Source organism: Nonomuraea sp. NPDC049655 (assembly GCF_044465465.1).
Classification (GTDB): domain Bacteria; phylum Actinomycetota; class Actinomycetes; order Streptosporangiales; family Streptosporangiaceae; genus Nonomuraea.
Genome location: NZ_JBITLS010000016.1, coordinates 188,106 through 301,243 on the forward strand (window position 1 = coordinate 188,106; position 113,138 = coordinate 301,243).

Sequence of the window (113,138 nt, forward strand, 5' to 3'; positions counted from 1 at the left end):
GGCACCGGACGACGGGGGGGTTGCCCCCGGGCGCCTTAGGCCGCGACGGCGGCTCGGTGGGGGGCGACGACGCTGCCGTCGGGCAGGAGCAGACCCGTGTCCTCGAACAGCACCACGCCGTTGCAGAGGAGGCTCCAGCCCTGGTCGGGGTGGGCCGAGATCACGTGCGAACGCTCACGGTCGGGCGAGTCCGCACTGGGGCATACGGGAAAGTGACTGCACATCATCGCGCACCTCTCAGATGGCGCTCCTGCTTCCTGATGTTCAAAAGGGCAACTGTCGCCCCGACGGCGTGCGAAGGTCCAGGGTGGCGCCGACCGGCTTCCTCGGCCGGCGGCGAACCTGTGTCTGGCGCATCTCCATCACGTCCTTCAACTTCTGTCGTCAGTGGTGGAACGTCGGCGTCCTACCCAGTCTCAGGGCCGGCACCGACAGTTTCAGCTGCTCGCGGGTTCTCGCCTGGTCTCATGTCCTAACCATGCCCCCGTCCCCTTTCGGCACCCTTACATCTTGCTGACGGCGTGCCGTGGTTCCTGTCAATCAGCCTGCCGTACGCGGGAAAGTGCCCTACTAGGCATCATGCACATTTATCGGGGGGAGGGGTGTGCCGAACGTCACAGTCGCTCTGACGTGCGGTAATACAACAAAGCGCGCATCCCGGGCAGGAATGCGCGCTGTGTCGATGTGTCAGGCGGCGTAGGACGGGTAACCGTAGCCGACGACCTGCGAGGTCGGCCGGACGCGCTCCTCGACCTTGCCGTTGCCGGTGTTGCCCTCGATCGTGGAGATCGTGCCGTCGCCGTTGTCCTTGACGACGAAGCCGACGTGCTGGATGTCGCTCAGGCTCTTGCTGCCGCTCCAGGAGAAGAAGACGACGGCGCCCGGCCTGGCCTCGGTGCCCCAGCGGTCGTTGGCGGCGAACCACTTGGCGTGGGTCACGGTGTAGGCGTCCCAGCCGACCTGCGGGCGGGCGCCGGTCTGCTCGCCGACCCAGGAGACGAACATCGAGCACCAGGCGGCGTTCAGGTAGTCCTGGCGGCTGCCGCCGTCGCGGGCGACGGTCTCGGCGGCGCGCTGCGAGTCGGCGTACCACTTCTGGAACTTGGTGCCGCCGCCGTTGGCGTCCTCGGAGGTGCCGACCTGGGCGCGGGCGGTGGCCAGCACCTGGGCGGCGGTGACGTTCACCCGGCCCTGGGCCGAACCCTGCGCGGCCGACTGCTGCGCGGCGGTCTGGGCGTCGGTCCGGCCCGCGGTCGCGGCGCTGACGGCGGCAGTGGCGCCCAGGGCGCTCGCGGCGATGGTCGCGCCGAGAGCGAGCTTGGCGATGTGGGACGTGGTCATCATGGCGTGCTTGGCCATCGGGGGGTGCTCCTTTGCTCACCGTCCGCGCATGAGGCACGGCGGGTCACAGGTGTGAATCCTGCGATGGGTGATGACGACAGATCTGCGGGGGCGCCTCGACACGGCTGCCCTGCCGTCGCGTACAAACAGGTACAACAGCGCCCTGACCTGGGTAATTCCCACCCCAAGAAATCCCCACAGGACGCCTGTGCGCGGACGGCTCATGCCGTCCGCGCACAAACTGGACCCAACTGACTCTCGCCACGATGCCAAGGCGAGACCTAGGTCGCAAGTCTGATGCACTTGCGAACTACTTGCAATAGTGTCCTCCAGAGATCTACTTCGAGAGGACGGACCCATGGGGGACTACACCCTTCCCGACATGCCGTACGACTACGGCGCGCTGGAGCCCGCCATCACCGGCGAGATCCTGGAGCTGCACCACGCCAAGCACCACGCGGCCTACGTCAAGGGCGCCAACGACACGCTCGACCGCCTGGCCGAGGCCCGCGACGGGGGCGACTTCACCGGCCTGGTGGGCCTGGAGAAGACCTTCGCCTTCAACCTGTCCGGCCACGTCCTGCACTCGATCTTCTGGGAGAACCTCTCCCCTGACGGCGGCGACCGCCCCGACGGCGCGCTCAGGGCCGCCATCGACGAGCATTTCGGCACGTTCGAGGCGTTCCAGAAGCAGCTCACCACCGCCACGGCGTCGGTCCAGGGCTCCGGCTGGGGCGTGCTGGCCTGGGAGCCGCTGAGCCGCCGGCTGGTGGTCGAGCAGATCTACGACCACCACGGCAACGTCGGAATGAACACCACGCCGCTTCTCGTGTTCGACGCGTGGGAGCACGCTTACTATCTGCAGTACCGCAACGTGCGTCCGGACTACGTCGAGAAACTGTGGGGCCTCGTCAACTGGGCAGATGTGGCCCGGAGGTTCGCTGACGTAACGAGTCAGGCGGGTTGACTTAAGTTCGCAACAATTTATCGGCCCCGCCTCTACTGGTCGGTTTACACAAATAGGTAAGCTGCCTGGCATGCGTGCGCCCTCCGGTTACCTTCTCGCCGCGCGCTATCGGCTTGTGGAGCCGGTTGGTCGCGGCGGCATGGGCACCGTTTGGCGGGCGCATGACGAGTTGCTCGACCGCGACGTGGCGGTGAAGGAAGTACGGCTGCCCACCGTCCTCGACGAGGAGCTGCGCGCGGAGTTGTGCGCCCGCACCGAGCGCGAGGGCAGGGCGACCGCGATGGTGGCCCATCCGTCGGTCATCACCGTCTTCGACGTCGTGACCGAGGACGACCGTCCCTGGATCGTGATGGAGCTGCTCCGGGCCAAGTCCCTGGAGCAGCTCATCCAGGAGCACGGACCGCTCCATCCGCGCCGGGCCGCCGAGATCGGCCGGCAGATCCTCGGCGCGCTGCGGGCCGTCCACGCCAAGGGCATCCTCCACCGCGACGTGAAGCCCAGCAACGTCCTGGTGACCGAGGACCGCGCCGTGCTCACCGACTTCGGCCTGGCCGCGCTCGAAGGCGACGTCTCCATCACCCAGGCCGGCATCGTGCTCGGCTCGGCCGGTTACATCGCCCCCGAACGGGTTCTCGGCTCCAAGGCAAGCCCCGCGGGCGATCTGTGGTCGCTCGGCGCGACCCTCTACACCGCCGTCGAGGGCCGCGGGCTGCACGGCCGCCGTACGGCCGCCGCCGCGCTGGCCGCGCTGACCAGCGGCGAGCCGATCCCGATGAGCAAGGCGGGCCCGCTGGCGCCCGTGCTCGACGCGCTGCTCAGGATCGATCCACAGACCCGGCTCGACTCCGTGCGGGCCTCGCTCATGCTGGCCCGGGTGGCCGCGGGCGGCTCGGCGGAGGAGCCGCTGGCCCCGCGCCGGCCCGTACGCCCGGTTCCCGTGGTGACCTCACCCTCTTTCGCGCGCAGGCCCGCGCACCGCGGGCTGCACAGGGCGGAGGCCACCGCCGCCGCGCTGTCGGTCCCGCCGCCGCGCCAGGAGCGCAGGCCGGGTGAGGGCGTCCACCGCAAGCGGGTCGAACCACGTCCAAGTCCGTCCACTTATGTCCGTTTCAAGGCTGCGGTGATAAAGTTGTTCCTTCCTCGGCGGTTCTGGCCAAGAGAACTTCGCAAGCGAGGGTAAAGCACTTCCCAAGCGAGAATCGATATCTTCTTCTCATGCCGGAACAGCAGACACGCCTGCTCGCGGAGCGCTACGAGCTCATCGCCCCGCTCGGCCGGGGCACGATGGGGACCGTGTGGCGCGCCCGCGACCGCGCGCTCGGGCGCGAGGTGGCGGTCAAAGAGATCCGCCAGGACCAGGGGCTCACCGAGGACCAGCGGGCCGAGCTACGCGAGCGCATGGTCCGCGAGGGCCGCATCGCCTCGCGGATCAACCACCCGTCCGTCGCCGCCATCCACGACGTGCTCATCCAGGACGACAGCCCCTGGATCATCATGGAGCTCATCGAGGCGCGCTCCCTGGAGCAGGTGATCGAGGAGGAGGGCCCGCTGCCGCCGCGGCTCGTGGCCGAGATCGGCGTCGACCTGCTCGGCGCGCTGCGCGCCGCGCACTCCCAGGGCATCACGCACCGCGACGTCAAGCCGGGCAACGTGCTCATCACCGAGAGCGGCCGGGTGGTCCTGACGGACTTCGGCATCGCCAAGGCCGAGGGCGACTCGCGGCTCACCAAGACGGGCATGGTGATCGGCTCGCCCGGTTACACGGCCCCGGAACGCGCCAGGGGCGAGTACACCGGGCCCGAGTCCGACATCTGGTCGCTGGGCGCGACGCTGTACTTCGCGGTCGAGGGGCGGCCGGCGTACGAGCGGGCCACGATCGCCGAGACGCTGGCGGCGCTGCTCAGCGAGAGCGCCGACCCGCCCACGCAGGCCGGTCGGCTGCGGCCGGTGCTGAACGGGCTGCTCAACAAGGACTACCGGCAGCGGCTCAGCGCCGCCAAGGCGGAGACCCTCATGCGGATGGTCGCCGACACGCCCACGAGCGAGATGCCGGCGCTCACGGCGGAAGCCCTGATGGCCCAGGAGGCCGCATTGCCCGACCCCTTCACCGACTCCGGCCCACGGCGTCCCGCCGGCCCTCAGGGGCGCCCTTCAGGGGCTCAGGAGGCGTACGGGGCGGGCGCGCCGCCCGTCTCGGGCCCGCAGCCGACGCGTCCCGCCGGGGGGCGGCCTTCAGGGCCGCAGGCGGCGGGGCCCGTGCCGTCCGGCGCGCAGGCGTCCGGCGCGGCCGGAGGGCGTACGGCGGCGCCGCAGGGGCCTTCAGGACCGCAGGAGCCCGCCCGGAGTCCGCTGGGGGCGCCGACGATGCCCCAGAGCACCGCACCCGGCCGGCCGCCGCAGGCCGCGCGCCCGGCGCAGCCGCCGCAGACGGGTGACGCCGGCGACGAGGGGGGCTTCGACCCCGACCGGACCGTCAGCGTCATGCGTCCCAAGGGGCCGTTCCCGCCGGGGCCCGAGCAGGGCGGCGACCGTCCGCCGCAGCGCCCCGACGACGAGGGGACCGTCACGACCAGGCACATCGCCACGCCGCGGAGCGGCTCCCCCGGCCAGCAGGTCTACCCGCCGGCGCAGCAACCGCCGCACGCCGCGCGGCAGCAGGGCCCGGCACAGCAGGGTCCTGGGCAGCAGGGTCCTGGGCAGCAGGGTCCGGGGGGCCCGCAGCAGGGCGGCTCGATGCCGGGCGGGCCCGGGCAGAGCCGGCCCGGGCAGCCGGTGCCGCCCGCCGCCGGCCCGCACCAGGGCCAGGGCCTCGGGACCGACCTGTTCGCCATCGCGGGGCCGCCCGAGAAGCCGCAGGCGGGCAACCGCAACGGCATGCTCGTGCTGATGGCCGTGGCGGCGGCCGCCGCGGTCGTGATCGCCGTCCTCATCGTGGCGCTCATCTCCAGCTGAGCGAGCTCGTCTTCGGTACGACGGCCCGTCCCCGCCCGGGGCGGGCCGGCCCCGGACTGATCGCCCGGCCGTGGGACAGACTGGAGTCATGAGCGAGTTCAGAATCGAACATGACTCGATGGGCGAGGTCCGGGTGCCGGCGGGAGCGCGGTGGCGGGCCCAGACCCAGCGGGCGGTGGAGAACTTCCCGGTCTCGGGACGGCCGCTCGAACCGTCCCACATCGCCGCGCTCGGCCTGATCAAGGCGGTCGCCGCCGAGGTCAACGGCGAGCTGGGCGTGATCGACAAAGATCTGGCCGAGGCCGTCGCGCAGGCCGCCGCGGACGTCGCCGACAACGAGCACGACGCCCACTTCCCCATCGACGTCTTCCAGACCGGCTCGGGCACCTCGTCCAACATGAACGCCAACGAGGTGATCGCGACGCTGGCCGAGGAGCGGCTGGGACGGCCGGTCCACCCCAACGACCACGTGAACGCCTCCCAGTCGTCCAACGACGTCTTCCCGACCTCGATCCACGTGGCGGCCGCGATCGAGGTGACCTTCCACCTGCTGCCCTCGCTCGCCCACCTGGCCGAGACGCTGCACGCCAAGGAGGCCGAGTTCGCGCAGGTGGTCAAGTCGGGCCGGACCCACCTGATGGACGCCACGCCGGTGACCCTCGGGCAGGAGTTCGGCGGGTACGCCGCCCAGATCGACCACGGCGGCACCCGCGTGCGCACGGCGCTGAACCACGTACTGGAGCTGCCCCTGGGCGGCACGGCGGTCGGCACGGGCATCAACACGCCGCCCGGCTTCGCGCAGCGGGCGATCGAGAAGCTGGCCGAGGCGACCGGCATCCCCTTCCGCGAGGCCGCCGACCACTTCGAGGCCCAGAGCGCCCAGGACTCCATCGTGGAGCTGTCCGGGCAGCTCAAGGTGGTGGCCGTGTCCCTCAACAAGATCGCGAACGACCTGCGCTGGATGGGCTCGGGCCCGCGCGCCGGGCTCGGCGAGATCAACCTGCCGGACCTCCAGCCGGGCTCGTCCATCATGCCGGGCAAGGTCAACCCGGTGATCCCGGAGGCCACGGCCATGGTCGCGGCGCAGGTCATCGGCAACGACGCGGCGATCACCTTCGCCGGCGCCTCGGGCAGCTTCGAGCTGAACGTGCAGCTCCCGGTCATCGCCCGCAACATCCTGGAGTCGATCAGGCTGCTGGCGAACGTGTCCAGGCTGCTGGCCGACCGCTGCGTGGCCGGCATCACGGCCAACGTCGAGCGCCTGCGCGAGTACGCCGAGTCCTCCCCCTCGATCGTCACCCCGCTCAACCGGCACGTCGGCTACGAGGAGGCGGCCAAGATAGCCAAGCAGGCGCTGGCCGAGCGCAGGACCATCAGGGAGGTCGTCGTCGAGCGCGGCCACGTCGCCGACGGCACGCTGACCGAGGAGCAGCTCGACGCCGCCCTCGACGTGCTGTCCATGACCCGGCCGCCGACGGAGGGGTGATCCACATAGGTCGGCTCGGATCTATGTCGGCCGAACCCATGCGTCCCGGCGCGGCGAGCGCCTAGGGTTCGGAGTATGGCGAAGGAGCTGACTGGGCGGACCGCGCTGGTGACGGGGGCTGGGGGCGGCATCGGCGCCGCCTGCGCCCGGCGACTGGCCGCCGCGGGGGCCAAGGTCCTGGTGGTCGACAGGCAGGGCGAGGCGGCCGGGAAGGTGGCCGCGGAGGTCGGCGGGGTCGCGGTGGTGGCCGATCTGAGCGATCCGGCCTTCGCGGCGTCGCTGCCCGACGAGCCGGTGGACATCGTGGTGAACAACGCCGGGTTCCAGCACGTGGCGCCGGTCGAGGACTTCCCGCCGGAGGTGTTCTCCACCATGATGCGGGTGATGGTGGAGGCGCCGTTCCTGATCGCGCGGCGGGTGCTGCCCGGCATGTACGCCCGGGGGTGGGGACGGTTCGTGAACATGTCGTCGGTGCACGGGTTGCGGGCCTCGCCGTACAAGTCGGCGTACACGACGGCCAAGCACGCGCTGGAGGGGTTCTCCAAGGTCGTCGCGCTGGAGGGGGCGGCCCACGGGGTGACGTCCAACTGCGTGTGCCCGGCGTACGTGCGCACCGCGCTGGTCGAGGCGCAGATCGACGACCAGGCCCGGGTGCACGGCATCGGCAGCGACGAGGTCGTCGAGAACATCATGCTCCAGCCGGCCGCGATCAAGCGGCTGATCGAGCCCGAGGAGGTCGCCGAACTGGTCGCCTACCTCTGCGGCCCGCACGGCTCCTTCATCACCGGCACCTCCCTCCCCGTAGACGGCGGCTGGACGGCCCATTAGTGAGCCCGCACGGAGTGAGGCCATGAGCAGGCGTTTTCTGGAGCTTCTGGCGCGGGAGGCGTCGGCGGTCGAGTTCGAGGGGCCGATCGTGGAGGCCAGGGCGCAGGGCGCCGATCCGGCCACGATCGAGGAGCTGGAGCAGGCCAAGGTCGAGGCGCTGAAGGTCAGGGCGCTGCTCAGGCGGCGGGCCAGGCGCGAGGCCGAGCTGTCGGCGCTCTACGACACCGCCGGCGACCTGGCCGCGCTGCGCGACCTCGACGCCGTGCTCGAAGCCATCGTCCACCGGGCCAGGCAGTTGCTCGCGACCGACATCGCGTACATGACGTTGCACGACCCCGAGCAGGGCGACACGTACATGCGGGTCACCGACGGGTCGATCTCGGCCAAGTTCCGGGCGCTCAGGCTGGCCATGGGCGCCGGGCTGGGCGGGCTGGTCGCGCAGACGGCCACCCCGTACGCGACCGCCGACTACTTCGCCGACGCCAGGTTCCGGCACAAGGGTCACATCGACGAGGCCGTCAAGGAGGAGGGCCTGGTCGCGATCCTGGGGGTGCCGCTGCGCCTGGGCCAGCGGGTGATCGGCGTGCTGATGGCGGCCAACCGCAGCGCCAGGCCCTTCCACCAGGAGGAGGTCTCGCTGCTGGCGAGCCTGGCCGCGCACGCCGCCGTCGCCATCGACAACGCCCGGCTGCTCCAGGAGACCAGGAACGCCCTGGAGGAGCTCTCCCAGGCCCACCGCACCGCCAGGGCGCACGGCGAGGCCGTCGAGCGGGCCGCGCTGGCCCACGACCGGATGACCTCGCTGGTGCTGCGCGGCGGCGGCATCGAGGACGTCGCCGCCGTGGTGACCGAGGTGCTCGGCGGGTCGCTGGCCGTGCTCGACGACCTGGGCCGGCCGATCACCGGCGACGTGGGCGAGCTGGACGCCGGGGTGTTCGAGGCGGCGCAGGCGTCCAGGGCGCTGGGGCGTACCGTGCGCAGGGGCGACCAGCTGATCGCGTCGGTGGACGTCGGCGGCGAGCCGTTGTGCACGCTCGTCCTGCGCAGCGACGACGCCGACGAGCGCATCCTGGAGCGGGCGGCGCTGGTGTGCGCGCTGCTGCTGCTGTTCAGGCGGAGCGTGGCCGAGGCCGAGGGCCGGGTCAGGGGCGAGCTGCTGGAGGACCTGATCTCGCGGCCGGACTCGCCGGGCCTGGCCGACCGGGCGCGGCGGCTCGGCGTGGACCTGCGCGCGCCGCACGTCGTGGTGGTGGCCAGGCACGGCGGCCAGCGGGAGCGGGCGGCGTTCTGGGCCTCCTCGCACGCCACGGTCCGGCACGGGCTGGCGGCGGGGCGCGGCGAGGAGGTGGTGCTGCTGCTGCCGGGCGTGGACGCGGGCGGTCTGGCCCAGCGGGTGGCGGCCGAGCTGAGCGCGTCCCTGCACAGCCCGGCGACGGCGGGCGCCTCCCCCGCCCGCCTCCCCGAAGCCTCACCCGGCGGCCCGCCGGGCGGATCGGCGGGCGGATCGGCGGGCGGCTCAGGAGGCGGCGCGACCAGCGGATCGGCGGGCGGATCGGCGGGCGCGCGGGACGTCGCGGAGGCGTACCAGGAGGCGCGGCGGTGCGCCGAGGCGCTGCTCGCGCTCGGCCGGGCCGGCGACGGCGCGAGCCCCGCCGAGCTGGGCTTCGTCGGGCTGCTCGTGGGCGACGGCCGCGACGTGCGCGGCTTCGTCGGCCGCGTGGTCGGCGCGGTGATCGACTACGACGCCCGCCGCGGCACCGCGCTCACCGACACCTTGTCGGCCTACTTCGGCACGGGCGGCTCACCCTCCCGTACGGCCGAGGCCATGCACATCCACGTCAACACCGTCACCCAGCGCCTCGACCGGATCGGCAAGCTGCTCGGCGACGGCTGGCTGGAGCCCGAGCGCGCGCTGGAGATCCAGCTCGCCCTCCGCCTGCACCGGCTCGGCCACACATCCGCCCCGCAGACTGTGGGTCCCGGCCCCATATAAGTGACGCCGGTCACTCTTTACCGTGACCGGCATGGCCACTTCCATCAAGAGGATCGTCGCCGCGAGCCTGATCGGCACCACCATCGAGTGGTACGACTTCTTCCTGTACGGCTCGGCAGCCGCTCTCGTGTTCAACAAACTCTTCTTCCCCGAGTCCGATCCGCTGACCGGCACGCTGCTGTCGTTCCTCACCTACGCCGTCGGATTCGTCGCCCGCCCGCTCGGCGGCCTGGTCTTCGGCCACTTCGGCGACCGGGTGGGCCGCAAGACCCTGCTGGTGGTCAGCCTGCTGATGATGGGCGCCGCCACGTTCCTGATCGGCTGCCTGCCGACATACGCCACGCTCGGCTCGTCGGCGGCGCTGCTGCTGACCGCGCTGCGGCTCGTGCAGGGCTTCGCGCTCGGCGGCGAGTGGGGCGGCGCGGTGCTGATCGTGTCCGAGCACGGCGACACGAAGCGCCGCGGGTTCTGGGCCTCCTGGCCGCAGGCGGGCGCGCCCGGCGGGAACCTGCTGGCCACCGGCGTGCTGGCGGTGCTGGCCGCCTGGCAGTCCGACGAGGCGTTCCTGTCGTGGGGCTGGCGGATCCCGTTCCTGCTGTCGGGGGTGCTGGTGATGGTCGGGCTGTGGATCCGGCTGACGATCAGCGAGTCGCCGGTGTTCCAGCAGGCCGAGCCGGAGCCGACCGCGCCGATCGTGGGCGTGCTGCGGCACCACTGGAAGGACGTGCTCACCGCCATCGGCGCCCGGCTGGCCGAGAACATCTCGTTCTACCTGCTGACGGTGTTCGTCATCACGTACGCGAAGAACGCCAAGATCGACAACTCGACGGTGCTGACCGCGGTGCTGGTCGCCTCGGCGATCCACTTCGTCACGATCCCGATGTGGGGCGCGCTGTCGGACCGGGTCGGCCGCCGTCCGATCTACCTGGCCGGGGCCGCCGGGATCGGCGTGTGGATCTTCGCCTTCTTCCCGCTGGTGGACACCGGCAACTTCCTGGCGATCACCCTCGCGGTCACCGTCGGCCTGCTCTTCCACGGCATGATGTACGGCCCGCAGGCGGCCTTCTTCTCGGAGTTGTTCGGCACCAGGACGCGCTACACCGGCGTGTCGATCGGCGCCCAGCTCTCGGCGATCGTGGCCGGCGCGCTGGCCCCGCTGATCGCGGTGGCGCTGCTCAAGAGCTACTCCAGCAGCGTGCCGATCTCGGTCTACCTTGGCCTGGCGGCGGTGCTCACGCTGGTCGCCGTCTACACCGCCCGCGAGACCCAGGGACGCGACCTGGCCGAGAGGATCCACGCGCGATGAAGGTCACCACCCCCCGCCTCACGCAGCACGTCCTGACCGTCGAGGGCCGGACGTCCGGCGAGCCCGTGCTGTTCGTGCACGGCAACGTCTCCTCCGGCGCCTTCTGGCGCGACAGCATGGCCGCGCTGCCCGCCCGCTACCGCCCGCTCGCCCCCGACCTGCGCGGCTTCGGCGACACCGACCCCGAGCCGGTGGACGCCACCAGGGGCCTGCGCGACTGGTCCGACGACCTGGCCGAGCTGGTCGAGGCCCTCGGGCTCGACGGCGTGCACCTGGTCGGCTGGAGCCTCGGCGGCGGCGTCGTCCTGCAGCTCCTGCGCGACCGTCCTGAGCTGGTCAGGAGCGTCACGCTGGTCAACCCGATCTCCCCGTACGGCTTCGGCGGCACCGAGGGCCCGGACGGCACGCTCACCCACCCCGACGGCGCGGGATCGGGCGCCGGCGCGGCGAACCCGGACTTCGTGGCCCGGCTCAAGGCGGGCGACATGTCCGACGAATCTCCCACGTCCCCCCGCAACGTGCTCCGCACCGGCTACGTCAAGCACCCGCGGATCCCCGACGAGGACTTCTACCTGCGCTCCATGCTCACCACCCGCGTGGGCGAGGCCAACTACCCGGGCGACGCCGCCGGCTCCCCCGCCTGGCCCGGCGTGGCCCCCGGCAAGCACGGCGTGCTCAACGCGTGCGCCCCCACCCACTTCCGCCTGGACGACCTGCAGGAGATCGGCCCCAGGCCGCCCGTCCTGTGGATCAGGGGCGCCGACGACGTGATCGTCTCCGACACCTCGCTGTTCGACCTGGCCCACCTGGGCGCGATCGGCGTCGTGCCCGGCTCCCCCGGCACCCCGGCCCAGCCGATGGTGACCCAGACCAGGGCGGTGCTCGACCGCTACGGCCGCTACCGCGAGGTCGTGCTGGACGACTGCGGCCACAGCCCCCACCTGGAGCGGCCCGCCGAGTTCGGCCGCCTGCTGGCCGGGCACCTGGAGGAGGTCTGATGCTCGTCGCCCTCACCCTGGTCGCGAGCCTGCTCACCGCCCCCGCCGCGGGCGAGCTGACCGTGCCCGGCGCGGAGAAGCTGATCAGCGCCACCCTCGACGACCTGACCACGGCCGGCACCACGCTCACCGGCCACACCGACCCGGCCGACTGGGCCGGCCTGCACTCCAAGGCCACCGTCAACCCGACCGGCGTACCCGGCATCCAGCTCGACGGCTACTTCCCCGACACCTCCACCGGCAACGCCACGCACGGCTGGAACCACGACTCCCAGTTCGTGATCAGGCTGCCCGACCGGTGGAACGGCGGCCTGGTCGTCAGCGGCACCCCGGGCAACCGGGAGCAGTACGCCAACGACTACACGATCTCCGACTGGGTGCTGTCCAAGGGCTACGCGTTCGCCGCCACCGACAAGGGCAACGTGGGCGTCACCTTCCACGAGGACGGCCGCCGCCCCGGCGACGCCATCGCCGAGTGGAACGAGCGCGTCACCCAGCTCGCCGTGGCCGCCAGGTCCGTGGTCAGGCAGCGGTACGGCCGCCCGCCGGCCCGTACGTTCATGGCCGGCCTGTCCAACGGCGGCTACCTGGTCAGGTGGCAGCTGGAGAACCGCGGCTGGCTCTACGACGGCGGCGTGGACTGGGAGGGCACGCTCTTCCGGGTCAAGGGCGACAATCTGCTGAACTTCCTGCCGCCCGCGCTGAAGGCGTACCCGGACGAGGCGGGCGTGCGGGCGGCCGGGTTCGCGCCGGGGTCTGAGTTCCTGTGGCCCTTCCACCGGCAGTACTACTGGGAGCTCACCCAGCAGCTCTACCAGAAGGAGCTGGACCCGTCCTACGCGGGCGCGGCGGCCGACTACGACTACGGCGCGCGCCGGCCGTACGCCGCGATGGCCAGGATCGGGCTGACCGGCAGGATCACCAAGCCGCTGATCACGATCCACGGGACGCTCGACTCGCTGCTGCCGATCTCCCGCGACTCCGACGTCTACGCCAGGATGGTCGGCCCGCACCGCCCGTTCCGCTACCACCGGATCGAGGGCGGCAACCACCTCGACAGCCTCGTCGACGTCTATCCCGACCGGCTCAGGCCCATGCTCCCGGCCTTCAGGGACGCCTTCCAGGAGCTGGAGGGCTGGGTCACTCCTTGAGGTAGCGATGCCTGCCCGCGCGCGCCCAGCGCACGATGTGCCGCGCCCCGGGCAGGCGCCTGCCGAGGCGGTGGAGCGCGGTGTCCCGGCCCATGGGCGAGCGCCGCTGGGGGTTCACCGCGACGGCCGGGCGCGTCTCGACCCGGCCGCGGCGCACCTGGAGGCCGAACCGCAGCCCGATCTCCTCGTCGGACGAGCGCAGCGACGACAGCCAGGCGCCCGGCCCGAGCTGCTCCTCGCTCGGCATGTGCCGCCTGACCGGGATCTTGGCGACGAGCTGGCCGGCGAGCTTGCCCGGCACCCCGGCCTCGACCAGCGCGGGCGCGCACACCTCGCGTTCCCGGCGGCCGGTGCTGCGCAGCACCAGCTCCAGGGGCGGCCCACCGCTCGGCGGCACGTACGGGACCGGCAGCACGACGTACACGTGGCCGTCGAGCTGGCGGACGGTCACCCCCGGCGACACCAGCGCGATCGACTCCGAGAACGAGCGCGGCTCGACCGCCAGGCCCAGCTCCCCCTTGTCCGACCAGCACGGCACCACCAGCCGCATCCTGGGCCGCTGGGCCAGCACGCCCAGGCAGTTGAGCGGCCCCTCGGCCCGGCCGACCCGGCTCCTGGCCTGGTTGGCGCCGCTGAACATGCGGACGTGCACCTCCCACTGCCCGGGGCTGAGCGGCTGGCCCATCGCGGCGCTGGTCACGTCCAGGCGGGCCTCGCCCCTGATCTGCACGCGGACCCGGCGGCGGCCGTCGGGGAGACGTTCGACGTGCTGGCTGACCGGCAGGAAGTGCACCACGCCGGTCGTGCTGTGCCGGACGTAGACGTCGATGCGGGCCCGCTCGACGTCGGCCGTGATGTCGGTGACGTCGTCGGACAGCAGCTTGGTTTCGGCCGAGCGCGGCGGGATCCAGTGCAGGCGCTCGCCGTCCACGCGGTAGCGGTCGGGCAGGCCGTCGCCGGACATGACCTCCACGGTCAGGCCGAGCACCAGGATGTGGGCGTCCCAGCGCATCTCGGTGAGATCGGCGCGCAGGCCCGCGCGCCGGGTGGAGTTGGCGAACATGACGATCTGGTCCAGGCGTCCGCGCCGGACGAACGCGGCCACCGCCCGTAGCTGGACCGGCAGGTAGCGGTCGATCCGCTCGGGGAAACGCTCGCCGATGAGCTCCTGGACGACCCGGAAGTGCATGCCCCGGTCCACGGAGGAGTCGGCGAACCTGGCGGTCAGCAGCGGCCTGAGGACGGCCGAGCGGAACCAGTAGGCGTACATGCGGTCGCGCTGGCGGCCGGCGCCGACGTAGGTGTCGATGTCGGTGAGCAGCGTGCTCAGCCCGGCCACGATCACTCGGGGATCCTCCTCGGGCGCCTCGGGCCGCGGCCCGAGCTGGCAGCAGACCTCCTCGGCCAGGACGGCGATCACCTTGGCCGCGAGGTAGGCCCGCATCACGAACGCCTGCTCGGCCAGCCGGCCGCCGGGCATCCCGAAGCCCAGCTCGTGCTCCTCCAGGAAGGCCCGGCGGTAGAGCTGCTGCGGGACGAGCAGCGTCATCAGGCGCTCGCGCAGGATGTCGGCGCGGGCGCTGCTGCGCTCGAACGCCACCATCGGCGGCCCGTAGTCGCGGGCCAGCCGCCCGATCAGCACGTCGGCGTCGGTCTCGACCGCGCGCTCGTGCATGCGGGCCAGCGCGTCGCGGGCCAGCCGGTCGGTCTGGTCGAGGAAGTAGACGTAATCGCCCTCCGCCGTGGCCACGCCCATGTTGCGGCCGCGAGAGGGCGACCCGGTGTGCGGCAGGTGCAGCACGCGGACGTTCTCGCGGAGACCGGCGATGGTGTCCAGCCGTTCCCCGATGCCGTCCGTGGACCCGTCGTCCACGAAGATCACTTCGTAGTCGGCGGCGGGCAGCGTCTGCTCCAACGCGGAGCGGATGCACGCGTCCGCGGTGTCACCCGGGTTGTGGACATTGACGATCACACTGACCTTCACACCCATGCGGCCAGCGTGCGCCGCTCATACACGATCGGGTGAGACGGCTTGCCGATTACAGAAGAAGAGTTTGACCTGTTAGTACCATCCTGTGGACTGCGAGTGCCCCCACGCGCCACAAGGCGTGCCGTAACGGCCCTTGATGTAGCCGAGGCCCCACGCGATCTGGGTGGCCGCATTGGTCTGCCAGTCGCCGCCCGCGCTGGCCATCTTGCTGCCGGGCAGGGCCTGCGGGATGCCGTACGCGCCGGAGTAGCGGTTCATGGCCCGCTCGTTCCAGCCGCTCTCCTTCTGCCAGAGCAGCTCCAGACAGCCCCACTGGTCGGCGCCCCAGCCCTTGGCGGCGAGCATCTGCTTGGCGACGGCCTTGTTGCTGCCCGGCGAGGGGTTGCTGCCCGGCGGGAAGTTGGCGGGCGGGAAGCCGCTGCCGCCCGGCGCCTTCTTGGGCACGACCCAGTTGAGCTTCTTGGTGCCGCCGCGGTTCTTCTTGAGCAGGTCGGCCCGGTAGGCCTGCTCGGCGGCGTTCTTCAGCGCGTCGGTCTCGGGGTCGGGGGCGAACAGGTTGCCTCCGGCGAGCGCGCCGAGCTGCTCGGCCGTGAACGGATCGACCGGCGGCTTGCTGGCGTTGTCGACGGCGCGATAGGCGACGTAACCGCCACCGCCCACGACCACCACCAAGGACACGACGGCGACGGCGATGCGCTTGGGGGTGAAACGCGAAGGCCGGCGGCGCGCCGAGCGAAGGTCATCCTTCGGGGGGCGCTCACTCAACTGCGGACCGGGGCTCACGATCCATGAGCTTGCCCTGTCATGGGGGGTGGTCCGCAACCGGAACGCGGGATTCGGTTGACGTTCTCTTGGCCAACCAGCAGGTAACAACCTTTTTCACGAAAAATTGTGAATTTCGTCACAGGCTGGTTGGCGCCTCCCTTCGAGCGCCCGCACCGAAGGGAGGCCGCTTTCAGGCTTCCGCCCCATCTTCAGGATCTGATCCGCACCCGGTCACAGTTTGATGACACAACCCGGGTATAGGGGACATGGAATAATAATGTGCGCGTGGCCGGCATCCTCCTTGTAGAAGACGATCCCTCCGTCCGCACAGCCTTGGAGCTGGCGTTGACGCGACAGGGACATTCCGTCACGTCCTATGCGACGGGCGAGGAGGCTCTGGACCACATCCGCGCCCGCCGCCCCGAGATCGCGATCCTCGACGTCATGCTGCCCGGCATCGACGGCGTCGAGGTCTGCCGCCGCATCCGCAAGCTCGACCAGCTCCCCGTCATCCTGCTCACCGCCCGCGGCGACGACCTGGACGTGGTGGTCGGCCTGGAGGCGGGCGCCGACGACTACGTGGTCAAGCCGGTAGAGCCGCGGGTGCTCGACGCCCGCATCCGGGCCATCCTGCGCAGGGCCGAGTCCGCGACCTCCGACCGCATCACCTTCGGCGACCTCGTGATCGACCGGGGGGCGCTGAAGGTGACGCTGGCCAGCAAGGAGATCCACCTGACGCCGACCGAGCTGCGGCTGCTGCTGGAGCTGGTCCGGCATCCCGGCCAGGTGCTCAACCGCCGCTACCTGCTGCGGGTCGTCTGGGACCACACGCACGTCGCCGACTCGCGGCTGGTGGACGCCTGCGTCCAGCGCGTCCGCGCCAAGATCGAGCCGAGGCCGGCCGAGCCCGTCTTCATCCACACCGTGCGCGGGTTCGGCTACCGGTTCAGCCCTCCGTGATCCCGCTGCCCACCGGGCTGCGGGCGCGCCTGGTCATCACCTTCACCCTCGTCGCGGTCACCGCGTCGACGCTGGTCGCCACCATCGGCTTCGAGCTGGCCAAGACCGCGCTCGTGACCAGGGCCGAGACCACCTCCCTCGACCTGGTGACCCGCGAGCTCGGCCGGATCACCTTCCCCGTGGGCAAGCTCAGGCCGGGCGAGGCGGCGCCGTCCATGAAGGAGCTCGACCAGGTCGTCCGCACGCTGTCCAGTCCCGGCCGCAGCGTCCTGGTCGAGTACGGCAACCTGCTGTCCGCCGACGGCCCGATGACCATGAAGGACGTCCCCAACGAGCTGTACGGCCGGGCCAAGCAGAACGTCGTCACCCAGCGCAAGGTGATCGGCAACGAGCTGTGGCTCATCGTCGGCGCCGAGGTCCACCGGTTCGAGCCCGGCGTCGCCCCCGAGGCCACCGGGCTGCGCGCGTTCGTGTTCTTCCCGCTGCACGACGAGGAGAGCCAGCTCACGACGCTGCGCAACACGCTCACCCAGGGCGGCGCGGTGATCGTGCTGATCGCGCTGGTGGTGGCGCTGCTGTCGGCCCGGCAGGTGCTGCTGCCCGTACGGCGGCTCAGCGCGGCGGCGCAGGCGCTCGGCCAGGGCCGGCTGGACACCCGCCTGCCGGTGCACGGCCAGGACGAGCTGGCCGAGCTGACCGCCAGGTTCAACGACGCGGCGGCGGCGCTGGAGCTGAGCGTGTCGGAGCTGCGCTCGCTGGAGGCCATGTCCCGCAGGTTCGTGGCCGACGTCTCGCACGAGCTGCGCACGCCGCTCACCGCCATGACGGCCGTGGCCGACATGCTCTCGGAGGAGGCCGGCCGGCTGCCCGACGCGCCCGCGGAGGCCGTGCGGCTGGTGCTGCGCGAGATCGGGCGCCTGCGCGAGCTGGTCGAGCACCTGATCGAGGTCAGCAGGTTCGACGCCGGCACCGCGACGCTCAACGTCGAGCCCGTGAACGTCGCCGACGCCATCCTGGACTGCCTGGAGGTGCGCGGCTGGAGCGACGAGGTGGACGTGACCGCCTCCCAGGGCCTGACCGTCAATCTCGACCCGAGGAGGTTCGACGTCATCGTGGCCAACCTGGTCGGCAACGCGCTCAAGCACGGCCTGCCCCCGGTGGAGGTCACCGCGCGCGGCACCGAGAACGGCCTGGAGGTGAAGGTGCGCGACCACGGCAAGGGCATTCCCGCCGAGGCGCTGCCGCACGTCTTCGACCGCTTCTTCAAGGCGGGCGCGGGCCGGGCCCGCAGCCAGGGCAGCGGCCTCGGCCTGGCCATCGCGCGCGCCAACGTGCACCTGCACGGCGGCACGATCTCCGTACGCGCCCAGCAGCCGGGCACCCTGTTCACGGTCTGGCTGCCGCACCGATGAAGGCACCGATGAAGGCACCGACGACCGCACCCATGACCGCACCGATGATCGAGCGCCGGGTCCTCGTCGCCGCCGCGGCCCTGCTGGCCGTGGCGGCCTGCGGCATCTCACCGACCGACGTCCAGACCAAGGGCGCCGCGCCCACCATCAAGCTCCCGCCGCCCTCGAAGACCATCTACCTGATCAGGAACAAGCAGCTCACGCTCGAACCCGCCGACGTCGAGAGCGGCACTGTGGGCAGCCTGCTCGGCGCCCTCTTCGCCGCCTCCGACCAGCCGCTCGGCGACCGCACCACCGAGCTGCACGGCCTGGAGTACGTCGGCATGAAGGACTCGCTCGACCCCGTCCAGCGCGACGAGATGCAGCTCCCGCGCACCTCCACGCTGACCGTGTACTTCAAGGGCGACCGGCCGCTGAGCAGGCTCGGCAAGGCCCAGATCGTCTGCACCGCGCAGCAGGACTTCGCGTTCGAGCAGGTGAAGATCGTCCGGGAGAACGACGGCCGCCCCGCCAAGGCGGAGGGGCGGCCGTACACCTGCCGCGAGCTCAGGTGAGCCCGCCGCGGCTCACATCGTGATGTCCTCCAGCATCTCCGTCACCAGGGCGGCGATCGGCGAACGCTCGGACCTGGTGAGCGTGACGTGCGCGAAGAGCGGGTGGCCCTTCAGCTTCTCCACCACCGCCACCACGCCGTCGTGCCGGCCGACCCGCAGGTTGTCGCGCTGGGCGACGTCGTGCGTGAGCACCACCCGGGAGTTGGCGCCGATCCGGCTCAGCACCGTGAGCAGCACCCCGCGCTCCAGCGACTGGGCCTCGTCCACGATCACGAACGCGTCGTGCAGCGACCGGCCGCGGATGTGCGTCAGCGGGAGCACCTCCAGCATGCCCCGGTCGAGCACCTCCTCGATCACCTCGGGCGAGGTGATCGCGCCGAGCGTGTCGTAGACCGCCTGCGCCCACGGGCCCATCTTCTCGCCCTCGGTGCCCGGCAGGTAGCCGAGCTCCTGGCCGCCGACGGCGTACAGGGGGCGGAAGACGACCACCTTGCGGTGCTGGCGGCGCTCCAGGACCGCCTCCAGGCCCGCGCAGAGCGCCAGCGCCGACTTGCCGGTGCCGGCCCGGCCGCCCAGCGAGACGATGCCGATCTCCGGGTCCATCAGCAGGTCCAGCGCGATGCGCTGCTCGGCCGAGCGGCCGTGCAGGCCGAAGACCTCGCGGTCGCCGCGGACCAGGCGGACGGACTTGTCCGGCGCCACCCTGCCGAGCGCCGATCCCTTGGCCGACAACAGCCGCAGGCCGGTGTGCGCGGGCAGTTGCCTGCCCTCCTCCAGGTCGGCCACGCCCTTGTCGAAGAGGGTCTCGACGTCCTCGGCCGTCACCTGCAGCTCGGCCATCCCGGTCCAGCCGGACTCGACCACCAGCTCGGCGCGGTACTCCTCGGCCGCCAGGCCGATCGAGGCCGCCTTGACCCGCATGGGCAGGTCTTTGGAGACCAGGACGACGTCGCAGCCCTCTGCCGCGAGCGAGCGCGCGACGGTCAGGATGCGCGTGTCGTTGTCGCCCAGGCGGAACCCGACGGGCAGGATGGACGGATCGCTGTGGTTGAGCTCAACCCTGATCGTTCCATCCCCTGTCGGCATCGGCTCGTCGAGCCTGCCGTGCTGAACCCGCAGGTCGTCGAGGTAGCGCAGGGCCTTCCTCGCGAAGTAGCCGAGCTCGGGATGGTGCCGCTTACCTTCCAGCTCCGTGATGACCACGATGGGAAGGACGACGTCGTGCTCGGCGAAGCGCGTCAATGCCGCCGGGTCGGCCAGCAGGACCGAGGTGTCGAGCACGTACGTGCGCTTGGCCGGCTGGTGAGTAGGGTTGCTCGAGGACACTGCCACACGTTCTCCCCCGGGCGCCCATAGGTGCGGGCACCCTGCAGACGAGGTGGGAACCGGACCGGACCCGCGTCCCCGACCGCAACCTGCCGGCGGAGCCGGACTCCGGCCCCCCTCAGCAGATGTCGGTGCAAAGGCGGGCCCTCTCCGGGATGCCCGGCCTGTGGCCGGACACTTTCAACGTTACGTCCTGGATACCCGAATGTCGCATCAAGAACCGTAACGCCGGTGTCTCGCAGCGTAATCGCGCAGCGCCCGCAGGAAATCGACCCTGCGGAAGTCCGGCCAGTAAGCCTCGTGGAAGTAGAACTCGGAGTGAGCGCTCTGCCACAACATGAATCCGGACAGACGCTGCTCGCCCGACGTACGGATGAGGAGGTCCGGGTCGGGTTGGCCGCGAGTGTAGAGATGCTCCGCGATGTGTTCGACATCGAGGACCTCCACGAGGTCCTCGATGCTGGCGCCCTTACTCGCATGCTCCTGGAGGAGTGAGCGCACCGCATCGGCAATCTCACGTCTTCCTCCATACCCAACTGCAACGTTCACAATCAGGCCCGGACGGTGTGATGACGCTTCTTTTGCATTTTTCAGGACATTGGCCGTGCGGTCGGGGAGGAGGTCGAGCGCCCCCACCGGGCTGATCCGCCAGCCCTCGTCCACGAGCTCCTGGACCACGTCCTCGATGATGCGCAGCAGCGGCTCCAGCTCCTCGCGCGGCCGGTTGAGGTTGTCGTTGGACAACATCCAGACGGTGACGACCTCGACGCCCGTCTCCCGGCACCAGCCGAGCAGCTCCGAGATCTTGTCCGCGCCCTTGCGGTGGCCGGTCGCCACGTCGCGCATGCCCATGGCGCGCGCCCAGCGGCGGTTGCCGTCGATGATGACCCCGACATGCCGGGGAACGCTGTCCTTGGACAGCTTGGTCTCCAGCCTGTGTTCGTACAGCCGGTAGACCAGGTCGCGCAGGCCCACGGAGTGCCTCCCCAGCGGTGCTGTGCCTTTGGTCGAATGACCCAACAGGCAATTATCACCGCGTTTCGCCCGTGCCTGCTCCCCCAATGGGATTCCTGGCGAGATCTCTTCCGCCGAGACACCCCTCGGCTTCATGGACCAGTTCGCGGACGAACTCGGACAACTCCGCAGACGTCAGGACGGCCCTCATACCCACGCCGGAGGCCCCCCACGCCTCGACGTAGGCCCTGCGGGTCAGCCGCCACTGACCCGGCGCGGGCTGCCAGATGGGGATGGTGCGCAGCTGGCAGCGCAACTCGCCGCCGCCCACCAGCCCCGAGCGGGTGCGGTAGCGGAAGGAGAACAGCTCGCTCTCCGGCTCCTCGTCGGGGAAGCGGTCGTCGGGGTCGTTCCACCGCCGGGCCGCCCCCCTTCCCTGCCGCGCCTCGTCGACCCCGCGCGCCAGGCGCGCGAGCAGCCAGCCGCACCGCTCCCCCACGCTGCCGTACGGCGTGCCATCGCGATGGAGCTCAAGGGTGATCTCGTACGGCGTGCCGACGGTGTCCGTGCACGCCACCGGCGTGACGGTCAGGTACGATCCATCGACACAGCGTAGTCCCCCCACGCTCTTCCCCGTTTCCGGCCCCAAGTCAGCTAAACCCGTAGAAACCCCTGGCTGTGTCCCCGAGCACCCGGTCCCGGTCGGTTCCGCCGAGCAGCGCGCCGGTGACCTCCCAGACCGTCCGGTAGTCGGCCGCCTGCAGGGCCACCGGCCAGTCGCTGCCGGCCATCAGCCGGTCCGGGCCGAACAGCTCGACGGCGTGCTCCACGTACGGCCGCAGGTCCTCCACCGTCCAGTTCCGGTGGTCGGCCTCGGTGACCAGGCCGGAGACCTTGGCGTACACGTTGGGGAAGCGGGAGGCGCGGGCCAGGCCGCCGGCCCACGGCTCCCACTCGTGGTCCCTGATGCGCGGCTTGGACAGATGGTCGATGACGATCTTCAGGGACGGGTGTCGCCCGGCCAGCGTGACCACGTGGTCGAGGTGCCTGGGCAGCAGCGAGACCACGTCGAACGTCAGCCCGGCCGCCGCGAGCAGGCCCAGCGACTCCAGCACCTCGTCGCGGACCAGCCAGTCGGGGTCGGGCTCGTCGTGGATCAGGTGCCGGACGCCGCGGAACTTCGGATGGGCGGCGTACCGGGCGATCGCCTCGGCGGCCTCGTCCGGGCGCAGCAGCGGGATCCATCCGACCACCGCGCCGACGAAGTCGTGGGCGTCGGCCAGGGCCAGCAGGGCGTCGGTCTCGGCACCGGAGTCGGCGGCCTGCACCAGCACCGTCCGGTCCACACCGGCCCGCGCCAGCTCAGGGGCCAGGTCGTGCGGCGCGTACGTCCGGTGGAGCACGCCCGCCTCGGGGGTGAGCCAGGGGTAGTCGCCGGTTTCGAGGTCCCAGAAATGCTGGTGCGCATCGACAATCACCCCCCAAACCTAGGATGTCTCGATATTTCAGAGCAAGGGGTGCCAGCCGTGCTGACGCCAGCCCGGCGGCTGGTGCCACTCGGTCCAGCCGAAGCCGGTGCCGCCGTCGTCGGACTCCAGCTCGCACAGCGCCCTCGGGAACTCGGCCACCGCCCCGTCGGGCGAGACCAGCCTCACGGGGGCGAACGCGACCGGCCGCACGGTCACCGCGCGGCCCGGGAAGCTCAGCAGCGTCTGCGCCGGACGGTCGCCGTCGAACCGGGTGCCGGCCGCGAAGCCGTCCGCGTGCTCGATCCCGCCGCCCGGCGGCACCGTGAACGCCGGCCACGGCAGCGGCATGCCCAGGTTGACCTGCGTGCCGTGCAGGTGGGTGCCGTCGGAGAGGCGGCCGCTGCTCCACGTCCAGGACAGCGACCACCAGTCCCTGACGCCCCAGCTGTGGTCGCGCTCGCCGTGGCCGTGGAAGGGGCGGCCGTCGACCGTCCCGGTCACCTCGCAGGGGACCTCATAGCGGGGGGTGAGCTGGTAGCCGTACACACCGCCGCGGGTGTGCCATTCGAGGTCGAGCGACAGGCCGGGGGCGGCCAGGCGCAGCCGCGCGGTGCGCAGGGGGTCGGTCGCGGCCAGGTCGGCCTCGTAGGCGTCGGCGGAGATCGTCAGGCCGGTCGGCGGGGCCTCGTGGTCGGTGATCTCCACCGGGCCGCCGCCGCGCCGGACGAGCCGGGCCCAGAACCAGCTGCGCTTCCAGTTGGGGTAGAGCCCGATGCGCACGTATCCGCCCAGTTCGCCGTCGTCGGCGACGAAGTCGAGGTAGTAGGACTCGTTCCACAGTGGGTCGTCGCCCGGCGGGTGGAGCTGCTCGTCCTGCTCGCCGAGGGGCCAGTCGCCCATGTTGACGATGCGCATGCCGTACCGCCTCCCAAGCGCTTGCTACACGCAAAGCCTAGCGGCGATCACGGCGGAACACGAAGAGCAGGCGAGCCCACCCGCGCGGCCTCGCGGCCGGCATGAGGCCGCGGGCGCGCAGCCAGGCGGCGAAGTCGTCGGCGTCGGCCCGGTAGCCGGGCGGCGGGACGGCACGGGCCGCCGCGTAGGCGGCGAACTCCGCGGCCAGGGCGGCCCCGGCGGCACGGGCGGCGTCCGGGCGGAGCCTGGCCACCACGCCGCGCCGTTTGGCGAGCAGCGCGGACGCCTGCACGCGCAGCCGTCCGGCGTCGAAGCCCACCGGCGGATCCGCCCCGGCCACCAGGCACGCGACGACCCGCCCCTGCGCCTCCGCCAGCCGCGCCCGCGCCCCGTCACTCACCGCGCCCGCCCACGGTCTGCTCCACTGAGGACATGGCGGCTCGGATGCGGGTCAGCTCGCCGGCGAGCGCGGCGTCGCCGGGGTAGTCGTCGTCCCACTCCAGCAGCACCCCCGGCGGCCTGGTCCGGGCGCACAGCTCGGTCAGCAGGCCGAGGACGGCCGGCGGCACGGCGGCGGTGTGCGTGTCGTGCCAGATCCCGTGGTGCTCGTGCCCGCCGGCCACGTGCACGTACGCCAGGTGCTCCAGCGGCAGCGCGTCCAGCGCGTCCACGGCCGACAGCCCCAGGTTGACCTGGGCGGCGTACAGGTTGGCGACGTCCACCAGCAGCCCCACCCCGGTACGCTCCACGACCTCGGCCAGGAAGCGGGCCTCGGTCAGCTCGTCGTCCGGCCAGCCGAAGATCGCCGCCACGTTCTCCAGGGCCAGCGGCACGGGCAGCGCCTCCTGGGCCAGCCGCACGTTCTCCACGACGATCTCCAGCGACTCCCGCGTCCGCGGCACCGGAAGCAGGTGCCCCGCCTCCACGCCGCCCCCGCGGACGAACGCCAGGTGCTCGCTGACCAGCGGCGAGTCCAGGGCCCGCGCGCAGGCCGCGAGGTGGGCGAGCCGGGCCGGGTCCGGCGGCTCGGCGCCGCCGACGCCGAGCGAGACGCCGTGCGGGATCACCGGCACGCCCCTGGCCCGCAGCACGCGCAGCGACTCGGGCAGGTCGCCGGGGTCGATGTTCTCGGCCACCACCTCGACGAACCCGACGCCCGCCATCCGCTCGATCGTCAGGTCGAGCTCCGGCCGCCACCCGATGCCCACCCCAAGGTCCGGCAGGTCCGGCATGTCAGCTCCCCCCGCCGCCGCAGCCGCCCCCGCCGCAGCCGCCCCCGCAGCCGCCGCCTCCGCAGCCGCTCCCGCCGCCGCATCCCGCCGTGCCGCAACCGCCCGCGCCGGCGCTGTGCGACTGGTCGCCGCCGCGCCGCCGTCTGGTGGCGACCGTACGGGCCGGGGGGCCGTCGAGCGCGAGGACGAGGTTGGCGTCGTTCAGCTCGCCGAGGCCGTACAGCGCGACGGCCACCGGGCCGCTGGACGTGCCCGGCGGGTGGTCCAGCTTGGCCCGGTCGAGCGCGGCCTGCCCGGAAGCGGTGAGATCGGTGGGGAACGTGCGCCGGTGTCCGGCGATGGCGCTCGGCGCGCCCACGACCGTCCCGGCCAGGACGCCGAGCGCGGCCAGGGGAAGCGGCGACGTGCCCTCGACGGCCACCGACAGCGCCTCCACGGCCGCCCCGGCGAGCGCCAGCACCGCCAGCACCCGTAACCGGACGATCAGCCGGTCCACCTGGGTGAAGGAGCCGGTGGGGTGAACCGCGCCGATCCTGCCCAGCCGGTACCTGAGGGCGTCCAGGGTCTCGCCCTGGCTCACGCGCTCCCTGATCGTGCTCGCCCACGCGCCGGGGTCGCGCTCGACCTCGTCCAGGACGGCGTCCTCGACCGGCTCGCCGGTGCTCCGGGCGCCGGCCACCCGGTGCACCCGTCCGTCGCGGGACACGCGTACGGCCCCTGACGCCGCCAGCAGCCCGACGGCGGTGTCGGCCACGCGCCTGGATCCGCCCGCCAGGAAGGCCAGCTCGTAGGGGCCGAGATCGTGCGGCCGGGGCTCGACGGCGGCCCCCCGGATGGCGGCGTGCTCGCGCCGGACCGCCAGAACGGTGACCCCGGCGGTCACGGCCAGCGCCACCGCGAGGATGAGAAGGAACAGATCCATACGCCCTCCCCTCGTGCGACCCGTCGGGCCGCGTACCGGAAAGACGTATAAGCAAGGCATAAAGGTTCCGGGCGATCAGCACGCCCCCGCGCGGGGGGGGGGGCCCCCCCCCCCCCCCCCCCCCCCCCCCGCCGCCCCCCCCCCCCCGCCCCGGGCCCCCCCCCCCCCCCCCCCCCCCCCCCCCCCCCCGCGCCCGCTCAGCCGAGCCGGTCGAGCAGGGCGTCGTACTCGTCCCACAGCTCCTTCGGCAGGTGGTCGCCGAACTTCTCGAAGTGGGCCGGGATCAGGGCCGCCTCCTCGCGCCACACGTCACGGTCGACCGACAGCAGCGTGCGCAGGTCCTCCTCGGACAGGTCGAGGCCGTCGGTGTCCAGCTCGGCGGGCAGCAGGCCGATCGCCGTCGGGTTCGCCTTGGCCTCGCCGTTGAGGCGGTCGACGATCCACTTGAGCACGCGGCTGTTCTCGCCGAAGCCGGGCCAGATGAACTTGCCCTCGTCGTTCTTCCTGAACCAGTTGACGTAGTAGATGCGCGGCAGCTTCGCGCCCTTGACCCGGCCGATGTCGAGCCAGTGGCCGAAGTAGTCGCCCATGTTGTAGCCGCAGAACGGCAGCATGGCGAACGGGTCGTAGCGCAGCTCGCCCACCTTGCCCTCGGCCGCGGCGGTCTTCTCGGAGGCGACGTTGGCTCCGAGAAAGACGCCGTGCTCCCAGCTCAGCGACTCCGTGACCAGAGGCACGGCGGTGGCGCGGCGGCCGCCGAAGAGAATCGCCGAGATGGGCACGCCCTTGGGGTCCTGCCACTCCGGTGCGATGGTCGGGCACTGGGAGGCGGGTGTGGTGAAGCGGGCGTTCGGGTGGGCGGCGGGCTCGTCGCTGTCGGGCGTCCAGGAGCGCCCCTTCCAGTCGGTCAGGTGCGCCGGGGGCTCCTCGGTGAGCCCCTCCCACCACACGTCCCCGTCGTCGGTCAGGGCGACGTTGGTGAAGATGCTGTTGCCCCAGAGGGTCTTGATGGCGTTGGCGTTGGTCACCTGGCCGGTGCCGGGCGCGACGCCGAAGAAGCCGGCCTCCGGGTTGATGGCGTACAGGCGGCCGTCGTCGCCGAAGCGCATCCAGGCGATGTCGTCGCCGATCGTCTCGACCTTCCAGCCCGGGATCGTGGGCTGGAGCATGGCCAGGTTCGTCTTGCCGCAGGCGCTCGGGAAGGCGGCGGCGACGTAACGGGTCTCGCCGTCGGGCGGCGTGAGCTTGAGGATGAGCATGTGCTCGGCCAGCCAGCCCTCGTCGCGGGCCATGACGCTGGCGATGCGCAGCGCGTAGCACTTCTTCCCGAGCAGCGCGTTGCCGCCGTAGCCCGAGCCGTAGGACCAGATCTCGCGGGTCTCGGGGAAGTGGCTGATGTACTTGGTGGAGCTGCACGGCCAGGCCACGTCGGACTGGCCCGGCCGCAGCGGGGCGCCGACGGAGTGGACGGCCTTGACGAAGCCGCCGCGCTGCTCGATCAGGCGCAGCGCCCGGTCGCCCATGCGCGTCATGATCCGCATCGACACGGCCACGTATGCGGAGTCGGTGATCTCGACGCCGAGCTGCGAGATCTCGCCGCCGAGCGGGCCCATGCAGAACGGGACGACGTACATCGTGCGGCCGCGCATGCAGCCCGCGAAGAGCTCGGAGAAGGTCTGGCGCATCTGCGCTGGAGCGATCCAGTTGTTGGTCGGGCCCGCGTCCTCCTCGCGCTCCGAGCAGATGTAGGTACGGTCCTCCACCCGCGCCACGTCGCTGGGATCGGACTTGGCGTAGAAGCTGTTCGGGCGCGCGGCGAGCCGGGTGAGCGTGCCCTGCTCGACGAGGAGGTTGGTAAGGCGCGTCCACTCCTCCTCCGAGCCGTCGCACCACTCGATCCGGTCGGGCTGGGTCAGGGCTGCGATCTCGTTCACCCACGCGACCAATTCGCGATTGCTCGTCGGCGCGGGCACTTCCACGGAAACGGACACGACTGCGACTCCTCCACTCTCTCAGGGCCCAGTCATCATTAACGACGAAGGCGCATGAAAGCCAATTGGCATAGACCTGTTGGCGCGACCGTCGCCGCAGGCAGCGGCCCTGACGATCCGGGGAGCCTACCCAGGACTCGGAGTTTTAAAAGAGGAATTTCGCGGGGCCGGTCCAGGCCAATTCACGTGGTCTAAACCAATTACCGCAGTGGTTTAGTCCAATTTCTCGAGCCGTTTCCGCCGGTGTTCTCAGGAATTGACGTCCGGGCCCGCGTTGCGCACTCTGTCGACGTGCTGGAGTGCGTCGCGCAGCTCGGCCAGCCAGGTGTCGGTGTTCTTGCCGACCAGGCGCACGCACCAGGCGAGCGCGTCGCTGCGGCTCCTGGCCACCCCGGCGGCGACCAGCGTGTCGAGCACCTGACGCTCAGACTGACGCAGACGCGTCATCACGGGCACGGAGAGTGTGGTGAACATCACAGTCTCGCCCCCGCACCGCACGCCCCAGGAGACCTTCTGGCGGAACCGGCGCTCCGCCTCGCGGGCGATCTCGATCCGCCGCTCGCGGGTCTCCTCACGGAACCGGCGGGCCAGCCCCTCGATGAGGGCGAGCCGCTCGGCCTCGGGCGTGTCGGCGGGCGGGTCGGGCAGCGTGCCGAGCACCGCGATCTCCTCGCGGTCACGGACGATCTCGGGGGCCCCGGTGAACCACCCCTCGGGGAGCCGGCCGGTGAACCAGCCGCGGACCTGCGCGCTCATATCGTCTGCTGACATGTAATCACGATTACACAGTTGCGCGCGAAATGCACGAGCCGAACCGCGGATCGTGCGAAGGTTCGTTCAGCGGACGCGGGCGGCCGCGACGGGGCTGACCCGGACGACGCCGGCCAGGTTCCGCGTGCTCAACGGGGAGATCTTGACGACGTCACCGGTGCGCGGCGCCTGCAGCACCTTCCCGTTGCCCCAGTAGATCGCCACGTGCGAGATGTAACCCGGATTCGTCGGGTCGTTGCGCCAGAAGATCAGGTCGCCCGGTTGCGCCTGCGCCAGCGGCACCTGCGGCCCCGCCACCCACTGCTGGTGGGTCACCCGCGGCATCCGCACGCCCGCCTGCCCGTAGGCCCACTGCACCAGCCCCGAGCAGTCGAACGTGTCGGGCCCCTCGGCCCCCCACACGTACGGCCGGCCCAGCTTGGACACCGCGGCCTTCAGCGCCGCCGTGAGCTGTTCCACGGTCATGAACGATCCGGACGGCCAGTTCTTCGGAGTGTCGGCCCTGGGCCGCGGCTGGACGGGGTTGACGGTGGCCACCTGCGTGCCCTTGGGCATCGCGGCCAGGATGGCCCGGCGCAGCGCGTCGGAGTTCGCGCCCGGGGCGCTGACGATGAGCGCGTTGTCGCGCGGGAGGCGCAGCCTGCGCCCGGTCTCCTTGGACACGACCGCGTCGACCGCGCCGAACCCGGTGGTGGCGTACGCGCCGATGCGCAGCGGCCCAGCCGGCCCGCTCACGCGGCTGTGCAGCGCCAGGCCGCCGTCGTTGCCCAGCACGAACGAGACCGCCACGTCGCCGGAGGCGACGTTCTGCCACAGGGCGTCCGACGACGCCGTCACCTTGGGGGTGTAGGCCCGGAACGTGGACGGGTTCACCGCGAGCGTCTGCACCCGCTTGCCGTCGAGCGAGATGGAGGCCGCGTCGGCCAGCTCAAGGGCCCGTACGCCGCGCAGCCCGGCCACCTTGCGCAGCAGCTCGTCCGTGAACGGCTTGCGGGTGAGCACGAAGAGGTTGGGCTTGCGCAGCTTGCCCAGCGGAGCCACGGGCTGGTCGGCACGGGACTGGGCCATGAGCGTCTGCTTCGGCACCGGCCGCGCCCGCACCACCTCGACCGGCGCCTGCTCCTCCCCCGTCTGGACCAGCACCAGCACGTCGGTGGTGAGCACGGCCACCAGCATCACCACGATGAAGGGGACGAGCCTGGATAAGTCTCGCCGTTTCCGCGTCTTCACCAGGAAGCTGAGGTCCTGCGCGATTCCCGGCGAACGCGAAAACGCCGCCGGGCCGACGTGGGCCCGGCGGTCAGGATCTGCGGGGGTCAGTTGCCGATGTACGGCACAGCCTCGAGGATCTCGACGGTGTTCTGGCGGCCGTTGGGCATCGAGTACGTCGCCTTCTCACCGATCTTCTTGCCGTTGATCGCCGAGCCGAGCGGCGACTTGGGCGAGTAGACGTCGATCGGCGCTCCGCTCTCCTCGCGGGAGGCGAGTAGGAAGGTGACCTCGTCGTCGTCGCCGACGAACCGGATCGTCACGGTCATGCCGGGGCCGACCACGCCTTCGGTCTTGGGGGCCTCTCCCACCTTGGCGTTGTCGAGGATCTGGCGGAGGTGGAAGATCCGGGCCTCCATCTTGCCCTGCTCGTCCTTGGCGGCGTGGTAGCCGCCGTTCTCCTTCAGGTCGCCCTCCTCACGGGCGGCCTCGATCTTCTTGGCGATGTCGACGCGCCCGGGGCCAGAGAGATATTCGTACTCCGCCTTCAGGCGGTCGTACGCCTCCTGCGTCAGCCATGTGACGTTCTCATCGCGAGAGTCGGCCACGGGTTCTCCTTGCTTGCCTAGGGGGCCCTGAGATCACTTGAGGATGTGGACGGTCGAATTGCGAAAGGCTAACAACTCAACCGCCCGGACGCTTCCCCAAATGTCTCACTATACGAGATTGCAGTACTGGATGTGGACGGAAGTGGCCTGACCACTGGTGTCGAGGCTCTCCTTGAGCTGCTTACTACCCTCACCAGCCGGGATTCTTACTTCCTTGCTACCGACTTCCGCGTGGTAGACGTCCAGTGCCCTGATCCGGCAGACGGCCACTCTATCGTCGGGCTTGTACACCTCGAAGGTGATCTCCGCGCGCCCGGGCGCGTCGATGCTGAACGAGACGACCTGCGCCGGGGCCTCCGAGCCGCCGCCGGCCGTCATCGACCACATCACCCATCCCCAGCCACCCGCGACGATGGCCACCAGCACGCCGATCACGACATGCACGACCAGCCGGCCGCCTCTCTTCGGACGGTCGGGGAAGTCGTCGGGTGTGCCGAGAACGGGTCCGTTCCCGACATCTTCGGTGACCATGGCGGAATCTCCCTGCACTCCCTGAGCGTTATCCGAGACAATTGTCGCCCGCGGGGGGCGTGCCCTCGCGACCGCCCAGCAGAAACTAACCTCTCTGGACGAGTGACCGGTCCTCCACCGAGGAGACCCTGTGAGGAGAACGCGCCCGTGAGTGCACCCCTGAGGTTGATGGCAGTCCACGCCCACCCCGACGACGAGTCGAGCAAGGGCGCCGCCACGATGGCGCGTTACGTGCGCGAAGGCGTGGAAGTGCTGGTCTGTACCCTCACGGGCGGTGAGCGGGGTTCCGTGCTCAACCCGAAGATGGACCGGCCCGAGATCGTGGCCAACATCGGCGAGGTGCGCAGGGCGGAGATGGAGCGGGCCCGCGAGATCCTCGGGGTCCAGCAGCGTTTCATGGGCTTTGTCGACTCCGGCCTGCCGGAGAGCGAGGAGGAGGAGCTGCCCGAGGGCTGCTTCGCGCTGCAGAAGCTTGAGGACGCCTCGGCCCCGCTGGTGGCCGCCGTGCGCGAGTTCCGCCCGCACGTGATCATCACCTACGACGACGACGGCGGCTACCCGCACCCCGACCACATCATGACCAACAAGGTCTCCGTCGAGGCGTTCGAGGCGGCCGGCGACCCCGACCGCTACCCCGGCACCGGCGACCCGTGGCAGCCGATGAAGCTCTACTACCAGATGGGCTTCACCAAGGAGCGCTTCGAGGCGCTGCACGAGGCCATGACCGAGCGCGGCCTCGGCTCCCCGTACTCCGACTGGATCTCCCGCTGGGAGGACCGGCCGGCCAAGTGGCCGGTGACGACGCGGGTGCCGTGCGGCGAGTACTTCCAGATCCGCGACGAGGCGCTGCTCGCGCACGCCACCCAGGTCGACCCCGACGGCTTCTGGTTCGTCTGCCCGCGCGAGCTGCAGCAGGAGATCTGGCCGACCGAGGACTACCACCTGGCGCGCTCGCTCGTCGACACCGAGCTGCCCGAGGACGACCTGTTCGCCGGCATCCACGCCGAGGACGTCTCACCCGCCTGCCACTGACCGGACCACGGCATACGGGTGGCAGACTGAAGGTGTGACAGTTCTCGCAGCTGGTGATGTCAGTCCGGGTCTGCTCGGCTTCACCGTCGTCGCCCTCATCGGGCTGGCCCTCTACATCCTCATCAAGTCGATGAACAAGCAGATGTCGAAGATCCAGGTTCCGCACGAGGGCGACACGGACAAGAAAGCCGAATAGATGCCGATCGAAGTAGTCGACAACTCGACGGAGTGCCGCTTCGAGGTCCTCGTCGACGGCAAGGTCGCCGGGTTCGCCGACTATCGACTGCTGCCCACGAAAGTCGTCTTCACGCACACCGAGGTGCTGCCCGCCTACGAGGGCCAGGGCCTGGCGAGCAGGCTCGTCGAGTACGCGCTGCGCACGAGCGTCGACACCGGCCTGCGCATCGTGCCGCTGTGCCCGTACGTGGCCCGCTACATCGAGCGTCACCCCGAGTTCAAGGAGTACAGCGACCCGTCAGTCGCGGGGTGACCAGGCGCGTTCCAGGGCCTTGGGCAGGCCCCACCAGCCGAGCGGGGTCAGCACCTCGTCGGCGTCCACGATGCCCAGGTAGGTCCACAGGCTGACCACCGAGGCGAACAGACCCTCGGTGGCGTCGAGGTCGTCGTCGTCCTGCTCGCCCGACTCAATGTCGTCGGACTCGGCGATGAGCCTGGCCAGGCGTTCCGGCGAGGCCAGCACCCCGGGCCCCATGCGGGCCAGCGCCGCCACCGCGGCCAGCCAGTCGGCGTGCTGGATCGCGCACAGGTTGGCCAGGGCGGTGTCCTCGTGGCCGAGCTCCCCCTCCAGGTCGGCGAACTCCTCCGGCACGTCGTCGGCCTCCGACAGGTCGGAGATCGGCCCGGCCACGCCCGCCGCCACCGCCAGCCACAACTCCCGGTCGTCGTCCGGCATCGGCCGGTCGTCGAACCCGGCGCAGGCGCGCAGCACGTTCGCGGGGTAGCCGGGCAGGTCCAGCAGCACGCGCAGGCGCGCGGCGGCCAGCTCCAGCTCGACCAGCGGCAGCTCGGGCGCCTTGGGCAGCTCGCCGACGATGCGGCGCAGCTCCGACAGCGCGAACGCCTCCTCCTCGTCGAGGGCGGCGAACAGCTCCTCGTCCTGCTCGTCGCTGACCGCGAAGCCGGGCACCCGGCCGTCGGGCAGCGGCGTGGCCAGCCAGTGCTCCTGGAGCTCCTCGTACGCCCGGCGGGCGGCGTGGTCGCCCTGGGCCAGCGCGTCCGGGGCGACCTCCCCGGCGGCGACGCGCTCCTCCAGGAAGGAGACCATGCGCCCGAACATCTCGGCCGCGACCGGGCCGCGCTCGTCCTCCTCGGGCCAGACGAAGTAGCTGGGCGTCATGAGGATCGGCTCGGTGCCGGTGGACTCGACCCAGCGCTGCACGTCGCCGACGGTGGCCACGCCCGCCTCGATGGAGCTCAGCGTGGCCTTGGCGGAGTCCCAGAACGGCTGCGAGAGCGGGTTGCCCGCCGCCACCATGGCCCGCCGCAGATCGGGCAGCGCCACCAGCGCCACGCCCGAGGGCACGGCCAGCAGCGCGCGGGCGACGTCCCTGCGCGTGACGGCGGCGGGCGGGCGGCCGGCGTGGGCGCAGACGTAGTCGATGTCCACGCCCGTAACCTACGCCGTCCGCCCCGCCCGAGTCAGCCGCGGGGTGGCGGGCCGTCCCCGGGGACGCGGTTTAGGGTGAGCGAGGGAGGTCCTGATGAACCGGTTGAACGACGCCACGAGCCCTTACCTGCTGCAGCACGCGGGCAATCCCGTCGACTGGCACCCGTGGGGCGAGGAGGCGTTCGCCGAGGCCCGGCGCCGGGACGTGCCGCTGCTGATCAGCGTGGGCTACTCGGCGTGCCACTGGTGCCACGTGATGGCCCACGAGAGCTTCGAGGACGCCGACACGGCCGCCCTCATGAACGAGCACTTCGTCAACGTCAAGGTCGACCGCGAGGAGCGGCCCGACGTCGACGCCGTCTACATGACCGCCACCCAGGCCATGACCCAGCAGGGCGGCTGGCCGATGACGGTGTTCGCCACGCCCGACGGCCATCCGTTCTACTGCGGCACGTACTTCCCGCGCCCCCACTTCCGGCGGCTGCTGGCCGAGATCCACCGGGTGTGGACCGGCGACCGGGAGTCGGTGCTGGCGCAGGGCGCCAAGGTGGTCGAGGCGCTCAACCAGAACACCGCGTTCCCGCGCGGCGCCACTCCGGAGGCGGAGACGCTGGAGCGGGCCGTCGCCAACCTGCGCGAGTCGTTCGACCCGGTCAACGGCGGGTTCGGCGGCGCGCCGAAGTTCCCGCCGTCGATGGTCCTGGAGTTCCTGCTGCGCTGCGGCGAGCGCGAGATGAGCGGCCGGACGCTCGAAGCCATGGCCCGCGGCGGCATCTACGACCAGCTCGGCGGCGGTTTCGCGCGGTACAGCGTCGACGCCGAGTGGGTGGTCCCGCACTTCGAGAAGATGCTCTACGACAACGCCCTGCTGCTGCGGGTCTACACCCACTGGTGGAAGGCGGGCGGCGGCGACCTGGCCCGCCGGGTGGCGCTGGAGACGGCCGGCTGGATGCTGCGCGAGCTGCGCACGCCCGAGGGCGGCCTCGCCTCGGCCCTCGACGCCGACAGCGAGGGCGTGGAGGGCAAGTTCTACGTCTGGACGCCCGAGGAGCTGCGCGAGGTCCTGGGGGACGACGACGGCCGCTGGGCCACCGGCCTGTTCGACGTCACCGGCACGTTCGAGCACGGCACGTCGGTGCTCCAGCTCCCGCGCGACCCCGAGGACCCGGTGCGGTACGCCGGCGTGCGCGGCAGGCTGCTGGCGGCCAGGGAGCTGCGGGTGCGACCGGGCCGCGACGACAAGGTCGTGGCCTCCTGGAACGGCCTGGCCGTCGCGGCGCTCGCGGAGGCCGGCGTGGTGTTCGAGCGTCCCGACCTGGTCGAGGCCGCCACGGCGGCGGCCGAGCTGCTCGCGGACGTGCACACGACCGGCGGGCGGCTGCTGCGCACCTCCCGCGACGGGCGCGCGGGCGCCAACGCGGGCGTCCTGGAGGACTACGCGAACGTGGCCGAGGGGCTGATCTCCCTCTACGGCGTGACCGGCGCGACGAAATGGCTCCGGCTGGCCGGAACGCTGCTCGACACGGTCCTCGACCGCTTCTCCGACGGCTCCGGCGGCTTCTACGACACCGCTGACGACGCCGAACGGCTGTTCCAGCGTCCACAGGACCCCACCGACAACGCCACGCCCTCCGGCCAGTACGCGGCCGCGGGGGCCCTGCTGTCCTACGGCGCGCTGACCGGCTCGGCCCGGCACCGGGAGGCCGCCGCGGCCGCGCTCGCCACGGTGTCGGTGCTGGCCGACCGGCACGCCAGGTTCGCCGGCTGGGGGCTGGCCGTGGCCCGCGCGGCGCTCGACGGGCCCGTGGAGGTGGCGGTCGTCGGCAGCCCCGCCGACCCGCGTACGGCCGCCCTGCACCGGGAGGCGCTGCTGGCCGACGTGCCGGGCCTGGTGGTCGCGCCCGGCGACGGCGAGGCCGGCGGCGAGCCCTTCCCCGCGCTGCTGGAGGGGCGCGGGCCCGTCGGAGGCGCGCCGGCCGCCTACGTGTGCAGGGGGTTCGCCTGCCGGCTGCCGGTCACCACGGTGGAGGAGCTGCGGGCCGAGCTAGCCGGTGCCTGACGGCCGGCCGAGGTTGTCGCGCTGGGTGTCGCGGCTCTCCTCCGGGGGCCCCAGAGGCTGGTCGGAGGGCGCCGTGGGCGCGTCCTGGGGGCGTTCGTCCTGCCGGTCGCGGCCGGTCCTGCCGTTGTCGCCGGAGCCGTCGTCGGTGGGGGCCTCGGTGACCGTCGGGTCGCCGAACGGCTGCTGATCGGTGGGGCCGGAGTCGGGGTTGCCCCACTCGTTCTGGTCGGCGGGCGGCGTCGACTGCTGGTCGCGGACGTCGCGGCCGCGGTCGGGCGGCGAGTAGGAGGACTCGTAGCCGTACTGGGAGGGCTCGGGGAACTCCTCGACGGGCTCGCCGGCCATGGCCTCGGTCATGAACGCCCGCCAGATCTGCGCCGGGAGCTGGCCGCCGAACTGCGTGCCGTAGCCGGGGATGGTGACGGTCTCGTCGTCGCTGCGGAACATGTTCACGGCGACGGCGAGCTGCGGGACGAACCCGTTGAACCAGACGTTCTTGGAGTCGTCGGTGGTGCCGGTCTTGCCGGCCACCGGACGGTCGTAGAGGCGGGCGGCAGTGCCGGTGCCGTACTTGACGACCTGCTGCATCGCGTAGACGGTGTCGGCGGCGGCCTGCTCCCCCACCACCTTCGTGGCGACGGGCTTGACCGTCTTCTTCTCGCCCTTGCCGTCGGTGACCGACTTCACCACGTGGGCCTCCATGTGCACGCCCTTGTTGGCGAAGGTGGAGAAGCCCGAGGCGTTCTGGACGGCGCTGACCGAGGACACGCCGAGCGGGAAGGTCGCGTACGCCTGCTGCCCCTGCAACTGCTCCTTGGGGATGCCCGCGGCCTCGGCGACCTCCGCGACCTTGTTCAGGCCGACCTTCTGGCCGAGGTCGACGAAGGCCGTGTTGACGGAGTTCTGGGTGGCGCTGACCAGGTTGATCTGGCCGTAGGAGCGGCCGCTGTCGTTGGGGATGGGCTTGTCGGCCGAGGCCACGCGCAGCGGCGAGTTGCCGTCGACCCTGGTGGACAGGTCGAAGCCGTTGTCGAGCGCGGCGGCCAGCGTGTACGGCTTGAACGTCGACCCCGCCATCCGCTTGGCAGAGAACGCGTTGTCGTAGTCGCCGACCTGGTCGTGGCGGCCGCCGTAGAAGGCGACGACCTCGCCGGTGGCCGGATCGACGGCGGCCAGCCCGGTGCGCACCTTCTTCGGCGTCGAGGCCGGGAGCACGTCCTTGACCGCCTGCTCGGCCGCCGTCATGAGCTTCTTGTCGAACGTCGTGACGATCTTCAGGCCGCCGCTGTTGATGGTCTCGTCGGAGTAGCCGCGCCGGTTGAGCTCGGCGGTGACCTGGTCGAGCATGTACTGGCCCTGGCCCTTGAGCTCGAACGGCTTCTTGGGCGCCTTGAGCACCGGGAAACGCTCGGCGGCGGCCTGCTGGCGCGACAGCGCGCCCGTCTGGCCCATGGCGTCGATCACGGCCTGCCAGCGGGAGCGGGCCGCGTCGAGGTCGGCGCCCTCGGGGTCGGCGAACCTGCTGGGCTGCTGGATGACCGCCGCCAGGTACGCGCCCTCGGCGACGGTGAGCTTGTCGACGTCCTTGCCGAAGTAGGCGCGCGCGGCCGACTGGACGCCGTTGGCGCCGCGGCCGAAGTAGATCGTGTTGAGGTACTGCTCCAGGACCCAGTCCTTCGACTTGGACTGGTCGACCTTCATCGCGATGAGGATCTCTTTGAACTTGCGGGTGACCGAGCGCTCCTGGCTGAGGCCGCTGTAGTAGTTGCGCACGAGCTGCTGGGTGATCGTGGAGCCGCCCTGGAGCTGCTGCCCGGTGACGGTGGACCAGACGGCCCGCGCGGTGCCCTTGAGCGAGACGCCGCCGTCGTTGTAGAACGAGCGGTTCTCGGCGGCGATGACCGCGTCGCGCACGTGCTTGGGCACCTTGGCCAGCTCGACGTTCCGGCGGTCGACGCCCTGCCGGGCGAGCACCGTCCTGCCGTCGCGGTAATAGATCACCGAGCCTTCGGCGGTGGCCGATTTCTGCGTGCTGTCGGGAATGGGAGTCATCGCCCACGCAATGGCGAAAAGACCGGCAAGCACGGCGATTCCGGCGCCGAAAGAGATCAACACTATTCGGAGTACGCGCCGTTTCCGCATGCCTTTTCCACCACCGCCCCGCATCCGAGACCCCCCTCTGAGACACCTTCGCCCAACCCCCGCCAGCTGGGCGAATGTCAAGGGTAAACGATCGATAACGGTGCCTCGTCCCTAAGCGATGGTACGTCTAGCGCCCCCCGCGGCGCGGAACATCGGCGACCAAAGGCAGCACTCGGTAAGGAACCGGGGTGTCGAGTGCGATGATCGAAGAAGTCCTGAGCACCCCCTGAACATCCACGATTTGGTCGATGACCCTTTGCAGATCGGCATTCGTCCGCGCGACCACCCGGCACAGCAGGTCCGCGCCGCCGGTGATGGTGTGCACCTCCAGCACCTCGGGGATGTGGGCCAGCCGGTGGGCGACCGGGTCGTGCCCGGAGACCTGCCTGATCTCCATGGTGACGAACGCCGTCACGTCGTAGCCGAGCGCCACGGGCGACACGTCGGGCCCGAACCCGGTGATCACACCCCTGGCCACCAGCCGGTCGAGCCTGGCCTGGACGGTGCCGCGGGCGACGCCGAGGCGGCGGGAGCACTCCAGCACGCCCAGCCGGGGCTCGGCGGTCAGCAGCGAGATCAGCCGGGCGTCCAGTTCGTCGATCGTCATGCTGTACAAGTTCTCCGACTCTGACCCGAGATGGGTGGACAGATTGTGCACTCGTTCAAGTAACTGTTGCACAACTCGTCCAGCTAAATCGAGAGTTAGGGGTATGACTGATGTCTTTCCGGTTAACGGCATGGACGCCGTGGTGTTCGCCGTGGGCAACGCCCGGCAGGCCGCCCACTACTACTCGACCGCTTTCGGCATGCGACTGGTGGCCTACCGCGGGCCGGAGAACGGCAGCCGCGACGCGGTCGCCTACGTCCTGACCTCGGGCAGCGCCACCTTCGAGTTCCGGGCCTCGATCCGGCCCGGCACGGACATGGCCAGGCACGTCGCCGAGCACGGTGACGGCGTGATCGACCTGGCCATCCAGGTGCCCGACGTGGAGGCCGGGTACGCCTACGCGGTCGCCCACGGGGCCACCGGCCTGGTGGAGCCGTACACGCTGGAGGACGAGCACGGCAAGGTGGTGCTCGCGGCCATCGCCACCTACGGCGAGACCCGGCACACGCTCGTGGACAGGTCCAACTACGGGGGCGCGTACCTGCCCGGTTACGTGCCGGCCGAGCCGCTCGTCGCGCCGCCCGCGACGAAGACCGGACGCCTGTTCCAGGCGGTCGACCACTGCGTCGGCAACGTCGAGCTCGGCAAGATGGACGAGTGGGTGGAGTTCTACCGCAAGGTGATGGGCTTCACGAACATGGCCGAGTTCGTCGGCGACGACATCGCGACCGAGTACTCGGCGCTGATGTCCAAGGTCGTGGCCGACGGCACCCGGAAGGTCAAGTTCCCGCTGAACGAGCCGGCGATCAGCCGCAAGAAGTCGCAGATCGACGAGTACCTGGAGTTCTACGGCGGGCCCGGCGTGCAGCACATCGCCCTGGCCACCAACGACATCCTCACCACCGTCGACCACATGCGCGCGGCGGGCGTGCAGTTCCTCGACACGCCCGACTCCTACTACGACGACCCCGAGCTGCGCGAGCGCATCGGGCAGGTCAGGGCGCCGATCGAGGAGCTGAAGAAGCGCAAGATCCTGGTCGACCGCGACGAGGACGGCTACCTGCTGCAGATCTTCACGCAGCCGGTCCAGGACCGCCCGACGGTCTTCTTCGAGCTGATCGAGCGGCACGGGTCGCTCGGCTTCGGCAAGGGCAACTTCAAGGCCCTGTTCGAGGCGATCGAGCGCGAGCAGGAACGCAGGGGCAACCTTTAGTTTGTCCCGACTTAGTGGGGGTGATCTGGATTTTATGGGACCACCACCACATTCTGGGCTGATGAGGCGTCGGCGGCGGGGAGCCGCCGGCGCCTCCGGCTCTTCCCCCTCCACGGTGACCAGTCGTCGGGAGCGCGTGACCCTGCGTAAGATTCAGGTCACGGGCTGAAGGGGGCTGGTTCACCTATGCGGATCAGAAGACGCGGCGCGGCCGTGCTGGTGGCGCTGATCAGCGTGCTCGCGTGCGCGCCCACCGACGAGCCGCCGCCCCGCTCGGCCGCCGGCCGCCACACGGGCGCGCCGGGCATCGGCGACCCCGACTTCCCGCAGGACGGCAACGGCGGCTACGACGTCGCCCACTACTCGCTGACCGTCGACTACACCCCGGCGACCAAGCGGCTCACCGGCCTGACGAAGATCCGCGCCAAGGCCACCCAAGACCTGTCGAGCTTCAACCTCGACCTCACCGGCCTCGACGTCGCCAAGGTCAGCGTCGACGGCTCGCCCGCGCGTTTCTCCCGCAAGGACGGCGAGCTGACCGTGACCCCGGCCGCGCGGCTCGACGCCGGCTCGCCGTTCACCGCCGAGATCTCCTACTCCGGCAGCCCCACGCCCGCCAAGGACACCGCCAACCTGGGCACGTACGGGTTCATCCCCACCGCCGACGGCGCGTTCGTGGCCTCCGAGCCCAACGGCTCCAAGACCTGGTTCCCCAGCAACGACCACCCGGCCGACAAGGCCACGTTCGACTTCACGGTCACCGTGCCCGCCGGCCTGACCGTCGTGGCCAACGGCGAGCAGAGCGCGTCCCCGTCCACCGCGGGCGGCCGCACCACCTACCGGTGGAGCGAGCGGCACCCGATGGCCACCTACCTCGCCACGGCCACGATCGGCAAGTTCGAGGTGCGTCAGGGCCGTTCGCCGGGCGGCATCCCGACGTACGCGGCCGTCGATCCGAAGTTCAAGACCGGCCTCGACCGCGTCTACAACGTCTCGGGCGAGATCACCGACTACTGGAGCACGGTCTTCGGCGCCTACCCGTTCTCCTCGACCGGCGCCATCGTCGACGACTACTCGGCCGGCTACGCCCTGGAGAACCAGACCAAGCCCCTCTACGGCGGCTTCGACCCCGACGAGGGCATCATCGCCCACGAGCTGGCCCACCAGTGGTTCGGCGACAGCCTGACCATCAAGCGGTGGAAGGACCTGTGGCTCAACGAGGGCTTCGCGACGTACGCGGAGTGGCTGTGGTCGGAGCACCGGGGCAAGAAGACCGCCGACACCATCTTCAAGGACTTCTACAACCGCAGTGCCAAAGACCCGATGTGGTCCTACCCGCCGGGCCGGGCCAAGCCCGGTGACCTGTTCAACGAGTCGGTCTACACCCGCGGCGGCATGGCGCTGCACGCCCTGCGCAAAGCGGTCGGCGACCCGACGTTCTTCAAGCTGCTCAAGACCTGGACCGCCGAACACCGCTACGGCAACGTCACCACGCGGCAGTTCGTCGACCTGTCCGAGCGGCTGTCCGGCAAGGACCTCGACCCGCTCTTCGACGCGTGGCTCTTCCAGCCGCGCCGCCCCACCCTGGCCTGACCTGCGCCGAAACGCTTTCCTTCGGCCGAGCCAAGTACAGGTGTAAGGGCGAACGACGAAGGGAGCGAGGCCAGTGCGCCTCAACGAGGACCCGGCGGCCTTCGAGGCCTTCTACCGCCGCCATGTCGACGTCGTCATGCGGTTCGTGGTCCGGCGGGTGAGCGATCCCCACCTGGCCGCCGACCTGACGGCCGACGTCTTCCTGGCGGCCCTCGACTCGGCCCACACCTACGTGCCGGGCCGGGGCAGCCAGACCGCGTGGTTGTACGGCGTGGCCCGCAACGTGGTGTCGGCCCAGCTCCGCAGGTCCGCCCGGGAAGCGCGGGCGGCCGGCCGGATCGCGGGGCGGCGGCTGATGGACGACGACGACCTCGTCCGGATGGAGGAGCGGATCGACGCCGAGCGCGGGATGCGCGGCGCCCTGGAGGCCATGGCGGGCCTGCCGGAGGGCGAACGCGCGGTGCTGGAGCTCGTGGCGATCGACCAGCTCACCGTCTCCGAGGCGGCCGCCGCCCTCGGCATCAGGCAGGTGACCGCGCGGGTCCGCCTGCACCGGGCCAGACGCGCCATGGAGAACGTCGCTTCGCCGTCGGCCGTGTACGTGGAGGGAGAGGCATGAACACTTTCGAGGAGCGGTTGCTCGGCGCGCTCAAGCAGGAGATGGCGGCCGGCCCGGCGCAGGCCGGGGCGCAGGCCGGGGGGCAGGTCGTCACGCCGGTCGTCCGGCGGCCCCGGCGCAGGCTCGTGGGGCTGGCCGCGGCGGCCGGGGTCGCCGCGGTCGCGACGGTGGCGGCGACCGGCCTGTTCGGCGGGGCGCCGGCGTACGCGGTGACCGGGACGGCCGACGGCGGGGTGTCGGTGGAGATCAACGCCTTCCGCGACCCGGACGGGCTGGCGTCCGAGCTGGCCGCGGCGGGGGTCAGGTCGGTGGTGGACTACCTGCCGTACGGGCAGGTCTGCAAGGAGCCGCGCGGGCAGCACGGCACCGCCGAGGGGCGGTTCGAGGCGAGCATCGGCAGCACCGGGCACGGGATCTCCTTCAAGATCCCGAAGGGGCAGGTTCCCGCCGGGCAGACGCTCGTGCTGGCGGTCACCCTCGACAGGAGCGGGCCGGAGGCCCCTCCGGTCTCCACCTCCCTGCAGATCGTCAAGGGCGCGGTGGCCCCCTGCGAGCCGACCGCGATGCCCGCGCCGCCCACGGACGGCCCCACCGACCGCTCCGGCACCCGGACGGGCACCGGGGAAGGCACCGGCGGGAGCAACGGCGAGGGCACCGGCGACGGCCCTGGCTGGCACACCGAACAGGGCTGACGTCCCGGGCGGTCGGCGGTTCTGCCGCCCTCCGCCCGGCACACGACCGCCCTCCCGGGCAGGCGGCGGCCTCCGCACCCTCGGCCCGCGCCCGCCCGGCGACCCTCCCGCGGAGGTCAGTCGCGGGAGGAGGTCCAGTAGGCGCCGCCGGCCAGGAGGAGGGCGGCGGCGCCTACCAGGCCGGCCTCCTGTCCGAGGGCGGCGGGCACGACCTTGAGGCGGCGGGCGAAACCCATGCGGGCGTGGTCCCGCAGCGCCTCCTCCAGGGGGCCGAACAGCGGTTCGCCGGCCTGCGACAGTCCGCCGCCGATCGTGACCAGGTCCAGGTCGCACAGGTGGGTGGCGGAGGCGATCGCGATCCCGAGCGCCCGTCCGGCCCGCCGCATGGCCAGCACGGCCATGGGGTCCCCGGCGAGCGCGTCGGCCGCCAGCGCCCGCCCGGTGACCGCCCGATCCTCCAGGTACGCCGCAGGACCCTCGGACGCCTCCCCACCCTCGGACGCCTCCATGGGCTCGGAGACGGCGGCGGGGGTCCAGCCCTGGGTGAGGGCCCAGGCGGTGAGGGCGGGGCCGCGGGCGATCGCTTCCAGGCAGCCGTGGCCGCCGCAGCCGCAGCGGGGGCCGCCGTCCGGTTCGACCACGACGTGCCCGATGTGGCCGGCGTTGCCCGTGCCACCGTTGACCAGGCGTCCGCCCAGGATCAGGCCGCCGCCGACGCCGGTGGAGACCACCATGCCCAGCATGTCGGCGCTGCCCTGGCCGGCGCCCTGCCAGTGTTCGGCGATGGCCAGGCAGATGGCGTCGTTGTGGAGGCGTACCGGTAATCCGGGGAACCGGCCGGCCAGCCGGGCGCGCAGCGGGAAGCCGCGCCAGCCGGGGATGTTGAGCGGCGAGACCTCGCCGTCGGGCCAGGTCATCGGCCCGCCGCAGCCCACGCCGACCCCTTCGGCGCGCGCCGACAGGGGGTCGATGAGGGTGGCGAGGGTGTGCCAGAGCGTCTCGGCGTCGGCGTTCTGGGGGGTGGCGGCGCGCCGGGAGGTGATCACGGCGCCGTCGGGGGCCACCAGCCCGGCGGCCATCTTGGTGCCGCCGACGTCGATCGCCAGGATCACGACAGCTCCGGCTCCGCGGCGCTGGAGAAGACCAGCACGGACGCCGTGAGCCCGTGCACGTGGTTGTGCCCGCCGACCGGCCCGACCTCGCCCGCGGCGAAGAAGCCCGCGACGCCGATCGGTCCCAGCGTGTCGCGCAGGGCGACCGGGTCGTGGTCGGCGGTGCCGAACATCGCCGAGCCCCGGCCGTTGCACGAGAACAGCAGCGCGCCGTCGACCTTGCCGAGCTCCTCGCGGTGGGCGTCGAGCAGGTCGTACAGGTCCTCGTCGGCGGTGGCCGCGTCCCTGACCTGGAAGCGCACGGTACGGCCGATCTCCACGATGTCCCCGATGGCCACGGCCTCGCGTTCGGGGTCGATGCCGATGACGCCCCGGATGAGGAAGTCGCCGCGTTCGTGACGTTCGGCGTACTCGTCCATGGCCACGCCGATCTGCAGGCCGGCGGCGACCAGTTCGCGGTCGTCCTCGTCCAGCTCGCTGACGATGTCCTCCAGCCGGGCCAGCGCGGGCTGACCGGCCAGTTCGAGCAGCAGGTTCTCCTCCGAGGCCGTGACCACCATGCTGGGGCCGATCGGGCGGCAGCCCTGGCTGACCACCGTACTGATCTTGATCGGCCCGCTGAGCAGGACGCCGATCGCGCCCTCGGTGTAGATCTTGCCGTCCGCGAACAGCCGTACGGACCCCCTGCCCTGCAGCCCGTTGGCCAGGCCGCCGATCAGCGGCAGGTCGCCGAGCACGTCGACCGAACGCTCCACGAACGCGTCGGTCGGGAAGGTGTACGGGTCGGCCAGCAGGATCGCCACGTGGTCGTCGCCTGTGCGCTCGGGCAGCCCGACGACCACGAACCGGTCCTCGGCCGCCAGCGTCTCCAGGGCGAACGTGGTGAGCCTGGCCCCCTCCAGGGTGGCCGCCCACGCGCTCACCGCGGGCGTCAGCTCGACCCCCTGCCCGTCGCCGATCACACCGGTGGCGCTGCATCCGATCACGTGCGCCTCGGGCGCCAGCTTCATCGCGGCCTGGCCTGCTCTCGCGACGTCCTCGGGGTCCTCGCCGCAGATGAAGAAGCAGACCAGGTCGGCCTGGCCGCTGAGCCTCGACAGTGCCTGACCGACGGCGCTCTCCGCGGCCTCCACCAGGTCGGAACCCACGGCGAGGCCGTCGGCGAAGCGGCTTGTCATCAAGGCCACGCGTCTCGCCTCCCTCGACATGTACATGTTCCCTAGGGCCGATTCTCCCCACTAAAGGGACAAGCACGCGTACGAACCGTCACGCAATAGGTCAAGATCCGAAATCTCCGCCAGATGCGAAACTCTCTGCCGCATTTCTCGCGGGGGACGTAGTCTCGATCCCGTGCATCAGCCACGTATTCTCCGCGAGTTGCGGGAGAGCGGCCACGTTCATCGCAGCGTCAAGGCCGAGGTCCGGGAAAACCTGCTGGCCAGGCTGCGGGCCGGCGAGCCCCGGTTCCCCGGCATAGTGGGCTTCGACGACTCCGTCCTGCCACACCTGGAGCGGGCGCTGCTCGCCGGGCACGACCTGGTCCTGCTCGGTGAGCGAGGGCAGGGCAAGACGCGGCTCATCCGCACGATCACCGGCCTGCTCGACGAGTGGACCCCGGTGGTCGAGGGCTGCGAGATCAACGACCATCCGTACGCACCCGCCTGCACGCGCTGCAAGACCCTGGCGCGCGAGCTGGGCGACGAGCTGCCGGTGGCGTGGAAGCACCGCGACGAGCGTTACGGCGAGAAGCTCGCCACTCCCGACACCTCCGTCGGCGACCTCATCGGCGACGTCGACCCCATCAAGATCGCAGAGGGGCGCACCCTCGGCGACCCCGAGACCGTCCACTACGGCCTGGTCCCCCGCACCAACCGCGGTGTGTTCTCCGTCAACGAGCTGCCCGACCTGGCCGAGCGCATCCAGGTCTCGCTGCTCAACGTGCTGGAGGAACGTGACATCCAGGTGCGCGGCTACAACCTGCGCCTGCCCCTCGACATCCTGCTCATCGCCAGCGCCAACCCCGAGGACTACACCAACAGGGGCCGCATCATCACGCCGCTGAAGGACCGCTTCGGCGCCGAGATCCGCACCCACTACCCGCTCACGGTCGAGGACGAGCTCACCCTCATCCGCCAGGAGTCGGTGCCCGACATCGGGGCCGACGTGCCGGAGCACCTGATCGAGGTGATCGCCAGGTTCACCCGGCTGGTCCGCGAGTCCACGGCCGTCGACGCCCGTTCCGGCGTGTCGGCGCGCTTCTCGATCGCCGCCGCCGAGACCGCCGCGGCCTCCGCCGTGCGCAGGTCCGCGATCAAGGGCGAGGACCAGGCCGTCACGCGCGTCTGCGACCTGGCCTGCGTCGTCCACAGCCTGCGCGGCAAGGTGGAGTTCGAGGTCAGCGAGGAGGGCAGGGAGACCGAGATCCTGGCCCACCTGCTGCGCCGGGCCACGGCCGAGACGTTCAGGAACAGGCTGGGCGGCATGGACCTGGCCCCGGTGACCGACAAGTTCGCCGAGGGCAACCAGGTGGAGTCCGGCGACATGGTGGCCGCGGCCGAGCTGCTGCACCGGATCGGTCCGGTCAGCGGCCTGGCCAAGATCATGTCCAGGCTCGGCATGGGCGCCGGCGAGGAGTCCCCCGGGCACGCCGCGGCGGCCCTGGAGTTCGCGCTGGAAGGTCTCTACCTGATGCGGCGGCTGTCAAAGGAAGACCTCGACGGGGTCACGATCTACAGGACGTGAACAATCGGGCGGTTTCCCGCGTCGTAGTGTTTGGTTGATCACGACTCCGGGGGGAACCGCCCATGCGCCTGCTCATCCATGCCACCGCCGTCGGCCTCGTCCTGGGCGGCCTCGCGCTTCCCGCGCAGGCGGCCCCCGCCAGGGCAGCCGCCAAGACCGCCTACGGCTACGCCTGGGCCGACGGCAAGGGCAGCCTGCGGATCGTGCCCATGAAGCCGGCCAAGGTGCGGCGCGGCGGCAACGTGCTCTACAAGCTGACCGCGATCCCGGGGGCCGAAGAGCTCAAGCTCGACTACACCCGCGCCGCCTACAGCCGGGTGACGACGGCCTGCGACCTGAAGGAGACCGAGGGCCGGGTCGCGCTGGACCGCGACGGCCTGGGCCGGACGTCGTGCAAGCCCGCCCAGCTCACCGTCGGGCTCCGGGAGGGCGCGGTCCCGCTGCGCGTCGAGTACGAGGGCGGCAAGGCCGTGAAGGCCCAGGAGTTCCTGCTGAACGCCTGGCCGGAGCCGGTCACCGCGCGCGGCTCGGTCAAGCGCGTCGACGACGCGACGATCCTGTTCAGCACCGGAGGCAAGCAGCTCAAGCTCGGCTACACGTACCTGACGTCCTTCTACCGGGCCACCGCCCGCTGCGGCGACCGCTGGGTGTCCGGGAAGCCGGCCGGCGTCGACAAGCGCGGGCTCGGCACGCTGCCCTGCGAGTCGGCCGATCTGACCAAGGCGCTCAAGGGGGCCGGGCGCGCGGTGCAGGTGCAGGTGAGTTATACGCCCGACGCGAACAGCGCGGTCGAGGTGTGGGAAGTGGCCAGGCGTCCGTAGACGGGCGGGGGCGGGTTGGGGTTAGCGTGGAAGCGTGATGGCCTTCCGCTACGGCGAATACCACGACGGCCCCGACCCCCTGGCCCCTCCTTACGACGTACGCGCGGCCCTCGACGAGATGGGCGACGCGATCCTGTCCGGTTCGACGCCGGTCCACGCGCTGCGCGACCTGCTCAAGCGCGGGCTGCCCGGCAGCCAGGACCGGCGGGGCCTCGACGACATGCTCAAGGAGGTCCGCAGGCGGCGCAGGGACCTGCGCGAGCGCGGGCGGCTCGACGGCACCCTCGAACGCGCGCGGGCATTGCTGGACAAGGCGATCGGGCAGGAGCGGGCCGAGCTGTTCCCCGACCCGTCCGACGACGCGCGGCTGCGCGAGGCCGGGCTCGACGGGCTGCCGGAGGACACCGCGAGCGCCATCCAGGAGCTGAGCGCGTACGAGTGGCGTTCGGCGGCGGCCCGCCAGACGTTCGAGGAGCTGCGCGACCTGCTTCGGCGCGAGGTGCTCGACAGCCAGTTCAGAGGGCTCCGCGACGCGCTGGCCAACCCCGACCCCGAGGCCATGGCCCGTGTCCGGCAGATGATGTCCGATCTGAACGACATGCTGGACAGGGACACCCGGGGCGAGCACACCCAAGAAGACTTTGATGCCTTTATGGCGAAATATGGCGATTTGTACCCAGAAACGCCCCGGAACCTTGAGGAGCTCGTCGACATCCTGGCCCGGCGGGCCGCCGCCACCCAGCGCATGCTGGCCTCGATGACCCCCCGCCAGCGCGAGGAGCTGTCCGGCCTCATCAACCAGACCCTCGACCAGGCCGGCCTGTCCGACCAGATGCGCCGCCTCGGCGAGGCCCTGCACGCCCGCCGTCCCGACCTGGCCTGGAACGCCCCCGAGCGCCTGACCGGCGAGGAGCCCCTGGCCATGGGCGACGCCGTCACCGCGCTGGAGGAGCTGGCCGACCTCACCCAGCTGGAGACCGCCCTGCGCCAGGACTACCCGGGCGCGCGGCTCGACGACATCGACGAGGCCGCCGTACGCCGCGCGCTGGGCCGGGCGGCGGTCGACGACCTGGAGGCGCTCAAGCGCATCGAACGCGAGCTGGAGGAGCAGGGCTACCTGCTGCGCCGCCGCGGCAAGCTGGAGCTGACCCCGAAGGCGGTCCGGCGGCTCGGCGAGACCGCGCTGCGGCGCGTGTTCTCCTCCCTCGACGCGGGCCGCCGCGGCGACCACGACCAGCACGACGCGGGCTCGGCCGGCGAGCTCACCGGCTCCACCCGGCCGTGGCGCTTCGGCGACGAGCAGCCGATCGACGTCGTCCGTACGCTGGTCAACGGCGTGCGAAGCGGCGGCGTGGCGACCGCCCCGCAGGACGGACGCGCCCGGGTGCGGCTGTCCGTCGACGACTTCGAGGTCTCCGAGACCGAGCGCCGCAGCGCGGCGGCGGTGTGCCTGCTGGTCGACCTGTCGTACTCGATGGCCCTGCGCGGCACGTGGGCCGCGGCCAAGCAGACGGCGCTGGCCCTCCAGGCGCTGGTGGCCTCCAAGTTCCCGCAGGACGCCGTGCAGATCATCGGCTTCTCCAACTACGCCAGGGTCCTGCAGCCCGACGAGCTGGCCGGCCTCGACTGGGACATGGTCCAGGGCACCAACCTCCACCACGCCCTCCTGATCGCCGGCCGCCACCTCGACCGCCACCCCGACTTCGAGCCGGTGGTGCTGGTGGTCACCGACGGCGAGCCGACCGCCCACCTCATGCGCAACGGCAGGTCGGCCTTCGAGTGGCCGCCGTCGCACGAGACGCTGGAGCTGACGCTGGCCGAGGTGGACAAGATGACGCGACGGCGGGCGACGATCAACGTCTTCATGCTGGCGGCCGACGACCGGCTGAAGGAGTTCGTGGACGAGGTGGCCCGCAGGAACGGCGGCCGGGTGTTCTCACCGAGCGCCGACCGACTCGGCGAATACGTCGTCAGCGACTTCCTCCGCCTCCGCCGCTCCCGCTGACCGGAGGGAATGCCTTCGCTCATCGGCATTCCTCCGGCGCTGGAGGCTCACTTCGCCGTACGGCTGAACGCTCGGAGACGCCGGGCGGCCGTCGTCTCGATCCTGGTCTCCTCGGCCAGGTTCTCGGCCAGCTCGTCCAGCGTCGCTCCACAGCGGACGTTGGACAGCACGCTTCCGCGGGGAACCGGGCTCCTGCGGACGGCCACCCAGCCTCCGGTCACGTCATGGATGTGCCAGCCGGGGTTGCCGGCCCGCACCAGCCGCACGCTCACGGCCACTGTCTCGCCACCGCTGAACGGGCCGTGGCCCAGGCGGACAGCCGCACCGGCACGCGGCCCTGGGACGTCGGACGGGCCCTCAAGCCGCCCGGTTGCCCGGGGTTCAGTACGTCGTCATGTCGCGGCACGTGACCGAAACTACGAACGTCGCCGGAAGGAAAGTCACACGCTGTGTGCGACTTCTCTAGGGGGTCGTCCGCCGGATGCGTCGCGCCAGCGATCGCAGGGGCTCCGGAACGCGCGTATGCGCTCGCAGCAGGCCGGTGACCGTCTCGCGGGCCATCGGGTGGTACGCCGTGTGCTGCGGGGACAGCCGCTCCGCGCGCCTGAGCGAGTCGAGGGCACGATCCGGCCTGCCGGCCATGAGCTGGAGCCGGGCGAGATCGATGTAGTGGTGCGAAGACCTCTCGGGTGGGAGGGATCGGGGCGGCGTGAAGCCCTCGTTCCGCCGCAGCGCCTCGTCGGGGTCCTCCAGCTCGATGGCGGCCGCTATCTCGTGGATGCGCACGTTTCCGGGCCCGAAGGCGAGGCCGTGGTGGTTGGTGTCGCGGCCGATGCGCGAGGCGTACTCGCGCGCCGCCGCCAGGTGTTCCCACGCCTCCGTCCCTCGTGGGCGCAGCCGGGCGGACAGGATGGCGGACCTCAGGTGCATCGAGCCCAGGACGGCCAGCCCCGGTTCGCTGTCCGAGACCAGGTCGTCGAACTCCTGGTGGGCGTGTTCGAGGAAGGTGAGTCCTGTGCGGTAGGCCGCCGAGCCGAAGAACACCTGGGCCCGCTCCTCGGCGACGTAGGCGAGCAGTTCCGGTATGCCGGTCTCGCGCGCGGCCTGCGCCGCACGATCCACGGCGACGGAGACGAGATCGACGTATCCGAGGCGATAGGCGACGGACTTGGCGGCCACGAAGGCGTACATCATCATCTCGGCCACGGTCCGGCGCTTCGTGCCCTCACTGCCGTGCAGGACGGCGGACAGTTCCTCGATCAGGCCCGGTAGCACCCGGCCGAGTTCTGCATAGTCGATCCTGTCGAGCAGGACGCCGACCCTGCGAACGTCATCGGCCATCGCGTCGAGCGCTCTGGGCTCCACAGCGAGCTCAGGCGGGATGTCCCAGTGGTTGAGCGCGATGCGGACGGCGGGAATGCCGGCGTGCGCCCGGTCGGCCGGTGCGGTGGAGCCCCGGTAGGGCTGTCCGGTGAGTTCGGTGACGCCGATGCGCAACGCCCTGGCCACGGCGGCGATGAACCAGGGGGTCGCGGGCTTGCTTCCTCGCTCGACCTGGGACACCAGGCTCTTGGAGCAGGGCACGAGCAGGGCCAGGCCGTCCTGTGTCAACCCGGCCAGCTTCCTGGCCTCGGCGATCCGGGGGCCGATGCCGGCGTCGTCCAGGATCAGGATGTTCGTACCGGCGGAGCTCATGGGAGTCCCCTTCCCGGGAAGCCGGCTGCTGCCTTTTGGCTCAGGGTAAGAGGTGGCCGTCCGAGAGGGAGCCGGTTCGGCGGGACGATGCGCCGGAAGCGGGAGAGGGCCGCGCTGTGCGGGGCCGTGACACCTCGTGCCCGGCGGGATGGGCGAGGGTACCGGGGGCGGCAGCCGCCGGCGCGGGGGTTCGGGGGAGCTCGGCTCCCCCGAGGAAGCAGGGCCCGGAGCCCTTCAGCGCGCAGCGTCCCCAGGGCGGAGGCCCTTGCCTTTGGGGCTTTGGGGCTTTGGGGCTTTGGGGCTTGTCCTGGGGGTCTGTCAGGCTTCGATCAGGCGGGCGTAGAAGTCGAGGGCCACGTCGAATCCGTCGCGGCAGTTGCGGTGCGACCGGTAACAGGGCCGCCAGGCCGAGCTGGCCCCCACTCCGGCCCGCGCGTCCACCAGCGCCGACGGCACGCGCTCCGGCCGGGGCAGCAGCCCGTGGCCCAGGTAGCGGACGCCGGTCAGCTCGGTGTGCGCGCCCGGCCCGCCGGAGACGAAGCGGCCGAGCCGCCAGCCGCTCTCCTCGTCCCACACCAGCGCGTGGCCGTCGGTCAGCTTGACCGTGGCGTGCCGCGGATCACAGGGCCCCTCCCACCAGTCGGCCACCTCGGCTCCGAGCAGGTCGACGACGCGCTCCACATAGCCCGCCGGCTGCTGCAGCCACTCGTCGGTGTACGGCTCGACATGCCTGATGGCCACGGACGGCACCCCCTTGTGCCCTGAAGGTAAGAAAAAAGCGACGGTGACCAACCATACCCGTGGCGAACTTATTCCGTTGCACGTCCGTCTAGTCATTACGGACGATATTTACGTCGGACACGGGGAAGGAGGAGAGCCCATGATTGCCACGATCCTGCTGATCACCCTGATGGCCGTAGCGGTGGCCGCCACGGAGCTCATCATGCGTTGCTCCTCGCAGGTTAAAGAGAGTGTCGAGCCGCCGACCGAGATCGTCGGGGACTAGTCTCAGGCGCATGTCCCTGCTTCTCTGGCTGCACATCGGCTTCGCCATCTTCACGATCGGCCCGCTGACCGCCGCGACGATGGCGGCTCCGCGGGCCATCCGCACAAACAACGTGCCCGTCCTGCGGAACATCCAGCGCACCACGAGGATCTACAGCCTGGCCAGCCTGGGTGTGCTGGTGTTCGGCGTGGCCCTGGGCATCGTCGTCGGGAACGGCGTGCTCGGCCTGTGGTACATGACGGCGTCGATGACGCTGTTCATCGTGGCGATCGTGTTGCTGGTCATCATCGACCGCGACCTGCGCACCGCCCTCCGCGCGCTCGAAAGCGAGAACGCGGAGGACGACGCGAAGGTGCAGACCGGCCGGGTCGCGGCGATCAGCGGCCTGCTGGCCGTGATCTGGCTGGTGATCCTCTTCCTGATGGTCGTCCCGACGCCGTGATGGTCGTCCCGACGCCTTAGCCGAGGGCCTGGGTGAGGTCGGCGAGCAGGTCGTCGACCGTCTCGATGCCGACCGACAGGCGCACCAGGTCGCTCGGCACCTCCAGGGGCGAGCCCGCCGCGGAGGCGTGCGTCATGCGGCCCGGGTGCTCGATGAGCGACTCGACGCCGCCCAGCGACTCGCCGAGCGTGAACAGCTTGGCCCGGTTGCACACCTCCACGGCCTCGGCCTCGCCGCCCGCCACGCGGAAGGACACCATGCCGCCGAAGCGCCGCATCTGCTTGGCGGCGACCTCGTGGCCGGAGTGCTCGGCCAGGCCCGGGTAGAGCACCTGGGTCACGCGCGGGTGCGCGAGCAGCAGGTCGACGACGCGTTCGGCGTTGTCGCAGTGGCGGTCCATGCGCACGCCGAGGGTCTTGAGCCCGCGCAGCGTCAGCCAGGCGTCGAACGGGCCGGCCACCGCGCCCATCGCGTTCTGGTGGTAGGTCAGCTCGTCGCCGAGGCCCTTGTCCCGCGCGATCAGCGCGCCGCCGACCACGTCGGAGTGGCCGCCGACGTACTTGGTGGTGGAGTGGACGACCACGTCGGCCCCGAGCGCCAGGGGCTGCTGCAGGTACGGCGAGGCGAAGGTGTTGTCCACGACCAGCAGCGCGCCGTTCTCGTGGGCCAGCTGCGCCAGGGCGGCGATGTCGGCGATGCCGAGCAGCGGGTTGGTGGGCGTCTCGACCCACACGATCTTCGTCTTCTGCGTCATGGCCGACGCCACCGCGTCGAGGTCGTGCAGCGGGACCGGGTCGTAGTGCAGGCCCCAGCGCTCGTGCACCTTGGAGAACAGCCGGTACGTGCCCCCGTACGCGTCGTTGGGGATGATCACGTGATCCTGCGGCCGGCACACCGTGCGCAGCAGGGTGTCCTCGGCGGCCAGGCCCGAGGCGAACGCCAGCCCGCGCGCGCCGCCCTCCACGGCGGCCAGCGCCTCTTCCAGCGCCGTCCGCGTGGGGTTGGCCGAGCGGCTGTACTCATATCCCGAACGCAGGCCGCCCACGCCGTCCTGCTTGTAGGTGGACGTGGCGTAGATCGGCGGCACGACCGCGCCGGTCAGCGGGTCGGGCTCCTGACCTGCGTGGATCGCCAGGGTCTCAAAACCGTTGGTCATAGGCCCCACGTTAACGGAAAGCGGCCCGCGATCCGTTCCCCAGCGGATCGCGGGCCGGTGGCGGGGCCCGTCCCCCGACGGCGCCCGCCCGGACCCGCGCGGCCATGCCCGCGCGGGCCACGTTCTCGAAGGCTCAGGCCGCCCGGGGCTCGCGGGCCGTCGCGGCCGTCGCGGCCGTCGCGGCCGGGGCGCTGAGCCGGACGACCTCCACGTCGATGTGGCGGCCGCTGGCGCCCTCCGCCTCCTCACCGTTGATGCGCGAGAGCAGCACGGGGTCGGCCAGCGCGAGCAGCGCCGTGACGACCAGTCCCAACCCCAGCAGAACGAACCCGATGACAACCATGTCCTGTCCCCCTTCCGACGTGTTCCAGCATCGCCGAGGAGCCGTCGCCGCCGCCTCCGCTGAAGGGCTGGTCCGGCGGCGACCGGGTCGGCCGATCGGTTGATACGAGTTGTCCGACTTCCGGCCTACTCTCGTGACGTGGGGGATTCGAAAGGCATCGTGTACTGGGTCCGGCGGCTGAGCGAGATCGCGATGCTCGGCTGGCTCGGCCTGATGCTGATGCTCGACCTGGCCATCGCCGTCAGCACCGGCGGGTTGCAGTGGTTCGTGCCGTTCTGCGGCGCGGCCGGGATCGCGGCGGTCGTCCTGCGCCGCCGCCACCGTCTTGAGGGCTTCTGCGCGCTGCTGGGGCTGTCCTTCGCCGCGTCGGTGGTCATCGGGTCGGTCGACGCGCTGGGCGCGCCCGGCATGGCCGAGACGGGGTCGCTGCTGATCCTCCTCATCGGCGTGCTGCGGCACGTGGAGCCGGTACGGCGGGCGGCGGTGCTGTCGCTCGTGGGGCTGGGCGTGCTGATGGCCGAGTCGGCCAGGCGCGACTACCCCACGGCGGGGCTGGCGTTCGCGTTCCTGCTGTTCGCGGGGTGGTCGATGGCCGCGGGCATCGGCGCCTACCTGCGGTTCCAGCAGGAGCGCCGGACCGAGGCGGTGCACTCCGTACGCCGGGCCGAACGTCTCGAACTGGCCAGGGAGCTGCACGACCTGGTCGCCCACCACATCACCGGCATCGTCGTCCAGGCCCAGGCCGCGCGTACGGTCGCCGAGCACAAGCCCGAGGCCGTGCTGCCCGCGCTCGACGCGATCGCCTCGGCCGGGTCGGAGGCGCTGACCTCGATGCGGCGCATGGTCACCGTTCTGCGCACCGAGGACGAGGCCGACCGCAGGCCCGGCACGACGCTGGCCGACCTGCGGCTGCTGACCGAGCGGTTCTCGGTCGAGGGGCCGAAGGTGGCGTTCGAGATCGGCTCGGGCATCGACGACCGGACGCTGCCGCCCGAGGTGATGACGACGCTGCACCGGGTCCTGCTGGAGTCGCTCACCAACGTGCGCAAGCACGCCACCCGGGCCGCGTGGGTGGAGGCCGACCTGCGGCGGTACGAGCGGGTGGTCGTGCTGCGGGTGCGGAACTTCGGCTCGGTCGCGTCAGACCCGCGGGTGTCCCGGCTGGGCGGCGGGTTCGGGCTGGTCGGCATGGCCGAGCGGGTGGAGGCTCTGGGCGGCAGGCTCTACGCGGGCCCGTCCCCCGAGGGCCCCTGGGAAGTGATCGCCGAGTTCCCGCTCCCCTGACCCGGCCGACCGGCCGACCGCGACCTCGCCGGATTCCCGCTCCCCTGACCCGGCCGACCGGCCGGCCGAGCCCTCGCCGGGTTCCCACTGGCCCGTGACCTCAGGATCCCGCTCCCCTGCCGCGAAGGCCCCGGCGAACCCCGGCTCGCCCAGGGCGGCGCGCAGGCGGGCGGTGATCCGGTCCACGTCATGGCGTTCGCCGGCGGGAAGGGGCGCGCCGACGGCCCGCCGGAGCGCCGCGGCCCGTCCCAGCTTCCGCGCCGCCTCCGCCAGGTGCTCGCGGCCCGCGATCGACAACGCGCCCGCCAGCCCCTCCAGGGCCAGCGCGACGGCCCGCGGGTCGCCCGTCGCGCGGGCGTTCGCGTACCCCTCGCGCTGGCGCGCCAGCGCCGTCTCGGCGTCGCCGCGCTGCTCGGCCACGAACCCCCACTCGGCCATGACGAACGCCGTCCCGGGCGTCCCCCGCACCTGCCGCAGCCAGTCGAGCGCGGACAGCAGGTACGACTCCGCCTCCTCGTACCGCCCCTGCCTGCGGGCGCTCATGGCCAGGCCGAGCAGCGCGTTCTCCTCCGCCGACCGGTACGACTGCGCCACCGCCAGCCGCCTGGCCCGCCCGTGGTAGTCGTCGGACCGCTCGTAGTCGCCCGTGAGCAGCGCGAGCCGGCCGAGCGCGGCCAGCTTGAACGACACGTCGAACCCCAGCCCCTCGGCCAGCCGCAGCGCCTCCTGCCGCAGCCGGGCCGCCCGCTCGTAGTCGCCGCGGATCTCGGCCAGCCGGTCGAGGACGTCCATGGCCTCGACCTGCCCCCATTCGTCCCCCAGCTCGCGGAAGAGGGCCAGGCCGCGCTCGCCGTCGCGTTCCATCGCCGCGAGGTCGCCGCGGCCCACCGCGAGCTTGGCCCGCAGGCACAGCGCCGCCGCCACCCCCCACCGGTCCCCCAGCTCCTCGTACGCCGCCAGCGCCCGTCCCACCGCGTCCCGGTGCGCCGCGTGGTCGCCGTACGCCCAGCGGACGAAGCTGAGGAACCAGTCGGCCAGCGCGGCCCCCGCCCGGTCGAGCGCGGCGCGGCGTACCGGCGGGGTGGGCTCGCCGAGCAGCAGCCCGATGCCGGCCAGCCACACCGAGGCCAGGGCCGCGGCGCTGTCCTCGCCGCCCGCCGCCAGCGCCGCCTCGATCGACCTGCGGGCCTCGCGCAGCCTGCCGCGCAGGATCCAGTACCAGGCGAGCGCGTTGGCCAGGCGCAGGGGCTCCGGCCCTGACAGGGCCAGCCGCAGGTTGGCGCTCTCGGCGTCCAGCCGGTCGAGCCATTCGTGCTGGCGCGGGCCGCGCAGCTCGGCGCGGGCGGCCAGGTCGGTGTAGTAGCGGGCGTGCCGCTCCCGCAGCAGGTCGTGCTCACCGGCCTCGCGCAGCCGTTCGAGGCAGTAGGCGGTCACCGACTCCAGCAGCCGGTAGCGGGGTCCCAGGGGACCGGGCGCCACGGCGACCAGCGACCGGTCCACGAGCCTGGCCAGCACGTCGAGCACGTCCACGCCGGGCTCGGCGCAGACCGCCTCGGCGGCCTCCAGGGTGCAGCCGTCGGCGTGCGCGGCCAGCCGCCGCAGCACCGCGCGTTCCTCGTCCGACAGCAGCTCCCAGCTCCAGTCGATGGTGGCCCGCAGCGTGCGCTGCCGGGCCGGGGCGTCCCGCATCCCGGCGCTGAGCAGCCTGAACCGGTCGTCCAGGCGGGCGGCCAGCTCCTGTACGCCGAGCGCCCGCACCCGCGTCGCCGCCAGCTCCAGGGCCAGCGGGATGCCGTCGAGCCGCCGGCAGATGACGGCCACGGTGGGGCCGGGCTCGACGTCCGCGCGGGCCGCGAAGAGCCGCACGGCGTCGGCCTCGGCCAGCGGGTGGACGACCCGGACCCGTTCGCCGGACACGCCCAGCGGCTCCTGGCTGGTGGCCAGCACGCGCAGGCCGGGCGCGGCCCGCAGCAGCGCCGAGACGAGCCCGGCGACCTGCTCGACCAGGTGCTCGCAGTTGTCCAGGACCAGCAGCGCGCTCCGGCCCGCCAGCACCCCGGCCAGCCTGGACGCCAGCGGCACGGAGTCGTCGTCGCGCACGCCCAGCACGGCCGCCACCGCCTCGGCCACGTCGGCGCCTGCGGCCCCGGCCAGCTCCACCAGCCACACCCCGTCGGCGAACCCGCCCCGCCGCGGCTCGGCGGACCCCTCGGGGAAGGCCAGGCGGCGGGCGGCGGCGAGGGCGAGACGGGTCTTGCCCACGCCGCCCGGCCCGGTCAGGGTCACCAGCCGCGAGTCCGTCAGCAGGGCGGCGACCTCCGCGAGGTCGGCGTCCCGGCCGACCAGCGGGGTGAGCGGCGCGGGCAGGTTGGTGAGCGGCCCGGGGTCGGCGGCGGGCGGCGGGGCGGCCAGCGAGGGGTCGTGGCGCAGGATGGCCCGGTGCAGCGCGGCCAGCTCCGGCGAGGGGTCGAGCCCCAGCTCCTCTGCCAGCCTGACGCGCAGCTCCTCGTAGCCCGCCAGCGCCTCGCTCTGCCGGCCGCCCCGGTACAGGGCCTTCATGTGCGAGGCGCGCAGCCGTTCGCGCAGGGGGTGCCGGGCGACCAGGTCGGCGAGGTCGACGTCGTGGCCGAGCGCGAGGCGCACCTCGGCCTGCTCCTCCAGGGCCGACAGGCGCAGCTCGGTCAGCAGGGTGATCTCGGGACGGGCGAACCCCTCGTCGGCGAAGTCGGCGTAGGCCGCGCCCCGCCACAGTGCGAGCGCCTGGTCGAGCTCGCGGGCGCGCTCACGCGGGGCGGCGCCGCGGCGGCCCACGAGCGCGCGGAACCGGACGGCGTCGCAGTCGTGGGCGGCCAGCCGGTAGCCGGCCGGGCCGTGGACGACCATGGCCGGGTCGCCGAGCGCGCGGCGGAGCTGAGAGACGCGGGCCTGGAGGGTGCCGAGCGGGTTGCGGCCGGGCCGGTCGCCCCACAGGTCGTCGATCAGCCGGTCGGCGGAGACCGGGCCGCCGCCGGCCGCCAGCAGGGCGGCGAGGAGCGCGCGGACCTTGGGCTCGGCGACGTGGATCTCCTCGCCGCCGTCCGTCCGGACGGCCAGCGGGCCGAGCACCCCGAATCGCACCATGCAGAGACTAACCCGTAGCCGGTCATAAGGATTTCCGTAGGGCGGTGCCGCAGGCTCCCTGTCATGACTCAGGTGACAGTTGCAGGACTCGGCCCGATGGGGTCGAAGATGGCCGAGACGTTCCTCGGCGCGGGTTTCGACGTGGCCGTGTGGAACCGTACGGCGAGCAAGACCGAACCGCTGGTCGCCCGGGGAGCCCGGCGCGCGGCCTCGGCCGCGGACGGCGACCTGCTGGTGTTCAGCCAGATCGGCTACCAGGCGATGTACGACAGCCTCGGCGAGGCCAGGCTCGACGGGAAGGTGCTGGTCAACCTCAGCTCGGGCACCCCCGAGGAGCTGCGCGCGGCGGCCCGCTGGGTGGCCGGACGCGGCGGCACGCTCATCACCGCCGGGATCATGGTCCCGCCCCCGGGCATCGGGCAGCCGGGGGCCTACTCCTTCTACAGCGGCCCCAAGGACGTGCTCGACCGGCACACGGCCACGCTCAGCGCCCTCGGCGACGTCATCCACGTCGGCGCGGACGAGGGCCTGGCGATGATGTACTACCAGTCGCTGCTGCTGATCTTCTGGTCGAGCCTGACCAGCCAGATGCACGCCATGGCGATGCTGAGCACGGCCGGGGTCTCCCCGCTGGAGTTCCTGCCGTACGTGCGGGAGACCTTCACCCAGCTCGGCGGCGACGGCGTGATGGGGTTCGCGAAGATCCTGGCCGAGGAGTTCGCCGCCGGGACCTACCCCGGCGAGCTGAACTCGCTGCACATGCAGGCCGTGGGCCTCGGCCACGTCGTGCACGCGCTGGCCGAGGCCGGCGTGGAGACCACGGTGCCGAACGCGCTGAAGGAGCTGTTCGAGCGCGCCGACGCCGAGGGACGCGGGCACGAGGGCCTCGGCACCGTGATCGAATCGATAAGGAAACCCTGATCAGTGGTTGGCGAGGAAGGCGAGCAGGTCCTGCCGGGTGAGCAGCCCGGCGGGCTTGCCGTCCTCCAGGACGACGGCCGCGTCGGCCTTCTCCAGCGCCTCGACCGCGCGCGCGACGGGTTCACCGCTGCCGATCGTGGGTAGCGGCGCCGACATGTGGTCGGAGATCGGGTCGTCGGAGGCGAGCCTGCCGTGGTAGAGGGCCTCCAGGAGGTCGCGCTCGACGATGGAGCCGACCACTTCGGCCGCCATGACCGGCGGCTCCTCCTTCATGACCGGAAGCTGGGACACCGAGTACTCGCGCATGATCGAGATGGCCGTGCCGACCGACTCGTGCGGGTGGGCGTGCACGAACTCCGGCAGGCCCGGCCCCTTGCGCGCCAGCACGTCGCCGACCAGGCCCTCGTCCGAGCTGGTGGTCAGGAAGCCGTAGTCGGCCATCCAGTCGTCGTTGAAGATCTTCGACAGGTAGCCGCGGCCGCCGTCGGGCAGCAGCACGACCACCACGTCGTCGGGGCCCGCCTTGGCCGCCACCTGCAGCGCCGCCACCACGGCCATGCCGCACGAGCCGCCGACCAGCAGCCCCTCCTCGCGGGCCAGGCGGCGGGTCATGTTGAAGGAGTCCTTGTCGGACACCGCGATGATCTCGTCGCAGATCCCGGTGTCGTACGTGGCCGGCCAGATGTCCTCGCCCACGCCCTCCACCAGGTAGGGACGGCCCGAGCCGCCGGAGTACACCGAGCCCTCGGGGTCGGCCCCGATGATCCTCACCCGGCCGTCGGAGACCTCCCTGAGGTAGCGGCCGGTGCCGCTGATCGTGCCGCCGGTGCCGATGCCCGCCACGAAGTGCGTGATGCGGCCGTCGGTCTGCTCCCACAGCTCGGGACCGGTCGAGTGGTAGTGGGAGTCGGGGTTGTTGACGTTGGAGTACTGGTCGGGCTTCCAGGCGTTGGGGATCTCGCGGGCCAGCCGGTCGGAGACCGAGTAGTAGGACTCCGGGTGGTCGGGCGAGACGGCGGTGGGGCAGACCACGACCTCGGCCCCGTACGCGCGCAGCACCGCGATCTTGTCCTGGGCCACCTTGTCGGGCACCACGAACAGGCACCGGTAGCCCTTCTGCTGGGCCACGATGGCCAGGCCCACTCCGGTGTTGCCGGACGTCGGCTCGACGATGACGCCGCCCGGCCGCAGCGCGCCGGAAGCCTCGGCGGCCTCGATCATGCGCAGCGCGATGCGGTCCTTGACCGAGCCGCCCGGATTGAAATATTCGACCTTGGCCAGCACCTGGGCGGAGATCCCCGCCGTGACCTTGTGCAGGCGGACGAGCGGAGTGTTCCCCATGAGATCGACCAGGGAATCGTAAACGCGCACCGAGGTGTTCACCTTCTTTGCCGAAGCTTGATCAGCTTGCCCGAGGCCGAGATCCAGTGGGGGTGGCAGGCCCTCGGCTAGTTTTCAAGCAAACGCTACCGCCGAGTTCGACCGGGAGGACACTACGTGGTCTGGGCAGCAGGCATGGCACGCGCGGCCAGGCGGATCGCGATGGCGGCGGCGCTCGGAGGTGGCGGGCTCACGGCTCTGGGAGCCACGGCGTACGGCCTGCTGATCGCCGAGGGACTGCTCGCGCGCAAGGCCATCGGCCGCCCCCACGGTCTGGACGGACCGCCCTCCGACGGCGTCTACGGCGATTTCCGCGGCAAACCCCTCAAGATGGCCATGCTCGGCGATTCCACCTCGGTGGGCCTGGGCATGACCGACCCCAGCCACACCCCGGCCGTCCTGCTGGCCAACGGCGTGGCGGCGGTGGCCGAGCGGCCGGTGCACCTGCTCGTGGCGGGCAAGTCGGGCGCCCCCTCCGCCGAGCTGCCCGAGCAGGTGGACGCCGCCCTCGCCATGCGCCCGGACGTGGCGGTCATCTTCGTGGGGGCCAACGACATCATCACCCAGACGCCGCCCGCCGTGGCGGTGCGCCATCTGGCCAAGGCGGTGCGGCGGCTGCGCGAGGCGGGCGTCGAGGTGGTCGTCGGCACCTGCCCCGACCTCGGCACGGTGCGGCCCATCGCCCAGCCGCTGCGCTGGGTGACCCGGCGGTGGAGCCGTCAGCTCGCGGCGGCCCAGACCGTCGCCGTGGTCGACGCGGGCGGCCGTACGGTGGCGTTCGCCGACGTCCTGGGGCCGGAATTCGATACAAATCCGACAGAAATGTTCGGACCGGATCGTTTCCATCCATCTGACCGAGGTTACGCGCAGGCCGCTTACGCGGTGCTACCGTCGGTGTGCGCTGCGTTGGGGCTGTGGCCTGAGCCGCGGCCCGCGCGGGGCGAAGGACTGCAACCGATCTACCTTGCGGCGGCAACGGCCGCGGAGGAGCCCGGCACCGAGGTCACCGCGACCCGGGTCGACGGGCGGGCCACGGGGCTCCACGGCAAGTGGGCCACGCTGTTCCGCCGGCGGCTCGGCGAGACGCCTACCGACGCGTGAGCGCGCCCGGCGGGCGGCTCGACGATCCCACCGACGCGTGATCGTGCGCGCCGGGGGTTCGGTGACGCCTGATCCGGTCACCCTCCGAGCCCGAGCCGTCACTCCTCGTCCTCTTTTGGAGTGAATTGCCTGTGCTCCGGCCCCTCATGAAACCTTCCCTGGCCCTCGCGGGGACCCTCGCCCTGACCGCCTGCTCCGGCAGCGACGCCGCCACGGCGAACTTCCCCTCCTGGCAGAACACCCAGGTCAACGCGGTCAGCCGGATCGTGTCCGCGGCCGGTGTGGTCACCACCACCTCCATGAAGCCCGACGGCACACTGGAGACCGTGGCGCTCGGCCTCGAAGACGGCCGGCGCCTGTGGGCGTACCCGGCCACCATGGCGGGCCGCCTGCCCGGCATGGGCGTCTCCGCCCCCGCGATCGTGGAGACGGCCAAGGGCCAGGGGGTGGTCGTGGCCCTCGATCCGGCGAAGAAGGGCCGCTGGAACGCCACCCTCATCGCCCGCGACGCCCGTTCAGGGGCGCAGAAGTGGGCCAGGCCCATGCACTCCACGTTCGGGCCGCAGCGCTGCGGCCCCTACCTGTGCGTGTCGGAGCACACCGCGCTGACCCACGCCCGGATGGTCGTGCTCGACCCGGCGACCGGCCGGGTGATGTGGCGGCTGCCCGGCATCTCCGAGGTCGAGTGGTCCGACCCGGCCCGGGTCCTGCTGCTGCGGATGGCCGCCAACCCCATGATCGAGTCCTACGACGTCAAGACCGGCAAGCTGCAGTGGCAGCAGCCGATCGAGCAGGCGCTCGGGCCCGGCATCGACCTGTCGGGCGGGTGGGCGTTCGGCTCGACCGGCGACAACCTGGTCGGCTACGTCGCCCCCTACACCAACCCCCAGACGAAGAAGGTCTCCACCTTCGGGCTGTTCTCCATCAGGATCAGCGACGGCACGGTCAACTGGATGCGTCCGTCGGTCGTGCGCGTCTATCCCAGCGGCAGCCCCGGCTACGCGCCCGTCGTCCGCCCGGTCGACCGCCAGGGCGCCTACGGCGGTTTCGCCAGGCTCGACTCCGAGACCGGCCGGGTGGTCGGCCAGATCACCGCCTCCGACGTCCCCGGCTCGGGCTGGTGGCTGGCCTTCCCCGACCGCATGGACAAACTGGGCTTCCTCAAGCACGACGCCAAGGGCAGCGCCTTCGACCTGGCCTCGGGCAAGCCCGCGCAGGTGGGCGAGGAGCGGGGCTGGTCCTTCTGCGTCACCGATCCCAAGCCGCTGCCGCTGCGCGGCCAGGCCCCCGGCTTCTACTCCACGGCCGCCGTCTGCGAGTACGACCTGGGCACCGGCACCCGCGTCTCCCCCATGAACGCCCCGCCGCCCTGGTTCACCGGCAGCCAGGACGGCTGGCGCCTGTGGCGCGACGAGAAGGGCGCCGTGCACGCCGTCAACGACCACACCGCCACCGCCCCCGGCATGTACGGCTGACGCGGGGCCCCGGGGCGCTTGCGAGGAGGACTGGAATATAGTTCTAATATCAGCGCCGGACACAAGGAGGGGCCATGCCCGAGGCAGTCATCGTCGCAACCGCGCGTTCCCCGATCGGACGAGCCTTCAAGGGGTCGCTCAAGGACATCCGTCCCGACGATCTGACCGTACAGATGATCCAGGCGGCGCTGGCCAAGGTGCCCCAGCTCGACCCGAACACGATCGACGACATCATGCTCGGCTGTGGCCTGCCGGGCGGTGAGCAGGGCTTCAACATGGCCCGGGTGGTGGCGGTGCTGCTCGGGCTCGACACCGTGCCGGGCACGACCGTCACGCGCTACTGCTCCTCCTCGCTGCAGACCACGCGGATGGCCTTCCACGCGATCAAGGCGGGCGAGGGCGACGTGTTCGTCTCGGCCGGCGTCGAGACCGTCTCGCGCTTCGCCAAGGGCAACTCCGACTCGCTGCCCGACACCCACAACCCGCTCTTCCTCGACGCGACGGCCCGCACCAAGCAGGCGGCCGAGGGCGGCCGCACCTGGCACGACCCCCGCCAGGACGGCGCCGTCCCCGACATCTACATCGCCATGGGTCAGACCGCCGAGAACCTGGCCCAGCTCAAGGGCGTCAGCCGCCGCGAGCAGGACGAGTTCGGCGTGCGCTCCCAGAACCTGGCCGAGAAGGCGCTGGCCGACGGGTTCTGGCAGAAGGACATCACCCCCGTCACGCTCCCCGACGGCACCGTGGTCAGCAAGGACGACGGCCCCCGGGCCGGCACCACGTACGAGGGGGTGGCCGGGCTCAAGCCGGTCTTCCGCCCCGACGGCACGGTCACCGCGGGCAACTGCTGCCCGCTCAACGACGGCGCGGCGGCCCTGGTCGTCATGAGCGACGTCAAGGCGGCCGAGCTGGGCATCACGCCGCTGGCCCGGATCGTCAGCACCGGCGTCAGCGGGCTGTCGCCCGAGATCATGGGCCTCGGGCCGGTGGAGGCGTCCAAGCAGGCGCTGTCCCGGGCCGGGATGGCGATCGAGGACATCGACCTCGTGGAGATCAACGAGGCGTTCGCGGCGCAGGTGATCCCGTCGTACCAGGACCTCGGGATCGAGCTCGACCGGCTCAACGTCAACGGTGGCGCCATCGCCGTCGGGCACCCGTTCGGCATGACCGGGGCGCGCATCACCTCGACGCTGATCAACAGCCTGCGCCACCACGACAAGAGCCTCGGCCTTGAGACGATGTGCGTGGGCGGCGGCCAGGGCATGGCGATGGTGCTGGAGCGCCTGTCCTAGATCGTGCTCGGCGGCCCCGTGTCCGGCCTTCCCGGCCGCGCGGGGCCGTTCGCGTCCCGGAGGTCAGCCCTGGCGGTCGGGGCCGGCCTGGAGCGGGGTGACGCGGACGATGACGCGCCGGTCCCTGACCATGGCCTCGCGGTAGGCGTCCCAGTCGGGGTGTTCGCCGGAGATGTCCCGGTAGTAGGCGACGAGCTGGTCCATCGCCTCCGGCAGGGAGACGATCTCGGCCGTGCCGTCGACCTGGAGCCACTCGCCGAAGAAGCCGTCGGCGAGCACGCAGAGCGAGACGCGGGGATCCCGGCGGATGTTGTGGACCTTCATCGCCGTCTCGCGGGTGCTGATGACGATGTGCCCGCCGGCCACGCCCGCCAGCACCGGCGACATCTGCGGGTGCCCTCCGCGACGGCTGGTGAGCAGGACTGCGTGGTGGTGGGTCTCGATGAAGCCGAGCGCCTTGTCCAGATCCATGTGTTCATGATGCCGCGCCCGTACTCGGAGCACGGGCGCGGGGATGGGGAAGGGCTCTACATCAAGCCCATTCGGGTACGGCGGTGCCGCTCGTGCTCCAGCACGATCGCGGCGGCGTAGCCGTGGGTCAGCCCGTGCTCGTCGGCGAGCCAGTTGGCCCGCTCGTCGCACCTCAGGAAGGATGGGCCGTTGTCGATGGCTTGGAACCACTCGGGGAGTTCGCGTCCCGTTATCGTGGGGACCCTTGCGATGAGCTTCGTCTGCGTCTCCGGTGAGTGGTTCAAGGACATGGGCACCTCCGCGGATTAAGGTCCTTTGCTCGACACTGCAACACCGCGCTGCGAATGGCAACCCCCCGGCCAGGCATCATTCTGTGACGGCAGGTAGATTTCCGGTCGCACAAAGAGAGGGCCCCGCCGGTTACGGCGAGGCCCCCAGGAGATGAACGATCAGTCGTCGCCGGTGAAATAGCTGATGAGGCGGAGCACCTCAAGGTAGATCCAGACCAGGCTCAGCATGAGGCCGAACGCGCACTGCCAGGCGAACTTGTCCGGAACGCCCTGGCGCACGCCCTGCTCGATCGAGTCGAAGTCGAGGAGCAGGAAGAAGCAGCCGATCAGGATCATGACGATGCTGAAGATGTAGCCGAGCGGGCTGTCGGTGCGCAGGCCGAGCCCGACGCCGTTGAAGATGCCGACCAGCAGGTTGACCAGCACCAGCCCGACCACCGCGATGGCGGCCGCCATGCCGTACTTGACCAGCTTGGGGGTGACGCGGACGACCCGCAGCGAGTAGACGGTCAGCACCGCGCCGAAGGCGAAGGCCGTGCCGAGCACCGCCTGGAAGACGATGCCGCTGATGGCGCCCTCGAACAGCTGGCTGATCTTGCCGAGGAAGACGCCCTCGAACACCGCGTAGCCCAGGATGAGCGCCGGGTTGGTGCTCTGGGTGAACGAGGCGATCAGGCCGAGGATGAGGGCCACGACGGCGGCGCCGACGGCCACCATCGGGGGGACGTTGAGCACCCACGTCGCGGCGGCGGCCACGACGAGCGCGCCGAGGGTGAGGAAGCCCCGGACGACGACGTCGTCGAGGGTCATCGCCCGGTAGGCGGGCGGGGCCGGGGGTGCGTACGACGGGGCGTCGTACATGTTCCGCAGGGTGTCGGGTGACGGGGCCGGGCCGGCCCAACCCGCGCGCTGCTGGCGCGCCCTGCCGAATACGGGGTTCTTGCTCTCCATCGCTGCCTCCTGTGGCGCCGAGCCTACGGGGCCTGGCGGCACCTAGGTCAACTCACGCTCAGATCGAAGTTCGTCGGGGGGACTTCGGCAGCGAGGACAACGAACGTGACCTCGCACGAGTTCCCGAGGCCGGGACGGCCGTCCGGGGCCGGCGGCCGGGCGGCGAGTAACTGCGTCGCAACCAATGGAAACCGGGTTCTGTTGGGTTTCGTGATGAAAACGGAATCTTCCGGATGGCTCACCAGACCGGGTCTTCCCGGCAAACGACTGGAAGCATTGTGTGACGGGTTGACAGCAGTAGTGAACCACCGGATGCGACAAGACGCTTCACTCGGAGAAAACCCCAGGTCGGGGACACTTAAGAATGGTGCCCCCGGCGGGATTCGAACCCGCACTACAACCCTTTTAAGGGGTTTGCCTCTGCCATTGGGCTACGGGGGCGCCGCAATCATACGAAACGGACCATGCTTCCGAGGAGCACAACTTCGCATCAGGCGTCACAACTGTGAAGTCTGCGGTGAAGTGATAGCGCCCCTGGCACTCTGTCCAAGAAGAGTAGACCGTCCAGATGGTCCAGTTGGTGCTGAATGCAGCGGGCCTCGAAGGCGTCCGCCTCGATGACGACCGGCTCCCCTGTGCCCGGCAAATGCCCATGTACGGTGATGCGCGTCGCCCGGCGCACGTCGGCCATGAGCCCCGCGATGGACGCGCACCCCTCGCGCCCGCCGTCCCAGTGGGAGGCGCTCGTGAGGCGAGGGTTGACCAGGACGAGCTCCCCGGCCCATGACCGGGCCCGGGGGTGGGCCCAGGCGTTGAAGGCGATCAGCCGCCACCTCAGGCCGATCTGCGGGGCGGCCAGCCCCGTCATGGCCGTCTCGCCGCGCAGGGTGGCGAGCAGGTCGGCCGCGGCCCGCACGGTCTCGGGGGCCGCCGGGTCGACCGGCTCGGCCCTGGCCGACAGCGCCGGATGCGGCGCGCCGAGCACCTGGCGCGGGGTGCCTCTGGCGCCCGTCACAGCAGGTCCGGCTCGACGGGACGGAAGGTGATCTCCGAGTCGAGCCCGGCCCCGACCGCCGCCAGCCGGCGCATGAGGGCGGCGACGTCGACGTCCTTGGGCAGCTCGACGTCGGCGATGAGCACGTAGAGGCGGCCGGTGAGCCGGGTGCTCATGCCGGTGATGTTGCCGCCGTCGGCGGCCAGCACGGCGCTGACGGCCGAGATGATGCCCGGCCGGTCGGGGCCGTGCACGGTCAGGACGTAGCCGAGGCCGCCGCCGTCGTCGCAGAAGTGCCGCCGCGCCTCGATCGCCGAGGCGGAGACCACCAGCTCGGGCGCGCCGAGCCGCTTGGTCAGCTCGGCGGAGTCGAGGTCGCCGGAGACCAGCAGCATCATCGCCACGTACCCGCCGAGCAGCGTCATGGTCGAGTCCTGGATGTTCGCGCCGCAGTCGGCCAGCGAACCGGTGACGGCGGCGATCACGCCGGGCCGGTCCACGCCGAGCACGGTCACCGCTGAGAGCCCCACCCGTGGTACCCCTTCCGCATTGCGTCCAGGGGTGCCGAAAACGCCCCGGCGATGCTCGCCGGGGCGCTGCCGTACCTGGGCTAGCGGCGGGTCGTCGCCACCGCGGCCCTGAACCCGTCGCGCGGATGCTCCATCTCACCCAGCGAGATGGTCTCTCGCTTGAAGAACAGGGCCAGGGTCCAGTCGACGACGACACGGACCTTGCGGTTCAGCGTCGGCACCCGCGACAGATGGTAGGTGCGGTGCATGAACCACGCAGGGAAACCGCGCAGCTTGACGCCATAGACATTGGCGACGCCCTGATGCAGGCCCAGTCCGGCGACCGATCCGACATACTTGTGGCGGTAATCGACCAGTTGCTCGCCCCGCAGGTGCCGGACGATGTTGTCGGCCAGCACCTTGGCCTGGCGCACGGCGTGCTGGGCGTTGGGTGCGCAGTACTGGCCCGGGTTCGTCACGTCGGGCACCCCGGCCGCGTCGCCGGCGGCGAAGGCGTCGCGGGTGCCCGCGACGGTCAGGGCGGCGGTGGTCTTGATCCGGCCCCGCTCGTCCAGGGGCAGGTCGCTGTCGTTGACGACCGGGCTCGGCTTGACGCCCGCGGTCCACACCAGGGTCTCGGCGTCGAACTCGGTGCCGTCGCTGAGGACGACGTGGCCGCCCTCGCACGACTCCAGCCTGGTGTCCAGCTTGACCTCGATGCCGCGTTCGCGCAGCTGCTCCAGCGTCCACTTGCCCATCTCGGGGCCGACCTCGGGCAGCACCCGGTTCGTGGCCTCGACGAGGACCCAGCGCAGGTCGGCCGGGGTGATGTTGCGGTAGTAGCGGGTGGAGTCCTTGGCCATGTCCTCCAGCTCGGCCAGCGCCTCCACGCCCGCGAAGCCGGCCCCGACCACCACGAACGTGAGCGCCCTGCGCCGCACCTCGGGATCGACGGTCGACTCTGCCACGTCGAGCAGGTGCAGCACGCGATTGCGCAGCGCGATGGCCTCGCCGACCGTCTTGAACCCGATGCCGATGTCGGTCAGCCCGGGGATCGGCAGCGTACGCGAGATCGACCCGGCGGCCATCACGATCACGTCGTAGGCCACCTGGCGCGGCTCGCCCTCGGCGGGCTGGAAGGTGACGACGCGCTCGGCGTGGTCGACCTTGGTGACCGTGCCGTTGAGGATGCGCACCTTGGGAAGGATCCGGCGCAGCGGGGCAACCATGTGCCTGGGCGAGAGGTTGCCCGCCGCCGCCTCCGGCAGGAACGGCTGGTAGGTCATGTAGGACTGGGGGTCGATGATCGTGATGCGCGCCTCGCCGCCGCGCAGCTCGCGGTGGAGCTTGCGCTGCAGCCTGAGCGCGGTGTACAGGCCGACGTACCCGCCGCCGACGATCAAGATGTGCTTGTTCATCCTGAGGCCCCATCCCTCGTGGAATGCTTGTGAAAGCATTCACAAGCTTACGTCGGGCTCTTCCGGAGAGTCCAACCCGGGGATGGTGGGACGCGTCACACCGCCAGCGACCTGGCCCGGAGGAAGACGTCGTCCAGCATCTGGGCGGTGACGCGGCCGGTGAAGGTGTTCTGCTGGCTGGGGTGGTAGCAGCCGATCAGGGTGACGGGGGCGGCGTCGTGCCGGACCTCGACCTCGACGCCGTGGCCGAACCGGGGGCGGGTGCGCGGCAGCTCGTAGCCGGCGTCCTTGAGCGCGGGCCACATGGCCTGCCAGGCGAACCCGCCGAGCGCCACCACCGCCCGTACGCTCTCCGCCACCATCGCCACCTCGCGCGCCATCCACGGGAAGCAGGCGGCCTTCTCCTCCGGCGTGGGTTTGTTGGCCGGAGGCGCGCAGCGCACCGACGCCAGCACCCTGGTGTCGATGAGCTCCTGGCCGTCGCCGGCGTACGTGCTGGTCTCCTTGGCCGCCAGGCCGCAGCGGTGGAGCGAGGCGAACAGCCAGTCGCCGCTGCGGTCGCCGGTGAAGATGCGGCCCGTCCTGTTGCCCCCGTGGGCCGCCGGGGCCAGGCCGACCAGCAGCACCTTCGGCCGCTCGGCCCCCCACCCGGGGACGGGACGGCCCCAGTACGTCTCGTCCGCGAACGCGCGCCGCCGCACGCGCGCCACTTCCTCGCGCCACTCCACCAGACGCGGGCAGGCGCGGCAGACGGACTGCGCGGCCGTGAGCTCCGCGAGGGTGCCGGTGGTGGAGGCGAGGCGGCGCACGTCCGCGGGGTCATGGGCCACCGGGGTGTCAGGGGTGGCGGGATCGCCGGGCCAGCCGGTGCCGGGTGGTACGAAGCTCATGACACCGATGGTGCCCGATCACCTCGTCTTCTCGGGCACGGGCGTGGTGGCGGTGGCGGTGGCGGTGGCGGTCGGCGCGGGCGTCGCCGAGGGGGCGAGGGGCGCCGTGGAGGCCGTCGGGCACGCGGCGGGCGCGGGGGGCGCGGCCGTGGGCATGCCGTTGTCGGCCATCATGTCCTGCTGCTGGACCAGCGGCAGCGGGTAGCGGTTGAGCACCGGCTCGCCGCAGGACCGGTCGACCATGTACCCGTGGTCCTCGGGGCTGACCGTGATCGGTTTGCCGTCCTGGTCGTAGAGGTAGACGTCGGTCAGCGGGCTGCCGTCCTTGGCGTACGGCTTGATGTTGTAGACGTCGAGGCCGCCGCCGACCAGCATCACGTCGGCCGGTGCCGCCATCTCGACCGGCTGGTCGTCCCGGTCGGAGGCCGTCGCCATGCCGGCGAGCAGCGCCAGGCCCGCCAGCACGTTGACGCCCGTGGCCAGCAGCGCGGCGAAGCGCCCCCCGCGGGCCCGGCCGAACCACACCGAGACCCACACCGCCACCGCCACGAGCGCCCACTCCGCCAGGTTCCCCGGCACGACGCCGCCGCCCGCCGTGATCGCCAGCAGCAGCATGGCCAGCAGGTAGCCGCGCAGCACCCACCAGCCGGGCCGCAGCTCGGGCAGGAAGGCCACGAAGCTCCGGTACGGCTTGTGCCGCAGCAGCCCGGCATGCGCCCGCGCCGCCCACGCGCGCGGCCGCGGACGGCGACTCCGGCGGCTCTGGGGACGCCCTCCGTAGGCGGCCACCAGCTCCTCCGCGTACGCGGCGGGCGGCCCGAGCCGATCCTCCAGCGGCAGGTCGGACTCGGCCGCGATCTCGGCCAGATGGTCGTCGAGGTCCTCGATCAGCTCCTCGCGGTCGGGGTGACCGGCCAGGGCGTCGCGGACGGCCTGCGCGTACTGTTCCGGCGTGGTCATGCGTGGCCCTCCTTGAGCAGGGAATCCATGGTGGCCGCGAACGACGCCCACCGCTTGGCCGAGGTGGCGTACAGGGTGCGGCCGACCTCGTTGAGCCCGTAGTACTTGCGGTGGGGGCCCTCGTCGGAGGCCACGACGTAGGAGTTGAGCGCGCCGGCCTTGAACAGGCGGCGCAGCGTGCCGTAGACGGAGGCGTCGCCCACCTCTTCCAGGCCCGCCTCCCTGAGCCGGCGCACGACGTCGTAGCCGTAGCCGTCGCGCTCGGCGAGCACGGCCAGCACGGCCAGGTCGAGCACGCCCTTGAGCAATTGGCTGCTATCCACGCGAAGCAGAGTACTGTGCAATGCACAGTAGTAGCAACAAGAGAACCGGGCGGCTCCCGGAAGGGTGCCGCCCGGTCACATGATCAGCTTAGGCGTCGGTCTTGGGGCAGGTCGCCGAGTAGTTGGCGACGCCCGACGAGGCGGCGTTGGGGCTGACGACGACGAGCTCGATGGTGCCCTTCGTCTCCTTGCTGTTCTGCGTGCCACCGACGCCCCAGGTCACGGCGAGGTCGCCGTTGACCTGACGCTCAAGGACGTTGACGTCCTTGACGCCGTTGACCACCCAGTAGTACTTGACGGTGGTCGGGCCGGTGCTGTGCAGGGTGGCCGAGAAGTCCACGCCGGGACCACGGTTGTCCTTGCACATGTCGGTGCGGGTGTTGGTGACCGACACGGACGACACGGACGCGGTGGGCTTGGGAGCCTCGCACGCCGCGTACGACTGCGTGATCGAGTCGTTGTTGTTCGGGCCGGTGACCGTCAGGGTGATCTTGCCACCCTTGGCGGCCTCGCCGGTCAGCGCCTGCTCGGAGAGCTCGACGGTCTTGGAACCGCTGCCCGCGAAGAGGCTCTCGCCCTTGGCCACGGACTCGCCGTTGACCGCCCAGGTGTACTGGACGCGCGCGGCGCCGGTCGCGCTGACCGTGGCGTGCGCGCCGACCTTGCAGCCGTTGTGGTTGGTGGCCGTCACCAGGTTGGTGGCCGACACCTTGACAGCGGGAGCGGGGGTCGAGTCCTTGCACCACACCTTGTAGTAGGCGCGGTTGGACAGGGCGTCGTCGGGGCCGACGATCTCCAGCTGCGCCCAGCCACGCTGGCTGTGACGCGGGGAGATGCCGAAGCCGACCTTACGCTTGTTCCAGACCTTGACCTTGCCGTGGTCGGCGACCTCACCGTTCAGGATCCAGCGGTAGCGGACCCAGGTCGGGTGGTTGACGCTGATCAGACCGGTGAAGTCGATCTTGTCACCCGGGGTGCACGCGCCCTCGTAGGACGACGGGCTGGCCCAGGCGCGAGCCGAGACCGACACGTCCTTGTCCGTACGAACGCCCGAACGGTCGTCCCCGTCATTCCTGCCACCCTGGTCGGCACAGCTGACCGAGAAGTAGCCCTTCTTGGACGTGACCTTCTTCGGACCGAGGACCTGGACGGCCTCCCAGCCCTTGACCTCACCCTTGAAGGTCACCGACTCCTTGACGGTGACCGACTTGGTGCCGTGGCCCTTGAGCTTGACAACCTGGACCTTGCCCTTGGACCCGTCACCGTGGAGCCAGCGGTAGGCGAGCTCGGTCTTGCCCTTGACCGGGACCGAGATCCTGGACGAGAAGCGCAGGTTGACCGGACAGGAACCCTGGTAGTCCTTCGACGAGACCTTCGGCGTGGTGACCGAGACCTTGCCGGACTTGGTGGACTTGGCCGCGGTGGCCGTGCCGGCCTTGCCGGCCGCGGCCGAGGTCGCCGCCTGAGCGGGGCTGGCTACCAGGCCCGCTGCCATGGCGGCCAGCACGGCGGCGGAGGCGCCGAACGCCGCCGCCTTACGTGCCAACCCAACAGACATCATGTGAGAGTGCTCCATTCCGTGAGGGAAAAGACGCGCTCGGGAACGGTCGCCACGCCGTCACCTTCCGTGCACAGCAATATGGCAAAGCCCCCGTTTTGCGCCTTTACCTAATCACAATAGTGATTGCACGCTCAACACGGGTCATAGATCGGAAATGTCCGGATTTGGCTATCTCAGCCGGCGAGAGACCAGGCGATTCCATCCAAGATGTCGTGTTCGCTGACGACGACCTGCGAAAACGCAAAACGCCGCACGATCCGGTCAAGAATTAGCGCACCGGCGCCAATCACGTCAACCCGCCCAGGATGCATCACCGGAACCCGTGCGCGATCACCATGGGTCATCGCCAGCAGCCGCCGTGTCACCTCGTGAACCTCTTCGGCGGTGATCCTGGAGTGGTGGATGCGCTCGGAGTCGTAGGCCGGCAGGTCGAGGGCGATGCCCGCGATCGTGGTCACCGAGCCCGCCAGGCCGACCAGCGTGTGCGCCCGCTCGACGGGCACCGCCTCCTCGACCCGGTCGAGGGCCGCCTCGATGTCGGCGACGACGGCCTCCAGCGCCGGGGCCGGCGGCGGGTCGCCGGCGTCCCTCAGGTGGCGTTCGGTCAGCCGGACGCAGCCGATGTCCACCGACAGCGCGGCCTCGGCGTGCTCGGAGCCGACCACGAACTCCGTAGAACCGCCGCCGATGTCCACCACCAGGTAGGGCGGCAGCGGGCCCTGCGGCATCTCGGTCTCCGGCGAGATGCGCAGCAGGCCCCTGGTCGCCCCCCTGAACGACAGCTCGGCCTCCTCCGCCCCCGTCACGACCTCGGGCGTCACGCCGAAGATCTCGCGGACGCCGTCGGCGAACTCCTGCCGGTTGCCCGCGTCGCGGGTCGCGCTCGTGGCCACCACCCTGGTCGCGACCGCGCCGTGCCGGTCGATCAGCTCCCGGTAGGAACGCATCGCCTTGAACGTGCGCTCCAGCGCGTCGGGCGCCAGCATGCCGGTGCGGTCGACCCCCTGCCCCAGCCGGACGATCTCCATCCGCCGCTCGACGTCGTGCAGAGTGTCGTCGCGGACGTCGGCGATGAGCAGGCGCACCGAGTTGGTGCCGCAGTCGATGGCGGCTACACGCATGGTCCGTCACTCCACCAGTCGGGGAGCGCGTCGAGCGCCTCCCTGCCGAACGGGTTGCTCCCCGGCACCGCCAGCTCGTGCGCCACCAGGGCGTGCAGGCACTTCACCCGCAGCGGCATGCCGCCGGTGCTCTGCATGTCGCGGGGCAGCGGCTCCATGCCCTCGTCGTGGGCCGCCTTGTCGCGCCTGGCGACGTAGTCGTCGTGCGCGGCCTGGTAGGCGGCCGCCAGGTCGGGGTCGCTCGCCAGCCTGGCCTGCATCTCGCGCATCAGGCCGGAGCCTTCGAGCGTGCCGATGGCCGAGGCGGCCTTGGGGCAGGTCAGGTAGTACAGGGTCGGGAACGGCGACCCGTCGGGCAGCCGCGGCGCGGTCTCCACCACGTCGGGATTGCCGCACGGGCAGCGGTGGGCCACCCCGCGCAGCCCTCTGGGCGGCCGGCCGAGCTGCCGCTGGACCGCCTCGACGTCGTCACTTTCCACTGCTGCTCTCCACCGCTCTGCGGCCCGTGCCCTTGTCGGCGGCCTCCACCGACTCCCACAGCGTCTGGTACCACGGCGGCACCTCGACGGGCTGCTTCACGGCCGTCTGCTCCTTGCCCTGCTCGGGCTCCATCACCACATAGCACTTCTCGCCGGGGCCGCAGAAGTGCAGCCGCTCCTTGGCGGTGCGTTTGATCCAGTTGGGATCGTCGCTCTGCCGGTCGCGGGCCAGCAGCGTCTGCCGCTCGGCCTCGACCCTGGCCTTCTCCGCCTGCAGCTCGGCGATGCTGCGGCGCAGGCTGATGTACTCGCGCACAGGGTAGGCCAGGCTCATCGCGATCGCGCACACCACGACCGCGAGGATGGCGGCCCGCCCGGTCAGCTGCGGCCTCTTCGCCAATGCTGCACACCCCCTTCGACGTACGGCCCGCGGCCGTCAGACCTTCCCAGGCCGCGGACCGTCAGTCGAAACTAGCGCCGGAACCGCGGAAAAGCCGCGCGACCCGCGTAGCGGGCGGCGTCGTCGAGAAGCTCCTCGATGCGCAGCAACTGGTTGTACTTGGCCACGCGGTCGGACCGCGCCGGGGCGCCGGTCTTGATCTGGCCGCAGTTGACCGCCACCGCCAGGTCGGCGATCGTCGTGTCCTCGGTCTCGCCGGAGCGGTGGCTCATCATGCACCGGTAGCCGTTGCGGTGGGCCAGGTCGACGGCGTCGAGGGTCTCCGACAGCGTGCCGATCTGGTTGACCTTGACCAGCAGGGCGTTGGCGGTGCCCTCGTCGATGCCGCGCGCCAGCCGCTCGGGGTTGGTGACGAACAGGTCGTCTCCGACCAGCTGCACCTTGTCGCCGAGGGCCTCCGTGATGGCCTTCCAGCCCTCCCAGTCCTCCTCGTCGAGGGGGTCCTCGATGGAGACGAGCGGGTAGTTGGCGACCAGGTCCGCGTAGAAGGCGATGAGCTCCTGCGCCGAGACGCCCTTGCCGTCGATCGTGTAGACGCCGTCCTTGTGGAACTCGGAGGCGGCCACGTCGAGGGCCAGCGCCACGTCTTCGCCCGGAACGTAGCCGGCCCGCTCGATCGCGACCAGGATCAGGTCGAGGGCGTCGCGGTTGGAGGGCAGGTTGGGGGCGAAGCCGCCCTCGTCGCCCAGGCCCGTCGCGTAGCCCTTCTCCTTCAGCACGCCCTTGAGCGCGTGGTAGACCTCGGTGCCCATGCGCACGGCCTCGCGGAACGTCTCCGCCCCGATCGGCGCGATCATGAACTCCTGGATGTCGACGTTGGTGTCGGCGTGCGCGCCGCCGTTGAGGATGTTCATCATCGGCACGGGCAGCACGTGGGCGTTGGGGCCGCCGACGTAGCGGAACAGGGGCAGGTCGGCGCTGTCGGCCGCGGCCTTGGCGACGGCGAGCGAGACGCCCAGGATGGCGTTGGCGCCCAGCTTGGCCTTGTTGGGCGTGCGGTCGAGGTCGATCATGATCTGGTCGATGATGCGCTGGTCCTCGGCCTCGACCCCGTTGATCTCCTCGAAGATCTCGTCGGTCACGGCGAGCACGGCCTTCTCCACGCCCTTGCCGCCATAGCGCTTGCCGCCGTCACGCAGCTCGACCGCCTCGAACTGGCCGGTGGACGCCCCGCTCGGCACGGCGGCGCGGCCGCTGCTGCCGTCGTCGAGCACGACCTCGACCTCGACCGTGGGGTTGCCCCGGGAGTCGAGGATCTCGCGAGCGTAAACGACCTCGATGGTAGCCACGGGTTGCGCTCCTAAATCGAAAGGCAATATGCCATCAGAGCCTATCGGTACCCCGGGCCACCGGCACGGCACGGTCCGGCCACCGAGCCTCGGGCCCGTCGTGGGTCAGCTGGTGGGGGACAGGCTCCAGGCCTGGAGGCGGCCGCCGGTCGCGGCGACCAGCAGCCCGTCGCCCACCGCCAGGGCGGTGACCTTCCTGCCCGGCGCGAGGCCGCCCAGCCGCTCGCCGCGGTCGGCGTTCCAGACGGTGACCCCGTCGCCGCCGCCGGCGATCATCCGGCGGCCGCCCGCGGCCGTGACGCCGGCGCCCGCCGCGCCCGTGCTGAAGCCGCGCACGAAGGCGCCGCTGGCCAGGTCGTACACGGCGGTCGAGCGGCCCGTGGTGACGGCGGCGTGGCCGTCGCCGAACGCGGCGACCGAGCGCACCTCGCCCTTGCCCTCGCCGAGCAGCCCGCCGGCCGCGCCCACCAGGCCCCGGCCGGTGCCGACGAGGACCTTGCCGCCGGCCTCGTCCCAGGCCAGGGCGGTGACCGGGCCGGCGGCGGCCCTGGTGCTGGCGACGACGCGGTTGGAAGCCAGGTCGAGCGTCACGACCCGGCCGTCGCGGCAGCCGATCACGACCGCGGGCTGCTTGCGCCACTGGCCGGGCGCCAGGCGGGCCTCCGACGGGCACACCGCGTGCCACGTGCCGGGGCGGGCGTCGCCGATGCGCCAGCGCCGCACGGCCCCGTCCGTGCCCGTCCAGACCGCCGTCTGCCGGCCGCCCACCGGGACCAGCAGCAGCGAGCGCACCGGCGTGGGGCCGGCGTTCGCGAGCCGGTCGAGCGGCTCGCCGGCCCGCGGGTCCCACACCTCGATCGAGTTGCCCGCCCGCTCGGCGTAGACGACGACGGGCGCGCCCTTGTGATGACCGATGGCCATCGCCGCCACCTGGGCCCCCGGCTCGGGCCCGAACTCGGGGCCGAGCTCGACGCCGAACGCCCCCGCCTGCCCGCCGTCCCCGCCGCCGGAGGGCAGACCGGCGTTCCGCCACAACGCCCCGGCCACCACCCCCACGACGACGAGCACGCCGACCCCGGCGGCGGCCCACCTCCGCCGCGTCACCGGACGCCCGCCGGACGGCGCCTCCCGCACCTCACCCGCCCCGGGCCGCGCCCGCCCACGGACGTGCCCGCCGACGTGCCCGCGGACGTGCTCACGGACGTGCTCACGGACATGCCCGCGGGCGTGCCCGCGCGGCGCCGTACGGCCCAGCAGCCGCGCCAGCACGTCGTCGGCCGACGGCCGCGCCTGCGGCTCCTTGGCCAGGCACGCCGCCAGCACCGCGCGCAGCGGCTCGGGCACCTCGCGCAGGTCCGGCTCGGCGTGCAGGATCCGGTTCATCACGGCCGGGATCGAGTCCCGGCCGAACAGCGGCTCCCCCGTGGCGGCGAACCCGATGGTGGCCGCCCAGCTGAAGACGTCGGAGGCGGCCGTCGCGCTCTCCCCCGCGATCTGCTCCGGCGACATGTACCCCGGCGTGCCGACGACGCTGCTCGCCGTGGTGGAGACGTCCAGGTCCTTGGCGATGCCGAAGTCGATCACGCGGGGGCCGTCCTGGCCCATCAGCACGTTGCTCGGCTTGAAGTCGCGGTGCACGATGCCCGCGCCGTGGATGGCGGTCAGGGCCGTGATCGTGCCGGCCGCCAGCCGGTCCAGCTCGCCGCCGGTCAGCGGGCCGCCGTCGAGGACCAGGTCGTGCAGGGACGGCCCGTCGATGAACTCGCTGACGATGTACGGCCGCCCCTCGGCCAGCCCGCTGCCGTAGATCCGCGCCGTGCGCGCGCCCGCCACCTTGGCGGCGGTCGTGCTCTCCCGCAGGAACCGGCGGGTGGCCCGCTCGTCGCCCAGCAGGCGCGGATGCAGCACCTTGACGGCCGCGTGGCCGCCGCCCGCGTCGCGGCCGAGGAACACCGATCCCTGGCCGCCGTCGCCCAGCCGGCCGAGCAGGCGGTAGCCCGCCACCTCCCGCGGCTCCCCCGAGCGCAGCGGTCTCAGCTCCACCACCAGTCCCCCTCGGCTCGCCGGTTCAAGCCCCCGAGGATCCTGGCATTGGGTGACTTCTTCCGACAAGCAGGGCGGTCAGGCGTTGGCCTCCCACGCGCGTACGCGATCGCGGTAGGCACGGGCCGCGGCGCGCAGCTCGGCCTCGGGGTCCAGCCCGGCCTCCTGCGCCCGGCGTACGAGGTCGAACAGCTCGCGCGCCACCCCCTGGCCGATCGCGGCCGCCAGCGCCTCGGGCGCACCGGCCCGCTCGGCCCTGCGCAGCAGCTGGGCGGCCAGCGCGAGCGCGGGCTGGCCCATGGGGACGCCGTCGAGCACCGACGACTCGCCGCCCTTGGCCGCCCGCTCGGCCGCCTTGATCGCCTCCCAGTTGTCGTTGACCTCGTCCGCGCTCTCGGCCCGCACCGATCCGAACACGTGCGGGTGCCGCCGGACGAGCTTCTCGACGATCCCCGCGGCGACGTCGTCCATGTCGAACGTCTCGGCCACGCGGGCGTGGAAGACCACCTGGAGCAGCAGGTCGCCGAGCTCCTCGCGGAGCGCCGGGTAGTCGCCCTGCTCGATCGTCTCCAGGACCTCGTACGACTCCTCCAGCAGGTACGGCACCAGCGACTCGTGCGTCTGCTTGCGGTCCCACGGGCATTCGGTGCGCAGCCGGTCCATCACCGCGACCAGGTCGAGCACCCGCGAGCCCGGCAGGTCGTACGAACCGGGCACGACCTCGATGAGCGGCGGCTCGTCGAGCGCGATGGCCGCGCGCCCGATCGCGCGCATGAAGTCCTCGTCGTCACCGGCGAGCCAGACCACCCGCTCGCGCACCGCCCGCCTGGACAGCGCGACCGCGTCGGGCACGACGACCTCCGCCTCGATCCCGGCGGCGGCCAGATAGGGGAGCTGCGGATGACCGGCGGAGCCGGTCAGCACGGGCCCCGAGCGCAGCGCCTGCCAGGCCTGGTCGCTCAGCAGGCCCGGCGCGACCCTGGGCGAGGTGGTGACGACGATCAGCGGCATCGGGCTAACCCTGCTGTTGCTGCTGCGCCTGCTGGGAGGACTTGCCGAACCGGCCCGGATCGACGAAGCCCTGCTGGCTGAACTCGCCGTAACGCGGGCTGTAGACCGGCTTGATGCTCGTCAGCTCCTTGACGAACTTCTCCTGCGCGGCCTGGTCCTGGGCGCCGCCGAGCTGGTTGCGCACCTTGACCGCGCCCAGCTCCGCGCGCAGGTAGCCACGCGCGTCGGCCGGGCTGACACCCCTGGCGATCAGGTTGATCTCGGGCGACTGGTACTGGCCCGGGTCCTTGAGCGCGTTGTCGACCTCGCTCTCGCTGACCTGCACGTTGTGCTTGGCCGCGAGCTGCCTGAACGCGCTCTCGTTCGCCATCCGGTAGAGCACGAACTGGGTGACGGGCACCCCGAGCTGCTCGGCCGAGACGTTGGCGCGCTTGAGGGCGGCCTCGTACTCCTGAACGTTCTTGGTCAGGTCGCGGGCCGAGATGCGCTCGCTCCCGACCACGGCCGCGGCTCCGGCCTCCATGGGCGAAGAGCAGGCGGTCAGCGCGGCGAGTCCTACCGCACCGGCGGCCACAGCCACTCGAATCGACTTCACATGCGTCCCTTTCCGAACAAAAACCGCGCTTAGCTTACCCGCGCGGGCTCAAGAAACATCGCCTCGACCAGGTCGCCGCACCATTTGAGCAGATCCAGGTCGCGCAACGGCTGCCCGCCCAGCGGCTTGGTCTTGGGCACCGGCACGAGCAGCGTCTCGGCCGCCTGCTTGTAGACCGCCTTCTTGTACAGCCGGTCGAGCCTGACCTGCTGCGACTCCCACAGCCGCGCCGGGCCGAACTTGATGTTCTGCCCCTGCAGCGTGACGTCGGTGAGCCCGGCCGAGCGCGCCTTGATCCGGAAGCGGGCCACCTCCAGCAGGTTCTCCACCTCCACCGGCGGCTTGCCGTAGCGGTCGGTGAGCTCGTCGCGGACCTCGTCGATGTGGATCGGCGCGGTGATGGCCGCGATGCGCTTGTACGCCTCCAGCCGCAGCCGCTCGGAGGTGACGTAGTCGTGCGGGATGTGGGCGTTGATGGGCAGCTCGACCTTGACGTCCTGCTGCTCCTCCTGGACCTCGGCCCCGGACAGCTTCGCCTTCTGCTCCTGCACGGCCTCGGCCATCAGGCGCACGTAGAGGTCGAAGCCGACGCCCGCGATGAAGCCCGACTGCTCGGCGCCGAGCACGTTGCCCGCGCCGCGGATCTCCAGGTCCTTCATCGCGACGTACATGCCCGCGCCCATCTCGGTGTGCTGGGAGATGGTGGCCAGGCGCTCGTGCGCGGTCTCCGTCAACGGCTTCTCCGGCGGGTAGAGGAAGTACGCGTAACCGCGTTCCCTGCCTCGCCCGACCCGGCCCCTGAGCTGGTGCAGCTGGGACAGGCCGTAGTTGTCGGCCCGGTCGACGATGAGCGTGTTGGCGTTGGGCACGTCGAGGCCGGACTCGACGATCGTGGTGGAGACGAGCAGGTCGTACTCGCGTTCCCAGAAGCCGACCATGATCTTTTCGAGCTGGTGCTCGTTCATCTGGCCGTGGGCGACCGCGATGCGCGCCTCGGGGACCAGCTCGCGCAGCCGCGCCGCCACCCGGTTGATCGAGGCCACCCGGTTGTGCACGAAGAAGATCTGGCCGTCGCGCATCAGCTCGCGCCGGATCGCCGCCCCGATCTGCTTCTCCTCGTACGGCCCCACAAAGGTGAGGATCGGGTGCCGCTCCTCCGGCGGCGTGAGGATCGTGGACATCTCGCGGATGCCGGTCAGGCCCATCTCCAGCGTGCGCGGGATCGGCGTGGCCGACATGGCCAGCACGTCGACCTGCGTGCGCAGGTGCTTCATGGCCTCCTTGTGCTCGACGCCGAACCGCTGCTCCTCGTCGATGATGATCAGCCCGAGGTCCTTGAAGCGCACCTCGGGGCTGAACAGCCGGTGGGTGCCGATGACGACGTCGACCGCGCCCGACCGCAGCCCCTCCAGCGTGCCCTTGACCTCGCCGTCGGTCTGGAAGCGCGAGATCGGCCTGATCGCGACGGGGAAGCTGGAGAACCGCTCGGTGAAGGTGGACATGTGCTGCTGCACCAGCAGCGTGGTCGGCACCAGCACGGCCACCTGCTTGCCGTCCTGGACGGCCTTGAACGCCGCCCGCACCGCGATCTCGGTCTTGCCGTAGCCGACGTCGCCGCAGATCAGCCGGTCCATCGGGACGCCGCGCTCCATGTCGCGCTTGACCTCGTCGATGGCCTCCAGCTGGTCGCCGGTCTCGGCGTAGGGGAAGGCGTCCTCCATCTCCCGCTGCCACGGCGTGTCGGCGCCGAAGGCGTGGCCCGGCGAGGCCATGCGGGCCGAGTAGAGCCTGATCAGCTCGCCGGCGATCTCCTTGACCGCCTTCTTGGCCTTGGACTTGGCCTTGGCCCAGTCGGCGCCGCCCATGCGGTTGAGCGTGGGCGCCTCGCCGCCGACGTAGCGGGTGACCTCGTCGAGCTGGTCGGTGGGCACGTAGAGGCGGTCGCCCTTGGCGTACTCGATGACCAGGTACTCGCGGGTCGCGCCCTGGACCGTGCGCTGGACCATCTCGACGTAGCGGCCGACGCCGTGCTGCTCGTGCACGACGTGGTCGCCGACCTTGAGCTGGAGCGGGTCGACCATGTTGCGGCGGCGCGAGGGCAGCCGGCGCATGTCCTTGGTGGACGCCTTCTGGCCCACCAGGTCGAGGTGGGTGAGCACGGCCAGGCGCGGCGTGATGAACCCGTGCTCGATCAGGCCGGTCGAGACGTGCACGACCTTGGGCTCGGGCGCCTTGTCCAGGAAACGCTGCAACCGCGCGGGCACGTCGACGCCCTTGAGCAGCTCGACCATGCGCTCGGCGGGCCCGTGGCCCTCGCTGAGCAGCACGACCGCCTTGTCCTCGGCGAGCCAGCCCTTGATGTCGGCCAGCGCCTTGGCGGTGTCGCCCCGGTATGCCTCGGAGTCATGGGCGTCGAGCTCGACGCCGTTGCCGAACGGCGCCATCGTCCACCACGGCTGGCCCAGCGCGTCGGCGTGGCCGCGGATCTCCTCCAGCGTGCGGAAGGCCGCCGCGCCCAGGTCGATCGGCGCCTCGCCGCCGGCCGCCGCGTTGATCCAGGACGCCTCCAGGAACTCCTGCGAGGTGCGTACGAGCTCTTCTGCCCGGCCCCTGATGCGCTCGGGGTCGCACACGAACACCGCCGACCTGACCGGCAGGTGGTCGAGCAGCAGGTCCATCTCCCCCGCCAGCACCGGCGCGAACGCCTCCATGCCCTCGACCGGAATGCCGTCGGCGAGCTGGTCGAGCACCTCGGCGAGGGCCGGATGCTCCTGCGCCAGCTCCCGCGCCCGCGCCCTGACCTCGCCGGTCAGCAGCAGCTCGCGGCACGGCGGCGCGAACAGGCCGTCCTCGGCCGCCTCCAGCGAGCGCTGGTCGGCCACCTTGAACCAGCGGATCTCCTCGACCGTGTCGCCCCAGAACTCCAGCCGCAGCGGATGCTCCTCGGTGGGCGGGAACACGTCGAGCAGCCCGCCGCGCACGGCCACCTCGCCGCGCTTCTCCACCATGTCGACCCGGTGGTAGCCGTTGGTGACCAGGCGCTCGACCACCTCGTCGAGGTCGGCGTCGTCGCCCGCCCGCAGCCTGATCGGCTCCAGGTCGCCGAGCCCCTTGACGATCGGCTGGAGCAGCGCCCTGACCGGGGCGACCACCACGCCGAGCGGCCCGGCGGCGGCGTCGCCCTTGACCGGGTGCGCCAGCCTGCGCAGCACGGCCAGACGCTGGCCCACGGTGTCGCTGCGCGGCGAGAGCCGCTCGTGCGGCAGCGTCTCCCAGGCCGGGAACACCGCGACCGAGCTCGGTTCAAGCAGGCTCGTCAGCGCCGCCGCCAGGTCCTCGGCCTCCCGGCCGGTGGCGGTGACGGCCAGCACGGTGCGCTGATCGTGCGCGGCCAGCGCGGCCACGCCGAACGGCCGCAACGCCGAGGGCGCGATCAGTGAGACGTCGCCGCCCTCTTCGAGCGCGGCGGTCAGCTTCGGGTCGGCCCCGGCCCCCAGGGCCACAAGGTCAAGCAGTCCGGAAAGACTCATCAGATACGCCCACAGCCCCACGACGGCAACACAACTACCCCCGGCCGGGTCAGGTCGCGGGGGTCTCCACCCAGCCTACTCGGGGTGCGGCACCCGGTAACCGGGGACCGACGGCCAGCGTACGGTGAGCACCACCGACTCCTCCTCGGCGACCCACGAGTGGTCCACGCCCTTGCCCCAGACCACGTAGTCGCCCGGCTCGGTCAGCAGCACGCCGCGCCCCGGCAGCTCCACCCGGAACCGGCCGCTGATCAGGACGAGCAGGGCGGTGCGCTCCTCGCCCCTGACCCACTGGGCACGCTCGTCGCCCGCCGGGTGCACGCCCCACTTGATCTCGACTTCTTCGCTGTGTCTTGGGTCGCCGAAGGGTTTGAAGTGACCGAGCAGCCAGCCCCGGTCGCCGGCCGCGTCGATATTGGCGTTCCCCACGTAAACCTGCCCGTCCACGGGGCAGGACGCTAGCAGGGAAGTGCCTAACCGAGACGGCTCGATTGATTACTGTAGGTGACATGTCTGAGGTGCGATCAGTCGCCCAGCGAGGCGACCTCTTCGGTCAACGGATCCGCGAGCACTGGGCCGGGCGGTACAGCCGGCGGCTCGACATACTCGTCGCGGGGTGCGCCCACGACGAGCCGCTCGACGTGGAGCCGCTGGAGGCCAGGGCCACGGGCGCCGACGAGGACCACCCGGTCATCAGAGACGTCGTGGAGGAGCGCGCCGACCTGGTGGCCTGGTCGCTCGGCGACCTGCGCTGCGTGCCGCTCCAGCACCGCGCCTACGACGTGATCCATCTGTCGTTCCTGCTCGAACGCGTCCAGCACGCGGAGCTGGTGTTCGACCGCCTGCTCCAGTCGCTGCGCCCGGGCGGCCTGGTGCTGCTGCGGATGCGCGACAGGAAGTCGGCCTACGGGCTGCTCGACCGTCTCACGCCGTCGTGGCTGCGCCGGGCGTTGTGGCGCACGCTGGTCACCCCCGGCACGCCGGGCCCGCTGCCCGTCGTCTACGAGCCGCTGGCCTCCAGCGACGGCATGCACGCGTTCTGTCTCAGCCGCGGCCTGATGATCACCGACGACGAGCGCCGGGTCAGCGGCCCGGCCCGCGCCGGCCGGCTCGGCTCCGCCGCCGTCGCGCTGGTCGACCGGCTGAGCGGCGGGCGTTACCCCGCCTCCCACGACGAGATCACGATGGTGATCAGGAAGCCCCAGCATCACTTCGCCCGGCTGCTCTAGCGACAGGGCGGTCCGAGCGACTAGACTCCTTTCCTACCAATTCAATCGGAATAGTTGGGATGTCGGAACCGTGGAGTGGACCCCGGACGCGCACGAGCTGGCCGACCTTGAGCTGCTGCTGTCCGGGGCGTTCGAGCCGCTGACCGGCTTCCTGGGCCACGACGACGTGCACGCCGTGCACGAGCGCGGCACGCTCGCCGACGGCACTCCCTGGCCCGCGCCGGTCACCCTCCACCTGCCCGCCGATGTCTCGCCCGGCGACGAGGTGCGGCTGCTCGACCCCGAGGGCCTGCCGCTGGCCGTGCTCACCGTGACCGCGCGCGAGGCCGACGGCCTGACCTCGGGTCCGCTCAAGGCCCTCGGCGCGCCCGAGCACGGCCCCTTCGCCCGGCTGCGCCGCACGCCCGCCGAGGTCAGGGCCGAGCTCGGCGACCGGCCCGCGCTGGCCGTCACGATGCGCGGGCCGCTCGACGACCTCACCGAGATCGTCGCCACCGCGAAAGAGCTCGACGCGGTGATCGTGCTGCTCCCCCTCTCGTACGGCGAGGCGGGCCCCGGCGTCGTCCGCGCCGCGCTGCGCGCCAAGACACAGCTGCCGGAGGGCACCCTCGTGGTCCCGGTCCCCCTGGCGCCGCGCGCGGAGCCGGAGATCGACCTCGAACTGCGCGAGCACGTCGCCACCGCCTACGGCGCCACCGAGCACTACGCGGGCCCCGAGCCCGTCACGCTCCCCGGCCCGCCCCACCGCCGCGGCCTGGTCGTCTTCTTCACCGGCCTGTCCGGCTCGGGCAAGTCCACCATCGCCCGCGGCCTGCGCGACGCCCTGCTGGAGCTCGGCACCCGCACCGTCACCTACCTCGACGGCGACGTCGTGCGCCACCTGCTGTCCAAGGGCCTGACCTTCTCCAAGGCCGACCGCGACCTGAACATCCGGCGCATCGGCTTCGTCGCGGCCGAGGCCGCCCGCCACGGCGGCCTGGCGATCTGCGCCCCCATCGCCCCCTACGCCGCCACCCGCGAGGAGGTGCGCGACACGGTCGAGTCCGTCGGGGCCGACTTCCTGCTCGTGCACGTCGCCACGCCGCTGGCGGAGTGCGAGCGGCGCGACCGCAAGGGCCTGTACGCCAAGGCCCGCGCCGGCCTGATCCCCGAGTTCACCGGCGTCTCCGACCCCTACGAGGAACCGGACGACGCCGACCTGGTGATCGACACCACGCACATCTCGATCGAGGCGGCCGTCTCCCAGGTCCTGGGGGCGCTGCAGTCCGGAGGGTGGGTACGTTGATCGACTTCGCATTGGTCGCCGGGTCCTTCGTCGTCGCGATCGTGGTCGGCCTGACCGGCATGGGCGGCGGGGCCCTGATGACCCCGATGATGATGTTGTTCTTCAACGTGCCGCCGCTGGCCGCGGTCTCCAGCGACCTGGTCGCCTCGGCCGTCATGAAGCCGGTCGGCAGCGTCGTCCACCTGCGGCGGGGCACGGTCAACCTGCGGCTGGTCGGCTGGTTGTGCGCCGGGTCGGTGCCGGCCGCGTTCTGCGGGGTGTTCCTGGCCCGCGCGTTCGCCGTGACGGACGCGGTCAAGTACGCGCTGGGCGTGGCGCTGCTGCTGGCCGTCGTCGGCATGGCGGTCAAGGGCTGGCTCGGCGCGCGGGGCGGCTCGTCGAACGCCCATGAGATCGTCGTGCGCCCAATTCCGACCCTACTGGTCGGTACGGTAGGCGGGCTCGTGGTCGGCGTCTCCTCCGTGGGATCGGGTTCGCTGATCATCGTGGCCCTGCTCGTGCTCTATCCGGCGCTCAAGGCCAACCAGCTCGTCGGCACCGACCTGGTGCAGGCCGTGCCCCTGGTCGCGTCGGCCGCGCTCGGCCACCTGATGTTCGGCGACTTCAAGCTGGAGCTCACGCTCTCGCTGCTGATCGGCTCGATCCCCGGCGTCTACCTCGGCGCGCGGATCTCCTCCCGCGCCCCAGGCGGGCTGATCAGAGCCCTGCTGGCGATCGTCCTGCTCGCCTCGGCCCTCAAGCTCCTGGACGTGAACAACACCCTCACCGTCGCCCTCCTCGCCCTCGCCTCGGCCGTCACCGTCGTCGGCTGGAGGGTGCGAGGGAGTGCCGTCGCCTGGAGGAGCGGCGGGAGCGCAGCGACCAGAGCGGGGGAAGGCGACGGCATCAGGCGACCGAGCCGCCTCACGCAGTGAGGCCGTGAACACTTCTAGGGCCGGGGCACGCGGGTCGAGCGGAAGTAGCGGTCGCGGGCGAGCTGGGTGAAGGCGCGGGCCGCGCCCGGATCGGAGTCGAAGCTCGTGTTGCCGCGCGGCGCCTGCGGCGAGTCGAAGTACAGCAACGCCTTGATCTGCGGATACCGCTTGATCTGTCTCAGCACCGACTCGAAGAAGCGCCGTTTGAAGGCCCGGTCGGCGGGCCGCTCGAAGACCCCCCACTCGGCCACCATGACCGGCTTGCCGGGGAAGCGGGCCTGCATCCACCGGTAGAACCCCGGCCAGCGCCCGTACTCCTTGCGGGTCTTGTTCACCAGCCCGTCGAAGTCGCGCACCCGGTCGTCGGCGTACGGGTCCATGGCCACCCAGTCGACCACGTCGTCACCGGGGTAGAGATCCTCGAACCAGGGCTTGGCCGCCCAGTTCGGCGCGCCCATGTACGTCATGACGGTCACGGCGTTCTTCACCCCGCGCTCGCGCAGCCTGAGCACGACGTGCCGGAACATCGCCGCGTAGTCGCTGGCCTGCATGCCCGACCCCGAGCGGGCGTCGACGTCGTTCTCCGGCTCGTGGTGGAGGGTGAGGAAGAACCGTTCGGGAAAGGTGCGCCTGAGGTGGTCGGCCAGGCGGTCGATCCGCCGGTCGAGGGCGCCGTCGGCGATGTCGGCCCAGGTGCGGTCGAGCGACGGCTTCCAGTTGATCATGAGCAGCCGGGGCCGGCCCGGGTCGCGGGCCAGGCCGATCTCCTGCGGGGTGGGAAACAGCTCGCTGCCGCGATGGTAGACGTGCAGCACGTCGGCGCCGGCGCCCATGCGCGACTCGGCCCCGCGCAGCGCCTCGGCCACCGGAGCGCCGGTGAAGACCTCGGGCGCCACGCCCCACCAGGCGCCACAGGAGGGGATGAGCCTGGCGGTGACCGCGCAGGAGGGCGCGCCGGCCAGCTCGGCCGTGCTGGTGTCGACCCGGGCGGGCGTGCCCTCGGCCGTCGAGCAGGCGGCCAGGAGGGCGAGCACCGCGCAGGTGATTGCGGTTTTCGTCGCGAAAGACGCGAAGTGACACTTCATCGCGAAAGACGCGAAATGAGAAAAGCCCCGAAGCTGCAACGCCTTCCAACCCCCTTGTCGACGGACCCCCGCCTATCAAACCTGAACCTTGCCATGCCATTCCTCGAACTTCAGCCAGTGTGCTCGTCTGCCCAGCTCACCACCCACGACCCGGCACCCGCATTTTGTAGAAATATCCATTTAAAAAGGGGCATCTTCGCGGCCGTACCGGAAAAAATCTTCAGTATTCGACTTGGGTAATATCCGTCCGGCCTATAGTGGGCGCACACTGCGCCGAGTGACGCAGCGTTGCCCATCCGCGACAGCGCGCATCCCCTCCAGGAGACCGTCCCCATGAGCCCGTCGCCGGACTTCCAGGCGCGCCGTCCGGGCGCCGACCTGGACGAGCACCTCTCCCTGCTGCGCAGGCGGTGGCTGCTGCTCGTCGGTTGCGTCGTGGTCGGCGGCACCGCCGGGCTCGCCCTGCTGCGGGTCACCCCGCCGGCCTACACCGCGATCACCCAGGTCCTGGTCACGCCCGTCGACGGTCAAGACCAGGGCAACCAGGTGAGCAACCGGCAGCGCGAGCCGCTCAACCTCGACACCGAGGCCCAGATCGCCCAGTCGGCGGTCGTCTCGGCGCGGGTCGCCCAGGCCCTGCGGATCACCGCGCCGCAGCCGGTCGAGGTCTCCGTCCCGCCCAACTCGGCCGTGTTGTGGGTCTCGGTGACCGACGCCGATCCCGTGGCCGCCGCCGCGCAGTCGCGGGCCTACGCCGACGCCTACCTGGCCAACAGGCGCGAGAGCGCGCAGGCCGCGATGGCCGAGCGGCAGCAGGCGGTGCTGGCCAAGCTCAAGCAGGTCAACACCGGCCTCGACGCGGCCATCAAAGAGGTCGGCCGCCTGCCCAAGGGCAGCGCCGAGCACGCCATCGCCACCCAGCGCCAGAGCGTGCTCAACCGGCAGGCCGCCAGCCTGACGCTCAAGTACGACGCGCTGCGCACGATCGCGGTGACCCCCGGCTCGGTCATCAGCGAGGCGCTGCCGCCGACCCGGCCGAGCTCACCCAGCCTGCCGCTCTACCTCGGCACCGGCCTGATGGCCGGCCTGCTGCTCGGCGCGGCGGCGGCCTACGCCCGCGACCGGCTCGACACCCGGCTGCGCACGGCCGCCGACGTCGAGCGGCTGACCGGGCTGCCCGTGCTGACCGACCTGTCCGCCTCCCGCGAGCACGGCGTGCTGCACGAGCTGGCCTGCGCCGTGGTCGCGGCCTGCCCCGGCCAGCGGCTGCTGGTCCGGTCGCTGCCCGCCGACCTCTACGCCTCCTCGCTGGCCGAGCCGCTGGCCATCAGCGCGCCGCTGTCGGTGCTCGACGGCTCCGACGTCCGCGACCTGGCGCGGGCCGACGCGGCGCTGCTGCTGGTCGGGCTGGGCCGGGTCACCTCGCCGGAGGTGACGGCGGCCGCCCGCCATCTGGAGCGGCACGACGTGCCGGTCGTCGGCGTGGTGACGGCGACCGACGCGGTGCCGGAGTTCGTCCCGCTGCTGGAGCCGCGCACCCACACCTCGCTCGGCAAGCTCGTCGCCACCGGCGAGCTGGAGGTGAGCCTGGCTGCCGAGACCACGCCCATGCAGTCGTTCCACCACCGGCAGCGCAAGCAGCCGTGACAGGACCAGCCTGGCCGATCGCGGCGCTCCTGCTCGGCTACCCGATCTGGTGGGCGCTGGGGTTCGGCGGCCTGTCGGTGATCGTCCTGGCCGTGCCGATGGCGGTGATCCTGTGGCGGCGCCGGCCGGTCCGGGTCCCCCACGGGTTCGGCCTGTGGCTGCTGCTGCTGGCCGGCTACCTGCTGAGCGCGATGATGCTGGACGAGCTGCCGCCCGGCACGTACGGCGGGTTCAGCGCCGGCCGCCTGATCGGCTGGGCCATGCGCCTGGCCCTGTACGTGTCCGTCCTGGTCATGGTGCTCTACCTGGGCAATCTGACCGAGCGCGAGCTGCCGCAGCTGCGCCTGGTGCGCTGGCTCGGCGTGCTGTTCCTGACGACGGTCGCCGGCGGCCTGCTCGGCGTCCTGGTCCCGCACTTCGCCTTCACCTCGCCGGTCGAGCTGCTGCTGCCGGGCTGGATCAGCGAGAACTCCTTCGTCCAGAACCTCATCCATCCCACGGCCGCCCAGACCCAGAAGGTGCTCGGCTACTCCTCCCCCCGGCCGGAGGCGCCCTTCGAGTGGGCCAACGCGTGGGGCAGCAACGCGTCGGTGCTGCTGATCTGGTTCGTCGTCGGCTGGTGGACCTACGGCGGGCGCCGGCGCCGGGTGCTGGCGGTGCTGGTGATCGCCCTGGCCGCGGTCCCGGTCGTGTACTCGCTCAACCGCGGCCTGTGGATCGGGCTCGGGCTGGCCGTGGCGTACCTGATCGTGCGGGTGGCGGGCCGGACCAGGGTCGTGCTGTGCGGGGCGGTGGCCGCCGGGCTGGTGGTGTTCGCGCTCAGCCCGCTGGCCTCGGTGTTCGCCCAGCGGCTGGACAAACCGCACTCCAACGACGTCAGGGCCTTCACGATGACCGCCACGGTCGCCGCGGCCCGCCACTCGCCGGTCATCGGCTACGGCAACACCCGCAACTCGCTCGGCAACCACCGCTCGATCACCACGGGCAAGACCCAGTGGTGCGCGGCCTGCGGGCACCCGCCGCTCGGCAGCGACGGACAGCTCTGGCTGCTGCTGATCACCCAGGGCTTCACCGGGGCCGCCCTCTACGTGGCCTTCTTCCTCGGCGCCATCCGCCGCCACTGGGCCGACCGCTCCCCGATCGGGCTGGCCGGGGTGCTGGTGATGGGTCTCGTGCTGCTCTACATGTTCGTCTACGACGGCCTGGTGACGCCGCTGAGCCTCTATCTCATCTCCTTCGCCCTGCTGTGGAGAAACGCATGAAGGACGCCTCCGCGCGGCTCGGATACCTCCGCGAGACCGTGCGCCTGCTGTTCCCCGGTACCGGGTCGCCGCGGCCGTACTCGGTGCTGCCGCACCGGGTGCTGCCCCGCCGGCTGGCCCCGCGGCGCTGGTGGCACGTGGGGGGCGCGGTCACCGTGCCGCTGGAGGGGTCCGTGGCGGCCTATCTGGGCGAGGTCTTCGACGCGCCCGTGGAGGTCGTGCTCCACGTGCGTCCGGCGTTGCGGCCCAACCGCAAGCCCGTCCTGGAGGCCCGTACCGGAGGGCGGCTGCTGGCGTACGTGAAGGTCGGCGACAGCCCGCTCGCCCGCGAGCTGGTCGGCCGCGAGGCGGCCGCGCTGCGCGGGCTGGCCGCGGCGCCGCTGAAGACCGTGGTCGTGCCCGACGTGCTGCACCACGGCGAGTGGCGCGGCCTGCCCGTGCTGGCGCTCTCGCCGCTGCCCGTACGGCGCCGACGGGTGCCCCCGGCCCTGCTGCACGCCGCGATCATGGAGATCGCCACCACCGGCGGTCCGGTCCCGGCCTGGCACGGCGACCTGTCGCCGTGGAACATCTGCCCCTCCGCCGACGGCCGGGTGCTCGTCTGGGACTGGGAGCGGTACGAGACCGGCGTCCCCTACGGCCTCGACGCCGCGCACCATCTCTTCCAGCGGGCCCTGCGCAGGATGGACCCGCCCACGGCGGCCCGCGCCTGCGTGGCCAGGGCGCCCCGCGAGCTGGCCCCGCTCGGCCTGTCGTCGGCCGAGGCCAGGCGGACGGCGCTGCGCTACCTCATCGTGCTGGCCGACCGGCACGCCGCCGACGGCCACTGCCCGCTCGGCCCGCCCGAGACCTGGCTCAACCCGGCCGTCGACCACGAGGAGCTGCTGCCATGAGGACGATGAAGCGGCCGGTGCTGTCCTTCTCGCGCCTGGCGGGCCGGTTCACGTCGGGCGCGCGGGTGCTGCCGTCGTTCCTGATCGTGGGGGCGCAGCGGTGCGGCACGACCTCGCTCTACCGGGCGCTGGCCCAGCACCCGCTGCTGCTCAAGCCCGTCCTGCACAAGGGTGTCCACTACTTCGACGTCGGCTACCACCGGCCGATGGCCTGGTACCAGGCGCACTTCCCGCTGCGCGCGGGCGCGGCGCTGCTGGCCCACCGGTACGGCGGCCGCACGCAGGCGTTCGAGTCGTCCCCCTACTACCTGTTCCATCCGCTGGCCGGTGAGCGGATCGCCGCCGACCTGCCCGGGGTCAAGCTGATCGTCCTGGTCCGCGACCCGGTCGAGCGGGCCTGCTCGGCGCACGCCCACGAGCTGGCCCGGGGCTTCGAGTCCGAGTCGCACCTCGAATCCGCCCTTGAGCTGGAGGCCGAGCGGCTGGCCGGGGCCGAGGAGAGCCTGCGCGTGTCGCCGTTCGCCGAGCACCACGCCCACCGCCACCACGCCTACCTGGCCCGCGGCCGGTACGCCGACCAGCTCGACCGCCTCGAACCGCTCTTCGGCCGCGACCGGATCCTGGTGCTCGACAGCCACCGGTTCTTCGCCGAGCCCGAGACCGCCTACGACCGCGTGCTGGAGTTCCTGACGGTGCCGCACCTGGGCTATCCGACGTTCGAGCGGCACAACGGCCGGCCGCTGCCCCGGCCCGTGCCCCGGGTGCTGGAACAGGCGCTCAGGGACCATTTCGAGCCCTACGACGCGCGGCTGACGCGCTGGCTGGGCGGTGAGCCGTCGTGGCGCCGGTGATGGTCCGGCGCGGGATCGCCGGGCTGACCGGGGCCGGGGTGAGCGCGCTGGCGCAGTTCCTGGTGGCCGTGGTGGTGACCAGGGCGTTCAGCCCGGCGCAGGCGGGGGCGTTCTTCAGCGTGACGGCCCTGGCGCTGATGGCGGCAGGCATCGCCAAACTGGACGCCGGCAACGGCCTGGTGTACTTCATCGCGCGGGCCAGGACGTACGGCTATCGCGGTATCTCCGGATATTTCCGGGCGGCCATGGTGCCGTGCGCGCTGGCCGCCTGCGCGGCCGGGGTGCTGCTGGAGCCGCGCATCGGGCTGCTGGCCTGGGCCCTGCCGGTCATCGTGCTCGGCGACATCGCGCTGGCCGCCACCCGCGGGTTCGGCTCGATGCGGCCCACCGTGCTGCTGGACGGCGTGCTGCTGCCCGCCGCGCAGCTCGTGCTCGTCACCTGGGCGGCGCTCGCGCACGCGCCGCAGTGGCTGCCGGCGGCCTGGGCGCTGCCCTTCCTGCCGCTGCTCGTGCTGGCCCTCGCCGACCTGCGCGGACGGGCGCCGCGCACGCCGTACCTGCCGGGGACCGGGCGTGACCTGTGGCGGTACACCGCGCCACGGTCCGCCGCGGGCGCCATCCAGGCGGTGTTCCAGCGGCTGGACATCGTGGTCGTCGCCCTGCTCGGCGGGCCGGCCCAGGCCGCGGTCTACACGGCCGCCACCCGGTTCCGGGTCGTCGGGCAGCTCGCCAACCAGGGGCTGGCGCAGGCCGTGCAGGAGCGGCTGGTCCGGGCGCTCGCCGACGGGGAGCTCGGGCGGGCGCGCGAGCTGTACCAGGCCACCACGATCTGGCTGGTGCTGCTGACCTGGCCGGTGTGGCTGGGCTACGCCGTCCTCGCGCCATGGCTGCTGCGCGTCTTCGGCCCCGCGTACGGCGCCGCCGCCCCCATCGCCCTCGTCCTGGCCGGGACCATGCTGGTGGCCTCCGCCTGCGGCATGGTCGACGTCGTCCTGACCGCCGCCGGCCACACCCTGGCCAGCCTGCTCAACCTGCTGGCCGCGGTCGCCTGCACGGTCGCGCTCGACCTGGCCCTGATCCCCTCCCAAGGGGCGTTCGGCGCGGTCGTCGGCTGGTCGGGCGGGGTGATCGTGAAGAACCTGCTGCCGCTGTGGCAGCTCCACCACCGCTACGGCCTGCGCCCGTTCGGCCGCCACACCCTGCCCGCCCTGCGCCCGCGCACCTGGGCGGCGGCCGCGTGACCGCGCCCGTCCTGGTCACCGGCCTGCCGAGGAGCGGCACGAGCTGGGCCGGCAAGATGCTCACCGCCGGCGGCGGCCTGGTCTACGTCAACGAGCCGCTCAACCCGCAGCACCCGCCCGGCCGCTGCCCCGGCGTGCTGCGGGCCGAGGTCGCCCACCGGTTCCAGTACATCTGCGACGACAACGCCGCCGACTTCCTGCCCGCCTTCCGCGACACGGTCGCCCTGCGCTACCACTGGCTCGCCGAGCTGCGCGCCAACCGCTCCCCCTACGACCTGGCCCGGCTGGCGCGTTATGGCACCGCGTTCACGTTCGGCCGCCTGGCCGGGCGGCGGGCGCTGCTCGACGACCCGTTCGCGGTGTTGTCGGCGGGCTGGTTCGCCCGGAGGCTGGGGTGCGCGGTCATCGTCCTCGTCCGCGATCCGGTGTCGTTCGTGGCGAGCTGGCGTCGTCTCGGGTGGCGGTTCGACGTCGGCGACCTGCTCGGCCAGCCGCTGCTCGTCCGTGACCATCCCGGGCTGCTGGGCCTGCATCGGCTGCTCGGCTCCGCCGACGACCTGGCCACGACCGCCGCTCTGTGGCGGGCCGCGCGGTCGGTGCTGGCCGCCACGCCCGGCGTCCTGGTCGCCTCGTACGAATCGCTGGCCGAGGATCCGGTCGCCGGTTTCCGGGGTCTCTACGCCCACGCGGGGCTGCCGTGGTCACCGTCCGCCGAACGCCGGATCGTCCGGGCCTGCACCACGCCGTCCCGCCGGTCGGCGGCGTTCGCGTGGTCGGGGTTGTCCCGTACGGCCTTCCGTCCGATGGACTCCCGTCACGCCCTCGCCACGGCGGTCCGGGGGCTCACCCCGGCGGAGGCGGCCCGGGTCCGGGCCCTCACCGCCTGAGCCTGGTCAGCAGGCAGCCGGCGAGCAGGCGTACCGCGAAGGGGAGGTCGTCCACGAGGTAGCGCCGCGCCAGCCGGCCGGGCTCGCTCATCAGCCGGAACGCCCACTCCAGCCCGGCCCGCCGCATCCAGCGCGGCGCCCGCTGGACCGTGCCGGCGGCGAAGGCGATGGCCGCCCCGCAGCCCACGAACCACGCCTGCGGCAGCTCCTCGCGCAGCTCGGCGATGAGCAGATCCTGCCGGGGGAATCCCAGCCCGACGAACACCAGGCGGGGCCGCGCCGCGACGACCCGGCGCCGCACCCGCTGCCTCCCCTCCGCCGTGTCGTCGAAGTGGTACGGCGGCGCGTGCACCCCCGCCACCTTCAGCCCGGGACGGCAGCTCCTGAGCTCGTCGGCGGCCAGCTCGGCCACCCCCGGCGGCCCGCCGAGCAGGTAGACCGGCCAGTTGCGGGCCGCGGCCACCTCGCTGAGCGACCAGATCAGGTCGGCGCCGGTGACCCGTTCGGGCAGCGGGGTGCCGAGCAGCCTGGCCGCCCACACCAGCGGCATGCCGTCGGCCACCACGATCTCGGCCGAGCCCACGAGCTCCTGGAGGGCGGGGTCGCGGGCGACGGCCCGGCAGATGTCGACGTTGGGCGTCACGATGCGGCCGCCCCGTCCGGCCGCGGCCTCGGCCGCCACCCAGCGCACCACGTCGGCCTCGGTGACGACGTCCAGCCCGACGCCACCGACCCGCACGCGCTCCCCGGCACGTCCTCGACGCCCGGCCTCGGCGGGCCCGCGACCCGCCGGGCGCTCGGACGGGAGGGTGCGGGCAACCCCAGGCTCGGCGCCACGGCCCCGGCCGACCACGGGCGACCCGGCCGCGCGGACCCGCGCGGACTCGGCGGCATGCCCGGCCCCCGGCGCGGAGGTCCGGGCGGACGCGGCCTCGGCGGCATGGCCGCGGGCGGGCGGGAAGTCGGAAGCGGGGTTCGGGGTGGACGGGCGCTGCCCGGGGACGGCGGGGACGCGGGTCCTGGGCGGGGTCATATGCCGTGCCCCCGTCCGTGCAGCAGCCCGAGCACGGTCGCGGCCGGGACGATCCCCGCCGCGACGGCCAGCGCGATCGGCGCCCGCGGCTCACCCGGCCGCGCCCCGAACGCGCGCACCGCCCACCGCACCGCCGCGCGCCGCCGCCCGAGCGCCGCGTACGCGAAGGCGAGCTGGCCGTAGACCCGCGCCGCGCCGCGCCGGTCGGCCGCCAGCTCGGGATGGCGGTCGAGCATCCAGTCGAGCCCGGCGATCCGGTCCGCCCAGCGGGCCGCGTAGTAGGACGAACCACCCCACCGCACGCGGACGAGCGGCCGGTCGACGTGCGTGATCGGCCGCCGCCGGGCCGCGCGCAGGGCGAGGTCCCAGTCCTCGTTCTGGCCCCCGGGGGCGCTCTCGTCGGCCCACAGGGCCCCGCGCCGGAACAGGAACGTCGAGGAGTGCACCATCACCATGCGCGACCGCAGGAGGTCGGCCGCGGTCACCGTGTCGGCGCCCGCGAGCCTGGCCACCCGGCGCCCCCCGTGTTCGACCTCGATGGCGCAGCTCGCGAACTCGCCCCCGGTGGCGGCCAGCGCCCGCGCCTGGGCGGCGAGCTTGCCCGGCAGCCACAGGTCGTCGTCGTCGCAGAAGGCGACGAGATCGGTGTCGAGGGCCGCGATGCCGGTGTTGCGCGCCCCCGGCAGCCCAGGGGCACGCCGGTTGGCCAGGACGGGCACGCCCAGCTCCGCCCCCGGGCGCCCGCGCCCGCCGTCGTCGACCACGACCACGGCCAGCCGCCCCGGATAGTCCTGGGCCAGCACCGCCGCCACGGCCTCGCGCAGCAGCTCGGGCCGGTCGCCGCGGGTCGGGATCACCACCCCCACGGACGGCGGCGCGCTCACGCGGCGACCTCCCGGTAGCCGTACCGGACGCGGAGGGGCCAGGTGAGCGCGGTGACCAGCCGCCGGTCGCGGACGGGCAGCCCCGCACGCCACGAGTCGTCGCACCGCAGCCGGATCCCCCCGACCTGGAACCGCATCGGATTGCCGGACGCGGTGTGCGCGGGCCCGAGCCGCGCCGTCGTGCCCTCCAGGAACGGCAGGCCGGGCACGTCGAGCCCGAGGAAGCCGGCCAGCGCGGTCAGCGTGGGCTCCGGGTCGGCGACCAGGTCCTCGTAGCGCACCCGGGTCACGCGGGCCCCCTGGCGGGCGAGGAGCTCAAGACCGGCGTTCTGGGCCGTCCAGTGGAGGGACGTGCGCAGCGGCCCCCAGCGGGTCATGGGACGCCCGTCCTCGGGCCGCTCGACGGTCCTGCGCCAGGAGTGGGCCACCGCCCGCGGATCCCGGACGACGTGCACGACGCGGACGTCCATGCCGGCCGCGACCAGGCAGTGGGCGAGGGAGGCGTGCTTGCTGGAGTCGATCACGACGGGCGCGCCGGTCGCCTCGTAGACCCTCCGGTACGCCCGCGCGTACTCGGCCAGGTCGGGATGCGCGATGCGCCCCATCCGGTGGGTGCGATCGACCCGCCGCCGCAACGCGAGCACCCGCTCGGCCACCGACGGCCGCCATCCGCCGAACGCCGCCCGGCCCACCTGCCGCCAGAAGTCGCAGGCGGCGAAGGCGGCGCCGCAGCCGCACGGCTCTCCGGCCAGCACGCCCCTCGACCACAGGTGGACCACCTCGCCGAGCGCCACGACGCCGGGCAGCTCGGCGAGCAGCCGCTCCAGCAGAGTGGTGCCACTACGGCCGAGGCCACCGAGGAAGATCACTCGGGTGGCGGATGCGCGGTCGGTCACAGGGGGAGGGCCTTCACACGTCGCCAACACGGAACGCGACGACCCTAGCGCGGAGGGTAATCAGATGGTCAGGAAACCCCGCAAAGATCTACCGAAACGGCGAACGGCCCGGCGTGGTGTCGCCGGGCCGTTCTGGGACGCTCAGCTGGCGTCGATGATCATGCCTGCGCCGACCGTGCCGTTGGTGGCCTCGTCCACGAGGATGAAGCCGCCGGTCAGCCGGTTGCGGGCGTAGTCGTCGACGAACAGCGGCTGGGTGACCCGCAGCGAGACCCGGCCGATCTCGTTCAGGCCGAGGGCGGTGGCCTCCTCGTCCCGGTGCAACGTGTTGACGTCGAGCCGGTAGTGCAGGTCGCGCACCAGCGCCCGCGCCGTGCGGGTGGTGTGCTTGATCGTCAGCTTGGTGCGCGGGGTCAGCTTGAGGCCGTCGGCCATCCAGCAGACCATGGCCTCCAGCTCCTGGGCCGCGTGCGGCTGGTTGTTGGGCCTGGCGATCATGTCGCCGCGCGAGATGTCGAGGTCGTCCTCGAAGCGCAGCGTGACCGACATGGGCGGGAACGCCTCCTCCACCGGCCCGTCGAACGTGTCGATCGAGGCGATCCGCGTGCTCAGCCCGGACGGCAGGTGGGTCACCTCGTCGCCCGGCTTGAGCACCCCGCCCGCGACCTGGCCCGCGTAGCCGCGGTAGTCGTGGAAGGCGTGGTCGGTGGCCTTCTGCGGACGGATCACGTACTGGACGGGGAAGCGCACGTCGACCAGGTTGCGGTCGGAGGCGATGTGCACGTTCTCCAGGTGGTGGAGCAGCGACGTGCCGAGGTACCAGGGCATGTTCTCCGAACGCGAGACGACGTTGTCGCCGTTGAGCGCGGAGATCGGGATGAACGTCAGGTCGCTCACGTTGAGCTTGGAGGCGAAGGAGGTGAACTCCTCCCGGATCTCCTCGAACCGCTCCTGCGAGTAGTCGACCAGGTCCATCTTGTTCACGGCCAGCACCAGGTGCGGCACGCGCAGCAGCGAGGTCAGGAACGCGTGCCGGCGCGACTGCTCCAGCACGCCCTTGCGCGCGTCGATGAGGATGATCGCCAGGTCGGCCGTGGAGGCGCCGGTGACCATGTTCCTGGTGTACTGGATGTGGCCGGGCGTGTCGGCGATGATGAACTTGCGCTTGGGCGTGGCGAAGTAGCGGTAGGCCACGTCGATCGTGATGCCCTGCTCGCGCTCGGCCCGCAGGCCGTCGGTCAGCAGCGACAGGTCGGTGTACTCGGTGCCGCGGTCGCGGGAGGTGCGCTCGACCGCTTCGAGCTGGTCCTCGAAGATGGCCTTGGAGTCGAAGAGCAACCGTCCGATGAGGGTGGACTTGCCGTCGTCGACGCTTCCCGCGGTGGCAAAGCGGAGAATGTCCATCAGAAGTAGCCCTCTCGCTTGCGGTCCTCCATGGCGGCCTCGGACGAGCGGTCGTCGGCCCTGGTGGCCCCCCGCTCGGTGATCCGGGTGGCCGCGATCTCCTCGATGATCTCCTCGACCGTGGCGGCCGTGGACTGCACGGCGCCGGTGCAGGTCATGTCGCCGACCGTGCGGTAGCGCACGACGGCCTCGAACAGCGGCTCGTCGTCGCCGCGGGACACGACGTCGGAGTCGGGCAGCAGCATGCCGTCGCGCTCGAACACCTTGCGGGTGTGCGAGAAGTAGATCGAGGGGATCTCGATGCCCTCACGCCGGATGTAGTCCCAGATGTCGAGCTCGGTCCAGTTGGACAGCGGGAAGACCCGGATGTGCTCGCCCTTGCGGATGCGGGAGTTGTACAGGTTCCACAGCTCGGGGCGCTGGTTCTTCGGGTCCCACTGGCCGAAGTCGTCGCGGAAGGAGAACACGCGCTCCTTGGCGCGGGCCTTCTCCTCGTCGCGCCTGGCGCCGCCGAAGACGGCGTCGAACTCGTGCTCCTCGATCGCGTCGAGCAGCGTGGTGGTCTGCAGGCGGTTGCGCGAGGCGCGCCGGCCGGTCTCCTCGACCACCCGGCCGCTGTCGATCGACTCCTGCACGCTGGCCACGATCAGGCGCGCGCCCAGTTCCTCGGAACGGCGGTCGCGGAACTCGATGACCTCGTCGAAGTTGTGCCCGGTGTCGACGTGCATCAGCGGGAACGGGATGGCCGCAGGCCAGAACGCCTTCTCCGCGATGCGGAGCATGACGATCGAGTCCTTGCCGCCGGAGAAGAGCAGACACGGCCGCTCGAACTCCGCCGCCACCTCGCGCATGATGTGAATGGCCTCGGCTTCGAGTACGTCGAGCTGCGACGTCGTGTAGTCGCGCTGGAGCATGGGCGCTTCCTCCGGCGGTTAGCGATGCAGGTCCCGAATTCCGGCGAGCAGGGATGTCGCCAGCTCCGGTAGGGAAACCAGGATATCCGGTAGTGACGGGTCGGCTTGGTTGTAGGTCAGCTCCGAGCCGTCGACGCGGCTGGCGAACGCCCCGGCCGCCTGCGCGACGGCGACGGGGGCCGCGGAGTCCCACTCGTACTGGCCGCCGGCGTGCACGTACGCCTCGACCTCGCCGGTGAGCACCGCGGAGATCTTCGCCCCCGCCGAGCCGATCGGCACCAGGTCGGCGCCCAGCAGATAGGCCAGCTTCTGGACGAACTCCGGCGGACGGGTGCGGCTCACCGCGATGCGGAAGCGGCCCTTCTCGAAGGCCGGCAGGGCGGGCGGCTCGGCGGTGGTCAGCGTACGGCCCTGCGCGGGCAGCGCCACGGCGCCCGCGGTCAGCTTGCCGCGCTCCCACAGCGCGACGTGCACCGCCCAGTCGGCCCGGCCCTCCTCGGCGAACTCGCGCGTGCCGTCGAGGGGATCGACGATCCACACGCGCTCGGCGCCCAGCCGGCGCGGGTCGAGCCGCTCCTCGCGGGTGGCCTCCTCGGACAGGACACTGTCACTGGGACGCAACCGTGCCAGCGCCTCCATGAGGAACACGTGCGCGGCCCGGTCGCCCTCCGCGCGCAGCGCCGCGGAGTCGCCGAACCCGGTGCGCTCGCGAACCTGCAGCAGCCTCTCGCCCGCCTCCGTCGCCAGGTCGCCGGCCACGGCGTGGTCGTCGCGAATCGTCATCAATATGCTCCTTGCCCGCGGGCGACGGCCGACCAAGTCTTCCACAGGATCTGCAGGTCCAGCGTGAGGGACCAGTTCTCCACGTAACGCAGGTCGAGACGGACGGATTCCTCCCACGATAGGTCAGATCGCCCGCTCACTTGCCACAGTCCGGTAAGCCCCGGACGCACCAGAAGCCGTCTGCGCACGTCGTCACCGTAGCGCGCCACCTCCTCCGGAAGCGGCGGGCGGGGGCCGACGAGCGACATGTGTCCGAGCAGCACGTTGATGAGCTGGGGCAGCTCGTCGAGGGAGTGGCGGCGCATCAGCGTGCCGAGCGGCGTGACGCGCGGATCGTTGCGGATCTTGAACAGCACGCCGTCGTGGTCGCTGACGAGAGTGATCTTCTGCTGCTCCGAGCCGCGCCGCATGGTACGGAACTTCAGGATCGTGAACGGCCTGCCGTCCTTGCCGATGCGGGTCTGGCGGAACAGCGCGGGCCCCGGGCTCGTGCCGCGCACGGCCACGGCCAGGGCCACCAGCAGCGGCGACAGCAGCACCAGCAGCGCGGCGGCGACGACGCGGTCGAAGACGTTCTTGACCAGTTGCCGGGCGCCGGTCAGCTCGGGGTGCTCGACGTGCAGCAGCGGCAGCCCGGCGGCCGGCCGGATCATCGTGCGCGGGCCGGCGACGTCCATCAGGGCGGGGGCTACCACCAGCTCGGTGTGGGTGCGCTCCAGCCGCCAGGCCAGCCGGCGCAGCGCGTCGCCGTCCATCTCGGGGCAGGCCAGCACCGCCACGGTGTCGGCGCGCACCTGGTCGACGACCAGCGGCACGTCGCCGAAGTCGCCCGCGACGGGCACCTCGGTCAGCACCCCGGGCGGCTCGCCGTAGGGCAGGCAGGCGGCCACGACGTCCATGCCGTGATGGCGTTCCCTGCGGAAGAGGTGGACCAGCTCGGCGACCGAGGCCGGATGGCCGACCGCGACCACCCGGCGCATGCAGGCCCCGGCCGCCCTGCGCCGGTTGAGCGAGCGCCGCAGCAGGTAGCGGGCGACCAGCGTGAGCAGCGTGACCAGGGGCAGCGCGAGTACGACGTAGCCGCGCGCGACGTCGGTCTTGGTGACGTACGAGCCGATCGCGGTGGCCGCGGTCAGCGCCACGCCGGCGTGCACGACGCGGCGGAACTCCTCGGAGCCGACGCCGATCATGCGGGGCTCGTAGGCCCGGTTGAGCGCGACCGCGCAGATCCACACCCACGGCAGCGCCACGCTGACCAGCAGGTACGGCAGCACGTAAGGGGTGAACCCGCCGAACCTGCCGCAGAAGGCGGCGGCGGATCCGATGCCCGCCCCGCACAGATCGCCCACCACGGCACGGAACCGGTAGGAACGCATCCACGCCGGAGTCACCGGGCTGACCCGCCACGAGAGGGCCTCGCCGGACTTCACGGGCTCTCCTGCCTCACTCCGTGAGGCGGCCTCGGTCGCCAAATGCCGTCTTCCCCCGCTCCGCTCCCGCCGTCGCTCCGGGCGGTGGCACGCCTCTGTGTGCCCGTTCCCGAACGGACAGTCACCGATGCTAGCCGCGCGTGCGGCGCGACAGGCGGCGAACGGTTCTATGCGGCGATCAGCGCGGAGGGCCGGAAATGTGCAGATCAGCCCGGTGGAAGTCGTTCTGGGTGGCTTCCAGGCCACGGGCCATGAGCGACTCGACGACGTCGGCGCCCCGGTCGACGAGGAAGGGCAGATCCTTGCGCTCGACGGTGGCGAAGTCGCGGAGCACGAAGGTGGCCGGGTCCATGCGGCCGGGCGGCCGGCCGATGCCGAAGCGCACCCTCAGGTAGTCGCGGGTGGCGAGGACCTTGGTGATGGACTTGAGCCCGTTGTGGCCGTTGTCGCCGCCGCCGAGCTTGGCCCGCAGCGCGCCGTAGGGGACGTCGAGCTCGTCGTGGACGACGATCAGCCGGTCGGGGCCGATCTTGTAGAAGTCGGCGAGCGCCTTGACCGGCCCGCCCGACAGGTTCATGTACGTCAGCGGCTTGGCCAGCACGGCCGCCCGCGTCTCCAGCACCTCGGACCTGCTCTTGTGCGCCTTGAAGCGCCCGCCGGCCCGCGCGGCCAGCTCGTCGAGCACCATGAAGCCCGCGTTGTGCCTGTTACCCGCGTATTCGGGCCCCGGATTGCCCAGTCCGACGATCAGCCAGCGGTCCATGTGCGCTCCCCTTACAGCGGAACGGGGGCGGCCTCGCGCCACCCCCGTTTTCGCGGTACGTGCTTACTCGGCGGCGGCCTCGGCGCTCTCGCCCTCGCCCTCGGCCTCGGCGGTCTCGCCCTCGGCGGCCTCGGCGGCCTCCGCGGCGGGCTCCTCGGTCGGCTTGGCGATGACGTGGAGGACCACGGCCTCGGGGTCGGCGGCCAGCGTGGCGCCCGACGGCAGGTCGAGCTGCGCGGCGGTGATCACGGTGCCGACCTCCATGCCCTCGACGTCGACCTCGACGCCGGTCGGGATGTGGGTGGCCTCGGCCTCGACGGCCACCGAGACGAGCTGCTGGTCGAGCAGGCCCTCGGAGTTGACGTCGCCGGTGGTGGTGACCGGGATCTCGACGGTGACCTTCTCGCCGCGCTTGACCAGGAGCAGGTCGACGTGCTCGACGAAGCCCTTGATCGGGTCGCGCTGCACGCCCTTGGGCAGGGCCAGCTCGTCGACGCCGTCACCCTGGAGGCGGATCAGCACGTTGGGCGTGCGGAGGGCCAGCAGCACCTCGTGACCGGGCAGGGTCAGGTGCTTGGGGTCGATGCCGTGCCCGTAGAGGACGGCGGGCACCTTGTCGGCGCGACGGATCTTGCGGGCGGCGCCCTTGCCGAACACCGTGCGCGGCTCGGCGGCGATACGTACTTCAGACATGACATCTCCTAGGGATGCAGAGATCGGATTGTGGCGCGCTCCCCCTCACCCGCCCTAGCGGAAGGCGTTACGAGCGCAACCCGTACAGCTTACTCGCTCAGGTGTCGCCCTCGAACAGGCTCGTGACGGAGCCGTCGGTGAAGACCTCGGTGACGGCGCGGGCGATGAGCGGCGCGATCGAGAGCACCGTCAGCTTGTCGAACCGCTTGGCCTCCGACAACGGCAGCGTGTTGGTCACGATGACCTCGGAGATGCGCGAGTTCTTCAGCCGGTCGACGGCGGGGTCGGAGAAGACCGCGTGGGTGGCGGCGACGATGACGTTGGTCGCGCCCTGCTCGTAGAGGGCGTCGGCGGCCTTGCAGATCGTGCCGGCGGTGTCGATCATATCGTCGATCAGCACGCAGGTGCGGCCGCTGACCTTGCCGACGACCTCGCTGACCTTCACGGAGTTGGCCACGTCGAGGTCGCGGCGCTTGTGGATGAAGGCCAGGGGCGTGCCGAGGGTGTCGGCCCAGCGCTCGGACAGGCGGACGCGGCCGGTGTCGGGCGAGACGACGGTCGTGTTCTCCAGGTCGAGCTTGTTCTTCAGGTAGCTCTCCAGGACCGGCATCGCGAACAGGTGGTCGACGGGACCGTCGAAGAAGCCCTGGATCTGCGAGGTGTGCAGGTCGATCGACATGAGCCGGTCGGCGCCGGCGGTCTTGAACAGGTCGGCCATCAGCCGGGCCGTGATGGGCTCGCGGCCGCGGCCCTTCTTGTCCTGGCGGGCGTAGCCGAAGAACGGCATGACCACGGTGATGCGCTTGGCCGAGGCCCGCTTGAGCGCGTCGACCATGATGAGCTGTTCCATGATCCACTTGTTGATGGGACCGGTGTGGCTCTGGATCACGAACGCGTCGCAGCCGCGGACGGACTCCAGGTAGCGGGCGTAGATCTCGCCGTTGGCGAAGTCGATCAGTTTGGTGGGGGTGAGTGAGACGCCGACGTGCTCGGCGACCTCTTCGGCCAGCTCTGGATAGGCCCGGCCGGAGAAGAGCATGAGGTTCTTCTCGCCCGGCTGTTTGATGCTGGTCACTGTTCGTTCTCCTGCTGTGCTCGCTCGGCCAGCGCCCGTTCGGCGGCGGCGGCCGACTTGGTGCCCGCGCGCTTGCGCAGGACCCATTTCTCGATGTTGCGCTGTCGCGCCCTGGCCACGCCCATCGCCCCTGGGGGTACGTCGCTGACGATCACGGATCCGGCCGCGGTGTTGGCGCCTTCGCCGATCGTCACGGGGGCGATGAGCATGGTGTCGCAGCCGACGAACGCGCCGTCGCCCACGGTGGTGTGGTGTTTGTCGACCCCGTCGTAGTTGACGAAGACGGTGGAGGCGCCGATGTTGACGTCTTCCCCGATGGTGGCGTCGCCGGCGTAGGTGAGGTGGGGCACCTTGGAGCGCTCGCCGACCTTGGTGTTCTTCATCTCGACGAACGTGCCCGCCTTCGACCTGCGGCTGAGCACGGTGCCGGGGCGCAGGTAGGCGTAGGGGCCGACGCTGGCCTCGGGGCCGATCTCGGCGTCGTCGCAGACCGCGTTGCGCACGACGGCGCGCTCGCCGACGCGGGTGTCGGTCAGCGTGGTGGCCGGGCCGACCTCGGCTCCGGCGCCGATGACCGTGCGGCCGTGGAGCTGGGTGCCGGGGTGGACGACGGCGTCGGGCCCGATCTCGACGCCCACGTCGACCCACGTGGTGGCCGGGTCGACGACGGTGACGCCGGCGCGCATGTGCTGCTCCAGCAGCCGCTGGTTGAGCACCTTGCGGGCGAAGGCGAGCTGGACGCGGTCGTTGACGCCCTCGACCTCGACGTAGTCGGCGGCCACGCAGGCGCCGACCCGGTGGCCGTCGCCGCGCAGGATGCCGAGGACGTCGGTGAGGTACTCCTCGCCCTGGGCGTTGTCGGTGGACACGCGCTTGACGGCGTCGGCGAGCAGCAGGCCGTCGAAGGCGTAGATGCCGGAGTTCATCTCCTTGATCGCGCGCTGCTCGTCGTCGGCGTCCTTCTCCTCGACGATCTCCAGCACGGCGCCGGAGGGGTCGCGGACGATCCGGCCGTAGCCGGTCGGGTCGGGCACCTCGGCCGTCAGCACGGTGACCGCGTTGCCGTCGGCGGCGTGCTTGGCCAGCAGCGTGGCGAGCGTGCGGGCCTGCATGAGCGGCACGTCGCCGTAGGTGACCAGGATCGTGCCGGCGATCGTGCCGACCTCTTCGAGCACGGTGCGGACGGCGTGGCCGGTGCCGCGCTGCTCACGCTGGACGACGGCGCGCGCGTCGGGGCTGGTGGCGGCCAGATGGCCGCCGACCTGTTCGAGCGCGTGGCCGATGACCACGATGAGCCGCTCGGGATCGAGGTCGCGGGCGGCGGCGAGCATGTGGTCGACCAGCGCGCGGCCGCACAGCTCGTGGAGGACTTTCGGGGTCTGGCTCTTCATCCGGGTGCCCTCGCCCGCGGCGAGGACGATGACGGCTGCCGGGCGCGGCACACTCACGGACTGAGGCTCCCTGTGACTGGACGGATCAGGGTCGTCGGCGCGGCTACCGCGCCGCAACCCTCCCGACACCGTGAGGATACCTGCCCGGTTCGGAACTCTCTCGCGCGGGGAGTCGCGGGATGGCTGTCAAGGCTCCCGGAAGAGGACTCGAACCCCTACAAAGTGGACCAAAACCACTTGTCCTGCCGATTAGACGATCCGGGACGGACCTGACGCCGTGGCGTCCGACACAGCCCCTACGATACCGAGCCCGCACGGGCGTATGCGCCCCCAATTCTCTCGCACATCTCCAGTGCCGCGAATACCGGGGACACGCGGGGGTAGTCGGCGCGCTGGTCACATAACAGACCGCCCCAAAAGCCGCAAGCCACGAAACCCACTCACCTGGGCGCGCCGGCCGTCAGCTAAGTGACATCCACACTTAGGGCTTCCTTACTTACGATGGCGTAGGTTACGGTGGCGTAGCCTGGACATTCATCCTCATACATGTCGTTGGAGGTAGCCCATGACCGTTCTCGCCGAGCGTTCCTCCCCCGCCCCGAAGCCCGACTTCGAACCCGAACCGAAGTCCAGGGCAGAGATCATCACGTTCGCACTCGTGGTCGGACTGCCCCTGGTCGCGCTCGCGGCGGCGGTCCCGCTGGCCTGGGGATGGGGACTCGGCTGGACGGACATCGTCATCGCCTTCGTCTTCTACGTCGTCTCCGGGCTCGGCGTCACCGTCGGGCTCCACCGCTACTTCACGCACGGCTCGTTCAAGGCCAAGCGGCCGCTGAAGATCGCGTTGGGCATCGCGGGCAGCCTGTCGCTGGAGATGTCCGTGCTGGACTGGGTGGCCACGCACCGCAAGCACCACAAGTTCTCCGACAAGGAGGGCGACCCGCACTCGCCGTGGCGCTTCGGCCCCGGCTTCAGGTCGATGTCCAAGGGCCTGCTGTACGCCCACATGGGCTGGCTGTTCGAGAGCGAGCGCACCAACCGCGAGAAGTACGCCCCCGACCTGTGCAAGGACGAGGACATCCAGAAGCTGCACAAGTGGTTCCCCACGCTGGCCCTGGTCTCCGTCCTGCTGCCCGGCGTGCTCGGCCTGCTGCTGACCTGGTCCTGGCAGGGCGGCCTGACCGCGCTGTTCTGGGGCTCGCTGATCCGCATCGGCCTGCTGCACCACGTGACCTGGTCGATCAACTCGATCTGCCACGTCTTCGGCGAGGAGTCCTTCCAGACGCGTGACAAGTCGCGCAACGTCTGGTGGCTGGCCATCCCGTCGTTCGGCGAGTCCTGGCACAACCTGCACCACTCCGACCCCACCTGCGCCCGGCACGGCGCGCTCAAGGGCCAGATCGACCTCAGCGCCGGCCTGATCCGCCTGTTCGAACGGGCGGGCTGGGTGTACGACGTGCGCTGGCCGACGCCAGAACGCCTGGCGGCGAAGCGCATTGCCTGACGAGAATCAGCCGATGAACGGCCATTCGTCCGTGGCCGTCATTATGGAACCCGTGACCGAACCCCGATCTCGCAGGCGCATGTCCGGTAGAGAGCGCAGAGAGCAGCTGATCCGGATCAGCCGCACGCTGTTCGCCGAGAAGGGGTTCGACGGGACCTCTATAGAGGAGATAGCCGCCACCGCGCAGGTGTCGAAGCCTGTGGTGTACGAGCATTTCGGCGGCAAGGAAGGCGTCTACGCGGTCGTCGTCGACCGCGAGATGCAGAAGCTGCTGGGCATGATCACCTCGGCCCTCGCCGCCTCCCACTCCCTCATCAAGCTGGAGCGGGCCGCCCTGGCCCTGCTCCAGTACATCGAGGAGAGCAGCGAGGGCTTCCGCATCCTGGTGCGCGACTCGCACGCGGCCTCGGGCACGGGCACGTTCGCCAGCCTGATCAGCGAGATCGCCAGCCAGGTCGAGGACGTCCTGGCCGACGAGTTCGCCGGCCGCGGCTACGACCCCAAGCTCGCCCCGATGTACGCCCAGATGCTGGTCGGCATGGTCGCGCTGACCGGCCAGTGGTGGCTGGACGTGCGCAAGCCGGGCCGCGAGGAGGTCGCCGCGCACCTGGTGAACCTGGCCTGGAACGGACTGACCGGGCTCAACCCGAGCCCGGTCATCTCGGTTGCCACCCGCAACCAGGCCGCCGCCGCCGCCAAACCGCGCGTCAGCGACAAGGATCTGCGCGAATTCGAGAAGGCCCGCGAGAAGGAGCTCAAGGAAGCCGAGAAGCTTCGCCAGCGAGAGTTGCGTGACGCGGAGAAAGCCCGGGTACGAGAGTTGAAGGAGCGCGAGCGGCTGCTGAAGGAGGCGGAGAAGGCCCGCGAGCGCGAGGAGAAGATCCGTCAGCGGGAGGCCAGGCTCGCCGAGCGCGCCGCACGCCTGGAGCAGGCCGAACAGCCAGAGTGAGTTCGTTGCGGCTACGTTAACGTTCCGTTCAACCAATCGGGGCAATATAGGCCATATGTCCGCGGAACCGCTGCAATCGGGAAACGACCTGCCCCTGCCACAGGAGCGGTTCCTCAACCGCGAGGAGAGCTGGCTCCAGTTCAACGAGCGCGTCCTCGAACTGGCCGAGGACCCGTCGGTCCCGCTGCTCGAACGGGTGCGCTTCCTGGCCATCTTCGCCAGCAACCTGGACGAGTTCTTCCGCGTACGGGTGGCCGGCCTCAAGCGGCGCATGGCCACCGGGCTGCTGCTGCGCACCAAGAGCGGGCTGAAGCCGCGCGAGGAGCTGGCCCGGATCGCCACGATCGCCGACTCCCTGGCCAAGCGGCACGCCGCCGCCTTCCACGACCGCGTCTGCCCCCAGCTCGCGACCGAGGGCATCGAGATCGTCCGGTGGGACGACCTGGGCCGCGAGGAGCGCACGGAGCTGCGCAAGCTGTTCAGGGAGCGGATCAGGCCGGTGCTGACGCCGCTGGCGGTCGATCCGGCGCACCCGTTCCCCTACATCTCCGGGCTCAGCCTCAACCTGGCCGTGCTGGTGCGCAACCCGATCACCGACCACACCGTCTTCGCGCGGGTGAAGGTGCCCTCGCAGCTCCCCCGGTTCGTGCCGGCGTCGAAGGACCGGTTCGTGCCGCTGGAGGACGTCATCGCGGCGCACCTCGGCCAGCTCTTCAAGGGCATGGAGATCCTCCAGCACCACGTCTTCCGCGTCACCAGGAACGAAGACCTCGACGTCGACGAGGACGTCACCGAGAACCTCATGCAGGCGCTGGAGAAGGAGCTGCTCAAGCGGCGGTTCGGGCCGCCCGTGCGGCTGGAGGTCGAGGAGACGATCACGCCGGAGGTGCTGGCCCCGCTCATCGAGGAGCTGGAACTGGCCCCGCACGAGATCTACCGGCTGCCCGGCCCGCTCGACCTGACCGGCCTGCACGCCATCGCCGACCTCGACCGCGGCGAGCTGAGCTTCCGCCCGTTCGTGCCGGCCGAGGTGATCAACGCCGAGGACGACCTCTTCTCCACCCTGCGCGAGCGCGACGTGCTGCTGCACCACCCGTACGACTCGTTCGCGACCAGCGTGCAGCGTTTCATCGAGGTGGCCGCGGCCGACCCGCGGGTGCTGGCGATCAAGCAGACCCTCTACCGGACCAGCGGCGAGTCCCCCATCGTCGACGCGCTGATCGACGCGGCCGAGGCGGGCAAGCAGGTCGTCGTGGTCGTGGAGATCAAGGCCCGTTTCGACGAGCACGCCAACATCTCCTGGGCCAGGAAGCTGGAGCGGGCCGGCTGCCACGTGGTCTACGGCGTGGTCGGCCTGAAGACCCACTGCAAGCTGGCCCTCGTCGTACGGCAGGAGCCCTCGGGCGAGCTGCGCCGCTACTGCCACATCGGCACCGGCAACTACAACCCCAAGACGGCCCGCCAGTACGAGGACTTCGGCCTGCTCACCGCCGACCCGCTGGTGGGCGAGGACGTCACCGACCTGTTCATCCACCTGACCGGCTACTCCAACCACTCGGCCTACCGCCGGCTGCTGGTCGCGCCGCACTCGATGCGCAGCGGCCTGCTGGCCAGGATCGACCGCGAGATCGCCCACCAGCAGGCGGGCCGCCCGGCGCGGATCAGGATCAAGACGAACTCGCTGGTGGACGAGCCGATCATCGACGCGCTCTACCGGGCGTCCAGGGCGGGGGTGCCGGTGGACCTGTGGGTGCGCGGTATCTGCATCCTTCGCCCAGGAATCCCCAATTTGTCCGAAAATATCCGCGTAAGGTCGGTCTTGGGGCGCTTTTTGGAGCATTCCCGCGTGTACGAGTTCGGCCTCGGCAGGCGTCCCGAGGTGTGGATCGGCAGCGCCGACCTGATGCGCAGGAATCTCGACCGCCGGGTCGAGGCCCTGGTCAAGGTGACCTCCCAGCAGCACAAGGCGTACCTGATCGAGCTGATGGACCTGGCCATGGCCGACACCACGAACGCGTGGTGGCTCAACTCCGACGGCACCTGGATCCGCCACCAGGGCGAGGACCTGCAGAGCCATCTCATCGGCACCAGGCGATGGAGGACCGTTGACGACTGACCTGCTCCGGGCCGCCGGAGCCGTGGTCTGGAGGGGCGCGGAGAGCAGCCCCGAGGTGGCGGTGATCCACCGACCGCGCTACGACGACTGGACCTTCCCCAAGGGCAAGCTGGAGAGCGGCGAGCACGTCATCGCCGCCGCCCTGCGCGAGGTCACCGAGGAGACTGGCCTGACGGCCGTCCTGGGCCGGGCCCTGCCGCCGATCCACTACCTCAGCGGCGGCCGGCTCAAGCGCGTCGACTACTGGACGGCGCGGGTCGCCTCCGACGCCGGCTTCGAGCCGGGCGACGAGGTCGACGGGCTGCGCTGGCTGCCCGTCGACCGGGCTCGCGAGCTGCTGACCTACGAGTGGGACGCCGGGCTGCTGCGCGCCCTGGCCGCCGCGCCGCTCGCGACCGTGCCGCTGGTGCTCGTCCGGCACGCCACGGCCGGGTCCAGGAGCCGGTGGGACGGCGACGACGCGCTGCGCCCGCTGGACGACCACGGCGGCTCCCAGGCCGCCGCCCTGGCCACCGTGCTGCCCGCCTACCGGCCCGAGCTGCTGGTCAGCTCGCCCAGCCGGCGGTGCGTCCAGACACTGGAGCCGTACGGGGCCGAGATCAGGACCGAGATCAGGACCGAGCCGCTGCTCAGCGAGGAGGGCCAGGACCCGCACAAGACGCCGGACCTGGTCGGCGACCTCGCCGTGCCCGCCGCCGTGTGCAGCCACGGCAAGGTCCTGCCACACCTGATCCACGCGCTGAGCGGCAAGGACGTGCACCTGCGCAAGGGCGCGTTCGCGGTGCTGCACCGGGTCGGCGGGCACGTCGTCGGCGTGGAGCGCTACGCGACCTGACGGCTCACCAGGTGACCGGCAGACGGGCGAACCCCTGGGTGATCCTGCCCTCGTTGCGCGGCAGCTCGGCGACGGGGACGGCCAGGCGCAGCCCGGGGAGCCGCTGGAACAGCCGGCTGAACACCGCCTCCAGCTCCACCCTGGCCAGGCTCGCGCCGATGCAGAACCGCGGGCCGTACCCGAAGGCGAGATGCGGGTCGGCCGGAGGACGGCCGATGACGAAGGTGTCGGGATCGGGATAGACCTGTTCGTCCCGGTTCGCCACGCCGGTATTGAGGACGACGGCCTCGCCGCGGCGGATCGTGCGGCCGTCGATCTCGATGTCCTCGTGGGCGTACCTGGGCAGGCCGTGCAGGCTCGGCACGGCCATGCGCAGGATCTCCTCGACCGCGGCGGGCGCGAGCCCGGGGTCCGACCGCAGCAGGTCGAGCTGGCCGGGGTTGGCCAGCAGCAGGAGCACGCCGTGGTCGATGCGGTTGACCGTGGTCTCGTGCCCGGCGAACAGCAGACCGGCGGCCAGCTCGGCGATCTTGCCGTCGTCGTCCAGCTCGCCCGCCAGGTCCGACAGGACGTCCTCGGCCGGTTCGTGCCGTTTGCAGGCGATCAGCCCGGCCATGTAGGCGCTCAGCTCCGCCCGTGCCGCGACGCCGGCCGCCTCGTCCTGGAGGTCCGCCATGCGGGCGGACACGCCGCTGAAGTACTCCCTGTCCTCGTACGGGACGCCGAGCAGCCGGCAGATGACCAGCACGGGCAGCGGGAAGGAGAGCTCGGCGTGCAGGTCGGCCGGCGGCGTGAGGCCGGCCAGGCGGTCCAGCCGCTCCTCGACCAGGACGCCGACCTCGCCGGCCAGCCGCCTCATCCGCCGGGCCGAGAAGGAGGGCGCGAGCAGCTTACGCAGGCGCTCGTGGTCGGCCTTCTCGGTGGCGGCCTCGCCCTGCGGCCCGCCGAGCAGGGCCGAGTTCGACACGCGCGGCGCGCGCTCGGGCTCGGGGTGGGAACGTCCCAGCCGGCTGTCGGTGAACAGCCTGCGTGCCTGCTCATAGTCGGTGACCAGCCAGACCTCGTCGCCCACCGAGGTGCGCACCCGCGCGATGCCCTCCCTCGCCCGCAGCTCCCGGTAGGCCGACGGGACTTCGAGGGGGTCGCTGCGCGCGAAGGGTATTGCCGGAAGGTTCGTCATAGAACCTTCTTAACCGCCTTCACGGTTTCCGCCCAGACTCTGGGGAAATCGGCCTCGGCACGTTCGGCGGTGTTGCGTTCGATCCCGATCAGCAGCCCGTACGTGAAGGTGTCCTCGCCCGCCTGCCGGGCGCCCTCGGCCTCCTTGGCCAGCGTCTCCTGTGCGACCACGCCGTCCCGGTGCGCCCCCAGCACCTCCTGGACGTTCTCGGCCAGCTCGGCCAGCCTGGCCATGCCCTTGCCGAGGGTGGGTTCGAGGGCTTCGGCGGTGTATCGAGCGCGTTTGGCCGCCTTCCGGACGTCGTGCAGGGCGATCTCGCGGCGTCCGGCGTCCTCGGTGGCCTGGGCGGTCTCGTACGCCCTGGTCACGCGGTCCCAGCCGGCGGCGGCGAGGGCGGTGAGCTTGTCCTTCGCCGGCTTGGCGGCGGCCTTGCCCAGTTCGGGGGTGGCGATCAGGGCGTCGAGGGCGTCCAGGAGGGCGTAGTAGCGGTCGCCGCTGAGCGCGTCCTTGATGCGCTCGTACGCCTCCTGCTCGCGGACGCGCAGGTCCGCGCCGAGCCGGGTCTGGATGGGGCCGGTGACCAGCTCGGGGGCGAGGCCGGACAGCTCCCCGGCGAACCTGGCCCTGATCACCTCCAGGTCGCGGGCCTCGCCGAGCACCGTGCCGAGCCAGCGCAGCTCCTCCTGGACCTGCTCCGTGCCGGTCACCACCGACTTGAACGCCTTGAGCGCGCTGCGCAGCCTGCGCGAGGCCACCCGCATCTGGTGGACGGCGTCCTCCTCCGCCCTGCGCACCCGCGGATCCTGGCTGAGGAGGGCGGCGACCTGGCCCGACAGGTAGTCGATGACGGTCTCGCCCGCCGTGCCGGGTTCGGTGGCGGCCCTGGCGGGCGGGGCGGGTTCGAGGAGCCGGGCGAGCTTGCTGGCGCTGCCCGCCGGGCTCGCGCCCGCCTTGCGCAGCCGTTTGCCGACCTTGGCCAGCAGGTCGCG

The 113,138-nt window shown here is 71.6% G+C and carries 103 protein-coding genes, 2 tRNA genes and 2 pseudogenes (1 of these 107 only partly in view); 43 read left to right on the top strand and 64 right to left on the bottom strand.

Annotation, left to right across the window (positions count from 1 at the left end; translation table 11 throughout):
- Positions 1-35 precede the first annotated feature (35 nt).
- On the bottom strand, positions 36-224 hold the full coding sequence (locus ACIBQ6_RS41685; protein WP_358294619.1) for a DUF5999 family protein: 189 nt from the start codon (positions 222-224) through the stop codon (positions 36-38).
- A gap of 463 nt (positions 225-687) precedes the next feature.
- Positions 688-1,359, bottom strand: coding sequence for a CHAP domain-containing protein (locus tag ACIBQ6_RS41690; RefSeq protein ID WP_358294458.1), 672 nt, complete (start codon positions 1,357-1,359; stop codon positions 688-690).
- Between the two features lie 340 nt (positions 1,360-1,699).
- Between ACIBQ6_RS41690 and ACIBQ6_RS41695 the strand changes: the two genes are divergently transcribed.
- From ACIBQ6_RS41695 to ACIBQ6_RS41735, 9 genes are all read left to right on the top strand, one after another.
- On the top strand, positions 1,700-2,308 hold the full coding sequence (locus ACIBQ6_RS41695; protein ID WP_358294459.1) for a superoxide dismutase: 609 nt from the start codon (positions 1,700-1,702) through the stop codon (positions 2,306-2,308).
- A 70-nt stretch (positions 2,309-2,378) separates the two neighbouring features.
- The gene (locus ACIBQ6_RS41700) at positions 2,379-3,488 is read left to right on the top strand and encodes a serine/threonine-protein kinase (RefSeq protein ID WP_358294460.1); all 1,110 of its coding nucleotides are present in this window, start codon (positions 2,379-2,381) and stop codon (positions 3,486-3,488) included.
- A gap of 35 nt (positions 3,489-3,523) precedes the next feature.
- Positions 3,524-5,260: a protein kinase gene (locus ACIBQ6_RS41705; protein WP_397218544.1), complete on the top strand. Its 1,737-nt coding sequence runs from the start codon at positions 3,524-3,526 to the stop codon at positions 5,258-5,260.
- An 88-nt stretch (positions 5,261-5,348) separates the two neighbouring features.
- Positions 5,349-6,746, top strand: a complete 1,398-nt coding sequence (locus tag ACIBQ6_RS41710; protein ID WP_358294462.1) for a class II fumarate hydratase — start codon at positions 5,349-5,351, stop codon at positions 6,744-6,746.
- A gap of 75 nt (positions 6,747-6,821) precedes the next feature.
- A complete protein-coding gene (locus ACIBQ6_RS41715) occupies positions 6,822-7,574 on the top strand; it encodes a 3-hydroxybutyrate dehydrogenase (protein WP_358294463.1) in 753 nt (250 codons plus the stop codon).
- A 22-nt stretch (positions 7,575-7,596) separates the two neighbouring features.
- The gene (locus ACIBQ6_RS41720; protein ID WP_397218545.1) at positions 7,597-9,567 is read left to right on the top strand and encodes a helix-turn-helix domain-containing protein; all 1,971 of its coding nucleotides are present in this window, start codon (positions 7,597-7,599) and stop codon (positions 9,565-9,567) included.
- A 31-nt stretch (positions 9,568-9,598) separates the two neighbouring features.
- Positions 9,599-10,873: an MFS transporter gene (locus ACIBQ6_RS41725; RefSeq protein WP_352352960.1), complete on the top strand. Its 1,275-nt coding sequence runs from the start codon at positions 9,599-9,601 to the stop codon at positions 10,871-10,873.
- Positions 10,870-11,871, top strand: a complete 1,002-nt coding sequence (locus ACIBQ6_RS41730) for an alpha/beta fold hydrolase (protein WP_397218546.1) — start codon at positions 10,870-10,872, stop codon at positions 11,869-11,871. Before ACIBQ6_RS41725 ends, ACIBQ6_RS41730 begins: the two co-directional genes overlap by 4 nt.
- Positions 11,871-13,022 carry an alpha/beta hydrolase family protein gene (locus ACIBQ6_RS41735; protein ID WP_397218547.1) on the top strand — a complete coding sequence of 384 codons (1,152 nt, stop codon included), beginning with the start codon at positions 11,871-11,873 and terminating at the stop codon, positions 13,020-13,022. Before ACIBQ6_RS41730 ends, ACIBQ6_RS41735 begins: the two co-directional genes overlap by 1 nt.
- On the opposite strand, the gene ACIBQ6_RS41740 is transcribed toward ACIBQ6_RS41735, so the two are convergent.
- A complete protein-coding gene (locus ACIBQ6_RS41740; protein ID WP_397218548.1) occupies positions 13,012-15,012 on the bottom strand; it encodes a glycosyltransferase family 2 protein in 2,001 nt (666 codons plus the stop codon). The two genes, ACIBQ6_RS41735 and ACIBQ6_RS41740, sit on opposite strands and share 11 nt — an antisense overlap.
- A gap of 72 nt (positions 15,013-15,084) precedes the next feature.
- Complete coding sequence (locus tag ACIBQ6_RS41745; protein ID WP_358294621.1) at positions 15,085-15,684, bottom strand: lytic transglycosylase domain-containing protein; 600 nt, start codon at positions 15,682-15,684, stop codon at positions 15,085-15,087.
- 378 nt (positions 15,685-16,062) lie between these two features.
- On the opposite strand from ACIBQ6_RS41745, the gene ACIBQ6_RS41750 reads away from it, so the two are divergent.
- From ACIBQ6_RS41750 to ACIBQ6_RS41760, 3 genes are read left to right on the top strand one after another with little or no spacing between them, the layout of a single operon-like run.
- On the top strand, positions 16,063-16,737 hold the full coding sequence (locus ACIBQ6_RS41750; protein ID WP_125636689.1) for a response regulator transcription factor: 675 nt from the start codon (positions 16,063-16,065) through the stop codon (positions 16,735-16,737).
- Positions 16,734-18,149: a HAMP domain-containing sensor histidine kinase gene (locus ACIBQ6_RS41755; RefSeq protein WP_358294469.1), complete on the top strand. Its 1,416-nt coding sequence runs from the start codon at positions 16,734-16,736 to the stop codon at positions 18,147-18,149. Before ACIBQ6_RS41750 ends, ACIBQ6_RS41755 begins: the two co-directional genes overlap by 4 nt.
- 32 nt (positions 18,150-18,181) lie before the next feature.
- Entirely contained in the window at positions 18,182-18,703 is a 522-nt protein-coding gene (locus ACIBQ6_RS41760; RefSeq protein ID WP_397218549.1) for a hypothetical protein, read from the top strand.
- A 12-nt stretch (positions 18,704-18,715) separates the two neighbouring features.
- On the opposite strand, the gene ACIBQ6_RS41765 is transcribed toward ACIBQ6_RS41760, so the two are convergent.
- The 13 genes from ACIBQ6_RS41765 to ACIBQ6_RS41825 form a co-directional block, all read right to left on the bottom strand.
- Positions 18,716-20,035, bottom strand: a complete 1,320-nt coding sequence (locus ACIBQ6_RS41765; protein WP_352352966.1) for a PhoH family protein — start codon at positions 20,033-20,035, stop codon at positions 18,716-18,718.
- A 207-nt stretch (positions 20,036-20,242) separates the two neighbouring features.
- Entirely contained in the window at positions 20,243-21,004 is a 762-nt protein-coding gene (locus ACIBQ6_RS41770; protein ID WP_357974621.1) for an isoprenyl transferase, read from the bottom strand.
- Between the two features lie 55 nt (positions 21,005-21,059).
- The gene (locus ACIBQ6_RS41775; RefSeq protein WP_358294473.1) at positions 21,060-21,560 is read right to left on the bottom strand and encodes a hypothetical protein; all 501 of its coding nucleotides are present in this window, start codon (positions 21,558-21,560) and stop codon (positions 21,060-21,062) included.
- Between the two features lie 73 nt (positions 21,561-21,633).
- The gene (locus ACIBQ6_RS41780; RefSeq protein WP_397218551.1) at positions 21,634-22,461 is read right to left on the bottom strand and encodes an amidohydrolase family protein; all 828 of its coding nucleotides are present in this window, start codon (positions 22,459-22,461) and stop codon (positions 21,634-21,636) included.
- Between the two features lie 27 nt (positions 22,462-22,488).
- Positions 22,489-23,367, bottom strand: a complete 879-nt coding sequence (locus ACIBQ6_RS41785) for a hypothetical protein (RefSeq protein ID WP_397218552.1) — start codon at positions 23,365-23,367, stop codon at positions 22,489-22,491.
- Between the two features lie 37 nt (positions 23,368-23,404).
- Positions 23,405-23,767 (bottom strand): hypothetical protein, encoded by a 363-nt coding sequence (locus ACIBQ6_RS41790; RefSeq protein WP_397218553.1) that lies wholly within the window; start codon positions 23,765-23,767, stop codon positions 23,405-23,407.
- On the bottom strand, positions 23,760-24,599 hold the full coding sequence (locus ACIBQ6_RS41795; protein WP_397218554.1) for a DUF692 family multinuclear iron-containing protein: 840 nt from the start codon (positions 24,597-24,599) through the stop codon (positions 23,760-23,762). The genes ACIBQ6_RS41790 and ACIBQ6_RS41795 overlap by 8 nt, the downstream gene beginning before the upstream one ends.
- Before the next feature lies 1 nt (position 24,600).
- The gene (locus tag ACIBQ6_RS41800) at positions 24,601-25,521 is read right to left on the bottom strand and encodes a TIGR04222 domain-containing membrane protein (RefSeq protein ID WP_397218555.1); all 921 of its coding nucleotides are present in this window, start codon (positions 25,519-25,521) and stop codon (positions 24,601-24,603) included.
- Positions 25,522-25,718: 197 nt separating this feature from the next.
- Positions 25,719-27,512 (bottom strand): phosphoenolpyruvate carboxykinase (GTP), encoded by a 1,794-nt coding sequence (locus ACIBQ6_RS41805; RefSeq protein ID WP_397218557.1) that lies wholly within the window; start codon positions 27,510-27,512, stop codon positions 25,719-25,721.
- Positions 27,513-27,761: 249 nt separating this feature from the next.
- Entirely contained in the window at positions 27,762-28,283 is a 522-nt protein-coding gene (locus ACIBQ6_RS41810; protein ID WP_358294480.1) for a hypothetical protein, read from the bottom strand.
- 66 nt (positions 28,284-28,349) lie between these two features.
- The gene (locus ACIBQ6_RS41815; protein ID WP_397218558.1) at positions 28,350-29,459 is read right to left on the bottom strand and encodes a C40 family peptidase; all 1,110 of its coding nucleotides are present in this window, start codon (positions 29,457-29,459) and stop codon (positions 28,350-28,352) included.
- Positions 29,460-29,599: 140 nt separating this feature from the next.
- Positions 29,600-30,100: a transcription elongation factor GreA gene (gene greA, locus ACIBQ6_RS41820; protein ID WP_352323258.1), complete on the bottom strand. Its 501-nt coding sequence runs from the start codon at positions 30,098-30,100 to the stop codon at positions 29,600-29,602.
- A gap of 108 nt (positions 30,101-30,208) precedes the next feature.
- Positions 30,209-30,631, bottom strand: a complete 423-nt coding sequence (locus ACIBQ6_RS41825) for a DUF4307 domain-containing protein (RefSeq protein WP_357974645.1) — start codon at positions 30,629-30,631, stop codon at positions 30,209-30,211.
- Between the two features lie 147 nt (positions 30,632-30,778).
- Here ACIBQ6_RS41825 and mca point away from each other — a divergent pair, with 147 nt between their 5' ends.
- From mca to ACIBQ6_RS41840, 3 genes are read left to right on the top strand one after another with little or no spacing between them, the layout of a single operon-like run.
- On the top strand, positions 30,779-31,663 hold the full coding sequence (mca, locus tag ACIBQ6_RS41830; protein WP_352323256.1) for a mycothiol conjugate amidase Mca: 885 nt from the start codon (positions 30,779-30,781) through the stop codon (positions 31,661-31,663).
- 34 nt (positions 31,664-31,697) lie between these two features.
- On the top strand, positions 31,698-31,859 hold the full coding sequence (locus ACIBQ6_RS41835) for a hypothetical protein (protein ID WP_352323255.1): 162 nt from the start codon (positions 31,698-31,700) through the stop codon (positions 31,857-31,859).
- Entirely contained in the window at positions 31,860-32,153 is a 294-nt protein-coding gene (locus ACIBQ6_RS41840; RefSeq protein WP_352323254.1) for a GNAT family N-acetyltransferase, read from the top strand.
- On the opposite strand, the gene ACIBQ6_RS41845 is transcribed toward ACIBQ6_RS41840, so the two are convergent.
- Positions 32,139-33,290, bottom strand: a complete 1,152-nt coding sequence (locus ACIBQ6_RS41845) for a hypothetical protein (RefSeq protein WP_397218559.1) — start codon at positions 33,288-33,290, stop codon at positions 32,139-32,141. The two genes, ACIBQ6_RS41840 and ACIBQ6_RS41845, sit on opposite strands and share 15 nt — an antisense overlap.
- Before the next feature lie 94 nt (positions 33,291-33,384).
- Between ACIBQ6_RS41845 and ACIBQ6_RS41850 the strand changes: the two genes are divergently transcribed.
- Positions 33,385-35,349, top strand: coding sequence for a thioredoxin domain-containing protein (locus ACIBQ6_RS41850; protein ID WP_397218560.1), 1,965 nt, complete (start codon positions 33,385-33,387; stop codon positions 35,347-35,349).
- Here the strand turns inward: ACIBQ6_RS41850 and ACIBQ6_RS41855 are convergent.
- Positions 35,335-37,401, bottom strand: coding sequence for a transglycosylase domain-containing protein (locus ACIBQ6_RS41855; RefSeq protein WP_397218561.1), 2,067 nt, complete (start codon positions 37,399-37,401; stop codon positions 35,335-35,337). The two genes, ACIBQ6_RS41850 and ACIBQ6_RS41855, sit on opposite strands and share 15 nt — an antisense overlap.
- A 217-nt stretch (positions 37,402-37,618) precedes the next feature.
- On the bottom strand, positions 37,619-38,098 hold the full coding sequence (locus ACIBQ6_RS41860) for an Lrp/AsnC family transcriptional regulator (protein WP_352323250.1): 480 nt from the start codon (positions 38,096-38,098) through the stop codon (positions 37,619-37,621).
- Positions 38,099-38,228: 130 nt separating this feature from the next.
- Between ACIBQ6_RS41860 and hppD the strand changes: the two genes are divergently transcribed.
- The 4 genes from hppD (at position 38,229) to ACIBQ6_RS41880 (ending at position 42,215) form a co-directional block, all read left to right on the top strand.
- Complete coding sequence (hppD, locus tag ACIBQ6_RS41865; protein ID WP_397218562.1) at positions 38,229-39,311, top strand: 4-hydroxyphenylpyruvate dioxygenase; 1,083 nt, start codon at positions 38,229-38,231, stop codon at positions 39,309-39,311.
- 186 nt (positions 39,312-39,497) lie between these two features.
- The gene (locus ACIBQ6_RS41870) at positions 39,498-40,904 is read left to right on the top strand and encodes a M1 family metallopeptidase (protein ID WP_397218563.1); all 1,407 of its coding nucleotides are present in this window, start codon (positions 39,498-39,500) and stop codon (positions 40,902-40,904) included.
- A 73-nt stretch (positions 40,905-40,977) separates the two neighbouring features.
- Positions 40,978-41,523 (top strand): RNA polymerase sigma factor, encoded by a 546-nt coding sequence (locus ACIBQ6_RS41875; RefSeq protein WP_397218564.1) that lies wholly within the window; start codon positions 40,978-40,980, stop codon positions 41,521-41,523.
- Positions 41,520-42,215 carry a hypothetical protein gene (locus ACIBQ6_RS41880; protein ID WP_397218566.1) on the top strand — a complete coding sequence of 232 codons (696 nt, stop codon included), beginning with the start codon at positions 41,520-41,522 and terminating at the stop codon, positions 42,213-42,215. The genes ACIBQ6_RS41875 and ACIBQ6_RS41880 overlap by 4 nt, the downstream gene beginning before the upstream one ends.
- A gap of 116 nt (positions 42,216-42,331) precedes the next feature.
- Here the strand turns inward: ACIBQ6_RS41880 and ACIBQ6_RS41885 are convergent, their stop codons facing one another.
- Together ACIBQ6_RS41885 and ACIBQ6_RS41890 are read right to left on the bottom strand one after the other, a co-directional pair.
- On the bottom strand, positions 42,332-43,327 hold the full coding sequence (locus ACIBQ6_RS41885; protein ID WP_397218567.1) for an ROK family protein: 996 nt from the start codon (positions 43,325-43,327) through the stop codon (positions 42,332-42,334).
- Complete coding sequence (locus ACIBQ6_RS41890) at positions 43,324-44,505, bottom strand: FIST N-terminal domain-containing protein (protein WP_352353142.1); 1,182 nt, start codon at positions 44,503-44,505, stop codon at positions 43,324-43,326. Before ACIBQ6_RS41890 ends, ACIBQ6_RS41885 begins: the two co-directional genes overlap by 4 nt.
- Positions 44,506-44,677: 172 nt before the next feature.
- Between ACIBQ6_RS41890 and ACIBQ6_RS41895 the strand changes: the two genes are divergently transcribed.
- The 3 genes from ACIBQ6_RS41895 (at position 44,678) to ACIBQ6_RS41905 (ending at position 48,895) form a co-directional block, all read left to right on the top strand.
- Complete coding sequence (locus tag ACIBQ6_RS41895; protein WP_352326127.1) at positions 44,678-46,069, top strand: sigma 54-interacting transcriptional regulator; 1,392 nt, start codon at positions 44,678-44,680, stop codon at positions 46,067-46,069.
- Between the two features lie 62 nt (positions 46,070-46,131).
- Positions 46,132-46,890 (top strand): hypothetical protein, encoded by a 759-nt coding sequence (locus tag ACIBQ6_RS41900; protein ID WP_397218568.1) that lies wholly within the window; start codon positions 46,132-46,134, stop codon positions 46,888-46,890.
- Between the two features lie 37 nt (positions 46,891-46,927).
- Entirely contained in the window at positions 46,928-48,895 is a 1,968-nt protein-coding gene (locus ACIBQ6_RS41905; RefSeq protein ID WP_397218607.1) for a VWA domain-containing protein, read from the top strand.
- Between the two features lie 47 nt (positions 48,896-48,942).
- On the opposite strand, the gene ACIBQ6_RS41910 is transcribed toward ACIBQ6_RS41905, so the two are convergent.
- From ACIBQ6_RS41910 to ACIBQ6_RS41920, 3 genes are all read right to left on the bottom strand, one after another.
- Positions 48,943-49,167, bottom strand: a complete 225-nt coding sequence (locus ACIBQ6_RS41910; RefSeq protein ID WP_397218569.1) for a hypothetical protein — start codon at positions 49,165-49,167, stop codon at positions 48,943-48,945.
- Between the two features lie 190 nt (positions 49,168-49,357).
- On the bottom strand, positions 49,358-50,590 hold the full coding sequence (locus ACIBQ6_RS41915) for a helix-turn-helix domain-containing protein (RefSeq protein ID WP_397218570.1): 1,233 nt from the start codon (positions 50,588-50,590) through the stop codon (positions 49,358-49,360).
- 318 nt (positions 50,591-50,908) lie between these two features.
- Positions 50,909-51,331: a DUF6292 family protein gene (locus ACIBQ6_RS41920; RefSeq protein ID WP_358294493.1), complete on the bottom strand. Its 423-nt coding sequence runs from the start codon at positions 51,329-51,331 to the stop codon at positions 50,909-50,911.
- Positions 51,332-51,470: 139 nt separating this feature from the next.
- Between ACIBQ6_RS41920 and ACIBQ6_RS41925 the strand changes: the two genes are divergently transcribed.
- The gene (locus ACIBQ6_RS41925; RefSeq protein WP_352326121.1) at positions 51,471-51,596 is read left to right on the top strand and encodes a hypothetical protein; all 126 of its coding nucleotides are present in this window, start codon (positions 51,471-51,473) and stop codon (positions 51,594-51,596) included.
- 10 nt (positions 51,597-51,606) lie between these two features.
- Positions 51,607-52,038, top strand: coding sequence for a DUF2269 family protein (locus ACIBQ6_RS41930; RefSeq protein WP_352352991.1), 432 nt, complete (start codon positions 51,607-51,609; stop codon positions 52,036-52,038).
- A gap of 16 nt (positions 52,039-52,054) precedes the next feature.
- Here ACIBQ6_RS41930 and ACIBQ6_RS41935 read toward each other — a convergent pair whose 3' ends face one another.
- Both ACIBQ6_RS41935 and ACIBQ6_RS41940 read right to left on the bottom strand, forming a co-directional pair.
- Entirely contained in the window at positions 52,055-53,194 is a 1,140-nt protein-coding gene (locus ACIBQ6_RS41935) for a cystathionine gamma-synthase (protein WP_387677017.1), read from the bottom strand.
- Between the two features lie 133 nt (positions 53,195-53,327).
- Entirely contained in the window at positions 53,328-53,537 is a 210-nt protein-coding gene (locus ACIBQ6_RS41940; RefSeq protein WP_397218571.1) for a hypothetical protein, read from the bottom strand.
- Between the two features lie 588 nt (positions 53,538-54,125).
- Here ACIBQ6_RS41940 and ACIBQ6_RS41945 point away from each other — a divergent pair.
- Positions 54,126-54,392 (top strand): annotated as a pseudogene (locus tag ACIBQ6_RS41945) (histidine kinase); the annotation flags it as partial.
- 285 nt (positions 54,393-54,677) lie between these two features.
- Here ACIBQ6_RS41945 and ACIBQ6_RS41950 read toward each other — a convergent pair.
- Positions 54,678-57,941 carry a BTAD domain-containing putative transcriptional regulator gene (locus tag ACIBQ6_RS41950; RefSeq protein ID WP_397218572.1) on the bottom strand — a complete coding sequence of 1,088 codons (3,264 nt, stop codon included), beginning with the start codon at positions 57,939-57,941 and terminating at the stop codon, positions 54,678-54,680.
- 72 nt (positions 57,942-58,013) lie between these two features.
- Here ACIBQ6_RS41950 and ACIBQ6_RS41955 point away from each other — a divergent pair, with 72 nt between their 5' ends.
- On the top strand, positions 58,014-58,862 hold the full coding sequence (locus ACIBQ6_RS41955) for an NAD(P)-dependent oxidoreductase (RefSeq protein ID WP_397218573.1): 849 nt from the start codon (positions 58,014-58,016) through the stop codon (positions 58,860-58,862).
- On the opposite strand, the gene ACIBQ6_RS41960 is transcribed toward ACIBQ6_RS41955, so the two are convergent.
- Positions 58,863-60,233: a cystathionine beta-synthase gene (locus ACIBQ6_RS41960; protein ID WP_397218574.1), complete on the bottom strand. Its 1,371-nt coding sequence runs from the start codon at positions 60,231-60,233 to the stop codon at positions 58,863-58,865.
- Positions 60,234-60,359: 126 nt separating this feature from the next.
- Here ACIBQ6_RS41960 and ACIBQ6_RS41965 point away from each other — a divergent pair, with 126 nt between their 5' ends.
- The 3 genes from ACIBQ6_RS41965 (at position 60,360) to ACIBQ6_RS41975 (ending at position 64,110) form a co-directional block, all read left to right on the top strand.
- Positions 60,360-61,343 (top strand): SGNH/GDSL hydrolase family protein, encoded by a 984-nt coding sequence (locus ACIBQ6_RS41965; protein ID WP_352323552.1) that lies wholly within the window; start codon positions 60,360-60,362, stop codon positions 61,341-61,343.
- Between the two features lie 146 nt (positions 61,344-61,489).
- Complete coding sequence (locus tag ACIBQ6_RS41970) at positions 61,490-62,818, top strand: PQQ-binding-like beta-propeller repeat protein (protein WP_358294498.1); 1,329 nt, start codon at positions 61,490-61,492, stop codon at positions 62,816-62,818.
- Positions 62,819-62,892: 74 nt separating this feature from the next.
- The gene (locus ACIBQ6_RS41975) at positions 62,893-64,110 is read left to right on the top strand and encodes an acetyl-CoA C-acetyltransferase (protein WP_397218575.1); all 1,218 of its coding nucleotides are present in this window, start codon (positions 62,893-62,895) and stop codon (positions 64,108-64,110) included.
- A 63-nt stretch (positions 64,111-64,173) separates the two neighbouring features.
- Here ACIBQ6_RS41975 and ACIBQ6_RS41980 read toward each other — a convergent pair whose 3' ends face one another.
- The 20 genes and pseudogenes from ACIBQ6_RS41980 to ACIBQ6_RS42075 all read right to left on the bottom strand — a co-directional run bounded on the left by ACIBQ6_RS41980 (position 64,174) and on the right by ACIBQ6_RS42075 (position 83,452).
- A complete protein-coding gene (locus ACIBQ6_RS41980) occupies positions 64,174-64,581 on the bottom strand; it encodes a PPOX class F420-dependent oxidoreductase (RefSeq protein ID WP_358294500.1) in 408 nt (135 codons plus the stop codon).
- A 56-nt stretch (positions 64,582-64,637) separates the two neighbouring features.
- Positions 64,638-64,871, bottom strand: a complete 234-nt coding sequence (locus tag ACIBQ6_RS41985) for a DUF4287 domain-containing protein (protein WP_352323556.1) — start codon at positions 64,869-64,871, stop codon at positions 64,638-64,640.
- Positions 64,872-65,030: 159 nt separating this feature from the next.
- Positions 65,031-65,822 carry a Bax inhibitor-1/YccA family protein gene (locus ACIBQ6_RS41990; protein ID WP_358294501.1) on the bottom strand — a complete coding sequence of 264 codons (792 nt, stop codon included), beginning with the start codon at positions 65,820-65,822 and terminating at the stop codon, positions 65,031-65,033.
- A 365-nt stretch (positions 65,823-66,187) separates the two neighbouring features.
- Positions 66,188-66,263 (bottom strand) — tRNA-Leu (locus tag ACIBQ6_RS41995).
- A gap of 49 nt (positions 66,264-66,312) precedes the next feature.
- Positions 66,313-66,837: a peptide deformylase gene (locus ACIBQ6_RS42000; RefSeq protein ID WP_358294502.1), complete on the bottom strand. Its 525-nt coding sequence runs from the start codon at positions 66,835-66,837 to the stop codon at positions 66,313-66,315.
- Complete coding sequence (locus ACIBQ6_RS42005) at positions 66,834-67,346, bottom strand: glycine cleavage system protein R (protein WP_387676995.1); 513 nt, start codon at positions 67,344-67,346, stop codon at positions 66,834-66,836. The genes ACIBQ6_RS42000 and ACIBQ6_RS42005 overlap by 4 nt, the downstream gene beginning before the upstream one ends.
- Positions 67,347-67,426: 80 nt before the next feature.
- Complete coding sequence (locus ACIBQ6_RS42010) at positions 67,427-68,743, bottom strand: NAD(P)/FAD-dependent oxidoreductase (RefSeq protein ID WP_364337717.1); 1,317 nt, start codon at positions 68,741-68,743, stop codon at positions 67,427-67,429.
- A gap of 95 nt (positions 68,744-68,838) precedes the next feature.
- Positions 68,839-69,633, bottom strand: a complete 795-nt coding sequence (locus ACIBQ6_RS42015; protein WP_364337716.1) for a uracil-DNA glycosylase — start codon at positions 69,631-69,633, stop codon at positions 68,839-68,841.
- Between the two features lie 18 nt (positions 69,634-69,651).
- Positions 69,652-70,593, bottom strand: a complete 942-nt coding sequence (locus ACIBQ6_RS42020) for a hypothetical protein (protein ID WP_397218576.1) — start codon at positions 70,591-70,593, stop codon at positions 69,652-69,654.
- Positions 70,590-70,916: a PadR family transcriptional regulator gene (locus ACIBQ6_RS42025; RefSeq protein WP_352323564.1), complete on the bottom strand. Its 327-nt coding sequence runs from the start codon at positions 70,914-70,916 to the stop codon at positions 70,590-70,592. Before ACIBQ6_RS42025 ends, ACIBQ6_RS42020 begins: the two co-directional genes overlap by 4 nt.
- An 88-nt stretch (positions 70,917-71,004) precedes the next feature.
- Positions 71,005-72,462 (bottom strand): hypothetical protein, encoded by a 1,458-nt coding sequence (locus ACIBQ6_RS42030; protein WP_397218578.1) that lies wholly within the window; start codon positions 72,460-72,462, stop codon positions 71,005-71,007.
- 188 nt (positions 72,463-72,650) lie between these two features.
- Positions 72,651-73,598: a Ppx/GppA phosphatase family protein gene (locus ACIBQ6_RS42035; RefSeq protein WP_358294514.1), complete on the bottom strand. Its 948-nt coding sequence runs from the start codon at positions 73,596-73,598 to the stop codon at positions 72,651-72,653.
- On the bottom strand, positions 73,589-74,077 hold the full coding sequence (locus ACIBQ6_RS42040) for a DUF501 domain-containing protein (protein ID WP_352323567.1): 489 nt from the start codon (positions 74,075-74,077) through the stop codon (positions 73,589-73,591). The genes ACIBQ6_RS42035 and ACIBQ6_RS42040 overlap by 10 nt, the downstream gene beginning before the upstream one ends.
- Positions 74,067-74,477, bottom strand: coding sequence for a septum formation initiator family protein (locus ACIBQ6_RS42045; protein ID WP_352323568.1), 411 nt, complete (start codon positions 74,475-74,477; stop codon positions 74,067-74,069). The genes ACIBQ6_RS42040 and ACIBQ6_RS42045 overlap by 11 nt, the downstream gene beginning before the upstream one ends.
- Before the next feature lie 71 nt (positions 74,478-74,548).
- Positions 74,549-75,826 carry a phosphopyruvate hydratase gene (gene eno, locus ACIBQ6_RS42050; RefSeq protein WP_358294516.1) on the bottom strand — a complete coding sequence of 426 codons (1,278 nt, stop codon included), beginning with the start codon at positions 75,824-75,826 and terminating at the stop codon, positions 74,549-74,551.
- A gap of 105 nt (positions 75,827-75,931) precedes the next feature.
- Complete coding sequence (locus ACIBQ6_RS42055) at positions 75,932-77,872, bottom strand: WD40 repeat domain-containing serine/threonine protein kinase (protein ID WP_397218579.1); 1,941 nt, start codon at positions 77,870-77,872, stop codon at positions 75,932-75,934.
- A gap of 75 nt (positions 77,873-77,947) precedes the next feature.
- Positions 77,948-78,880 (bottom strand): MazG family protein, encoded by a 933-nt coding sequence (locus ACIBQ6_RS42060; RefSeq protein ID WP_397218580.1) that lies wholly within the window; start codon positions 78,878-78,880, stop codon positions 77,948-77,950.
- 4 nt (positions 78,881-78,884) lie between these two features.
- A pseudogene (locus tag ACIBQ6_RS42065) lies at positions 78,885-79,481 on the bottom strand (SurA N-terminal domain-containing protein); the annotation flags it as partial.
- A gap of 23 nt (positions 79,482-79,504) precedes the next feature.
- Positions 79,505-83,005 carry a transcription-repair coupling factor gene (gene mfd, locus ACIBQ6_RS42070; protein WP_397218581.1) on the bottom strand — a complete coding sequence of 1,167 codons (3,501 nt, stop codon included), beginning with the start codon at positions 83,003-83,005 and terminating at the stop codon, positions 79,505-79,507.
- A gap of 75 nt (positions 83,006-83,080) precedes the next feature.
- On the bottom strand, positions 83,081-83,452 hold the full coding sequence (locus ACIBQ6_RS42075) for a signal peptidase I (protein WP_358294522.1): 372 nt from the start codon (positions 83,450-83,452) through the stop codon (positions 83,081-83,083).
- Between the two features lie 62 nt (positions 83,453-83,514).
- On the opposite strand from ACIBQ6_RS42075, the gene ACIBQ6_RS42080 reads away from it, so the two are divergent.
- The 3 genes from ACIBQ6_RS42080 (at position 83,515) to ACIBQ6_RS42090 (ending at position 86,433) form a co-directional block, all read left to right on the top strand.
- Positions 83,515-84,234, top strand: coding sequence for a methyltransferase domain-containing protein (locus ACIBQ6_RS42080; protein WP_358294524.1), 720 nt, complete (start codon positions 83,515-83,517; stop codon positions 84,232-84,234).
- 70 nt (positions 84,235-84,304) lie between these two features.
- Positions 84,305-85,519: an adenylyl-sulfate kinase gene (gene cysC, locus ACIBQ6_RS42085; RefSeq protein WP_397218582.1), complete on the top strand. Its 1,215-nt coding sequence runs from the start codon at positions 84,305-84,307 to the stop codon at positions 85,517-85,519.
- Positions 85,516-86,433, top strand: coding sequence for a sulfite exporter TauE/SafE family protein (locus ACIBQ6_RS42090; protein WP_397218608.1), 918 nt, complete (start codon positions 85,516-85,518; stop codon positions 86,431-86,433). Before cysC ends, ACIBQ6_RS42090 begins: the two co-directional genes overlap by 4 nt.
- Before the next feature lie 14 nt (positions 86,434-86,447).
- On the opposite strand, the gene ACIBQ6_RS42095 is transcribed toward ACIBQ6_RS42090, so the two are convergent.
- The gene (locus ACIBQ6_RS42095; RefSeq protein WP_358294530.1) at positions 86,448-87,467 is read right to left on the bottom strand and encodes a hypothetical protein; all 1,020 of its coding nucleotides are present in this window, start codon (positions 87,465-87,467) and stop codon (positions 86,448-86,450) included.
- 384 nt (positions 87,468-87,851) lie between these two features.
- Here ACIBQ6_RS42095 and ACIBQ6_RS42100 point away from each other — a divergent pair, with 384 nt between their 5' ends.
- From ACIBQ6_RS42100 to ACIBQ6_RS42125, 6 genes are read left to right on the top strand one after another with little or no spacing between them, the layout of a single operon-like run.
- On the top strand, positions 87,852-89,165 hold the full coding sequence (locus ACIBQ6_RS42100) for a Wzz/FepE/Etk N-terminal domain-containing protein (RefSeq protein WP_397218583.1): 1,314 nt from the start codon (positions 87,852-87,854) through the stop codon (positions 89,163-89,165).
- Positions 89,162-90,427, top strand: coding sequence for a hypothetical protein (locus tag ACIBQ6_RS42105; RefSeq protein WP_358294534.1), 1,266 nt, complete (start codon positions 89,162-89,164; stop codon positions 90,425-90,427). The genes ACIBQ6_RS42100 and ACIBQ6_RS42105 overlap by 4 nt, the downstream gene beginning before the upstream one ends.
- Positions 90,424-91,320 (top strand): hypothetical protein, encoded by an 897-nt coding sequence (locus ACIBQ6_RS42110; RefSeq protein WP_397218584.1) that lies wholly within the window; start codon positions 90,424-90,426, stop codon positions 91,318-91,320. The genes ACIBQ6_RS42105 and ACIBQ6_RS42110 overlap by 4 nt, the downstream gene beginning before the upstream one ends.
- On the top strand, positions 91,317-92,171 hold the full coding sequence (locus ACIBQ6_RS42115) for a sulfotransferase domain-containing protein (RefSeq protein WP_397218585.1): 855 nt from the start codon (positions 91,317-91,319) through the stop codon (positions 92,169-92,171). The genes ACIBQ6_RS42110 and ACIBQ6_RS42115 overlap by 4 nt, the downstream gene beginning before the upstream one ends.
- Complete coding sequence (locus ACIBQ6_RS42120) at positions 92,159-93,412, top strand: lipopolysaccharide biosynthesis protein (RefSeq protein WP_358294539.1); 1,254 nt, start codon at positions 92,159-92,161, stop codon at positions 93,410-93,412. Before ACIBQ6_RS42115 ends, ACIBQ6_RS42120 begins: the two co-directional genes overlap by 13 nt.
- Positions 93,409-94,299 carry a sulfotransferase gene (locus ACIBQ6_RS42125; protein ID WP_397218586.1) on the top strand — a complete coding sequence of 297 codons (891 nt, stop codon included), beginning with the start codon at positions 93,409-93,411 and terminating at the stop codon, positions 94,297-94,299. The genes ACIBQ6_RS42120 and ACIBQ6_RS42125 overlap by 4 nt, the downstream gene beginning before the upstream one ends.
- Here ACIBQ6_RS42125 and ACIBQ6_RS42130 read toward each other — a convergent pair.
- The 12 genes from ACIBQ6_RS42130 to ACIBQ6_RS42185 all read right to left on the bottom strand — a co-directional run bounded on the left by ACIBQ6_RS42130 (position 94,289) and on the right by ACIBQ6_RS42185 (position 105,829).
- On the bottom strand, positions 94,289-95,332 hold the full coding sequence (locus ACIBQ6_RS42130; protein WP_397218587.1) for a WecB/TagA/CpsF family glycosyltransferase: 1,044 nt from the start codon (positions 95,330-95,332) through the stop codon (positions 94,289-94,291). The two genes, ACIBQ6_RS42125 and ACIBQ6_RS42130, sit on opposite strands and share 11 nt — an antisense overlap.
- Positions 95,329-96,216, bottom strand: coding sequence for a glycosyltransferase family 2 protein (locus tag ACIBQ6_RS42135; RefSeq protein ID WP_397218588.1), 888 nt, complete (start codon positions 96,214-96,216; stop codon positions 95,329-95,331). The genes ACIBQ6_RS42130 and ACIBQ6_RS42135 overlap by 4 nt, the downstream gene beginning before the upstream one ends.
- Positions 96,213-97,112 carry a sulfotransferase family protein gene (locus tag ACIBQ6_RS42140; protein ID WP_397218589.1) on the bottom strand — a complete coding sequence of 300 codons (900 nt, stop codon included), beginning with the start codon at positions 97,110-97,112 and terminating at the stop codon, positions 96,213-96,215. The genes ACIBQ6_RS42135 and ACIBQ6_RS42140 overlap by 4 nt, the downstream gene beginning before the upstream one ends.
- A gap of 141 nt (positions 97,113-97,253) precedes the next feature.
- The gene (gene cysN / locus ACIBQ6_RS42145; protein WP_352321986.1) at positions 97,254-98,516 is read right to left on the bottom strand and encodes a sulfate adenylyltransferase subunit CysN; all 1,263 of its coding nucleotides are present in this window, start codon (positions 98,514-98,516) and stop codon (positions 97,254-97,256) included.
- Positions 98,516-99,430: a sulfate adenylyltransferase subunit CysD gene (gene cysD, locus ACIBQ6_RS42150; protein WP_352321984.1), complete on the bottom strand. Its 915-nt coding sequence runs from the start codon at positions 99,428-99,430 to the stop codon at positions 98,516-98,518. The genes cysN and cysD overlap by 1 nt, the downstream gene beginning before the upstream one ends.
- A gap of 18 nt (positions 99,431-99,448) precedes the next feature.
- Positions 99,449-100,213, bottom strand: coding sequence for a 3'(2'),5'-bisphosphate nucleotidase CysQ (locus ACIBQ6_RS42155; protein ID WP_352321982.1), 765 nt, complete (start codon positions 100,211-100,213; stop codon positions 99,449-99,451).
- Positions 100,213-101,589, bottom strand: a complete 1,377-nt coding sequence (locus tag ACIBQ6_RS42160; protein WP_397218609.1) for a sugar transferase — start codon at positions 101,587-101,589, stop codon at positions 100,213-100,215. The genes ACIBQ6_RS42155 and ACIBQ6_RS42160 overlap by 1 nt, the downstream gene beginning before the upstream one ends.
- Before the next feature lie 232 nt (positions 101,590-101,821).
- The gene (gene pth, locus ACIBQ6_RS42165) at positions 101,822-102,406 is read right to left on the bottom strand and encodes an aminoacyl-tRNA hydrolase (RefSeq protein WP_352353028.1); all 585 of its coding nucleotides are present in this window, start codon (positions 102,404-102,406) and stop codon (positions 101,822-101,824) included.
- A gap of 63 nt (positions 102,407-102,469) precedes the next feature.
- On the bottom strand, positions 102,470-103,099 hold the full coding sequence (locus ACIBQ6_RS42170) for a 50S ribosomal protein L25/general stress protein Ctc (RefSeq protein WP_364337693.1): 630 nt from the start codon (positions 103,097-103,099) through the stop codon (positions 102,470-102,472).
- A gap of 97 nt (positions 103,100-103,196) precedes the next feature.
- Positions 103,197-104,174 (bottom strand): ribose-phosphate diphosphokinase, encoded by a 978-nt coding sequence (locus ACIBQ6_RS42175; RefSeq protein WP_352321976.1) that lies wholly within the window; start codon positions 104,172-104,174, stop codon positions 103,197-103,199.
- On the bottom strand, positions 104,171-105,622 hold the full coding sequence (gene glmU / locus ACIBQ6_RS42180) for a bifunctional UDP-N-acetylglucosamine diphosphorylase/glucosamine-1-phosphate N-acetyltransferase GlmU (RefSeq protein WP_358294557.1): 1,452 nt from the start codon (positions 105,620-105,622) through the stop codon (positions 104,171-104,173). The genes ACIBQ6_RS42175 and glmU overlap by 4 nt, the downstream gene beginning before the upstream one ends.
- A 135-nt stretch (positions 105,623-105,757) precedes the next feature.
- A tRNA-Gln gene (locus tag ACIBQ6_RS42185) sits at positions 105,758-105,829 on the bottom strand.
- A 301-nt stretch (positions 105,830-106,130) separates the two neighbouring features.
- Here ACIBQ6_RS42185 and ACIBQ6_RS42190 point away from each other — a divergent pair.
- The 4 genes from ACIBQ6_RS42190 to ACIBQ6_RS42205 all read left to right on the top strand — a co-directional run bounded on the left by ACIBQ6_RS42190 (position 106,131) and on the right by ACIBQ6_RS42205 (position 110,969).
- Positions 106,131-107,069, top strand: coding sequence for an acyl-CoA desaturase (locus ACIBQ6_RS42190; RefSeq protein WP_358294559.1), 939 nt, complete (start codon positions 106,131-106,133; stop codon positions 107,067-107,069).
- 79 nt (positions 107,070-107,148) lie between these two features.
- Complete coding sequence (locus tag ACIBQ6_RS42195) at positions 107,149-108,018, top strand: TetR family transcriptional regulator (protein ID WP_358294627.1); 870 nt, start codon at positions 107,149-107,151, stop codon at positions 108,016-108,018.
- A gap of 55 nt (positions 108,019-108,073) precedes the next feature.
- Positions 108,074-110,134, top strand: coding sequence for an RNA degradosome polyphosphate kinase (locus ACIBQ6_RS42200; RefSeq protein ID WP_358294561.1), 2,061 nt, complete (start codon positions 108,074-108,076; stop codon positions 110,132-110,134).
- Entirely contained in the window at positions 110,124-110,969 is an 846-nt protein-coding gene (locus ACIBQ6_RS42205) for an NUDIX domain-containing protein (protein ID WP_397218590.1), read from the top strand. The genes ACIBQ6_RS42200 and ACIBQ6_RS42205 overlap by 11 nt, the downstream gene beginning before the upstream one ends.
- A gap of 4 nt (positions 110,970-110,973) precedes the next feature.
- Here ACIBQ6_RS42205 and ACIBQ6_RS42210 read toward each other — a convergent pair whose 3' ends face one another.
- On the bottom strand, positions 110,974-112,149 hold the full coding sequence (locus ACIBQ6_RS42210; protein ID WP_397218591.1) for a cytochrome P450: 1,176 nt from the start codon (positions 112,147-112,149) through the stop codon (positions 110,974-110,976).
- Positions 112,146-113,138 carry the 3' portion of a CHAD domain-containing protein gene (locus tag ACIBQ6_RS42215; protein WP_397218592.1) on the bottom strand. It continues 483 nt past the right edge of the window, so the window shows 993 of its 1,476 coding nt (coding positions 484-1,476); its start codon lies beyond the right edge, outside the window; it ends in the stop codon at positions 112,146-112,148. Before ACIBQ6_RS42215 ends, ACIBQ6_RS42210 begins: the two co-directional genes overlap by 4 nt.

Excerpts from the sequence above, each read along its gene's own strand:
- ACIBQ6_RS42100 (WP_397218583.1), top strand. The coding sequence starts at position 87,852 with ATGAGCCCGTCGCCGGACTTCCAGGCGCGCCGTCCGGGCGCCGACCTG.
- ACIBQ6_RS41890 (WP_352353142.1), bottom strand. The coding sequence starts at position 44,505 with ATGACAAGCCGCTTCGCCGACGGCCTCGCCGTGGGTTCCGACCTGGTG.
- ACIBQ6_RS41685 (WP_358294619.1), bottom strand. The coding sequence starts at position 224 with ATGTGCAGTCACTTTCCCGTATGCCCCAGTGCGGACTCGCCCGACCGT.
- ACIBQ6_RS41800 (WP_397218555.1), bottom strand. The coding sequence starts at position 25,521 with ATGGATCTGTTCCTTCTCATCCTCGCGGTGGCGCTGGCCGTGACCGCC.
- ACIBQ6_RS41795 (WP_397218554.1), bottom strand. The coding sequence starts at position 24,599 with ATGCCGGACCTGCCGGACCTTGGGGTGGGCATCGGGTGGCGGCCGGAG.
- ACIBQ6_RS41925 (WP_352326121.1), top strand. The coding sequence starts at position 51,471 with ATGATTGCCACGATCCTGCTGATCACCCTGATGGCCGTAGCGGTGGCC.
- ACIBQ6_RS41705 (WP_397218544.1), top strand. The coding sequence starts at position 3,524 with ATGCCGGAACAGCAGACACGCCTGCTCGCGGAGCGCTACGAGCTCATC.
- ACIBQ6_RS42020 (WP_397218576.1), bottom strand. The coding sequence starts at position 70,593 with ATGACCACGCCGGAACAGTACGCGCAGGCCGTCCGCGACGCCCTGGCC.
- ACIBQ6_RS42195 (WP_358294627.1), top strand. The coding sequence starts at position 107,149 with ATGTCCGGTAGAGAGCGCAGAGAGCAGCTGATCCGGATCAGCCGCACG.
- ACIBQ6_RS41860 (WP_352323250.1), bottom strand. The coding sequence starts at position 38,098 with ATGACGATCGACGAACTGGACGCCCGGCTGATCTCGCTGCTGACCGCC.
- pth (WP_352353028.1), bottom strand. The coding sequence starts at position 102,406 with ATGGACCGCTGGCTGATCGTCGGACTGGGCAATCCGGGGCCCGAATAC.
- ACIBQ6_RS41735 (WP_397218547.1), top strand. The coding sequence starts at position 11,871 with ATGCTCGTCGCCCTCACCCTGGTCGCGAGCCTGCTCACCGCCCCCGCC.
- ACIBQ6_RS41715 (WP_358294463.1), top strand. The coding sequence starts at position 6,822 with ATGGCGAAGGAGCTGACTGGGCGGACCGCGCTGGTGACGGGGGCTGGG.
- ACIBQ6_RS41710 (WP_358294462.1), top strand. The coding sequence starts at position 5,349 with ATGAGCGAGTTCAGAATCGAACATGACTCGATGGGCGAGGTCCGGGTG.
- ACIBQ6_RS42110 (WP_397218584.1), top strand. The coding sequence starts at position 90,424 with ATGAAGGACGCCTCCGCGCGGCTCGGATACCTCCGCGAGACCGTGCGC.
- ACIBQ6_RS41900 (WP_397218568.1), top strand. The coding sequence starts at position 46,132 with ATGCGCCTGCTCATCCATGCCACCGCCGTCGGCCTCGTCCTGGGCGGC.
- ACIBQ6_RS42155 (WP_352321982.1), bottom strand. The coding sequence starts at position 100,213 with ATGACGATTCGCGACGACCACGCCGTGGCCGGCGACCTGGCGACGGAG.
- ACIBQ6_RS41730 (WP_397218546.1), top strand. The coding sequence starts at position 10,870 with ATGAAGGTCACCACCCCCCGCCTCACGCAGCACGTCCTGACCGTCGAG.
- ACIBQ6_RS41930 (WP_352352991.1), top strand. The coding sequence starts at position 51,607 with ATGTCCCTGCTTCTCTGGCTGCACATCGGCTTCGCCATCTTCACGATC.
- ACIBQ6_RS42160 (WP_397218609.1), bottom strand. The coding sequence starts at position 101,589 with ATGCGTTCCTACCGGTTCCGTGCCGTGGTGGGCGATCTGTGCGGGGCG.
- cysD (WP_352321984.1), bottom strand. The coding sequence starts at position 99,430 with ATGCTCCAGCGCGACTACACGACGTCGCAGCTCGACGTACTCGAAGCC.
- ACIBQ6_RS41785 (WP_397218552.1), bottom strand. The coding sequence starts at position 23,367 with ATGCGCATCGTCAACATGGGCGACTGGCCCCTCGGCGAGCAGGACGAG.
- ACIBQ6_RS41880 (WP_397218566.1), top strand. The coding sequence starts at position 41,520 with ATGAACACTTTCGAGGAGCGGTTGCTCGGCGCGCTCAAGCAGGAGATG.
- ACIBQ6_RS42010 (WP_364337717.1), bottom strand. The coding sequence starts at position 68,743 with ATGAACAAGCACATCTTGATCGTCGGCGGCGGGTACGTCGGCCTGTAC.
- ACIBQ6_RS41825 (WP_357974645.1), bottom strand. The coding sequence starts at position 30,631 with ATGGTCACCGAAGATGTCGGGAACGGACCCGTTCTCGGCACACCCGAC.
- ACIBQ6_RS41815 (WP_397218558.1), bottom strand. The coding sequence starts at position 29,459 with ATGCTGGTGGCCGTGCTCACCACCGACGTGCTGGTGCTGGTCCAGACG.
- ACIBQ6_RS41740 (WP_397218548.1), bottom strand. The coding sequence starts at position 15,012 with ATGGGTGTGAAGGTCAGTGTGATCGTCAATGTCCACAACCCGGGTGAC.
- ACIBQ6_RS41725 (WP_352352960.1), top strand. The coding sequence starts at position 9,599 with ATGGCCACTTCCATCAAGAGGATCGTCGCCGCGAGCCTGATCGGCACC.
- ACIBQ6_RS41975 (WP_397218575.1), top strand. The coding sequence starts at position 62,893 with ATGCCCGAGGCAGTCATCGTCGCAACCGCGCGTTCCCCGATCGGACGA.
- ACIBQ6_RS41950 (WP_397218572.1), bottom strand. The coding sequence starts at position 57,941 with ATGGTGCGATTCGGGGTGCTCGGCCCGCTGGCCGTCCGGACGGACGGC.
- ACIBQ6_RS41990 (WP_358294501.1), bottom strand. The coding sequence starts at position 65,822 with ATGGAGAGCAAGAACCCCGTATTCGGCAGGGCGCGCCAGCAGCGCGCG.
- ACIBQ6_RS41915 (WP_397218570.1), bottom strand. The coding sequence starts at position 50,590 with ATGAGCTCCGCCGGTACGAACATCCTGATCCTGGACGACGCCGGCATC.
- ACIBQ6_RS42080 (WP_358294524.1), top strand. The coding sequence starts at position 83,515 with ATGTCTGAGGTGCGATCAGTCGCCCAGCGAGGCGACCTCTTCGGTCAA.
- mfd (WP_397218581.1), bottom strand. The coding sequence starts at position 83,005 with ATGAGTCTTTCCGGACTGCTTGACCTTGTGGCCCTGGGGGCCGGGGCC.
- ACIBQ6_RS41985 (WP_352323556.1), bottom strand. The coding sequence starts at position 64,871 with ATGTCCTTGAACCACTCACCGGAGACGCAGACGAAGCTCATCGCAAGG.
- cysN (WP_352321986.1), bottom strand. The coding sequence starts at position 98,516 with ATGGACATTCTCCGCTTTGCCACCGCGGGAAGCGTCGACGACGGCAAG.
- ACIBQ6_RS41760 (WP_397218549.1), top strand. The coding sequence starts at position 18,182 with ATGACCGCACCGATGATCGAGCGCCGGGTCCTCGTCGCCGCCGCGGCC.
- ACIBQ6_RS42035 (WP_358294514.1), bottom strand. The coding sequence starts at position 73,598 with ATGCGTGTAGCCGCCATCGACTGCGGCACCAACTCGGTGCGCCTGCTC.
- ACIBQ6_RS42115 (WP_397218585.1), top strand. The coding sequence starts at position 91,317 with ATGAGGACGATGAAGCGGCCGGTGCTGTCCTTCTCGCGCCTGGCGGGC.
- ACIBQ6_RS41850 (WP_397218560.1), top strand. The coding sequence starts at position 33,385 with ATGAACCGGTTGAACGACGCCACGAGCCCTTACCTGCTGCAGCACGCG.
- ACIBQ6_RS41840 (WP_352323254.1), top strand. The coding sequence starts at position 31,860 with ATGCCGATCGAAGTAGTCGACAACTCGACGGAGTGCCGCTTCGAGGTC.
- ACIBQ6_RS41870 (WP_397218563.1), top strand. The coding sequence starts at position 39,498 with ATGCGGATCAGAAGACGCGGCGCGGCCGTGCTGGTGGCGCTGATCAGC.
- ACIBQ6_RS42170 (WP_364337693.1), bottom strand. The coding sequence starts at position 103,099 with ATGTCTGAAGTACGTATCGCCGCCGAGCCGCGCACGGTGTTCGGCAAG.
- ACIBQ6_RS41980 (WP_358294500.1), bottom strand. The coding sequence starts at position 64,581 with ATGGATCTGGACAAGGCGCTCGGCTTCATCGAGACCCACCACCACGCA.
- ACIBQ6_RS42015 (WP_364337716.1), bottom strand. The coding sequence starts at position 69,633 with ATGAGCTTCGTACCACCCGGCACCGGCTGGCCCGGCGATCCCGCCACC.
- ACIBQ6_RS42130 (WP_397218587.1), bottom strand. The coding sequence starts at position 95,332 with ATGACCCCGCCCAGGACCCGCGTCCCCGCCGTCCCCGGGCAGCGCCCG.
- ACIBQ6_RS41970 (WP_358294498.1), top strand. The coding sequence starts at position 61,490 with ATGAAACCTTCCCTGGCCCTCGCGGGGACCCTCGCCCTGACCGCCTGC.
- ACIBQ6_RS42190 (WP_358294559.1), top strand. The coding sequence starts at position 106,131 with ATGACCGTTCTCGCCGAGCGTTCCTCCCCCGCCCCGAAGCCCGACTTC.
- ACIBQ6_RS41695 (WP_358294459.1), top strand. The coding sequence starts at position 1,700 with ATGGGGGACTACACCCTTCCCGACATGCCGTACGACTACGGCGCGCTG.
- ACIBQ6_RS41940 (WP_397218571.1), bottom strand. The coding sequence starts at position 53,537 with ATGGTTGTCATCGGGTTCGTTCTGCTGGGGTTGGGACTGGTCGTCACG.
- ACIBQ6_RS41700 (WP_358294460.1), top strand. The coding sequence starts at position 2,379 with ATGCGTGCGCCCTCCGGTTACCTTCTCGCCGCGCGCTATCGGCTTGTG.
- ACIBQ6_RS41905 (WP_397218607.1), top strand. The coding sequence starts at position 46,928 with ATGGCCTTCCGCTACGGCGAATACCACGACGGCCCCGACCCCCTGGCC.
- ACIBQ6_RS42060 (WP_397218580.1), bottom strand. The coding sequence starts at position 78,880 with ATGCCGCTGATCGTCGTCACCACCTCGCCCAGGGTCGCGCCGGGCCTG.
- hppD (WP_397218562.1), top strand. The coding sequence starts at position 38,229 with ATGGACGCCGTGGTGTTCGCCGTGGGCAACGCCCGGCAGGCCGCCCAC.
- ACIBQ6_RS41810 (WP_358294480.1), bottom strand. The coding sequence starts at position 28,283 with ATGTCAGCAGACGATATGAGCGCGCAGGTCCGCGGCTGGTTCACCGGC.
- ACIBQ6_RS41935 (WP_387677017.1), bottom strand. The coding sequence starts at position 53,194 with ATGACCAACGGTTTTGAGACCCTGGCGATCCACGCAGGTCAGGAGCCC.
- ACIBQ6_RS41720 (WP_397218545.1), top strand. The coding sequence starts at position 7,597 with ATGAGCAGGCGTTTTCTGGAGCTTCTGGCGCGGGAGGCGTCGGCGGTC.
- ACIBQ6_RS42200 (WP_358294561.1), top strand. The coding sequence starts at position 108,074 with ATGTCCGCGGAACCGCTGCAATCGGGAAACGACCTGCCCCTGCCACAG.
- ACIBQ6_RS41690 (WP_358294458.1), bottom strand. The coding sequence starts at position 1,359 with ATGGCCAAGCACGCCATGATGACCACGTCCCACATCGCCAAGCTCGCT.
- ACIBQ6_RS41855 (WP_397218561.1), bottom strand. The coding sequence starts at position 37,401 with ATGACTCCCATTCCCGACAGCACGCAGAAATCGGCCACCGCCGAAGGC.
- ACIBQ6_RS42210 (WP_397218591.1), bottom strand. The coding sequence starts at position 112,149 with ATGACGAACCTTCCGGCAATACCCTTCGCGCGCAGCGACCCCCTCGAA.